The organism is Chryseobacterium sp. 'Rf worker isolate 10' (assembly GCF_050753305.1).
Lineage (GTDB): Bacteria > Bacteroidota > Bacteroidia > Flavobacteriales > Weeksellaceae > Chryseobacterium.
The window spans coordinates 1,161,321-1,276,663 of record NZ_JBOZOF010000001.1 but is presented as its reverse complement, the minus strand read 5'-3'; the positions used below and the strand labels follow the sequence as shown (position 1 = coordinate 1,276,663).

108 protein-coding genes, 1 tRNA gene and 1 pseudogene (2 of these 110 cut by a window edge) are annotated in these 115,343 nt (G+C 35.9%); 44 read left to right on the top strand and 66 right to left on the bottom strand.

All coding sequences use genetic code 11. The features are described from left to right. The 4 genes from LKL37_RS05650 to LKL37_RS05635 form a co-directional block, all read left to right on the top strand. Window positions 1-30 carry the end of a DUF4230 domain-containing protein gene (locus LKL37_RS05650; RefSeq protein ID WP_431609602.1) on the top strand. It extends 576 nt beyond the left edge of the window, so the window shows 30 of its 606 coding nt (coding positions 577-606); the start codon falls outside the window, past its left edge; it ends in the stop codon at window positions 28-30. Window positions 31-41: 11 nt separating this feature from the next. Continuing rightward, window positions 42-188: a hypothetical protein gene (locus tag LKL37_RS05645; RefSeq protein ID WP_431609601.1), complete on the top strand. Its 147-nt coding sequence runs from the start codon at window positions 42-44 to the stop codon at window positions 186-188. Between the two features lie 51 nt (window positions 189-239). After that, window positions 240-371, top strand: coding sequence for a hypothetical protein (locus LKL37_RS05640; protein WP_431609600.1), 132 nt, complete (start codon window positions 240-242; stop codon window positions 369-371). 71 nt (window positions 372-442) lie between these two features. Next, window positions 443-625 carry a hypothetical protein gene (locus LKL37_RS05635; RefSeq protein ID WP_105702024.1) on the top strand — a complete coding sequence of 61 codons (183 nt, stop codon included), beginning with the start codon at window positions 443-445 and terminating at the stop codon, window positions 623-625. A 96-nt stretch (window positions 626-721) separates the two neighbouring features. Here the strand turns inward: LKL37_RS05635 and leuB are convergent, their stop codons facing one another. The 4 genes from leuB to LKL37_RS05615 are packed head-to-tail and all read right to left on the bottom strand — an operon-like array spanning window position 722 to window position 5,033. Further along, window positions 722-1,846, bottom strand: coding sequence for a 3-isopropylmalate dehydrogenase (gene leuB, locus LKL37_RS05630; RefSeq protein ID WP_431609599.1), 1,125 nt, complete (start codon window positions 1,844-1,846; stop codon window positions 722-724). Beyond that, window positions 1,827-2,435 (bottom strand): 3-isopropylmalate dehydratase small subunit, encoded by a 609-nt coding sequence (gene leuD / locus LKL37_RS05625; RefSeq protein ID WP_431609598.1) that lies wholly within the window; start codon window positions 2,433-2,435, stop codon window positions 1,827-1,829. Before leuD ends, leuB begins: the two co-directional genes overlap by 20 nt. A 15-nt stretch (window positions 2,436-2,450) precedes the next feature. Beyond that, window positions 2,451-3,839 (bottom strand): 3-isopropylmalate dehydratase large subunit, encoded by a 1,389-nt coding sequence (gene leuC, locus LKL37_RS05620; protein ID WP_431609597.1) that lies wholly within the window; start codon window positions 3,837-3,839, stop codon window positions 2,451-2,453. Between the two features lie 30 nt (window positions 3,840-3,869). Further along, window positions 3,870-5,033, bottom strand: a complete 1,164-nt coding sequence (locus LKL37_RS05615; RefSeq protein ID WP_431609596.1) for a 2-isopropylmalate synthase — start codon at window positions 5,031-5,033, stop codon at window positions 3,870-3,872. 148 nt (window positions 5,034-5,181) lie between these two features. Between LKL37_RS05615 and LKL37_RS05610 the strand changes: the two genes are divergently transcribed. Beyond that, window positions 5,182-6,726 (top strand): hypothetical protein, encoded by a 1,545-nt coding sequence (locus LKL37_RS05610; protein ID WP_431609595.1) that lies wholly within the window; start codon window positions 5,182-5,184, stop codon window positions 6,724-6,726. 191 nt (window positions 6,727-6,917) lie between these two features. Here the strand turns inward: LKL37_RS05610 and LKL37_RS05605 are convergent, their stop codons facing one another. After that, on the bottom strand, window positions 6,918-7,892 hold the full coding sequence (locus tag LKL37_RS05605; RefSeq protein ID WP_431609594.1) for a dipeptidase: 975 nt from the start codon (window positions 7,890-7,892) through the stop codon (window positions 6,918-6,920). A gap of 22 nt (window positions 7,893-7,914) precedes the next feature. Next, on the bottom strand, window positions 7,915-9,102 hold the full coding sequence (locus LKL37_RS05600) for a DUF4932 domain-containing protein (protein WP_431609593.1): 1,188 nt from the start codon (window positions 9,100-9,102) through the stop codon (window positions 7,915-7,917). Between the two features lie 91 nt (window positions 9,103-9,193). On the opposite strand from LKL37_RS05600, the gene thrS reads away from it, so the two are divergent. Together thrS and infC are read left to right on the top strand one after the other, a co-directional pair. Then, entirely contained in the window at window positions 9,194-11,113 is a 1,920-nt protein-coding gene (gene thrS, locus LKL37_RS05595; protein WP_431609592.1) for a threonine--tRNA ligase, read from the top strand. A gap of 172 nt (window positions 11,114-11,285) precedes the next feature. Then, on the top strand, window positions 11,286-11,786 hold the full coding sequence (gene infC, locus LKL37_RS05590; protein ID WP_185097810.1) for a translation initiation factor IF-3: 501 nt from the start codon (window positions 11,286-11,288) through the stop codon (window positions 11,784-11,786). A 145-nt stretch (window positions 11,787-11,931) separates the two neighbouring features. Here infC and LKL37_RS05585 read toward each other — a convergent pair whose 3' ends face one another. Next, entirely contained in the window at window positions 11,932-12,585 is a 654-nt protein-coding gene (locus LKL37_RS05585) for a hypothetical protein (RefSeq protein WP_431609591.1), read from the bottom strand. A gap of 71 nt (window positions 12,586-12,656) precedes the next feature. Here LKL37_RS05585 and LKL37_RS05580 point away from each other — a divergent pair, with 71 nt between their 5' ends. Then, a complete protein-coding gene (locus LKL37_RS05580) occupies window positions 12,657-13,730 on the top strand; it encodes a resolvase (protein WP_431609590.1) in 1,074 nt (357 codons plus the stop codon). A 90-nt stretch (window positions 13,731-13,820) separates the two neighbouring features. Further along, window positions 13,821-14,390: a hypothetical protein gene (locus LKL37_RS05575; protein ID WP_431609589.1), complete on the top strand. Its 570-nt coding sequence runs from the start codon at window positions 13,821-13,823 to the stop codon at window positions 14,388-14,390. Window positions 14,391-14,469: 79 nt separating this feature from the next. Here LKL37_RS05575 and LKL37_RS05570 read toward each other — a convergent pair whose 3' ends face one another. The 4 genes from LKL37_RS05570 to LKL37_RS05555 all read right to left on the bottom strand — a co-directional run bounded on the left by LKL37_RS05570 (window position 14,470) and on the right by LKL37_RS05555 (window position 18,527). Beyond that, window positions 14,470-15,099, bottom strand: a complete 630-nt coding sequence (locus LKL37_RS05570; protein ID WP_431609588.1) for a response regulator — start codon at window positions 15,097-15,099, stop codon at window positions 14,470-14,472. A 2-nt stretch (window positions 15,100-15,101) separates the two neighbouring features. After that, the gene (locus LKL37_RS05565; RefSeq protein ID WP_431609587.1) at window positions 15,102-17,309 is read right to left on the bottom strand and encodes a tetratricopeptide repeat-containing sensor histidine kinase; all 2,208 of its coding nucleotides are present in this window, start codon (window positions 17,307-17,309) and stop codon (window positions 15,102-15,104) included. 162 nt (window positions 17,310-17,471) lie between these two features. Further along, a complete protein-coding gene (locus tag LKL37_RS05560; protein ID WP_431609586.1) occupies window positions 17,472-17,924 on the bottom strand; it encodes a hypothetical protein in 453 nt (150 codons plus the stop codon). 360 nt (window positions 17,925-18,284) lie between these two features. Then, window positions 18,285-18,527 carry a hypothetical protein gene (locus LKL37_RS05555; RefSeq protein ID WP_431609585.1) on the bottom strand — a complete coding sequence of 81 codons (243 nt, stop codon included), beginning with the start codon at window positions 18,525-18,527 and terminating at the stop codon, window positions 18,285-18,287. 406 nt (window positions 18,528-18,933) lie between these two features. Here LKL37_RS05555 and LKL37_RS05550 point away from each other — a divergent pair, with 406 nt between their 5' ends. From LKL37_RS05550 to LKL37_RS05520, 7 genes are all read left to right on the top strand, one after another. After that, window positions 18,934-19,755: an alpha/beta fold hydrolase gene (locus LKL37_RS05550; RefSeq protein ID WP_431609584.1), complete on the top strand. Its 822-nt coding sequence runs from the start codon at window positions 18,934-18,936 to the stop codon at window positions 19,753-19,755. A 188-nt stretch (window positions 19,756-19,943) separates the two neighbouring features. Next, the gene (locus LKL37_RS05545; RefSeq protein WP_431609583.1) at window positions 19,944-20,513 is read left to right on the top strand and encodes a hypothetical protein; all 570 of its coding nucleotides are present in this window, start codon (window positions 19,944-19,946) and stop codon (window positions 20,511-20,513) included. 183 nt (window positions 20,514-20,696) lie between these two features. Then, window positions 20,697-20,894, top strand: a complete 198-nt coding sequence (gene rpmI / locus LKL37_RS05540) for a 50S ribosomal protein L35 (protein ID WP_002979658.1) — start codon at window positions 20,697-20,699, stop codon at window positions 20,892-20,894. Window positions 20,895-21,013: 119 nt separating this feature from the next. After that, window positions 21,014-21,358, top strand: a complete 345-nt coding sequence (gene rplT / locus LKL37_RS05535) for a 50S ribosomal protein L20 (protein WP_034694451.1) — start codon at window positions 21,014-21,016, stop codon at window positions 21,356-21,358. A 380-nt stretch (window positions 21,359-21,738) separates the two neighbouring features. Then, on the top strand, window positions 21,739-22,917 hold the full coding sequence (locus LKL37_RS05530) for a M28 family peptidase (RefSeq protein WP_431609582.1): 1,179 nt from the start codon (window positions 21,739-21,741) through the stop codon (window positions 22,915-22,917). Between the two features lie 63 nt (window positions 22,918-22,980). Then, window positions 22,981-24,156: a M28 family peptidase gene (locus LKL37_RS05525; RefSeq protein ID WP_431609581.1), complete on the top strand. Its 1,176-nt coding sequence runs from the start codon at window positions 22,981-22,983 to the stop codon at window positions 24,154-24,156. A gap of 203 nt (window positions 24,157-24,359) precedes the next feature. Next, window positions 24,360-25,529 (top strand): M28 family peptidase, encoded by a 1,170-nt coding sequence (locus LKL37_RS05520; RefSeq protein WP_431609580.1) that lies wholly within the window; start codon window positions 24,360-24,362, stop codon window positions 25,527-25,529. An 81-nt stretch (window positions 25,530-25,610) separates the two neighbouring features. Here the strand turns inward: LKL37_RS05520 and LKL37_RS05515 are convergent, their stop codons facing one another. The 17 genes from LKL37_RS05515 to LKL37_RS05435 all read right to left on the bottom strand — a co-directional run bounded on the left by LKL37_RS05515 (window position 25,611) and on the right by LKL37_RS05435 (window position 42,616). Next, a complete protein-coding gene (locus LKL37_RS05515) occupies window positions 25,611-26,036 on the bottom strand; it encodes a hypothetical protein (protein ID WP_431609579.1) in 426 nt (141 codons plus the stop codon). Window positions 26,037-26,163: 127 nt separating this feature from the next. Continuing rightward, window positions 26,164-28,287: a TonB-dependent receptor gene (locus LKL37_RS05510; RefSeq protein WP_431609578.1), complete on the bottom strand. Its 2,124-nt coding sequence runs from the start codon at window positions 28,285-28,287 to the stop codon at window positions 26,164-26,166. 253 nt (window positions 28,288-28,540) lie between these two features. Then, window positions 28,541-29,128 carry a bifunctional phosphoribosyl-AMP cyclohydrolase/phosphoribosyl-ATP diphosphatase HisIE gene (gene hisIE, locus LKL37_RS05505; RefSeq protein WP_431609577.1) on the bottom strand — a complete coding sequence of 196 codons (588 nt, stop codon included), beginning with the start codon at window positions 29,126-29,128 and terminating at the stop codon, window positions 28,541-28,543. Next, entirely contained in the window at window positions 29,125-29,877 is a 753-nt protein-coding gene (gene hisF / locus LKL37_RS05500) for an imidazole glycerol phosphate synthase subunit HisF (protein WP_431609576.1), read from the bottom strand. The genes hisIE and hisF overlap by 4 nt, the downstream gene beginning before the upstream one ends. Beyond that, window positions 29,870-30,592 carry a 1-(5-phosphoribosyl)-5-[(5-phosphoribosylamino)methylideneamino]imidazole-4-carboxamide isomerase gene (gene hisA, locus LKL37_RS05495; RefSeq protein ID WP_431609575.1) on the bottom strand — a complete coding sequence of 241 codons (723 nt, stop codon included), beginning with the start codon at window positions 30,590-30,592 and terminating at the stop codon, window positions 29,870-29,872. Before hisA ends, hisF begins: the two co-directional genes overlap by 8 nt. A gap of 2 nt (window positions 30,593-30,594) precedes the next feature. Continuing rightward, complete coding sequence (hisH, locus tag LKL37_RS05490; protein ID WP_431609574.1) at window positions 30,595-31,173, bottom strand: imidazole glycerol phosphate synthase subunit HisH; 579 nt, start codon at window positions 31,171-31,173, stop codon at window positions 30,595-30,597. Between the two features lie 2 nt (window positions 31,174-31,175). Next, a complete protein-coding gene (gene hisB, locus LKL37_RS05485; protein WP_431609573.1) occupies window positions 31,176-32,270 on the bottom strand; it encodes a bifunctional histidinol-phosphatase/imidazoleglycerol-phosphate dehydratase HisB in 1,095 nt (364 codons plus the stop codon). 73 nt (window positions 32,271-32,343) lie between these two features. Then, window positions 32,344-33,369 (bottom strand): histidinol-phosphate transaminase, encoded by a 1,026-nt coding sequence (gene hisC / locus LKL37_RS05480; RefSeq protein ID WP_431609572.1) that lies wholly within the window; start codon window positions 33,367-33,369, stop codon window positions 32,344-32,346. Between the two features lie 46 nt (window positions 33,370-33,415). Then, window positions 33,416-34,690, bottom strand: a complete 1,275-nt coding sequence (hisD, locus tag LKL37_RS05475) for a histidinol dehydrogenase (RefSeq protein ID WP_431609571.1) — start codon at window positions 34,688-34,690, stop codon at window positions 33,416-33,418. Window positions 34,691-35,012: 322 nt separating this feature from the next. Beyond that, window positions 35,013-35,870, bottom strand: coding sequence for an ATP phosphoribosyltransferase (hisG, locus tag LKL37_RS05470; RefSeq protein ID WP_431609570.1), 858 nt, complete (start codon window positions 35,868-35,870; stop codon window positions 35,013-35,015). A 248-nt stretch (window positions 35,871-36,118) separates the two neighbouring features. Next, window positions 36,119-37,216 (bottom strand): glycosyltransferase family 4 protein, encoded by a 1,098-nt coding sequence (locus LKL37_RS05465; protein ID WP_431609569.1) that lies wholly within the window; start codon window positions 37,214-37,216, stop codon window positions 36,119-36,121. Continuing rightward, window positions 37,213-37,989, bottom strand: a complete 777-nt coding sequence (locus LKL37_RS05460) for a polysaccharide deacetylase family protein (RefSeq protein ID WP_431609568.1) — start codon at window positions 37,987-37,989, stop codon at window positions 37,213-37,215. Before LKL37_RS05460 ends, LKL37_RS05465 begins: the two co-directional genes overlap by 4 nt. A gap of 1 nt (window position 37,990) precedes the next feature. Then, on the bottom strand, window positions 37,991-38,920 hold the full coding sequence (locus LKL37_RS05455; RefSeq protein ID WP_431609567.1) for a glycosyltransferase family 2 protein: 930 nt from the start codon (window positions 38,918-38,920) through the stop codon (window positions 37,991-37,993). A 5-nt stretch (window positions 38,921-38,925) separates the two neighbouring features. Continuing rightward, on the bottom strand, window positions 38,926-40,095 hold the full coding sequence (locus LKL37_RS05450; RefSeq protein WP_431609566.1) for a glycosyltransferase family 87 protein: 1,170 nt from the start codon (window positions 40,093-40,095) through the stop codon (window positions 38,926-38,928). 29 nt (window positions 40,096-40,124) lie between these two features. Continuing rightward, window positions 40,125-40,937, bottom strand: a complete 813-nt coding sequence (locus tag LKL37_RS05445) for a 2,3,4,5-tetrahydropyridine-2,6-dicarboxylate N-succinyltransferase (RefSeq protein WP_431609565.1) — start codon at window positions 40,935-40,937, stop codon at window positions 40,125-40,127. An 82-nt stretch (window positions 40,938-41,019) separates the two neighbouring features. After that, window positions 41,020-41,631, bottom strand: coding sequence for a methyltransferase family protein (locus LKL37_RS05440; RefSeq protein WP_431609564.1), 612 nt, complete (start codon window positions 41,629-41,631; stop codon window positions 41,020-41,022). A 412-nt stretch (window positions 41,632-42,043) separates the two neighbouring features. Then, on the bottom strand, window positions 42,044-42,616 hold the full coding sequence (locus LKL37_RS05435) for a C40 family peptidase (protein ID WP_185126171.1): 573 nt from the start codon (window positions 42,614-42,616) through the stop codon (window positions 42,044-42,046). A gap of 154 nt (window positions 42,617-42,770) precedes the next feature. Between LKL37_RS05435 and LKL37_RS05430 the strand changes: the two genes are divergently transcribed. After that, window positions 42,771-43,409, top strand: a complete 639-nt coding sequence (locus LKL37_RS05430) for a hypothetical protein (protein ID WP_431609563.1) — start codon at window positions 42,771-42,773, stop codon at window positions 43,407-43,409. Between the two features lie 38 nt (window positions 43,410-43,447). On the opposite strand, the gene LKL37_RS05425 is transcribed toward LKL37_RS05430, so the two are convergent. Then, a complete protein-coding gene (locus tag LKL37_RS05425) occupies window positions 43,448-43,819 on the bottom strand; it encodes a hypothetical protein (RefSeq protein ID WP_431609562.1) in 372 nt (123 codons plus the stop codon). Between the two features lie 383 nt (window positions 43,820-44,202). Here LKL37_RS05425 and LKL37_RS05420 point away from each other — a divergent pair, with 383 nt between their 5' ends. Beyond that, window positions 44,203-44,886 carry a hypothetical protein gene (locus tag LKL37_RS05420; protein WP_431609561.1) on the top strand — a complete coding sequence of 228 codons (684 nt, stop codon included), beginning with the start codon at window positions 44,203-44,205 and terminating at the stop codon, window positions 44,884-44,886. 97 nt (window positions 44,887-44,983) lie between these two features. On the opposite strand, the gene LKL37_RS05415 is transcribed toward LKL37_RS05420, so the two are convergent. After that, the gene (locus LKL37_RS05415; RefSeq protein ID WP_431609560.1) at window positions 44,984-45,109 is read right to left on the bottom strand and encodes a bacteriocin-like protein; all 126 of its coding nucleotides are present in this window, start codon (window positions 45,107-45,109) and stop codon (window positions 44,984-44,986) included. 146 nt (window positions 45,110-45,255) lie between these two features. Here LKL37_RS05415 and LKL37_RS05410 point away from each other — a divergent pair, with 146 nt between their 5' ends. Continuing rightward, window positions 45,256-45,516, top strand: a complete 261-nt coding sequence (locus LKL37_RS05410; RefSeq protein ID WP_431609559.1) for a hypothetical protein — start codon at window positions 45,256-45,258, stop codon at window positions 45,514-45,516. 27 nt (window positions 45,517-45,543) lie between these two features. Here LKL37_RS05410 and LKL37_RS05405 read toward each other — a convergent pair whose 3' ends face one another. Genes LKL37_RS05405 through LKL37_RS05390 form a run of 4 tightly spaced genes read right to left on the bottom strand, consistent with a single transcriptional unit; the run spans window position 45,544 to window position 51,227 of the window. Continuing rightward, complete coding sequence (locus LKL37_RS05405) at window positions 45,544-46,953, bottom strand: MFS transporter (protein WP_431609558.1); 1,410 nt, start codon at window positions 46,951-46,953, stop codon at window positions 45,544-45,546. Then, window positions 46,950-47,594 carry a uridine kinase family protein gene (locus LKL37_RS05400; RefSeq protein ID WP_431609557.1) on the bottom strand — a complete coding sequence of 215 codons (645 nt, stop codon included), beginning with the start codon at window positions 47,592-47,594 and terminating at the stop codon, window positions 46,950-46,952. Before LKL37_RS05400 ends, LKL37_RS05405 begins: the two co-directional genes overlap by 4 nt. Window positions 47,595-47,645: 51 nt before the next feature. Beyond that, window positions 47,646-48,767 carry a glycoside hydrolase 100 family protein gene (locus tag LKL37_RS05395; RefSeq protein WP_431609556.1) on the bottom strand — a complete coding sequence of 374 codons (1,122 nt, stop codon included), beginning with the start codon at window positions 48,765-48,767 and terminating at the stop codon, window positions 47,646-47,648. 42 nt (window positions 48,768-48,809) lie between these two features. Beyond that, window positions 48,810-51,227, bottom strand: a complete 2,418-nt coding sequence (locus tag LKL37_RS05390; protein ID WP_431609555.1) for a TonB-dependent receptor — start codon at window positions 51,225-51,227, stop codon at window positions 48,810-48,812. 244 nt (window positions 51,228-51,471) lie between these two features. On the opposite strand from LKL37_RS05390, the gene LKL37_RS05385 reads away from it, so the two are divergent. Further along, entirely contained in the window at window positions 51,472-52,443 is a 972-nt protein-coding gene (locus LKL37_RS05385; protein WP_431609554.1) for a LacI family DNA-binding transcriptional regulator, read from the top strand. A gap of 230 nt (window positions 52,444-52,673) precedes the next feature. Here the strand turns inward: LKL37_RS05385 and arr are convergent, their stop codons facing one another. Beyond that, window positions 52,674-53,081, bottom strand: coding sequence for an NAD(+)--rifampin ADP-ribosyltransferase (gene arr, locus LKL37_RS05380; protein ID WP_431610439.1), 408 nt, complete (start codon window positions 53,079-53,081; stop codon window positions 52,674-52,676). An 860-nt stretch (window positions 53,082-53,941) separates the two neighbouring features. Here arr and LKL37_RS05375 point away from each other — a divergent pair. After that, the gene (locus LKL37_RS05375) at window positions 53,942-54,133 is read left to right on the top strand and encodes a cold-shock protein (RefSeq protein WP_072410777.1); all 192 of its coding nucleotides are present in this window, start codon (window positions 53,942-53,944) and stop codon (window positions 54,131-54,133) included. Between the two features lie 116 nt (window positions 54,134-54,249). On the opposite strand, the pseudogene LKL37_RS05370 reads toward LKL37_RS05375, so the two are convergent. After that, window positions 54,250-54,903, bottom strand: a pseudogene (locus LKL37_RS05370) (3-oxoacyl-ACP synthase III family protein); the annotation flags it as partial. A 503-nt stretch (window positions 54,904-55,406) separates the two neighbouring features. Beyond that, window positions 55,407-55,480, bottom strand: a tRNA-Ala gene (locus LKL37_RS05365). A gap of 176 nt (window positions 55,481-55,656) precedes the next feature. On the opposite strand from LKL37_RS05365, the gene LKL37_RS05360 reads away from it, so the two are divergent. Next, window positions 55,657-56,193 carry a GNAT family N-acetyltransferase gene (locus tag LKL37_RS05360; RefSeq protein WP_431609553.1) on the top strand — a complete coding sequence of 179 codons (537 nt, stop codon included), beginning with the start codon at window positions 55,657-55,659 and terminating at the stop codon, window positions 56,191-56,193. A 117-nt stretch (window positions 56,194-56,310) separates the two neighbouring features. On the opposite strand, the gene LKL37_RS05355 is transcribed toward LKL37_RS05360, so the two are convergent. From LKL37_RS05355 to LKL37_RS05320, 8 genes are all read right to left on the bottom strand, one after another. Next, entirely contained in the window at window positions 56,311-57,189 is an 879-nt protein-coding gene (locus LKL37_RS05355; protein WP_431609552.1) for a glycerophosphodiester phosphodiesterase family protein, read from the bottom strand. A gap of 16 nt (window positions 57,190-57,205) precedes the next feature. Then, the gene (locus LKL37_RS05350) at window positions 57,206-58,609 is read right to left on the bottom strand and encodes a RagB/SusD family nutrient uptake outer membrane protein (RefSeq protein WP_431609551.1); all 1,404 of its coding nucleotides are present in this window, start codon (window positions 58,607-58,609) and stop codon (window positions 57,206-57,208) included. Between the two features lie 4 nt (window positions 58,610-58,613). Further along, on the bottom strand, window positions 58,614-61,838 hold the full coding sequence (locus LKL37_RS05345; protein ID WP_431609550.1) for a SusC/RagA family TonB-linked outer membrane protein: 3,225 nt from the start codon (window positions 61,836-61,838) through the stop codon (window positions 58,614-58,616). A gap of 71 nt (window positions 61,839-61,909) precedes the next feature. Further along, a complete protein-coding gene (locus LKL37_RS05340; RefSeq protein ID WP_431609549.1) occupies window positions 61,910-62,722 on the bottom strand; it encodes a FecR family protein in 813 nt (270 codons plus the stop codon). A gap of 161 nt (window positions 62,723-62,883) precedes the next feature. After that, window positions 62,884-63,378 (bottom strand): RNA polymerase sigma factor, encoded by a 495-nt coding sequence (locus LKL37_RS05335; RefSeq protein WP_431609548.1) that lies wholly within the window; start codon window positions 63,376-63,378, stop codon window positions 62,884-62,886. A 134-nt stretch (window positions 63,379-63,512) separates the two neighbouring features. After that, window positions 63,513-64,544, bottom strand: coding sequence for a hypothetical protein (locus tag LKL37_RS05330; RefSeq protein WP_431609547.1), 1,032 nt, complete (start codon window positions 64,542-64,544; stop codon window positions 63,513-63,515). Beyond that, entirely contained in the window at window positions 64,531-65,127 is a 597-nt protein-coding gene (gene pnuC, locus LKL37_RS05325) for a nicotinamide riboside transporter PnuC (RefSeq protein WP_431609546.1), read from the bottom strand. Before pnuC ends, LKL37_RS05330 begins: the two co-directional genes overlap by 14 nt. A gap of 221 nt (window positions 65,128-65,348) precedes the next feature. After that, window positions 65,349-65,960, bottom strand: coding sequence for an alpha-ketoglutarate-dependent dioxygenase AlkB family protein (locus tag LKL37_RS05320; RefSeq protein ID WP_431609545.1), 612 nt, complete (start codon window positions 65,958-65,960; stop codon window positions 65,349-65,351). A 376-nt stretch (window positions 65,961-66,336) separates the two neighbouring features. On the opposite strand from LKL37_RS05320, the gene LKL37_RS05315 reads away from it, so the two are divergent. Continuing rightward, a complete protein-coding gene (locus LKL37_RS05315) occupies window positions 66,337-68,946 on the top strand; it encodes a TonB-dependent receptor (RefSeq protein ID WP_431609544.1) in 2,610 nt (869 codons plus the stop codon). Window positions 68,947-69,036: 90 nt separating this feature from the next. On the opposite strand, the gene LKL37_RS05310 is transcribed toward LKL37_RS05315, so the two are convergent. The 10 genes from LKL37_RS05310 to amaB form a co-directional block, all read right to left on the bottom strand. Next, the gene (locus tag LKL37_RS05310) at window positions 69,037-69,516 is read right to left on the bottom strand and encodes a MarR family winged helix-turn-helix transcriptional regulator (protein WP_431609543.1); all 480 of its coding nucleotides are present in this window, start codon (window positions 69,514-69,516) and stop codon (window positions 69,037-69,039) included. A 2-nt stretch (window positions 69,517-69,518) separates the two neighbouring features. Continuing rightward, complete coding sequence (locus tag LKL37_RS05305) at window positions 69,519-70,007, bottom strand: GNAT family N-acetyltransferase (protein WP_431609542.1); 489 nt, start codon at window positions 70,005-70,007, stop codon at window positions 69,519-69,521. Window positions 70,008-70,190: 183 nt separating this feature from the next. Then, window positions 70,191-71,606, bottom strand: a complete 1,416-nt coding sequence (locus tag LKL37_RS05300; protein ID WP_431609541.1) for an efflux transporter outer membrane subunit — start codon at window positions 71,604-71,606, stop codon at window positions 70,191-70,193. Between the two features lie 91 nt (window positions 71,607-71,697). Then, window positions 71,698-74,844 carry an efflux RND transporter permease subunit gene (locus LKL37_RS05295; RefSeq protein WP_431609540.1) on the bottom strand — a complete coding sequence of 1,049 codons (3,147 nt, stop codon included), beginning with the start codon at window positions 74,842-74,844 and terminating at the stop codon, window positions 71,698-71,700. Further along, entirely contained in the window at window positions 74,844-76,031 is a 1,188-nt protein-coding gene (locus LKL37_RS05290) for an efflux RND transporter periplasmic adaptor subunit (RefSeq protein WP_431609539.1), read from the bottom strand. The genes LKL37_RS05295 and LKL37_RS05290 overlap by 1 nt, the downstream gene beginning before the upstream one ends. A gap of 1 nt (window position 76,032) precedes the next feature. Continuing rightward, a complete protein-coding gene (locus tag LKL37_RS05285; RefSeq protein ID WP_431609538.1) occupies window positions 76,033-76,488 on the bottom strand; it encodes a transcriptional regulator in 456 nt (151 codons plus the stop codon). 116 nt (window positions 76,489-76,604) lie between these two features. Next, window positions 76,605-77,117: an N-acetyltransferase family protein gene (locus tag LKL37_RS05280; protein ID WP_431609537.1), complete on the bottom strand. Its 513-nt coding sequence runs from the start codon at window positions 77,115-77,117 to the stop codon at window positions 76,605-76,607. Window positions 77,118-77,272: 155 nt separating this feature from the next. Next, window positions 77,273-77,503, bottom strand: coding sequence for a DUF2007 domain-containing protein (locus LKL37_RS05275; RefSeq protein WP_431609536.1), 231 nt, complete (start codon window positions 77,501-77,503; stop codon window positions 77,273-77,275). Between the two features lie 61 nt (window positions 77,504-77,564). Continuing rightward, window positions 77,565-78,890: an L-lysine 6-transaminase gene (gene lat / locus LKL37_RS05270; RefSeq protein WP_431609535.1), complete on the bottom strand. Its 1,326-nt coding sequence runs from the start codon at window positions 78,888-78,890 to the stop codon at window positions 77,565-77,567. Between the two features lie 113 nt (window positions 78,891-79,003). Beyond that, a complete protein-coding gene (gene amaB, locus LKL37_RS05265) occupies window positions 79,004-80,554 on the bottom strand; it encodes an L-piperidine-6-carboxylate dehydrogenase (RefSeq protein ID WP_105701955.1) in 1,551 nt (516 codons plus the stop codon). A gap of 135 nt (window positions 80,555-80,689) precedes the next feature. Between amaB and LKL37_RS05260 the strand changes: the two genes are divergently transcribed. Beyond that, entirely contained in the window at window positions 80,690-80,839 is a 150-nt protein-coding gene (locus LKL37_RS05260) for a histidine kinase (protein WP_047375093.1), read from the top strand. A 192-nt stretch (window positions 80,840-81,031) separates the two neighbouring features. Here the strand turns inward: LKL37_RS05260 and LKL37_RS05255 are convergent, their stop codons facing one another. From LKL37_RS05255 to LKL37_RS05235, 5 genes are all read right to left on the bottom strand, one after another. Then, window positions 81,032-81,220, bottom strand: coding sequence for an Arc family DNA binding domain-containing protein (locus tag LKL37_RS05255; RefSeq protein ID WP_089691429.1), 189 nt, complete (start codon window positions 81,218-81,220; stop codon window positions 81,032-81,034). Window positions 81,221-81,300: 80 nt separating this feature from the next. Beyond that, window positions 81,301-82,167 (bottom strand): SPFH domain-containing protein, encoded by an 867-nt coding sequence (locus tag LKL37_RS05250; RefSeq protein WP_077417745.1) that lies wholly within the window; start codon window positions 82,165-82,167, stop codon window positions 81,301-81,303. Window positions 82,168-82,521: 354 nt separating this feature from the next. Continuing rightward, window positions 82,522-85,800 (bottom strand): cytochrome c biogenesis protein CcsA, encoded by a 3,279-nt coding sequence (gene ccsA, locus LKL37_RS05245; protein ID WP_431609534.1) that lies wholly within the window; start codon window positions 85,798-85,800, stop codon window positions 82,522-82,524. Between the two features lie 270 nt (window positions 85,801-86,070). Then, window positions 86,071-86,649: a Crp/Fnr family transcriptional regulator gene (locus tag LKL37_RS05240; protein WP_431609533.1), complete on the bottom strand. Its 579-nt coding sequence runs from the start codon at window positions 86,647-86,649 to the stop codon at window positions 86,071-86,073. A gap of 278 nt (window positions 86,650-86,927) precedes the next feature. Further along, complete coding sequence (locus LKL37_RS05235) at window positions 86,928-87,569, bottom strand: cysteine hydrolase family protein (RefSeq protein ID WP_431609532.1); 642 nt, start codon at window positions 87,567-87,569, stop codon at window positions 86,928-86,930. A gap of 373 nt (window positions 87,570-87,942) precedes the next feature. On the opposite strand from LKL37_RS05235, the gene LKL37_RS05230 reads away from it, so the two are divergent. The 4 genes from LKL37_RS05230 (at window position 87,943) to LKL37_RS05215 (ending at window position 93,716) form a co-directional block, all read left to right on the top strand. After that, the gene (locus LKL37_RS05230) at window positions 87,943-90,513 is read left to right on the top strand and encodes a DNA translocase FtsK 4TM domain-containing protein (protein ID WP_431609531.1); all 2,571 of its coding nucleotides are present in this window, start codon (window positions 87,943-87,945) and stop codon (window positions 90,511-90,513) included. Window positions 90,514-90,576: 63 nt separating this feature from the next. Next, window positions 90,577-91,224: a LolA family protein gene (locus tag LKL37_RS05225; RefSeq protein WP_431609530.1), complete on the top strand. Its 648-nt coding sequence runs from the start codon at window positions 90,577-90,579 to the stop codon at window positions 91,222-91,224. Between the two features lie 110 nt (window positions 91,225-91,334). Next, the gene (locus LKL37_RS05220; RefSeq protein WP_431609529.1) at window positions 91,335-92,792 is read left to right on the top strand and encodes an LptF/LptG family permease; all 1,458 of its coding nucleotides are present in this window, start codon (window positions 91,335-91,337) and stop codon (window positions 92,790-92,792) included. Between the two features lie 132 nt (window positions 92,793-92,924). Continuing rightward, a complete protein-coding gene (locus tag LKL37_RS05215; protein WP_431609528.1) occupies window positions 92,925-93,716 on the top strand; it encodes a hypothetical protein in 792 nt (263 codons plus the stop codon). Window positions 93,717-93,799: 83 nt separating this feature from the next. Here LKL37_RS05215 and LKL37_RS05210 read toward each other — a convergent pair whose 3' ends face one another. Further along, window positions 93,800-94,858, bottom strand: coding sequence for a 3-oxoacyl-ACP synthase III family protein (locus LKL37_RS05210; protein ID WP_431609527.1), 1,059 nt, complete (start codon window positions 94,856-94,858; stop codon window positions 93,800-93,802). Between the two features lie 563 nt (window positions 94,859-95,421). After that, the gene (frr, locus tag LKL37_RS05205; RefSeq protein ID WP_431609526.1) at window positions 95,422-95,976 is read right to left on the bottom strand and encodes a ribosome recycling factor; all 555 of its coding nucleotides are present in this window, start codon (window positions 95,974-95,976) and stop codon (window positions 95,422-95,424) included. A 484-nt stretch (window positions 95,977-96,460) separates the two neighbouring features. On the opposite strand from frr, the gene LKL37_RS05200 reads away from it, so the two are divergent. Then, the gene (locus LKL37_RS05200; RefSeq protein WP_431609525.1) at window positions 96,461-97,819 is read left to right on the top strand and encodes a lipase family protein; all 1,359 of its coding nucleotides are present in this window, start codon (window positions 96,461-96,463) and stop codon (window positions 97,817-97,819) included. Between the two features lie 82 nt (window positions 97,820-97,901). On the opposite strand, the gene pyrH is transcribed toward LKL37_RS05200, so the two are convergent. Then, on the bottom strand, window positions 97,902-98,609 hold the full coding sequence (gene pyrH, locus LKL37_RS05195; RefSeq protein WP_114822145.1) for a UMP kinase: 708 nt from the start codon (window positions 98,607-98,609) through the stop codon (window positions 97,902-97,904). Window positions 98,610-98,776: 167 nt separating this feature from the next. On the opposite strand from pyrH, the gene porQ reads away from it, so the two are divergent. The 5 genes from porQ (at window position 98,777) to LKL37_RS05170 (ending at window position 101,865) form a co-directional block, all read left to right on the top strand. After that, window positions 98,777-99,769, top strand: a complete 993-nt coding sequence (gene porQ, locus LKL37_RS05190) for a type IX secretion system protein PorQ (protein WP_431609524.1) — start codon at window positions 98,777-98,779, stop codon at window positions 99,767-99,769. Window positions 99,770-99,852: 83 nt separating this feature from the next. Beyond that, on the top strand, window positions 99,853-100,527 hold the full coding sequence (gene cmk / locus LKL37_RS05185) for a (d)CMP kinase (protein ID WP_431609523.1): 675 nt from the start codon (window positions 99,853-99,855) through the stop codon (window positions 100,525-100,527). Between the two features lie 95 nt (window positions 100,528-100,622). Beyond that, a complete protein-coding gene (locus LKL37_RS05180) occupies window positions 100,623-100,973 on the top strand; it encodes a YtxH domain-containing protein (protein WP_431609522.1) in 351 nt (116 codons plus the stop codon). A 79-nt stretch (window positions 100,974-101,052) separates the two neighbouring features. Beyond that, the gene (locus LKL37_RS05175) at window positions 101,053-101,361 is read left to right on the top strand and encodes a phage holin family protein (protein WP_047496002.1); all 309 of its coding nucleotides are present in this window, start codon (window positions 101,053-101,055) and stop codon (window positions 101,359-101,361) included. A 3-nt stretch (window positions 101,362-101,364) separates the two neighbouring features. Next, on the top strand, window positions 101,365-101,865 hold the full coding sequence (locus tag LKL37_RS05170) for a phosphoribosyl-ATP pyrophosphatase (protein ID WP_431609521.1): 501 nt from the start codon (window positions 101,365-101,367) through the stop codon (window positions 101,863-101,865). A gap of 79 nt (window positions 101,866-101,944) precedes the next feature. On the opposite strand, the gene LKL37_RS05165 is transcribed toward LKL37_RS05170, so the two are convergent. Next, the gene (locus tag LKL37_RS05165; RefSeq protein ID WP_431609520.1) at window positions 101,945-102,670 is read right to left on the bottom strand and encodes a TrmH family RNA methyltransferase; all 726 of its coding nucleotides are present in this window, start codon (window positions 102,668-102,670) and stop codon (window positions 101,945-101,947) included. Here LKL37_RS05165 and LKL37_RS05160 point away from each other — a divergent pair. Beyond that, window positions 102,656-105,265, top strand: coding sequence for a BamA/TamA family outer membrane protein (locus tag LKL37_RS05160; RefSeq protein ID WP_431609519.1), 2,610 nt, complete (start codon window positions 102,656-102,658; stop codon window positions 105,263-105,265). The two genes, LKL37_RS05165 and LKL37_RS05160, sit on opposite strands and share 15 nt — an antisense overlap. Here the strand turns inward: LKL37_RS05160 and LKL37_RS05155 are convergent. Beyond that, the gene (locus tag LKL37_RS05155; protein ID WP_431610438.1) at window positions 105,262-105,819 is read right to left on the bottom strand and encodes a SanA/YdcF family protein; all 558 of its coding nucleotides are present in this window, start codon (window positions 105,817-105,819) and stop codon (window positions 105,262-105,264) included. The genes LKL37_RS05160 and LKL37_RS05155 overlap by 4 nt on opposite strands. Before the next feature lie 56 nt (window positions 105,820-105,875). Beyond that, complete coding sequence (locus LKL37_RS05150) at window positions 105,876-107,000, bottom strand: 2Fe-2S iron-sulfur cluster-binding protein (RefSeq protein WP_431609518.1); 1,125 nt, start codon at window positions 106,998-107,000, stop codon at window positions 105,876-105,878. A 33-nt stretch (window positions 107,001-107,033) separates the two neighbouring features. Between LKL37_RS05150 and LKL37_RS05145 the strand changes: the two genes are divergently transcribed. The 9 genes from LKL37_RS05145 to LKL37_RS05105 form a co-directional block, all read left to right on the top strand. Continuing rightward, window positions 107,034-107,594 carry a TlpA family protein disulfide reductase gene (locus LKL37_RS05145; RefSeq protein ID WP_431609517.1) on the top strand — a complete coding sequence of 187 codons (561 nt, stop codon included), beginning with the start codon at window positions 107,034-107,036 and terminating at the stop codon, window positions 107,592-107,594. A gap of 24 nt (window positions 107,595-107,618) precedes the next feature. Continuing rightward, window positions 107,619-108,590 (top strand): FecCD family ABC transporter permease, encoded by a 972-nt coding sequence (locus LKL37_RS05140; RefSeq protein ID WP_431609516.1) that lies wholly within the window; start codon window positions 107,619-107,621, stop codon window positions 108,588-108,590. Window positions 108,591-108,821: 231 nt separating this feature from the next. Then, window positions 108,822-109,316 (top strand): GxxExxY protein, encoded by a 495-nt coding sequence (locus tag LKL37_RS05135; protein ID WP_431610437.1) that lies wholly within the window; start codon window positions 108,822-108,824, stop codon window positions 109,314-109,316. 20 nt (window positions 109,317-109,336) lie between these two features. After that, window positions 109,337-110,260: an ABC transporter ATP-binding protein gene (locus tag LKL37_RS05130; RefSeq protein ID WP_431609515.1), complete on the top strand. Its 924-nt coding sequence runs from the start codon at window positions 109,337-109,339 to the stop codon at window positions 110,258-110,260. A 165-nt stretch (window positions 110,261-110,425) separates the two neighbouring features. Beyond that, complete coding sequence (locus LKL37_RS05125) at window positions 110,426-110,878, top strand: MarR family winged helix-turn-helix transcriptional regulator (protein WP_105703816.1); 453 nt, start codon at window positions 110,426-110,428, stop codon at window positions 110,876-110,878. A 54-nt stretch (window positions 110,879-110,932) separates the two neighbouring features. Continuing rightward, entirely contained in the window at window positions 110,933-113,326 is a 2,394-nt protein-coding gene (locus LKL37_RS05120; protein WP_431609514.1) for a 3-hydroxyacyl-CoA dehydrogenase/enoyl-CoA hydratase family protein, read from the top strand. Between the two features lie 117 nt (window positions 113,327-113,443). Beyond that, a complete protein-coding gene (locus LKL37_RS05115) occupies window positions 113,444-114,625 on the top strand; it encodes an acetyl-CoA C-acyltransferase (protein WP_431609513.1) in 1,182 nt (393 codons plus the stop codon). Between the two features lie 13 nt (window positions 114,626-114,638). Then, entirely contained in the window at window positions 114,639-115,184 is a 546-nt protein-coding gene (locus LKL37_RS05110; protein WP_431609512.1) for a hypothetical protein, read from the top strand. Window positions 115,185-115,217: 33 nt separating this feature from the next. Next, a protein-coding gene (locus tag LKL37_RS05105; protein WP_431609511.1) for an acyl-CoA dehydrogenase family protein crosses the window boundary here: on the top strand, window positions 115,218-115,343 show its 5' end (the start). The gene runs 1,650 nt beyond the window's last position; the window shows 126 of its 1,776 coding nt (coding positions 1-126); the start codon lies at window positions 115,218-115,220; the stop codon falls past the right edge of the window.

The following is a 115,343-nucleotide window of genomic DNA, read 5'->3' as shown; positions in this document are numbered from 1 at the left end:
ACCGGAAAAATTGGTATCTTAGGTCTCTAAGACTTAATACTATGAATCCAAAAGAAAACATTAAAAACAAATCTGAAGCTGAAGAGATTCGGCAAGAATCAGAAAATCCCCAATCATCCCCTAAAAAAGTTGAAAAAGAGGATATTCGAAAGTCTTCCGCCAGCAAATCGGGGAAAACTGGAGGCTGATTAGGAAACATTGGACAATAAGAACACTATTTTCTTTAAAAATATAAACTAATGAATCCTAAAGAAACCACAGAGACTCCACGGAACCAGATTTCGGAAAATGACTTTCCTCAAAAATCACATCCGGAAAAAGAAAAACTTCCTAAGCCAACAATAGCTAAATCCGGAACACGGGGAGGGTAATTGTTTATTATTTTCATCTTTTTGGCAAAGACTTTGAATGATAACACCATATATTATTAAAATTCAAAGTCATGGATAAAAAAGGAAACACCCACAAGAAAGAATCTGCCAACACCGCAGAAACCCAAAAGCAAAATCAGGATTTCCAGGATATTCCTGCAGCTTCGAAAAAGACCAATCCACCTGATATTGATAAAGAAGATATTCAAAAGTCTTCCAAAAATAAATCAGGAAAAACGGATAATACAAAATAACAAAGAGCTGTAAAGGCTTATTGATATTAAAAAAAACGAAAAGTTCCGTCTCATACGAGGCGGAACTTTTCTTTCTAACTATCTAAATGAACTTTTTTATACGATGGTTGATTTTCCGATCTTGATATTTTCAAAATTGTAATAGGACTTTTCGGAATATCTGATATGGTCAGCAATAAAGCTTCCCACTTCACTTGTTGAGTAATACTGTTTGGTATTAAGATCAATGGTAACATACTTGTTTTCAATAGCATGTTCTACAGATTGTCTCAGTTTGTCTGCTGCTGCCTTTAAATTAAGATGATCCAGCATCATTGCTACACTTAAAATAGAAGCAACAGGATTGGCAATTCCTTTTCCTTTCGCCTGTGGATAAGACCCATGAATAGGCTCAAACAAAGCATTCTTCTCTCCTACCGAAGCAGATGGCAGCAACCCGATAGAACCTCCTATTACACTTGCTTCATCTGAAATAATATCACCAAACATATTTTCTGTTAAAATAACATCAAAATGCTTAGGATTAAGAATCAACTGCATGGCAGCATTGTCTACAAACATATAATCAAGTTGTACATCAGGATATTCCAATGCAATTTCCTGGCAGGTTTTCCTCCATAATCTTGAGGTATCCAGAACATTGGCTTTATCAATAAGGGTCAGCTTTTTATTTCTTTTTTGTGCTTCCTGAAATGCCATATGCGCAATTGGAATAATATCTTCACGGCTGTATTTGCAGACATCATAAGCATAAGCTCCTTCCGGATCTGTAAATTTTTCACCAAAATAAATTCCACTTACCAATTCTCTGAAAATCTGGATATCAGCACCTTCAATAATTTCTCTTTTCAAAGGGCTTTTATCAATCAAAGATGCATACGTTTTCAAAGGACGGATATTGGCAAACAATCCCAACTCTTTGCGAAGTTTCAATAATCCCTGTTCAGGTCTTACTTTTGCTTCCGGATTGTTATCAAAAACCGGATCACCAATGGCTCCGAAAAGCACTGCATCGGATTCTTTACAGATTTTCAAAGTTTCTTCAGGCAAAGGATTTCCTGTTTTAAAAATAGCTTCTGCACCTATTAATCCATAATCAAAATGGAATTTGCATTGAAAAACTTCAGCAATAACATCTAATATCTTAATGCTTTCACTGATGATTTCCGGGCCGATCCCATCTCCGGGAAGAACCGCGATTTTAAAATAATTGTTGCTCATTTGCTTTTTGTGTTTTTAATTCAAATTCTGTGATCGTCTGCTTTCTGCTGATTAAAAAATCAATATCATCATAACCGTTTAGCAGGCATATTTTTTTGTAAGAATCAATTTCAAAGGTTTCAGTGGTGTCTTTGAAGCTGATAGACTGTAATTCCACATCAACAGCAATTTCATTGTCGGGATTTTCATTGATTCCTTCTAAAATTTCTTTTAAAAACTCTTCGGAAACTTTTACAGGTAGAAGTCCGTTATTCAGAGCATTTCCTTTGAAGATATCAGCGAAATAACTGGAAACAATTACTTTAAAACCATAATCCGTTAAAGACCATGCTGCGTGTTCGCGACTGCTTCCACAGCCGAAATTATTGCCTGCTACCAGAATCTCACCATCGAATTTAGGATTGTTTAAAACAAAGTCCGGATTCGGTTCTCCTGTATGCATATTGAATCTCCAGTCTCTGAACAGATTTTCTCCAAAACCTTTTCGGTCTATACTTTTCAGGAATCTTGCCGGAATAATCTGGTCTGTATCTATATTTTCTGCCGGCAATGGAACTGCGCGGGATTTTAAAACAACTAATTTTTGCATGTACTTTTAATCTGTTTAGTTTACACTTTCAAAAGCTGAAATTTTACCTTCTATGGCTGCTTTTGCTGCGGTAAGCGGGCTGGCAAGAATTGTTCTTGAACCTTGCCCTTGTCTGCCTTCAAAGTTTCTGTTGGAAGTGGAAACACAATATTCTCCTTCCGGAATTTTATCATCATTCATTGCCAGACATGCTGAACATCCCGGCTGACGGATCTGAAATCCTGCGTCACTGAATATTTTATCCAACCCTTCCTCATAAATCTGCTTAACAACCTGTTGAGATCCGGGAACAATCAGTGCTTTTACAGCCTCCGATTTGCTTTTCCCTTTAATATACTGAGCTGCAGAACGGAAATCTTCTATTCTTGCATTGGTACAGCTTCCTATGAAAACATAATTAACCTTGATACTGTTAACTGTCTGTCCGGCTTCCAGCCCCATATATTTCAATGCTTTTTCTTCAGATTCATTCTGAGGCACCGGAATAACTTCACGGATTGAAATACCCATTCCGGGGTTGGTACCGTATGTAATCATTGGGTAGATATCTGAAGCATCAAAGCTCAGTTCCTGATCAAAAGCTGCTCCTTCATCTGTTTTCAACGTTTTCCAATAAGCTACTTTTTCATTCCAGTCTTCTCCCTCCGGAGCAAATTTTCTTCCCTGTACGTATTCAAAAGTGGTTTCGTCAGGAGCAATCATTCCACCTCTGGCACCCATTTCAATACTCATATTGCAGACTGTCATTCTTCCTTCCATTGACATTTCTTCAAACACATTTCCTGCATATTCACAGAAATACCCTGTTCCTCCGTCTGTACCTATTTTTGAAATGATATAAAGAATAACATCTTTAGGCTGAACATTTTCATTCAATTTACCACTGACTGTAATTCTCATTGATTTTGGCTTATTCAACAGCAGGCACTGGCTCGCAAATACCTGCGCAACCTGACTGGTTCCGATACCAAAAGCAATAGATCCAAATGCACCATGCGTAGAAGTGTGGCTGTCACCACAAACAATACTCATTCCCGGCTGGGTAATCCCTAATTCAGGAGCGATGATATGAACAATTCCCTGATACTGATGTCCCAGTCCAAAAAGTTCAATATTGTTTTTCTTACAGTTTTCTGTAAGCTGTTCTACCTGATTTCTTGAAAGTTCATCTCTAATCGGCTGTTCCTGATGCAAAGTAGGAACATTGTGATCCGCAGTGGCTACAATCTGTTCCGGTCTGAATATTTCCAGGTTTCTGGATTCAAGTTCTGCAAAAGCCTGAGGGCTGGTTACCTCATGGATAAGATGTTTGTCTATATAAATGATCTGAGGTCCGTCAGGAATGGTTTCTACCACGTGAGCGTCCCAAACTTTATCAAAAAGTGTCTTTTTACTGTTGTTCATTGTTTACTTTATCTTGATTCTACATCAAACCTATCCTATTTTTCTGCTGAAAGAATCCATCATCATGCTTAGATCATCGTTCCCTATTTCTTTTTTAAGGTCAGCAATTTTCAAAAACTCCTGATAGAGAAAATCAAGCTCATTCTTGGTCACCTCATAGCCAATATGCTTAAAACGGTAAGCCAATGCTGATCGTCCGCTTCTGGCAGTAAGAATAATTGAAGATGCATTTACACCTACTTCCGCAGGATCAATGATTTCGTAAGTTTCTCTGTTTTTAATGACACCATCCTGATGAATTCCTGAGCTATGAGCAAAGGCATTAGCCCCTACAATAGCTTTGTTGGGCTGTACAGACATTCCCATCAAATCAGAAACCATTGTACTCATTTCATTCAGCATTCTGGAGTTCACATTGGTATGCAGATTCAGGTCTTTATGCTGTTTTAAAATCATGACAACTTCTTCCAAAGCCGTATTACCAGCTCTTTCTCCCAATCCGTTGATGGTGCATTCAATCTGGCGGGCACCGTTGATGGCTCCGGCAATAGAATTGGCAGTAGCCAGTCCAAGATCATTATGACAATGGCATGACAGCACTGCTTTTTCAATTCCTTTTACATTTTCCCGCAGATATTTTATTTTCTGGCCATACTCTTCCGGCAGGCAATAGCCAGTGGTATCAGGAATATTCAAAACGGTGGCTCCTGCTTTGATAACCGCTTCACATACTCTTGCCAAATATTCATTGTCTGTCCTCCCAGCATCTTCAGCATAAAACTCTACGTCTTCCACATATGCTTTCGCATATCTTACAGCATCAGCAGCTCTTTCAATAATATCTTCTCTTGTAGAGTTGAATTTGTATTTAATATGAGAATCAGAAGTTCCGATTCCTGTATGTATTCTAGGTCTTCTTGCAAACCTCAGTGCTTCTGCGGCAGCATCAATATCTTTTTTGTTCGCTCTTGTCAGTCCGCATACCTTCGCATTTTTCACCAGTTTTGAAATTTCTGAAACCGATTCAAAATCTCCAGGGCTGGAAATTGGAAATCCTGCTTCAATGATATCAATCCCCAGCCCATCAAGTTTTTCTGCAATAATCAGTTTTTGCTCCGTATTCAATTTGCATCCCGGAACTTGCTCCCCATCTCTCAGTGTCGTATCAAAAATTTCAATTTTTTCGGAATTCATAAGTGAAGTTTTTTACTTAATTTTGGCTCAAAACTACAGCTTGCAATATTTTTACATTTTCACTTTTTCTGAAAATTACAATATTCAACAGTTGAAAAAACAATCGTATTCACTTATTAATCAGAATTTTAATTTATAAAAATTTACAATGGCAGAATTGCAGAAAGATTTTTTGTTTGTATTGGTAAAGTCATTGACCACCTCTGAAAAACGACAATTTAAGTTGTATGTAAACCGTCTCGGAATTAATGTAGATGCCAAATTTCTATTGTTATTTTCCGAAATGGACAAGATGAAGGAATATGATGAAAGTATTATCATTGAGAAAAAAATTTCCACAAAACAGCAGCTTTCTAACCTTAAGGCACATCTTTACAAACAGATTCTGGTAAGTTTACGTATGAACCCGAGTCATCAGAACTACAGAATCCAACTTCGGGAACAGTTAGATTTTGCCAATATTCTCTATCAGAAAGGGCTTTATAAGCAGGCATTAAAGATATTAGACAAAACCAAGCAAACTGCATTGGAATTGGATGAAAAAAGTATCGCTTCGGAAATTATAGATCTTGAAAAAGTGATTGAATCACAATTCATTACCCGAAGCATTGAAGGCCGTGCCGAAGAACTCATCAAGCAGTCTCAGGAGATAAGCAAACAGAACCGCTATACTACAAAATTATCTAATCTATCGCTGAAATTATACAGTGAAATGCTTACCCATGGCTATGTGAAAAATGACGCAGACCGACAGGAAGTAATGGATGTTTTCAATGCTCAGATTAAAAATATAAACCCCGAAAAGCTGAATTTCACGGAAAAACTTTGGTATTACAAAGCTCATGTCTGGAAAAACCAACTTTTACAGGACTACAAATACACATTAAAATATGCCTATCAGTGGGTAGATCTTTTTCATAAAAAGCCTGAAATGATCTACAGCCACCCGGTCTGGTATATTAAAGGAAATACTTACCTTCTGAAAATCCTGTTTTTATATGGAAATATTGATATTCTGGAGGAGCATTTTGAGAATTTCAATAAAATGGTACATGCAGAGAATTTTGTTCAGAATGAGAATCTTCAGTCTCTTATTTTCCTCACCCAGTATAATACATTGATGAATATTCACTTTGTAAAAGGAGAATTCTTTACAGGAACCAAGCTCATCCCTGAGGTAGAATTAAAAATGGACAGGCTCCGAGAAAGAATTGACGAACACCATTTTATGATTCTCTACCTTAAAATGGCGGCTATGTTCTTCGGCAGTAAGATGTTTGAAAAGTCTATAGAGTATTCTATGAGGGTAATAGAATCTAAAGGAAATGTACAGGAAGACCTGCTGTTTCATACCAGAATTCTGATCTTAATGGCCAAATATGAGTCAGGAAACGATGAAGATTATGATGAATTTACAGCCTCTACTTTAAAATTTGCCAAGAAAATGAAAAAACCGGAAGAGTTCCATTTTGAGAGTATCCAGTTTTTTAAGAACCTTAATAACCAGGTACTGGATCAGAGGCAGAAAGCATTTGAAAGTTTTGATAAAAAGCTGGAAGAATTTTCTGAAAATGAATATTACAGAAGGTCATTATTTTATATTGATATTCATGGATGGATTAAATCTAAGGTCCAGAATGTAGATGTAATTGAGATCATCAAGCAGAAAGTAAAGTATAAAAGAAAACATTAAATAAAATTATATAAAATTTACTATTACAATAAACTACGATATGTCATTTAATGTAAAATAGAACATTGAAAACAGCTAATTTATTTTAAAAAATAATCTCTCGCTGATTGAGCAATTAAGCAGAACTTTCTATGTATATCTGGTGAAATCAGCTGAATCTGCGAGAGAATAAAATGACCTTAAATTCTGTTTTATTTATACATATCTTCTATAAATTTCAGAGCATTTTTATGGCTGATCTTTTCTACCAGTTCAGCCGAAAAACGTTTTTCAATTTCTTTATTGATCGCATTAAAAGCAGATGCATCATCATATCCTTCAAAGAAAAAAGGATAACGGGATTTATCAGGATGGTTTTTGCAAAAGAAAAAATCAGCACCATAAGCTATGGTATCTTCCGCTCCTAAATCAAGACCGTACTGAATATGTTCATATAACATCTCCGGATTTTTCTCATCAATACAGTTGCGGATAAAATTGAGTCCTATTAGTCCTTTTCTTTTAATAACTTCTTTTGCCAGTTCATCAGGAAGGTTTCTTTTTTTGTCATGTACTTGTCTATAATTAGAATGACTTGCCAAAATAGGAATCTTGTAGTTTCTTTGATCTGTATAATTAAGAATTCCATAAGCAAGCTGATCACTGGTATGAGCCAGATCAATAGCGATATTCTTTTCTGAAATATAATCAAGCAGAACTTTCCCGTCGTCTTTAAGTCCTATATCAGAATAGTTTCCTCCCCCAAAGCGGTTTTCAGTATGATGGGTTATTCCCAGGTAAAGAATTCGCTGTGTTTTTTCGATGATCGCTTCCAGATTTTTAAAACCTGATTCCAGAGTATCATCTTCGCCACAAAAGCCGGATGCATTTTCAATAGAAGCAATAACCCCTACTTTGTCTGTGTTCTCAGGATTCTTATAGTTTTCTCCATCAAATAAGAAAAAACTTTCATTTTGTACGAGATCTGAAAATATTTCGCTCTGTTTTGTTCCATAAACAGTACTATTGGCACCTGTTCCTGAATATATAGCCATAACCTGAAGCTTTACATTTCCTTCTTTTAAATAAGGAAGTGAGCAGCCAAGCTCTTTATCATCAATTAATGAGCCCGGTTCCAGTAAATAGCATAATAAATCGCAATGCAGATCAATATTTATCGTATTCATTGTATTGTAATATTGGAGTTTTTTATTTCTTTATTTTGTTCAGTTCATCATTGATAAATTCCACAGAACTGTTTTCAAAAACTTCAAGCAGTTTCGGTGCGAAAGCTCCGAATGTTTTATATTTTTTTCTGTTAGAATTGTATTCTTTTACTTTTTCTTCTAATAAAGGGATAAAAATGAAATTATTTTTCAGATGATATTCCCGAAGTCTTTTTACCCTTTCCTGATCTTTTTGAATTCTAGCAGTTTCAATTTCGCCTAATCTTACCAAATGTTCAGCAACGCAGGTCTGATAATCTCCATAACCTCCTGTTTTGATCATGGTTTCTTTTAGTTTTGATTTTTCAAATAAGTCTTTAAATTTTGTAAGCTTATCTGTGTTTTGATAGACTTCTTTATTAACAAAGGAATGCCCAAATTCATGAACACTTAAAAATCTGGCCTGAAACTGATTGTCATACCCAAATTCTCCCGGTTTCTGTACCCTCACAAAAGGACTTGCAATCTCATAAATATTCTGTTTTCCAGATGGTAATGTAACATTGGTACCAATTCCTCTTCCTTCATTATCTTCAATAGGCCACATCATCATAGGAGAAATAATGATCGTATATGTATTAAAACTTTCACCATAAAATTGTTCCATGGCTTTTGTAAATCCGTCAGGAATCTGTTTGGTGTATTCTGTTATTCCACCATTATAAAAGGTTTGGTTCTCTTTAAAAAACTGCCCGATATTCTCCTGAATGTAGAATTTTGAAAGTGCTGAAAGATAATTTTTAATTAAATCGGTTGCTTCTTTGTTCTGTTCTTTTGTAAGATTATTGTTTTCAAAGTGATATTCATTAATCCATTTCACATCCGGAAATTCTTTATGATACATCAGAGGTTTCATCATTACATCATTTCCGACACCATATTTTTCCATTAAAATATCATTGAGTTTTGCGGTAGAAACAGTAATGTCTGAGTTTTTCAAATGGCTGTATTTCTGTAAAGCATTTCTAACAATCGGCTGATAAACAGAACATTCTTTTATCTTATAAATTTCAAAATCCTTATTATTCTTTTGGTGCTCTGCAGACAGTATTTCTGCAAGAAAATAAGTCTCAATATTTCTATTGTAAGTAACAGAAAATGTGGATGTACTTTTCTGCGAAAAACAGAATGTGGCACTCAATGAGACAAAAACCACGAATAACTTTTTCATTTTAATATTAATTCTCATTCTAAATATAGGCTAATATAGTATTTTATCTAAAAATTCCGTATTTTTGCATCTTAAAATTTCTTAGTAAACAATGATAAAAATTACACTTCCAGACAATAGTGTCAAAGAATTCGAAGGAGCAGTAACTCCTCTAGATGTGGCAAAATCTATAAGCGAGGGATTGGCTAGAAACACCATTTCCGCAATTGTTAATGATCAACAAGTAGAAACGACCACACCTATAACCACGGATTCAACGGTACAGCTTTTGACCTGGAATGATGATCTTGGAAAGAAAGCTTTCTGGCATTCTTCTGCCCACCTTTTGGCACAGGCAATCCTTGAGTTTTATCCTAATGCTAAGTTGACGATCGGTCCTGCCATTGAAAGCGGTTTCTACTATGATGTAGATTTCGGGGATGAAAGCTTATCTGAAAAAGATTTTGAAAAGATTGAGAAAAAGATCTTAGAAAACGCAAAGAAAGGTTCTACCTTCTCTCTTTATCCGGTTTCTAAAGAAGATGCTTTAAAAACATATGCAGATAACCCTTACAAAGTGGAATTGATCTCTAATCTTAATGACGGAGAAATCACTTTTGTAACGCACGATAACTTCACAGACTTATGTCGTGGTGGTCACATTCCGAATACAGGAATTGTAAAAGCGGTTAAAATTTTAAATGCAGCAGGAGCTTACTGGAGAGGAAATGAAAAAAATCCTCAGTTAACAAGAGTATATGGTATTTCTTTCCCAAAACAGAAAGATCTTACTGAATATCTTGAAAGATTAGAAGAAGCTAAAAGAAGAGACCACAGAAAATTAGGTAAAGAACTTGGAATTTTTGCATTCTCTGAAAAAGTAGGTGCCGGTTTACCACTTTGGCTGCCAAAAGGTACTGCTTTAAGAAGAAAATTGGAGAATTTCCTTTCTGATGCTCAGAAAAAAGGAGGTTATGAATTTGTAATGTCTCCACACATCGGTGCAAAAGAACTTTATGTAACTTCAGGACACTGGGATAAATATGGGGAAGACAGCTTCCAGCCGATTAAAACTCCGAATGAAGGAGAAGAATTCTTGCTGAAGCCAATGAACTGTCCCCACCACTGTGAAATTTATAAAACTTCACAATGGAGCTACAGAGATTTGCCAAAAAGATATGCAGAATTCGGTACTGTGTACAGATATGAGCAAAGTGGAGAACTTCACGGATTAACGAGAGTTCGTGGATTTACTCAGGATGATGCTCACCTTTTCTGTACTCCGGATCAGCTTTCTGAAGAATTTGAAAAAGTAATTGACCTTACGCTTTATGTTTTCAAGTCTTTAGGTTTTGAAGATTTTGTCACTCAGGTATCATTAAGAGATCCTGAAAACAAACAAAAGTATATCGGTTCTGATGAGAATTGGGAGAAAGCAGAAAGCGCGATCATCAATGCAGCTCAGAAGAAAGGTTTAAAAACGGTAGTAGAATACGGAGAAGCAGCATTCTATGGTCCTAAGCTTGACTTCATGGTGAAAGATGCTTTAGGAAGAAAATGGCAGCTTGGAACTATCCAGGTGGATTATAACTTACCGGAAAGATTTGATCTTCATTATATCGGAAACGATAACGAAAAACACAGACCAGTAATGATCCACAGAGCACCATTTGGTTCTATGGAGCGTTTCATCGCTATTTTGCTGGAAAACACAGCTGGTGATTTCCCATTATGGCTGAGCCCGGAGCAGTTTATTATTCTACCGATCAGTGAAAAATACGTAGATTATTCAAAAAAAGTTTCACAATTTTTGGAAAATCACGATATTAGCGGTCAGATTGACGACAGAAACGAGAAGACAGGTAAAAAGATCCGTGATGCTGAATTGAATAAGATTCCTTTCATGCTTGTAGTAGGAGAAAATGAAGAAAAAGAAGGCACGATTTCTGTAAGAAGACGTGGAGAAGGAGATCTTGGAGTGATGAAGATGGAGGATTTCGTTGCTTACTTTAAAAAGGAGGCAGCAATATAAATTTTAAATTAAAAGGTTGAAGGATTCAAAAATTAAAGAATTAATGGAATCTTTCAATTTTAAATATTTAAATCAATTAAATTAAGTAATTAACCAATAAAATTATAATACAATAGCACAAAGATTTAACAACAGGGGCCCACAAAGACGTCCGGTACAAGAGGACTTACACTTGATCAACGATAAAATTCGTGTGAGAGAGCTTCGTTTGGTGGGCGATAACGTAGAGCCAGGAATTTATCCAATTGACAAAGCAAGACAGATTGCTGCAGATCAGGAATTGGATTTAGTAGTAATTTCTGATAAAGCAGAACCTTTTATTGCAAGAATATTAGAATATAAAAAATTCTTATATGAGCAAAAGAAAAAACAAAAGGAACTTAAAGCTAAGCAGGTAAAAGTGGTAGTAAAAGAGATCCGTTTCGGACCTCAGACAGATGATCACGATTACGAATTCAAGAAGAAGCATGCTGAAAAATTCCTTGAAGAAGGTTCTAAATTAAAAACCTACGTATTTTTTAAAGGACGTTCGATTATCTTTAAAGACCAGGGAGAAATTTTGCTTTTAAAACTTGCTCAGGAACTAGAGCATGTAGGTAAAGTAGATCAACTTCCTAAACTTGAAGGAAAGAGGATGATTATGATGATGAGTCCTAAAAAACCAGCAAAATAATTAAGTCATTATTTTACATATAAACCTCAAAGTAATTTGAGGTTTTTTTTATTATAAAATTTTCAATAAAACTGTAAAAATCGTTGATCCGGACTACTCTACTGTCTGAATCAACGATCAATATTCTCATAGCAATTAAGAGAATCTATCCTTCGAAATTACCGCAATCATGCTCTGTAAAAAGTTCCAAAGCTATTGGGGTTGTGAAATAGGTGGATATTCTCTTGCCTTTCATTTCCAGTTTCTGACCTTCTATAACAAGTTCGTAAACGGGAGCTTTATCTATTTGGGTTAAAATATAAGTCCGTTCTGGTGTTTTGAAAATAGTTTTATTTCCTTCTATAGAATATGAAAAATCATGGATTTCAAAGGTATCTTTTTCATCACAGACATTGGCCCATCTTATTTCCTTCTTTGTGATGGACAAACTTGTTAAGTCACAGGAATAACAATTCCCCGAGAATTCTATACCATATTTCTCATACACATTTGTGCTTTTACCATTCAATACATCAATAGGAACTAACAATGTAAAATCAACGGGTATTTCTAATTTTGATATATCCTTTTTTTCCGGATCAGTTTTAGAAACCGAAGCGGGAGCTGTTTTTACATCTGGAGAAGCGTTTTTCTCCACTTTTTTTTCTGTAGCAGGTGAGCAGGAAGTTAACAATACGATCACAATTGAAAGGCTGGTTATTACGTTTTTCATCTTTTTAAAATAATCTATAATACTTGGTTTATCGTTTTGTAAAATTGTCCAAATTCTATCGTTCAATATATCCCTGTTTTCAGCCATTTATTCCCTATATCAGGTAGTTTTGTTGGCTGCAGGCCTGAATACTGATACATTTGCCCAAAATATAGAAAATGAAAATACTCAATCAAATCGTTATATCATCTATGGTTGTTTTTGTGGGATGCAATCAACAGAACAAAACATCAGAAACAAACAAGGCAGAAACTGAAGTTAAGCAAAAATTGATAACACTTGCTGATTTCAAGAAAATAAAAGGAGTAGATAATGTTCAGGAAGTGCCGTTTCAATTATTTACCAAGCTGGATTCTGTTCAGTTTTTTGTTGCTCCGAATAAAGATGCCACTCATCTGAAAGTAGCTTACAATAAGTTCGATAATTATTATGGATTTGAAGAGTTTGAAGACTACTACTCTATTCATTACAGCATTAATAACAATATTTCGAACAGCATTGAAGCTTTTGTTTTGAAGTCAGAATTCACAGCGGCATTTGAACTGACTTTAAAAGGTGTTGATCTTTATGAAATCAGAAGCAGCACATTTAAAAAGTCTGATGATTTTAAGAATAAATCTTTTAAGAAGTTTGGAACTATTACTGAAATTTCAGAACAGGAATTTAAGGCCAACTCAAAAAACCGAATCGGTGAAGCATTGATAAAAAACCCGAATATACAACTGCAGGATGACAATTGGGTATACATAGAAAATGGAAGAAAAGAGGTTATTACACAACATGAAAACATCTCTACAGAGACAGGACCGCTTGCTAATGAATATGTAGGACGGTCACCTTACTTAAATCTGGAGGTTTTCAAAGAAAACTCTGATGAAGTTGCAGGTTCTTTCTATTCTTTTTACAATATAAAAAATGCAGTTATGTTTGAATTGGGTACAGAGGGCTACCCACAAATCCTTCCTACTAAGGGCTGGGTTACCTCTGTCTCTTCCAATAATGATGTGGGGAGTAATTTTGTAATCTCCCAATATTTACCACAAACTAAAAGACAGGAGAACCTTTTATATACAAATTTCACCAACTTCAAAATAGCCGATGAAAAAAAAGCATTCTGGACAGATAATGAAACCTTTTATGCAGAAGTTTATCCACTCAATTCTGCTTCAGCCAATGGTAAAAAGCAGAAAACAGCTTATATAAAGATCCAGTTGAAGGCGGATTTGTTTTAACCTATTAATAAGATAAAAAACCCCTGAAATCAGCCAGTGTGTAAGGGAATAAAGTCTAATATCTTTGCTGCAATTATTTAAAGAAATACAATGAAAAAATTAAGTTTGACGATCCTTTTCTGTTTACTAAGTTTTATAACTTTCGCGCAGTCGTTAAAAGTAGTTATTAAACAGGATGGAAAAGTGATTGAGCCAGTGAATGATGTTTATGAACTGAAAAAATCTACTTTCCTGTTCGAAATTACGTCTGCCAACCTGGAAGGATTTTTAGTGGGAGCCACTACAAATAAAGATATTTATGCAGGAGCTCTGGGGCTATTAAGCACAGAAGAGGTTCCATGGTTTCAGAATACAGGCATGGCGGAGGAATTATACAACAAGGACAAAGAAATGTTTTTAATGGATTCCGCTCCTTCGTATTGGTATTACACGGATGCGAAAGACCACAGGTTCGATAAAAATCCTAAAGGCACCGCAAAGCAATGGACTGCCACACGTACGATTACAAGGTTTTATGATATTATGGTAGACCAGCCTATCAATTTGAAAGATTTTGACGGCAGAGTTTTCATCCTGATGTATCAGCCTGAATATAACGACGAATATGATTTAATAGGAAAGAAAAACCTGTTTCAGGCTGCGTTGAAATTCAAAGATTAAAACACACCAATTATTTGATTATATAAGAAAAAGGTCTGCTTTTACGATGTAAGCAGGCCTTTTTTGTAAATGGATGTTTTTATTCGATAATCAAACCGTATTCTATCGCTAATTTTATGGCTGAGCTAAGATTGGATGTCTGGAATTTTTCAATAAGATTTTTTCTATGGCTTTCCACAGTATGCGGGCTGATAAACAGTTTTTCTGCCATTTGATTGGTTGTAAGTCCTTTCGCTGCTTCCCCCAGAATTTCCTTTTCTCTTCGGGTCAGTTTCGGAACCTGATTTAAACCATCTGCTGATTTCTTCTCCAGAACAGACCTGGTTTGAGAGCATAAAAACCGCTTCCCATTATATACAGCAGTAATCCCTTCAAGAATCTCGGAAACTGAAGAATTTTTCTGAATATACCCTAAAGCACCTTCAGTCAGAGAACTGTTAATCACAGGCAGTTCATTATGAACACTCAGGATAATAATCTGAAGATTTCCGTACTTTTTCTTTAAAGGTTTTATGAGTTCGATACTGTTGATATCTGCCAGATTGATATCCAGCAATAAAATATCAATGGAATGTTTTGCCAGGCCTGCATTCATTTCTGAAACGTTTCTGAAACAATCTACTACATCTATCGTATCACTGTTTCCTAGAATATTCTTCAATCCTTCTAAGAGAAGTGGATGATCATCTGTTATGGCTACTTTTATCATGTTTAATGAATAGGAATTTGAAGTTCTATACTGGTTCCAATATTCAGTTCGGAAGTGATGTTCATTGTTCCTTTTAAAAACTGGACTCTGAGTTCTATATTGTGAAAACCAGCTGTTTTTATCATGTTTAAACTTGCAGGGTCAAAACCTTTACCGTTGTCTTCTACGGTAAGATTTAATACATTTTCTTCCTCACTGATCTGAATAATAATTTCAGAAGTATTAGCGTGCTTTATGGCGTTATTGACTAATTCCTGAATGATTCTGTAAATAATCAACTGCTTTTCCTGCGATATGGAATTGCTGTAATTGATAAATTCTGTGTGAATTTCTAGTGCATTATTAGAAATACGGGAAGCGAACTCCTGAATGGCAACTTCCAGACCGTATTTCATTAATAAGTCCGGCATTAGATTGTGCGCAACACGCCTTAACTCCTCTACAGCACCATCAATCTGATCAATTGATTTTGAAATCCCTTCTTCTATATTTTCAGACTGATGAGGGTTCAAATAAGACAACTGATGTTTAGTTCCTGAAAGCAGACCCCCTAATCCGTCATGAAGATCACGGGCCAGACGGCCACGCTCCTGTTCCTGCCCTTCAAGCAATGCTGTAAGCGTAGATATTTTTGAGTTCTGCTTCTCCTTTTCCATGGCTAAAGTATGCAACTCATCTCTTCTCTTGATGGACTTAGCACGTTGTTTATAGGCATAAAGCAATAAAAGGATCAAAACAATAAAGAATATAATGAAGAAAATATAGTAAGTATTGATCTTCTCTTTGAAAGCCAGCAGCTTTTTGTAGTTATTGATATCGTTGTTCTTCTGTTGAGTTTCTAATTTGGCCAGATGAAGCTGCTGTTCTTTTTTCTCTGATTCAAGTTCTGAGAATTTCAATCTTTCGCGCTGATTTTCTTCTACCAGTTTTAAGTTATTATACACTTGTTCACGCTGCGCCCGAAGGATGTTGATCAACTTAATTTCCTGCGCTTTTTTATCACTTTCAAGCTGCAGTTTTATATATTTCTGCTCCTGACGTTCTTTATCAAACTGAGATTCTAATCTTTTGGTAATATCCAGTTTTTCCTGATCGTAAACACTTTTGTATTTGTCTACATAACTTTTATAATACGTCAGGGCTTCTTTATAATTCCCTTGCTCTTCACTAATTCTGGATAAAGATTCAAGAATGGATAATTCTATATTGTGATCTCTCACCGGGCTTTTTCCAATTTCCATGGAGGCTTTTAGAAAGTAAGACTTAGCCAAGTCGTAATTCTTATCCTGTAGAGCCAATTCTGCCAAAATCCCAAATGAAGAAGCAATATGAATGGGGTCTCCTATTTCCAGACTCACACTGTTGGCTAATTTGGCATATTGCATCGCCTTATCACTATCAAAACCAGTGTATAAATTTGCTAAATTGATGGCAGCATAGGAAAGACTGCTCCTATTGAGCATCGCATCCTTATTTTTATTGAAAGTCGTGATAGCCTGCAGATAATACTGCTCAGCTTTATTTCTTAACTCTGTATTTGATGGATTTTGCGTATATTTCTGTTCGTATACATAGCCCATTCGCATATAGGCATCGAAAATAAGATTAGGGTCATTTTGTTTGGATGCCAACAGCAAAAACTGCTTACTGTATTTCTCTTCCAACTGGTATTCATTGAGGTTGGAATAGATAGTTGATAACTCTTTAGCAACGTTACCAAATCTTCCGTACAGCGTGGAAGTGGTTGGTGAGTTTTCATAATATTCGATAGCTTTCAGGTAAGCAGCAACGGCATCAGTTGTTTTATTATTACGGATCAGAATCCAGCCTTTTGCATAGTGCAGATAACCTTTGGCTTCGTTGCTGGCCGTTTTTAAACTATAGGCTTTTGCCATGTCAAGACTTTTTTGGGATTCTACACCTTTATTATCAAGACGATAATTCATGGCCTGCACAGCATACAAAACAGTGGCATACTTTCCATCGGCCTGTTTTGCAGCGATAGAAATATTCGTTTCTAAAATCTGATAAGATTTGAGTTTAAGGTTGTGAAAAAATAAGGCTGTAACATATTTGGGAGCCAGATTCAGCTGTTCTGCCGTATTGCTTGAAGCATGGCTATATTCCTTTTCTAATTTGCTTAAAACATCTTGTGCCTGAATAAAAAACGGACAAATAAGTAAAGTAAATATAAATAGTAACCTGTGCATCAACCCTTTATCTTTATTAAGTTTTAGTATAGTAAAGAATGTAAATATAAGTAAATACCTGCTAATTGATTTAGGAGTCATTTTCTACTTCAAAAATGATTTCATTTTAACTCATTAATTATTTTAAAAGCATTAAAGTATTGATGAAATCCCGCATCATCTTTATTGTTTTATGAGTTCTAACTGCTTTCCTTTTTTCACAATATCAAAAACCATGTCTTTTGCAGGTTTGAAAATCTGTGTTGGAGCCTGGCAGGTTCCGGATTGACTAATGCTGTCAACCTCTATTTTTATCTGGTTGGCTTCGCTGAAATAATACCTACCATATACTTCTGTAAAACAATCATTTCCACATTCCCAGCTATCATAACTTTGGAATTTTTCTTCATCCACAAAATTTACCGCATGAAAATTAAAAATCACTGCAGAATCTATTCTCTTTGACAGCGAATAGGCTTTCTCACCATCAGGGATGATAATTCCACCACTATTAACAATCCAATGGGTATTTTTCAGGTAATTCGAAAATTGTGTTTTTTTCCTTTCAGGGTTTTTGCAGCTGAAAACACTTATTATCGTAAAACTAAAAAAAACTAAAGCAACAGTCTTATTCATTATTGATATCAATTTGTAAAGCATATTTCAGCAAATATTTTTTTCTTCAAAATCAATGATATGGTTTTATAAAACCGGCTATCTGCTTACTTTTACAGCTTCTTCTTCACTCAATTTTATTTGGCTATTGTTTTTACCCATACTTTTTTATTGTAGTGTTTGTTCGAAATAAGAATTAATCATTGAATTGGGTGTGAAAAAGAAAGCTATAAAAGTTATAAAATTAAGAAGGTCAAAATCATTAGATGTTTCACCATTCTATTTTTAATAAATCCTTGAGCCAAAGATAACAATAGGAGCTATACAAAAACATCCCTGATAACAGGGGGTTTTTAATTCATTGGCATCTCCTCAGAAATTTTAAAATACATAATTTCCAGCCTGTTCGAATAATATCACATAAAAATAAAATGCAGCTAAAGCGACTCCAATAGTTCCCGAAATGAGAAATAAGAACATATAATAACGGCTACTTTCATTTTTCTTTCTTATAGAATTAATCATAAAAACAGTGAAGGTGCATAAAAATCCTGTTCCGAAAAATAAAATCAGAACAGCAAGGAACAATGCTCTTTCAAGATGTAAATCTGCAGATGAAAGCATAACGATTTAAATTTATAGGTTAAAAATGAATCCCGAAGACTTGAGGCTGGAAGAAAAAGTTACAGAAACCATCAAGCATAACTGAATTTTATTTATCGTATTAATCATCAATATTAGAGAGAACCAAAAAATATTACAATCCCGGTTATCAGCTATATTTGATAATACACAGCAATTTTCAGAGACTATTTAACACTAATTCTGAGTTTTTTCATAGTAGATTTTTCATAATATAAAGATTCTCAGCTTTTTTTATTTTTAAATATTATTACCTGTATATTATTATTGTTTAAAAATAATTAATCAATTATTATCTTAGATCAAGATGTAGTGAAGATTTTCTATCTACATTTGTGAATATAAAAAAGTCAAATACACTATTTATTAATCATTAAAAAAAGAAACGATGAGCACACTTACATTAAAAGACGGAACAGAAATTTACTACAAAGACTGGGGAAAAGGCCAAACTGTATTTTTCCACCACGGATGGCCATTATCCAGTGATGACTGGGATGCACAAATGTTCTTCTTTTTGGAGAAAGGCTACAGGGTAATTGCTCATGACAGAAGAGGGCACGGAAGATCTGAGCAGACTCCCTACGGACATGACATGGATACTTATGCTTCTGACGTAGCAGAGATTGTGGAAGCTTTAGATCTAAAAGATGTTATCCATGTAGGACATTCTACAGGAGGTGGTGAAGTGATCCGATATGTTGCAAAACATGGCAACGGAAGAGTTTCAAAAGCAGTTCTGATAAGTGCAGTTACCCCTATTATGGTTCAGAATGAGAACAACCCGAACGGAGTTCCAATTTCTGTTTTTGATGATATCAGAAATAATACGGCTAAGCACAGACAGCAATTCTTCATTGATATCACGTTCCCTTTTTATGGTTACAACAGAGAAGGGGCCAATATTTCTGAAGGAATCCAGAGAAACTGGTGGAGACAGGGAATGAGCGGTTCTATCAAAGCCCATTATGATTGCGTAAAAGCTTTCTCTGAAACAGATTTCACCGAAGATCTTAAAAGTGTAGATGTACCTGTATTGGTGATGCATGGTGAAGATGATCAGATTGTACCTTTTGAAACAACAGGTAAAGTGGCTGCTACCCTGCTTAAAAATGGAAAACTAATCTCCTACCCTGGTTTCCCTCATGGTATGCCTACAACAGAGGCTGAAACCATCAATAAAGATTTATTATCTTTTTTTCAATCATAATTAATTTGCATTAAAATATTCTAAAAGCATCGTTTTTTTTTAACGATGCTTTTTAATTAAAATCACTATTTAGTGTTTTAATTAAAATTAAAAATACCTTTAAATAAAGGATAAATTAATGTTTATTTAGTCTCAAATTTGTGATTTAACGTTGCAATAGTTACATTTGCAACGTTAAATTATAACTTATGAAAACCAAATTACTGACTTTATTAAGTCTTCCAATGCTTTTGGCATCTTGTGCTCAGGATAATGATCTTGACAATGTGAATGCGAATACACAAATCGAGAAAAGTATTACTGCAGATGGAAAGAGCGCATCCCGTCTTATAGACCTTACACGTTACAAACTTTTAAAAGAATCTACCAATCACCCTCAGACATTAAGCGCTGGACAGTCTATCAGCATGGAATACAACGGAAGCACTTACCGATTCATCATGCAAACGGATAACAATCTTGTTCTATACAGAGAAAGACCAGGACTTAATACTGTTTTATGGCATTCCAATACGTACAGAAGTACGGGTACTCCATCACTTATTGTACAAAACGACGGAAATATGGTGATTTATAGAGACGGAAGCCCGCTTTGGAGCTCTAATACTGCTGTTAATTATTATGTAGCAAATCCGCATGTGAAGCTTCAGCTTTACTCAAGAACAGGAGCAGCTATTCCTTCAGGATTCAGAATTAAAGTTATTTTGGGAGGAAATAATGAAGAAAGAAACGACATTATTGTTGAAGACTTCTTATAAAAATAATTTTCAGATGGACAACCGCTTCTCTACAGAGGCGGTTTTTCTATATAAATATGATAAAGCCGAAGATTATGAAAGTTCGAATTGATTTTTTTCGTATCTTTGCACACTATTATTCCTAATGTCCTTAGGGGTAACCAAAACAGATATTGATAACAAAAACAATAAAAAAGCAAAACAATGCCAAAATTAAAAACGAAATCAGGTGCTAAAAAGCGTTTTGCTCTTACTGGTTCTGGTAAGATCAAAAGAAAAAATGCTTACAAAAGCCACATCTTAACTAAGAAAGAAACTAAGCAGAAGAGAAATCTTACTACTACTTCTTACGTAGCTAAAGTGGACGAGAAAAGCGTTCAACGTCAATTAGCAATTAAGTAGTTTTTATAAATCTATATTCGGTTTATAAGAATTCAAAACAAATTCAACAATTTAACCCTGAAACGGTGCAAATAAGAGTAACATCAGTTGCCGCCCTTTTCAAAAAAACAATTTAAATTATGCCAAGATCAGTAAATGCCGTAGCTTCAAGAGCTCGCAGAAAGAAAATTTTTAAGCAAGCTAAAGGTTTCTTCGGAAGAAGAAAGAACGTTTGGACTGTAGCTAAAAACGCGGTAGAAAAAGCAATGCAATATGCTTACCGTGGTAGAAAAGAGAAGAAGAGAAATTTCAGAGCACTTTGGATCACTCGTATCAACGCGGGAACTAGAGAGCACGGAATGTCTTACTCTCAATTTATGGGAGCTCTTAAAAAGAACAACATCGAACTTAACAGAAAAGTTTTAGCAGATTTAGCAATGAATCACCCTGAAGCTTTCAAAGCTGTTGTAGATCAAGTAAAATAATGTAGAATAGATTTTGTTATCAATATAAAGTCCCGGGTTTATCCCGGGATTTTTTTTTGCCCTATATTTCAGTTTCTCTTTTATCCACCAAAATTCAGGTTTAATCTACTACAGCTTTTAATGAAATTTACCATATCAATACCTATGCATCTTAATTTCAGCAACGAAATAATAAAAATCAAACATAAAAAATCAAAAATAAAAGAAAAATATAAACAAATACGATTGATTGAACAAAATACAAACAGTCATAATGATAAATCAAATAAAATAAAACAGAATTACTAAAAACACAAGCAATAAAGCGGATTTAGAGGTGATTATTAACAATAAATAACGATTTATTATTATATTAGCAATCTCTAAAGAAAGTATCAAAAATGAAAAAAGCTGCAGTTTTTTTACTGACGTCTATCGCACTACAAACTATTGGTGCACAAAGTTTTATTCAGGTCTATAAGGATAGAGCGGATATGGTTACCCAAACCAACATCAACACCAATCTTCAGGAATTTGCCGCATTGGGAACTAAAAAAACAGGGACAACAGCAAATAATAATGCTTTTGACTGGCTTAAAAATAAATATCTGTCGTACGGATATACAGCCAGCGACTTTTCTGAAGATGCCTTTACTTATGGAGGTAATACGTCAAAAAATTTAATTATTACCAAAACCGGAACTTTATACCCTAACAAATACGTCATTATCTGTGGGCACTATGATACGATTGTAGGACAAGGAGTAAGCGATAATGGCAGCGGGACTTCCATTATTCTTGAAGCAGCGAGAATTCTGAAAGATATCCCTACAGAATATTCAATCAAGTTTATTCATTTTTCCGGGGAAGAGCAAGGTCTTGTAGGAAGCAACCACTATGTAAATAATGTTGCTTACCAGGGAGGTACTCGTGTTCTGGATATAAAATTGGTTCTCAATATTGATCAGGTAGGAGGTCTTATAGGAAATAACAACAATACAATCAACTGTGAAAGAGATGAAGGCGGAATATCTTCCAACAACGCAATCTCTAATACAATGACTCAGGAACTGATGACCTGCACTACCCTTTACTCTCCTCTTCAGACCAATCTTTCTCATGCTTACAGCTCAGATTATATGCCCTTTGAGGCAAAAGGATACACCATTACCGGATTCTATGAAACCATCCAGAGTAGTAATGAACATACCGTGAATGATACTTATGCCAATCTTGATCCTGTATATATTTTTAACGTAGGAAAAGCAGCTGTGGGAGCATTGCAGCATTTTGCTGCTGCCACTACAAGCAGCAATCTTTTAAATACAAAAGAAACTGTACAGAGCTCAGCTGAAGCAATCAGAGTGTATCCCAATCCCGCAAAGGATCTTATAAAAATAGAATTTCAACAAAAGGTAAAACAATTCAAAGTTGAGATTAATGATATGACAGGAAACACCGTCCTGAATGTTGAAAACGAAGAGAAAATTAATACTTCAGGACTTAAAAACGGAGTTTATATGGTTACCATTAAAACAGATAAAGGAAACACCACCAAAAAAATAATTATTAATAAATAATATCAGCGTGAATACTGATGTGAATCTTAAACTTCATCAGTATTTATGGATCACCATCATATAATGAAGAAAATCTCTACTTTTTTACTGGCAACCATTGCCATGTACAGTGTTGAAGCTCAAAGTTTTATTCAGGCTTATCAGGACAGAGCCAATATGGTCAGTCAAACTAATATTACAACCTCTCTTCAGGACTTTGCTCTTTTAGGAGTAAAAAAAACAGGGACAACAGCAAATAACAATGCTCTGGAATGGCTTAAAACCAAATATCTTTCCTATGGTTATACTGTCAGTCAGATAGCGGAAGATCCGTTTACTTCAGGAAGTTATACCTCTAAAAATCTGATTATTACGAAAACAGGAACCGTATATCCGAATAAATATGTCATCATCTGCGGGCATTTTGATAGTATTACCGGCTTAGGAATCAACGATAATGGAAGCGGAACTTCTATTATCCTTGAAGCAGCAAGGATTCTAAAAGATGTTCCAACGGAATATTCGATAAAATTCATTCATTTTTCCGGTGAAGAGCAAGGACTTTTAGGAAGCACCCATTATGCTAACACAGTTGCCTACCAGGGAAGCAACCGTGTTTTGGATATAAAACTGGTCTTTAATCTGGATCAGGTGGGTGGTGTAATGGGAAATAATAACAATACGGTTTACTGTGATGAAGATCAGGGAGGACTTTCAACAAATAATGCAGCTTCTACTGTTGTAACCCAGGAACTAAGAAACTGTACTGCACTCTACTCTCCTCTTCTTACGGCTGTAGATCCTGCTGAAGACACAGATTACATTCCTTTTGAACAGAAAGGTGAGGTCATTACAGGTTTTTTTGAAAGAATCCGAAGCAGTTATCCACATACAGTGAATGATACTTTTGCCAATACAGATCCTGTTTACATTTACAATATAGGAAAAGCATCAGTGGGAGCATTACAACATTTCGCTGTTGCTACCGGTACACTGGGCACTCATGAAGCTGTTGCAAAAAACACTCTGGAAACAGTAAAAATTTACCCAAATCCGGCAAAAGATGTCATCAATATTGAACTACCGAATTCCGGAATTAAGGATTTTACTTTTGAAATTACCGACTTTCAGGGGCGATCCATTTTCAAGAGATCCAATGAAACAAAAATTAGTGTTTCCGGACTGGAAAATGGTGCTTATCTTGGAGTCTTAAAAGCGGGAGATCAAACTGTTGTAAGAAAAGTGATGATTGAAAGATAATTTGCTATAAAACTTATTAAATAGAAAACCTCTGAATGGCTTCAGAGGTTTTATTTTTTACCAACGCTTACAATTCAATCATTTACAATAAAAATCACAAAATAGATATGATATTCATATTAAATTTCATTTTATTCTGAAATATTAAACACTTTATTGTGATTTATTTACTACATTCGTGTTACCAAAATAATATTATTTATATGAAAAAATTCACAACACTTTTGTGCACTGCATTTGTGATGCAGTACATCGGGGCTCAAAGTTTTATCCAGGCTTATAAAGACAGAGCTGATCTCGTTACCCAGGCTAATATTACCACCAACCTTCAGGAGTTTAGTAATTTAGGCGTAAAAACTACTGGTTCTGTAGCCAATACCAACACTTTGAACTGGATCAAAAACAAGTATACTTCTTATGGCTATACTGCCAGCCAAATCGTAGAAAGCCCTTTTACATTCGGAAGTACGAGCTCTAAAAACTTGATTATTACCAAAACCGGAACGCTTTATCCTAACAAGTATGTTATTATCTGCGGGCATTTTGATACCATTTATGGTCCGGGAGTGAATGATAATGGCAGCGGAACGTCTATTATTCTTGAAGCAGCAAGGATTCTTAGAAATGTTCCGACTGAATACTCTATCAAGTTCATCCATTTTTCCGGTGAAGAACAAGGATTAAAAGGAAGCAGCCATTATGTGAATAATGTAGTGTATCAGGGAGGTGTGCGTAAATTGGATATCAAACTGGTCATTAACCTGGATCAGGTAGGTGGTGTAAAAGGAAATAACAATAATACGGTGTATTGTGATGAAGATCAGGGAGGTGTTTCCAGCAACAATGCAGCTTCCGCAGCGGTGACTCAGCAGCTGAGAAACTGTACGGCACTCTACTCTCCTCTTCAGACGGCTGTAGACCCTGCAGAAGATACAGACTATATTCCTTTTGAACAAAAAGGCGAAGTGATCACCGGTTATTTTGAAAGGATTCGAAGCAGTTACCCGCACTCTTCTAAAGATACTTTTACAAATATGGATCCTGTATATGTATATAATATCGGGAAGGCTACTGTGGGCGCTTTACAGCATTTTGCAACGGCAACTACTACAATGAGCAAAGCTGCTGCTAAAAACTCATTGGAAGCTGTAAAAATCTATCCAAATCCTGCCAATAATGTTATCAATATTGATTTACCGGATTCCAAAGAAACTAACTTCAGTTTTGAAATCAGTAATTCTTTGGGAAGATCTCTTCTGAAAGTAAATAATGAAAGAAAAATTGATGTTTCCAGTTTACAAAACGGAGTGTACATTGGAATTTTGAAAGTGGGTGAAGAAACACTTGTTAAGAATATCATGATTGAAAGATAAAAGATCAATTAGTTTATAATTAAAAAACAGCAGGAATATTCCTGCTGTTTTTATTTACTGAAGAATGTGTTTAAATATTTTTCACTTCAAACAGTTATTTTTTAATGCCAGTTCTTTGATTTTAGAAACAATAGCCTGTTCATTAATAAAGCCATTTTTGATATCTGTTAACAATTCCTCCAGAGTTACTTTATAAACATCCGCTTCATTAAATGAAAGAAAACGTATAATCTCATTTAAAGCATGATCGAAATCTTTAAGCTCACAATAAGATAAATATTTTATCTGAGAAGCCAGCTCATTGTGCTCATCTTTCTGTAATAAATTATCAGAAATATCAATAGCCCATTGGTATTCTCCCAACTTATACCAACAATTTGCCATAAACAATAGTCTATAATTTTCAGCTTTTGGAGACAATCCATTTATATTTTGCAAAATAGTAACAGCAGGCATATATTGCCCATCATTCATTAGATCCTGAGCTTTCTGCAACTCGTTAATCATATGTAAGAGTTTATTTTTAAATCCCTAAAATAAGTATTCTTTCAAGAATATGATGTCTGGAACTTCACGTAAAAAATATAGCCCTTTTCGAAATGGAAAAGGGCTTTTATTATAAAGAAGATTCAGATTAATAATTAAAACTAAGAGAAACCGTATAATATCTTCCGTTTCCGCGTACGTATTCTGCATCACGTGCAGTATACATAGAGGTTGGAGTGAAATAAGAGGTATTGAATACATTCTCTATCCCAAGACCTACGGTCAGGAGTTTATTCAGTTTATAGCTTCCCTGAACATTAAATAGGTTAAAGCTTTTCACAGGACCTTCACCTTCATCATACTTTCCGGAAGCAGCAGGCTCGAACTTATCTCTTTTGAATGAGTACATGTGATAGACACCCAATTGTAATTTCTGAGCTTTATCATTCCATTTAATGAAAGAATTCAACCTTGCTGGCGCAATTCTTAAACCACTTAAATATTTTTCGTAGCTGTTGTCATTTTTCACATCTACTTTTCCTTCCTGATACGTATAATTGGTTCCGATGGTTAATCCCTGTGTCGGATAGATATTTACTGCCAATTCTACCCCATTAATGTACTGAGGTGCACGAAGTGGTGTCCAGAAACCATTCACAGAAACCAGATCTGCTCCCAGTTTGGAATAATTGTAAAAATAGCTGGCTGAAAAATCTACATACTGCCCGATTTTACTGTTGAAACCAATTTCATAATTATCAATCACTACAGGATCGGTATTGATTTCGCTTAAGACATTGCTCTTTGCATCTCTTAGGACACGGCCGAGATCATAGATATTAAATCCTCTGGAATAAGAGGTGAAAGGCTGAAAGAAATCAAATGCTACATAACTCACTCCTACATTATAAGATAGATTTGAATAGTTTAATTTTCCTCCTTCTACATTGAAGGGAACATCTTTGTTGGAAGGCAAAGTAGTATAATCCGGAACTTTTACAGACATTTTATCCCATCGGACTCCTGCCTTTAGCGTCAGATCATCAGTAAGGAATAGTTTTCCCTGTACGAAAGGTGCTGCAGCCAGCATATTCATTTCAGGAACCCACATTCTTCCATCTACCAGGGGCTGACTTGTTTTTTCATTTAAAAGATCCAGACCATATGTCAATGAACCTTTTAATCCCTTATCTTTCCCAAACTCTGTATTGAAGTCTGCTCTGAAACCGTATTTCTTCTCTAAAATGGCCGACTGTCCTCCTGTTTTCCATCTCGGCGCATTTCTGTAGTCATAAATGGTATAAAAATCCTGGAAATATAAGGTTGTATTGAGGGTTGTGTTACGGAAAATATTCTTATTGATATATTTAAGATACCCGTTGTGGTTATATCTTGTCCCTTCTTTCACTCCTTCTCTGTCTCCTAATTTACCGGTAGAAGGCTGTTCGCCGTATTTTCCCTGATCCAGAATATATTTGGAATCCTGCAGACTCGAATAGTAATTATACATTACTTCCAATCTGTTATTCTCATTCAGGTCATATCCTATTTTCGCGAAAATATTATTGACAGCAGTCTCACCCAACCCATATCTTGGATTCTGAACTAAACCATCACCATCTATTTTTACTCCGTTTTGGGTAAGCGTACCATTTACCAGATAATCGAACTTACCTGCTTTTCCAAAGAAGCTTTGTGAAACTCTATATCCTGCACCACCATATGATTTGAACATTTTATTATTAAACAAATCATGGCTGGTAAATCCTAATACAGTTCTACCTGAAAAAGTTTTACCGGAAGTGCTTTTCTGGGTAATATAATTAATGATTCCTCCTTCTGCGCCATTCCCATAAATGGATGTTGCTCCTTTTACCACTTCAATCCGCTCTAAAACGGAAGGATCAATGCTTCTGATTTCTCTGTCATTGTTACGTAAAGGGCTGGATTGCGGAATTCCGTCGATCATGATCAGAACATTTCGTCCTCTTAATGTCTGTCCTCTATTGCTTACCAGGTTATTCCCAAATGCTAATCCGGGTACTTTGTAGGCAAGAATATTACTGAGATCAACAGAGATCAATGATTGTTCTGCAATTTCTTTTTTGTTGATGATATTAACTGTAGAAGCTGTTTTCTTTACAATTTCCGGAGATCTTGATGCGGTAACAATCACTTCATCAAGCCTGTTCTGTTCTAATGAATCTTTTTTCTGGGCAGCCACTTGAGAAAATGCCACAAGGCTTCCGATTAAGAAAATAGATTTATTCATACTTAAGTGTTATTTAGAATAATTAAAAACAAAAGTACGATTTTTGACAGCCTTTGAAATTTGGGTGTTTTAACAACCTTTCGTTTGGTATAGTTTTAAATTAATTCACTAATCACATTTAAATAAAATAATCCATCCATATTACTATTACAGTTTATTTTATAAACACCAGCTGATAATCGTCATGTATAAAAACTGCTTTTATAATTTTTTTCTGTCGTAATGAAAAAACCTTTGAAATAATTCAAAGGTTTTATTTATCTCTGTTTTTAAGAATTTCTTCAATTTCTTCCAGTGAAAATCCTTTGGCTTTCAACAAAATCAGGAAATGGTACAACAGATCTGCGGCTTCATTTTTAAAGAGTTCTTCGTTATTATCTTTTGCCTCAATAACAAGTTCTACAGCTTCTTCTCCTACTTTTTGAGCCATTTTATTAATTCCTCTCAGGTAGAGAGAATAAGTATAGGAACCTTCAGCTTTAGTATCTATTCGTTGTGATATTTTATCTTCCAGTTCATACAGAAATCCTTTGGCATCCTTTTCTCCGAAACAACTGAAACTTCCTGTGTGGCAAACCACATTCTTTGGAACGGCTTTAATTAAAATGGTATCCTGATCACAGTCAATGTCAATACTTTTTACCGTTAAAAAATTACCCGACTCCTCACCTTTTGTCCAGAGCCTGTTTTTGGAACGGCTGAAAAAGGTAACAATTCCTTCTTCTTTTGTTTTTTCAAAAGCTTCTTCATTCATGTAGCCCAGCATCAAAACCTGCAATGTTCTGCTGTCCTGAATGATTACCGGAACAAGCCCATTATCTTTATTAAAATCTATTTTCATCGTACTTCTATTTTTTGAGTTTTTAACTGTTGTTTTAAATCCTGAATACCTATTTCATTAAAATGGAAAATGCTGGCTGCCAACCCTCCTGTAGCTTTGGTTTCATTAAATACTTTAACAAAGTCATCTACCTTACCAGCACCTCCGGAAGCAATCAAGGGAATACTGATATTATCCGAAACAAGCTTCGTAATCCGAAGGTCAAAACCATTTTTTGTGCCATCACCATCCATTGAGGTCAGCAGAATTTCGCCTGCTCCAAGAGATTCAGCTTGTTTTGCCCATTCTACCGTAGAAAGTTCGGTGGCTTCTCTTCCTCCTTTGACGTGAACCAGATCTTTATCACCCACTTGTCTTGTATCAATAGCCACCACAACGCATTGGCTTCCAAATTCTTTGGCTAAATCAGAAATAAGTGCCGGATTTTTTACCGCCGAGGAATTGATACTGATCTTGTCTGCACCTGCTTCCAAAAGCTTTCTAACATCTTCCACAGACGAAATTCCACCTCCCACTGTAAAAGGGATGCTGAGCTCTTTGGCAATCTCTTTTACCAATTCTACAAAGGTTTTTCTGTTTTCAATAGTTGCCGTAATATCAAGAAAAACAAGTTCATCTGCTCCTTCCTGTTCATATTTTTTGGCAAGCTCTACGGGATCTCCTGCATTTTTAAGGTCTTCAAAATTGATTCCTTTCACCGTAGCTCCATCTTTAATATCCAGACATGGAATAATTCTTTTTTTAAGCATTTTCAATAAAATTTTGAAGTTGTTGTAAGCTTATTTTTCCTTCGTAAATTGCTTTTCCGATGATTGTCCCCGCACATCCTATATCTTTCATTTTATACACATCAGCAATCCCGGAAATCCCTCCGCTTGCCACCAGCTGAACGGATGTTTTATATAAGATTTCAATATAAAGCCCTGTTGACGGACCTTCCAGCATTCCGTCTTTTGCAATATCAGTACAAATGGTGTTTTGTATTCCTTTTTCCTGATACTGAAGGATGAAATCAATGATGTCATTGTCACTTTCTTCAAGCCAACCGGAAGTTTTAATCTTTCTGTTGTCACAATCAGCCCCGAGAATAATTTTCTCAGCACCATATTTTTGGATCATTTCGTAGCAAAATTCAGGATTTTGTACTGCAATACTTCCTAAAGTAATCTGTTTTGCACCAGAATTAAAAGCGGTTTCAATATCTTCCTGAGTTTTTAAGCCTCCTCCAAAGTCGATATGCAGCGAAGTAGAATGAGCAATATTTTCCAAAACCTTCTGATTGACAATGTGCTTTGATTTTGCCCCATCAAGATCTACCAGGTGAAGAAACTGAATGCCGAAACTCTCAAATTCTTTTGCCACTTCTACAGGATCTTCATTATATATTTTTTTTGTGCTGTAATCTCCTTTTGACAGACGGACACATTTACCGTCAATAATATCAATAGCCGGAATTATTTTCATCATTATAAATTTATAAAGTTCTTAACGATCTGATTACCTACCATTCCTGATTTTTCAGGGTGAAACTGTACTGCATAAAAATTGTCTTTCTGCAATGAGGCGCTAAACGGCAGGATATAATCACAAACAGAAGTTGTAAAGTCTGAAAGCTCACAATAATAGCTGTGAACGAAATAAACATCACTGCTCTTTTCAATTCCTGAAAACAGTGATGAAGTCTGCCCTGAAAGCGTATTCCATCCCATATGCGGAACAATACCCTTTGCTGGAAATTTTCTGACATTGATATCAAAAATCCCCATTCCTTCAGTATTTCCTTCTTCATTTTCCTTACACATCAGCTGCATACCCAGACATATTCCCAGAACCGGCTGTTTAAGACTTGGAATTAGAAGGTCAAGCTCTCTTTCCTTCAGCAGTTTCATAGTGGATGAAGCTTCTCCCACCCCTGGAAAGATCACTTTGTCAGCTTTTAAGATCTGCCCGGGATCATCGGTGATTATAGAATCTACATTCAGTCTGTTGAGAGCGTTCTGAACAGAGTTTACATTTCCTCCGTTATATTTTATTATGGCAATCATATTTATAAACTTCCTTTTGTAGAAGGTAAACTGTAATTACTATCTGATTGGTTCACTGCCATTTTAACGGCTTTTGCAAAAGCTTTAAAGATGGATTCGATTTTGTGGTGTTCATTATCACCTTCTGCTTTGATATTCAGATTGGATTTTGAGGAATCTGTAAACGATTTAAAGAAGTGAAAAAACATTTCCGTAGGTACATCTCCTATTTTTTCTCTTTTAAACGGAGCATCCCAAACCAGCCAAGGTCTGCCGCCGAAATCAATAGCCACCTGAGAAAGGCAGTCATCCATCGGAAGCAGGAAACCATATCTTTCAATTCCTTTTTTCTTTCCTAAGGCTTGTAAAATAGCTTCCCCCAGTACAATTCCTGTATCTTCAATGGTATGGTGCTCATCTACAGCAAGATCACCTTTTACTTTGATGGTTAAATCCATATTTCCGTGTCTCGCAATCTGATCCAGCATGTGGTCAAAAAAGTGAAGTCCTGTTGAAATATCTGCCTTTCCGTTTCCATCAAGATTGACTTCAATTTCGATATCTGTTTCATTGGTTTTACGGGAGACTTTAGCCTTTCTCATTCCGGATTTTAAGAACTTATAAATATCTGACCATTTTGTTGTAGATAGCTCAGCTTCACTATTTAAGTTTTGATTAAGATAAATTGCTTTAGATTTCAGATTTTTAGCGAGTTGAACATCTGTACTTCGATCACCAATTACATAGGAATTTTCAAGGTCATAATTGCCATAGATATATTTGCCTAACATTCCGATTCCTGGTTTTCTGGTAGGAAGATTTTCGGATTCAAAGCTTTTATCAATTAAAATATCACTAAAAATGATCCCTTCATTTTCAAATGCCTGGAGCATTTTTTCATGAGGTTTTATGAAATCTTCTTCAGGAAAACTATCCGTTCCCAGCCCATCCTGATTAGTTACCATTACCAGTTCGTAATCCAATTCATTGACAATTTTTGCAAGATTTTGAAAAACACCCGGATAAAACTCAAGCTTTTCCAGAGAATCTACCTGAAAATCTGTAGGCGGTTCAATAATCAGGGTTCCATCGCGGTCTATAAAGAGTACTTTTTTCATATGTTTTTATTTTTTTAACCATTAAGATAAAACTTAACTTTTCTTTATCTTCTTTTTTCTTAACGGTTTATATTTATATTCCTTTTAAAAGGTTAATTAGTTTCTCATTTTCTGCACGGTTTCCTACATTAATTCTGATACATCCGGGAATAGCCGGATCTCTTCTGCTGGTTAAAATTTCCTGTTCCAACATTCTTGTATATACTGAATCAATATTTTTCATTCTGATCAAAAAGAAATTGGCATCTGTGGAAAATACTTTTGCAATACATACAATACCTTCAAACTGCTGTTTCAGCCATGTTCTCTCTTCCAGAATACGGTTTACGTTTTCCTGAAGCCTGTTTTCTTCATCTAACGTCTTTAAAATAAGTTCCTGACTCAAAACATTCACATTATATGGTGCTTTTACCGTATTGATCAGGCTGATAATCTCTTCAGACGCATAAGCCATACCTACCCTTGCTCCGGCAATTCCCCATGCTTTAGAAAAAGTTTGCAATACAATCAAATTAGAATATTTTTCCAAAAGCTCCAGACTTGATTTTTTCCCGGAAAATTCAATATAAGCTTCATCTACCACTACAATTCCGTTGAAATTCTGAAGGTAAAATTCAATATCATCCACACTGTTTCCCGTAGGATTATTGGGTGAACATAAAAAGAAAATCTTCAGTGAAGGATCTTCGGCCGTCTTTAAGAAATTATCTTTTACGATTTCAAAGTTTTCATCCAGATTCAGCTTTGAAACTTTATTCTCGTTGATGGCTGCATAGAAACCATACATCGCAAATGATGGATTCATCATCAGAATAGCATCTTTTTTAGGCTCACAGAAAATTTTAATGATAAGGTCTATCAGCTCGTCGCTTCCGTTTCCTATGGCAATCTTTGAGGGTGAAACATTTTTGATCCCCGCAAGCTTGCTTTTAAGCCTTTTCTGGGTAGAATCTGGATAGCGGTTGCATTCCCCGAATGGACTTTCATTGGCATCCAGCATAACGGGAGCATTAAATTCATTGTGATCCCTGAAACTGATGTAGGGCCGTAATTGTAATATATTTTCTCTTACGAGTGTTTTGATACTGTTATTTTTCATTGTATTGATTTTCTTAAATTTTGCGTCTTTGCGTTTTCCAACATTCTTACTTTAGTCTTATCGACACTGCATTTTTGTGAGCAAACAATCCTTCCGCTTCTGCCATGAGTTCTATTGTTTTTCCTAAATTCTGAAGTCCTTCTTTTGAAAGGTGCTGGAATGTTATTTTTTTCACAAAGCTATCTAGTGATACTCCACTGTAATTTTTCGCATAAGCATTCGTAGGAAGTGTGTGATTCGTCCCGCTGGCATAATCTCCTGCACTTTCACAGGAATAGTTTCCAAGGAAAACGGAACCTGCATTCTGAACCTCCGGAATATATTTTTCAAAATCATTAATTGCCAGAATAAGGTGTTCCGGAGCATAAAGATTACTGAATGCAAGGGCTTCTTCCAGAGAATTCACTAAAATAAAAGAGCTGTTTTCCAAAGCCTGCCCAGCAAATTCATTTCTTGGTAAGTATTTGATTTGCTTATCAACAGCCTCTATTGTCTCTTCAAATACTTTAAGGTCTGTCGTAATAAAAACAACCTGACTGTCACTTCCGTGTTCTGCCTGTGAAAGAAGATCTGCAGCACAGAATTCCGGAACGGCTTGTTCATCGGCTATAACAAGCACTTCACTTGGCCCGGCAGGCATGTCAATAGCTACTCCATAACGCTGCGCATATTCTTTTGCTGCTACGACAAACTGGTTTCCAGGACCGAAAATTTTATTAACTGCAGGAATGCTTTCTGTTCCGAAAGTCATAGCAGCAACAGCCTGTGCTCCACCTGTTTTAAAGATTTCCGAAACGCCACAAAGTTTTGCTGCATAAAGAATTGCAGGATTAATATTTCCATTTTTGTCCGGTGGTGTGCAAAGAACTATTTCTTTACATCCGGCCAGATTTGCAGGAACCGCCAGCATCAGCACTGTAGAAAATAAAGGAGCTGTTCCTCCCGGAATATAAATCCCGACTCTTTCTACAGCACGGTTTTCACGCCAGCAAACAACCCCTTTTGTGGTTTCAATCTTCTGAATCTCCGTCTTTTGAGAGGCGTGAAATATTGATATATTTTCTTTTGCCTGTTGAATAGCTTCTTTTAATTCATCGTTGATCTGTTTTTCAGCCTCCTGAATTTCAGTATCAGAAACTTTTATGTTCTCGGTTTCTGCTTTATCAAACTTTTTGTTGAATTCTATTAAAGCTTGATCTCCATTTTTTTCAACTTCAGCAAATATTTCTGTAATCAGACCTGAAATTTCTTTCTGCTCCAAAACCGGGCGTTTAACCAAGTCTTTCCAAGTGTCTTTTGTGGGATATCTGTATATTTTCATTGTACTTTCTTAATTTTTTTGAACCATTAAGATTCTTTTTAAGTTGTTAAGTTTTATTAAGATCATAGCTGAAGCTATTTTATTCAGCTACTTGAGACCTTAATAATTCATTTTTTATAAACGCAAAGGCGCAAGTTTTTTTAATCTTTACTTTTTTAAGGTGCAAGAAAATCCTAAGATTTTCAGCAAGTGCGTTAGTATAGTTTTGTGATTTAAAATGGCATTCAATTTTATCGCAGATAAAATCTTTGCGCCTTAAAGCAGTATCAAATTCATTTTTATTGCGCCTTTGCGTTAACCAACATTCGCTATTATTATTTTTCTAAATAACCATTTTATCAATTGGAATGATTAAAATATCCTGAGCGCCATTTTCTTTGAGTTCGTCAATGACATCCCAGAAACGTTCTTCATCAATAACAGAATGAATACTGCTCCAGCCTTCTTCTGCTAATGGAATAACTGTTGGGCTCTTCAGTACAGGAAGAACCCCGGCTACTTTCTGGATTTTTTCGTTGGGAACATTCATCAGAATGTATTTTGAATTTTTTGCTTTTAAAACAGACTTGATTCTAAATACAAATTTTTCAAGAATGGCTTCTTTTTCAGCCGATAATTGAGGCGTTTGAGCCAAAACAGCTTCCGATTTCAGTAAAGTGACTGTTTCTCTTAATCCATTTTTGAATAAAGTACTTCCAGAACTGACAATATCGCATATTCCATCTGCAAGACCAATATTTGGAGCGATTTCTACAGAACCGGAAATCACGTGAATGTCTGAAAGAATTCCTTCTTTTTCTAAAAATTTTTTAAGGGTATTTGGGTAAGAAGTGGCAATCTTTTTGCCCTGGAAATAAGAAATTTCATCGGTCTCTACTTCTTTGGGAACAGCCAGTGAAACACGGCATTTTGAAAATCCAAGCTTTTGAACAGTCTTAATGTTTTTAGCTTTTTCAATCAGAAGATTTTCGCCAACAATAGCTACATCCACCACTCCGTCTTCCAGGTATTGAGGGATGTCTGAGTTCCGAAGGTACATGATTTCCATCGGAAAGTTATCTACTGAAACTTTGAGTTGGTCTTTACCGTTGTTGACAAAGATTCCGCAGTCTTTGAGAAGCTGAAGGGATTCTTCGTAAAGCCGGCCGCTTTTTTGGATCGCAATTTTTAATTTACTCATTTTGCCTTTTTTTGGGTCCGAGCAAATAAAAACTGATCTATTGAAATTTCTGAGGAGAATTCAGGAAACAAAAAAACCGCCTATTTACTCAGACGGTTTTAATTATTTTTGATTTTAGCACAAACTTATATCAATCAATTCCGCCTAACAGAGATGATGATGATAATGATGTAATGCTAAAAAAATTGGTTTCATTGTATTGAATTATGATGCAAATGTAGGATTTATTTTTAAAATGCAAAGTTTTTTCAAATAATTTTTTGATAGAACTTTATCAATTCCTTTGCAATAGGTTCGTCATTAAACTTCTGAACAAACTCGAAACCCTTTTCCTCACGGCGTTTTCTCTCGGATTCATTTTCCCAGAGAAATTTTAATTTGGACCGGATATCAAGATCATTATCAGGATTTACATATACAGAGTCTTTTCCTCCCGCTTCAGGCAGACAGCTGGTATTGCTGGTAACGACGACAGTTTTGGAGAAAAGAGCCTCAATGACAGGGATTCCAAAGCCTTCAAAGAAGCTCGGATAGACAAAAATATCGGCCAGTTTATAAAGACAAGCCAGCTCATCCATAGAAACACCTTCCAGGAAGAGCACCTGCTTTTCCATTTTGTTTTTTTTCAGGAAACTTTCTATTTTCTGGTAATATTTGGTTTTTCTTCCCACTACAACGAGCGGAATTTCTGTCCCGCTGATTGCCTTTACAACATTCAAAAGATTCTTACGGTCTTCGATGGTACCAACATTCAGTATAAACCTTTCCGGAAGCTTAAATTTCTCTTTTACTGCCTGCATCATTTCCGGAGACTGCTGTTCTTTAAAAGCATGATGACATCCCTGATAAATAACTTCAATTTTATTCTCAGGAACTTTTAAATACTGAATAATATCTCTTTTGGTTTGTTCTGAAATAGCAATAATTTTGTCCGCTGAATCAGCCGCTTTTTTAAATTTCCAGAAATGGATTTTCCTGTCAAAAAAAGAATAATACTGCGGATACCTTACAAAGATCAGATCATGAATGGTAACGACCTTTTTAATAGGTTTTGGATCCCATTTTAAAGGAAGTTCGCCGGATAAGCCATGGAAAATATCGGCTCCTTGTTTTTGAGCATCTTTACCCATTTTCAGCTGACGGGAAAGGCTTCCTTTTGAGGTTTCAATAAAGTGAACATTAGGACGTTCCAGAATATCTTTTCCCCTCTCCGACTTATTTTTGTTGAGTAACAGGTATTCATTGCCCGATTCGTATTCTGAAAGGATTCTTACAAGATCTCTCGAGTAATTTCCCAGACCGGATGTGTTGTGGAAAAACCGTTTTGCATCAAAGGCAATCTTCATCGTTCTATCTGTTTTTGAAATTCCTGGAATGTACCGAATGTATATCCCTTTTCTTTGAGCCAGCCTACAAACGAATCAAATCTTTCCACCATGTCTTTTCCTGAATTTTTTACTGTAAATCCAGGAAGTTTAAAAGCTTCATCTTTGATTTCTGCAAATTCCCACGGATGAAAATAAATGTTCAGATATTTGTCTTTTTTCAAACTGTCCGAAGCCAGCTTTTTATAGAAAAACAAAGGAAAATTGTGAAAGCTTAACCAAAATAAAGGAATTCTGAAATTAGGAGAAACCGAAGCCGGAACCTGAGTTACATTTCCTTCTTTGAAATACGTTCTGGATACTTTTAAATTATTATATCTTCCCGGCAAAAATGTAGGATTGATGGATGAATTGTATGAATATCCTGCTCTTTCCACTTCTTTTTCGTCTACAGGCATCATTCTTGGCATTCTTAATCCGGTAACCTTTGTAGAAAATAATTCTTCCAGTTTTTCTCTTGATTCCTTCAGGTGTTTGTCTTCAAATTCTGAATGAAACCAAGTGTGAGAAGCCAGTTCGTGACCTTCATTTAACAACCTTTCGATAAGATGTCTGCTGTTTTCTGCAAAAACTACTGTGGAAAAAAAAGTAGCTTTAGCATTATGTTTTTTAAGGATATCGAGAATTCTCTCTAATCCTGTCTGTGAAATTGAAATCTGCTTTTCAAAGGGAATTTCACCCTTATATTCTAATGGCATATCAAATTCTTCAATATCAAAACTCAATAAAACCATTCTAAAAATTTTTGTTTTTAATAATATAATTAGGCCTGTCTTTCACCTGTTTGAATATTTTACCTAAATAAATTCCCATGATTCCGAGGATAATCAGCTGAAGCCCGCCAAAGAAAACAATGGTCATAATCAAGGATGCCCAACCTGAAATCTCAGTTTTGGCAATAAATGAATGAATTACATATGTTCCATATCCGATTACGGAAAGTGCTGAGAATAAAAATCCCAGATAAGCTGCCAAATAAAGAGGTTTTACACTGAAAGCAGTGATTCCCGTAAAGGCAAAAGTAAACATCTTTTTAAGGTTATAACTGCTTTCCCCTGAGAGTCTTTCTGCTGCAGTAAAGTCGATTCCTGTTTGTTTGAAACCCATCCAGCTCGTTAATCCTCTGAGAAACAGGTCGTCTTCATTAAAAGTCCTCATGACTTCAACAGCGCTTGCATCCAACAGTCTGAAATCTGAACCGCCACCTTTCGTTAAATTTACATCTGAAAGGCTTGATAAAAGCTTGTAAAATAAGTCTGATGTTTTCCTTTTAAAAAAAGAAATTTCCTTGGGATAGGTTCTATAGGTAAAAACCACGTCATTGCCTTCTTCCCATTTCTGAATCATTTCCGGAATAAGCTCCGGCGGGTGCTGAAGGTCTCCGTCCATAGAAATGACTGCATTTCCATGGGCATTGTCCATTCCTGCTTTTACTGCAGGCTGATGTCCAAAATTGCGGGAAAATTCGATGAATTTCACTTCATCATATTGATTGGAAAGCTGTTCTAATTTTTGTTGCGTATTGTCTCGGCTGCCATCATTCACAAATATGATTTCAAAATCATAATTATTCAGGCCATCAAAAACTTCTTTAATTTTCTGATGGATCATAGCAACGTTTCCTTCTTCGTTATAGGCGGGAATTACAATTGAAATTTTCTTCATATTTATTAATTCAGGCTATAATTTTTCTCAAAATCTTTAGTCAGAAGTTCATAAGTTACTCTCAACCAAATGACAATACAAGGTACTGCTTTTAATGAATATTTAATGATATAATTCTCTTTTACAAATTTCGGGAACAGATCCGAAGTGGAGAAACATGTGAAAATAATGACAAAAACCAGCAATCCTATGATCAATGGTGTTCTTTCTTTCTGAAGGAAAAACCAAATCAACACTCCTACCACCGCAATAATGTATGTTGGAGATTCTGAACTGGAGCTGAACAATACTAAAAACAGCAATGTTGAAGCCAAAATCATCAGTTGAAATGCATAATGTTTATACTGCTTAATTCTGATATAAGGTAAAGCAAAAAGCGGCAATCCACCTGCTAAAAACACAAGGTTAGAAATAGATGCATCTCCTAAAACTCTTCTTACAAAGCCCATCAGCGAGATATCCTGCATATTTCCTAACACCTGGTTTTCATTATTCTTTTCTACAATAGACTGAAACCAATCCGTGTAACACTGAATCACAAACTGCGGACTTGAATATGCCATTGGAAGTACGAAAAATAATACAGCAATGGCAGCTCCTGAAAGAATAAATTTAGTCTTATTTTTAATGAAGAAAAACTGTGTCAATCCTACAATACCGTAGATTTTCACGAATATTCCGATCAAAATAGCTGTTACAGACTTTACTTCTTTTCTTTCGTAAATGTATACTGCTGACAACAGCAAAAGACCTGTCAGCGCTACATTAAACTGCAAACTTAAAGCTGCGGTAATGTATTCCTGAAGACAAAGTAATCCGAAAATCGCTTTTTTGCTGTCTGAAAACGGAAGCTTATAGATTCCGTAGATGAAGATAAAGGTGTTGGCAATATTCCACAGAGAGATTCCCAGCCAATCCGGCATCATAGCGAATGGAGCAATCAACACACTGAAAAATACACCATAATGGTTCAGATCAAAATAAAGATCAGGATAATGGATAAATAAATTTTTCTGATGAATGGTATTAAAGAACACATTTTTAAAAATCAGATAATTATTGATCGCATAATCTCCTCTCAGATATTTGGAAATTGCTGTAACAACTGATATAATAAGATAAACCCCAAATATATATTTAGGGTTTAAAAGTATTTTAAGAAATTTTTCTTTCAAGATCTTAGTATTAGTTTAAAATATTAATCTTAAACAGCTACATTATTGTCTCTCAATGCATCATTCAGAGATGTTTTCTTATCTGTAGATTCCTTTCTCTGACCAATGATCAGTGCACATGGAACCTGGTATTCTCCAGCTGGATACTGTTTTGTATAGCTTCCAGGAATTACTACTGAACGTGCAGGAACTCTTCCTTTGATTTCAATAGGGGTATCTCCGGTAACGTCGATAATTTTTGTAGAAGCTGTTAATACTACGTTGGCACCCAATACTGCTTCTCTTTCTACATGAACTCCTTCTACAACGATACATCTTGAACCAATAAAACAGTCATCTTCAATGATTACCGGAGCAGCCTGTAACGGCTCCAATACTCCACCGATACCTACACCACCACTCAGGTGAACGTTTTTACCGATTTGTGCACAGCTTCCTACTGTTGCCCAAGTATCAACCATTGTTCCAGAGTCTACATAAGCACCAATGTTTACATAAGATGGCATTAAAATAACTCCCGGAGCAATGTAAGCTCCTTCTCTCGCTACTGCATGTGGTACAACTCTCACTCCTTTTTCAGCATAGTTTCTCTTCAAAGGCATTTTATCATGAAATTCAAACGGGCCTACTTCAATAGTTTCCATTTTTTGAATCGGGAAATACATTACTACAGCTTTCTTCACCCATTCATTCACCTGCCATCCGTTTTCTGTAGGTTCCGCAGTACGAAGTTCACCTTTATCCACTAAAGAAATAACTTCTCTGATCGCCTTTTGGCTGTCTTCATTCTGCAATAATTCTCTGTTGTCCCAGATATTTTCAATAGTTTGTTGTAACGACATGTTTCTTATTTAAATTAGTTTGAAAAATTATACTGCCCAAAGATACAAAAAAGTTCAGCAAAACGGTTTTAACATAATGCTTTTAATAAAGTCTCAGCATACGCTTCACCCTCTTTTTGTAGGTCAGATAGATTTGTCCGTGTACTTTTAGGAGAAACTCTTCTTCAAGACGGATCTGAATCTGGATTAAAATAGATCCAATCAGGAGAAAAGAAAAAGCAATTATAGTCGGGAAAACAAGAAAAAATCCGACAAGACTGATGGTCATACCCAAAAATATGGGATTTCTTGAAAGTCTGAATAATCCATGAGTTACCAATTCTGTTTTTGTTTCATTGTCGATCCCGATCCGGCATGAATTTTTCATTTGCAGCTGTGCTATAATTACCCAAATCAAGGCAAAAATCATTAAAGTAATTCCTATGTATTGAAGAAAATTATTTTCCAGAAAATTGATTTTAAAAGCTGTAAAAATATCTTCAGGAAAAAACAGCAAAAGTATTGTATATACAAATAATACCAATAAAACCCATTTAAAATACATTCCCACAAGTGCATATGCTGAACCGTCTTTGGGAAGTACATTAGGATTTTTACCAATTTGTCTGGCAACTTTATAACTAATGCCAATAAAGGAAACGGTAAAGAAAAGTATGAAATATAAAGGGATAAAGAATCTGATGAAATCTGCCATATGATAATAGTTTTGAGCAAATTTGCAGTGTTTCATGATGCAATACTATTGCAATGACTGATTGAAGATAAATTACAATTGGAAATCTGAGAATTCCCCTCCTCCGGAGGGTGGCGAAAATTCAAAGAATTTTTGACGGGGTGGTTTAAGAAGGTTATGATATAAGTTTTGGCTAAAGCCAATTGATTGATTTCCATTTTATTGAACGGGCTAAAGCCCACTCCTATTGAATATCTTATACATTATAATCTCACAGATTTTTAAGTCTCTTTAATCTAAAATGTAAATATATCTCTTGTTATTTATGATATGAACTTCCACATAATTTCCAACCCTTTGATGTGGATTTCATTAGCTTTTTATCTGTTTTAATGAAGGCAAATGTCCTGTTCTCTATCATTTATAAGATATTTTACAGCACTCTTTGAGCATGCAGATAGGCTTTATTCCAGTATTTTTCGTTCAGAGAGGAAATCATCACTCCTTTTGAGGTAGAAGCATGAATGAATTTCACTTCTCCGTCAGGACCAATATCATGAACAATTCCTACGTGAGAGACTCTGCTTCCGCCTGCTGTTGCAAAAAACAACAGATCGCCAGGTTTCACTTCTTTGATATCAATGCTTTTCCCGGCCTCGGCCTGATCAGAAGACCTTCTTGGAAGGTTAAAATCATTTTCTTCGAATACTTTTACCGTAAATCCTGAGCAATCAAATCCTGAAGATGTATTTCCCCCGAATTTATAAGGTGTTCCGATATATTTTTCAGCATCTTTCAGAATATCATTAATAGATCTTGAAACGTTACCGTCAAATTTTGAATCTAATTTTCTTAGATTTTCAGCTTTCGCGACAGTCTTCGTATTTGATTTTTTGTTACGGGATACACTTTTAGAGGATCCGCAGGAAACCACAAAAACAGACGCTGCCAGTACAACAACCATCTGCTTTATTTTTATTTTTTGTTGAAATAATTCCGTTCCCATACTCTTCTGATTTATAATTAATTAACAAAATACATTACAAATATACATTTTATAATTTAATTATAGTATAACTATACTATAACCATATAATAAATATATGTTAAAATTTTGATTTTCATTATTTATTGGTATATTTGAGTTCTATTTTGAAAATATGGCAACCTATGAAAGTGTAATCAAGATCACAGGAGCCGTGGGCGATCTGGTATTTTATAATCTGAACGGAAAAAACGTGGTTCGGAAGAAAAGCGGGTTCAATAAAACGGCTTTTAAAAAGAGTCCTTCCTATGAGAGAGTACGGCATAACAGTTCAGAATTCGGGCACTGCTCAAAGATTGGGAAGGTAATCCGGAAGAGCCTGGATACCTATATCAAACAATCAGGCGATCCCCTCCTCTACCAGAAGTTTGCAAAAGTGATGACAGCCATCAAAGATTTAGATCAGGTTTCCGAAAGAGGAAAACGGACAGTTGAGAATGGTTTAAAGACTGAAGAAGGAAGAAAGCTTCTGAGAGAATTTCAGATGGGTACAATCAATAAGGTTTCGGATTGCATAAGAATTCAGGATCAAGTACTCTGTAAGAATAAAGAGTGTATTTCAGATCAGACAATAATCATTACCATAAAATTAGATTCAGAAAATTACATTACAGAATCTGCAGAAGAAATTGTGGATTGGAACAAGGAACAGAAAAGGTCTTTTAAAAGATATTTTTCCGAAGATGACCTACTGCTCTATTTCGTAGTATTGAAGAATGAGAAGAGTGAAATTACCCTTATGGGATTTGTTTAAATAAAAAAGTCTGCAGTAGATTCTGCAGACTTTCTATTTTATTTCTTTTGTCCTTTCCAGGTTCCTGATTTGGGAGGAGTCGGAAGTGAGTTTGCCCAATTTCCATTTCCATTTTTATCTTTAGGAGATAATGTCCCTTTAAATTCTCCTTTTGAGGGAAGTCCTAACGTTGCTGTAAGGTCTCCTGTTTCACTTAAATTCCCGGAAATATTATAATTTTCATCATTTACATCGGAATGCATTGTTCCTACCACTTTACCACTTTTATCTACCACAAAGTTCCAAACTCCTTTATCATTTCCTTCATAAGAACCAGACCATGTTCCTACATAATCATAAATGGTATCATCATCAGAGCTGCAGCCGATAAATAAAAATGCCGTAAGTAAAAGTAAAAAAAGTTTCTTCATAGTTTCAGTAGTTTTATAACCTAAAATCCTGTTATTCTCTAGAGAGTTCCTCTTAAAAGTTCCGTTACAGAGAATAGTGTTTAATATTTATTATTTTTTTGTTCCGTGCAAATCTACTAATTTTTTCTTCAAATTATCTGAATTTTAATTAGTGCCCAATATGTTTATTAAAAAACAACATATTTTGGCTAAAATACAAATATTTTTCAAACAAATACAAGGTGTTTAAATTTTGAGTTATTTTAAAAATAAACTTAAAAACTGATATTATTATATTCAATATTTGTTTACAATTACTTTATATTAGATTTTAGGCGTTTTTTCTTCCTGTTTTGGAGATATTTCTTACCTTAGTGAAAAATTTAACCTTTTCAAAAAATAACATGAAAACAAAAACATTCTTTTTGGCAGCACTTGCTATTGGTGGAAGTATTACAGCACAGGTTGGGATTAACACGGCTACACCCACTCAAACTTTAGACGTTAATGGGCTGGTAAGAGTAAGAGGACTTTCAAATGCTGAAAAAAAAATTGTTGCAGCTGATGCAGACGGAGTTTTAACCCTGATTTCCCCTGAAGAGATTTTTGCTCCCAAAGCTTTATTAAACACCTCTATGTCTTCTACTGATCAAAGACTAACTATTTATGAAGGAAAATGCTTTCAGCCTATTGATAATGCTTCTTCATGTACCGTTTCTATTAATCACTATACTTCCTGTGCAGGGTTCAGTAACCCAGTAGATACTCAAATTGTAGTAGGACAAGGAATTAATACAGGTAACGGACAGTTTTTAGGAACCTGGACAGCCCGATATATTGATAACAAAGGATTTGCCGGTACAGCTCCTGTTGCCAATCAAACAGCTCCTGATTATCCAAGGATTTCTTATCCAAGCGCCAATACCGTTAACTATTTAGGAAGTGGAAACTTTGCAGGCCAGTGTAATACAGATATTGTAACCACCATTAACCAGACCACCGGAGATATAAAAGTAGAGTCTGTGAAGCGAAGCATGTACGCACACCTTGTGTACCTTATTAATATTGCGCGCTCCAGATCTTTATAATACTCGATATTTGATTTCAAAAAAGACAGCCACAATATAAATTGTGGTTGTTTTTGTTTTTACTCAATAAAATCCTCTTTTTCAAAGATCTTTTCATTTATTTTTTATTAGCAACGCATTCACATGAACATTCATGAAATCCAATTTTACATTGAACAACTGGAGTTGCTCCACCCTTTACTGATTTCAGCTGCTGTCTTGAAATTTTCTTGAAATTTTTCATGGTTTTAAGTAGTTTAATTCGTAGTTAATATAACAATATTCTCCATATAACAGGGTAAAATGATCCTTAGGAAGATTTTACTAAAACATTTTGGAATAGATCCAAAATGTTTTTCTGTTTAGCTATATTTGGTTTAAATATTAAAAATGAAAATAGTTTTTGTGTCAGATGATTTAAAGGAAATCGATATTAGCATTCCAGCAGTTGATTTTGAAACCGTCCCGATTGTTGGTGACTGGGTAAATATAGAATCATATGTAGATGAAACACAATGGCAGGAAATTGAAAAGTATTTGTATTCTATCAATAAACTTGCTTTTGGTTTAATCAATGGCCGAACCTGGACAAGAGAAGGTAATGAAAACATACTTTATGTTCATTTAGTATTCAGTTCTCTTGATGAATAAAGAGTCCGGAAAATCAGTTATTATTTTTTAAAAAGAATGTCTTGCAGATTTCTTTGTTTTCATAATCAATACTGAAAAAGAGGCCAACAAAAATAATACTCCCGCTATCATAATAGCTGCTGAAGGGTTACTGCCTAAAATATATTTGTAAAAAGGTCCAAAAGTTAAGGTCTGTATCAGCATGGGAATCACAATCATCATATTAATCACTCCCATATAAATACCTCTTTTATTGGCAGGAATTGATGGAGATACCATAGAATAAGGAAGTCCCATCATAGCTGCCCATCCAATACCAAAGAGAACCATAGGCAATAATATCAAATATTCATTTGTAATGAATGGCAACACCAGCAATGAAATTCCTGTGCCCACCAGACAGAAAGCATAAACATTTTTAGCAGAATATCTGAGGGCAAACGGTATCAGAAGAAGCGCTGAGATTAATGTAATAAAATTATAAAATCCATTCATGAGACCTGTCTGTCCAACTGCTTTTTCAACCAGATTAAGTACATCTTTTGCCCATAACAGATCATGCTGAGATACAGCAAGTCCATTTTTTGAAAGCTCAACCAGTAAATTTGCATTTTCTTCATCCGTTTCCGAAACATGATAGAGCGTCTGCTTGATCATCGGAGTAACAAATTGCCAGTAACAAAAAAGTGCGTACCATTGAAATAAATAAACCAGTGCCAGCTGCAAAAGTATTTTTGGCATATTAACAATAGCTTTAAAAATATCTATAAATGGTGTAAAAAGTGTATCATTTTCTTTTTCAGCTTTCAGTTGAATAAGTTCTTCGTCTGTAGGAGGAATTTCCGGTGTTTTGTACACAGACCACAAAACAGAGACAATGGAACAGAAAGAACCCAAAAAAAACGAATAATACACCCATGCAGGAATCCCCCCTGTTTCCGTGTTTCCTCCAAAATATTTCTGAAAAATAAAAAGAGAAAGGTTGGCCAGTGTAATTCCGCCCCCTACAAAGAGGCTCTGCATCTGGAAGCCAAAAGTCTGCTGTTCTTCCGGGAGTTTATCCCCGATAAAAGCTCTGTAAGGCTCCATAGCTGTATTATTGGCAGCATCCAAAACCCAAAGAAGTCCAACTGCCATCCAGATTGAAGAGCTGAACGGAAAAATAAATAATGCAAGACTGCACAATACAGCCCCCATCAGAAAAAAAGGTTTCCGGCGTCCCCATTTTATACTCCAGGTTTTATCACTTATTGCTCCTATCAGCGGCTGGATAAGCAATCCCGTAACAGGACCTGCCAGATTAAGAATAGGAAGCTGATCTGCATGCGCTCCTAAAAAAGAATATAACGGATTCACAGCAGTCTGCTGCAGCCCAAAGCTATACTGAATGCCGAAAAACCCCACATTCATATTCCATATCTGCCAGAAACTCAGTCTTGGTATTATTTTCTTATTCATAGCTTAGACTCTATAATATGATATTCTTTATCCAGTAACAGATCTGCTTTTTCTTTGAACTGACGAATAATTTTATGTTCAATCTCTAATACTTTTTCGACAAAATCACTTTGTTCATCACGGTTTCTTTTCATTCGATTTTCATAAGTATCTTTATAAGTGCGGTCAATAAAAATACTTACATCAAAATCATCAATATCCAACACGTAAGTTCCTTCAATAATAAGAACCTGAATATCTTCTATATTAAGAATTTCCTCTGAAACAGAATTTTCAGCATAATGAATCAGAGGTTTTGTAATGAAAGATTCATTTTCTTTAAAATTCTTTATTGTTTCCTGAATTTTATCCAGATATACTTCATGCAACCCGACATTATTCAGGCTTTTTTGTCTGTTCTCATGATTACTTTTGGGAGGAAGCTTAAAATAATCATCCATTTGTATCACCAGACCTGTTATCCCTTTTTCCTCTAAAATTTTTCTTAAAGCAAAGGCTGTGACTGATTTTCCACTGCCACTTTCCCCACCAATTCCAACAATCCATTTTTGAGACACCTGAAAGGTTTTCTTTATTTTTTCATAAATATTTTCAGCCGTATCCAAATGCTTTTGCTCCAAATTTATGACATCTCCAATCATCTTATAATCCGTTTTTTAAATATATAAATTGTATTGATATTGATCTTTACACTAGATCTTCATTAGAAGATAACCGCAGGCTGAAAAGCAAAGAAATTCAGTTCCTGCAGGTAGTAGCTGGTCTGTAGAATAGTATTCTCTGAAATCTGCCCCTTTCTCTTTGAGGAGTTTTTCGTATTGGTTTAGAATTTCTAAGGGTATTTTATCATATCCTCTTTTTTTCAGTCCCAGACAAAGCCAGCCAAGGTATATGGGCCATGATCCGCCGTTATGAAAATGATAAGGCTGATTTTTAAATTGATAGCTGTAATTGTTTTCCAATAAATTCCAGTCGGTATCTTCAGGGAAAATAATAGGATAAAATACGGGCAGCATCCAATGCCCAAACTCAAGTTTTAATTTTTCCAAAAAAAGAGTGAAGGCATCTAAATTTAGGTTCAACCCTAAAAAAACAGCCAAAGCGTTTCCTGCCAGATCGAATCTTTCATCATATCCATTTGCATTCAGGGACGCCCATAAATAAGGTGTTTTATTGGCTTTCTGATAAGCCGTCTCATGATATCGTTCTGCATGAATACCGTTCTTTCTGAAATTGTTTTCTATCAGCTCTTTTGTTGTTTCAGCGAGAGATTGCAGGTGTGCATCTTCATATACTTTTGCTGCACTTTTGAATGCCCAGTAGCGGATTACATTATCATATAAAACATAACCTGATGTGACATATTCATCTGCCCAGTTTCCTCCCAGCGGGCTGTAGAGTAAACCTCTTTGGTTGAATTCCCAGGTCTTCAAACAAGAAAATGCTTTATTTATTTTTTCTTTTAAAGCTTTTTTTAAATCTTCATCTTCGGTATACAAGATATATTCACAGGCTCCGATAATCCACCAAACCGTCGCATCTGTTCGCCCTACAAGTGTTCCGTAACTGGCTTTTTCACCATCAACATTCGAAGGAATCTGTCCATTTTCAGCCTGATGCTTTACAAGTGTTTTTATTGATTTCTCCAAACCATCTATAATTGACTGGTTTTTAATTAAAATCCCGGTAATTCCTGTCATCATAGAATCTCTGGACCATACTCTGGCGTAATTATCCTTTCTTTTACAAGAGGCAAGAATCCCCTCCTCTGAAATGGACTGTTCTATAGCTTGTAAAGCTTTTTGTGTAAACATATTATGAATAAGTTGTTTTTAATTAGCGTAATGATTATCAAATTAGAAATCAAATTTCACACTTGCCCCTATTGTTCTTCCCGGCAGTGTTCTCGCTCTGACAATTCCGTTGGTTCCCTGTAATGATCCTTCTTCAGCTTCGGTAATAGCAAGCGCGTTAAACACATTATTAGCATTCAGATTCAGTGTCAGATTATGTAACAATCTGTATGAAATGTATGGATTTATGATGATATAACCCGGCATAATCAATTTATTGCTATCCTGAGTAAATGCTTTTGTAGATCCTACAGCAAAGAAACCAAAGCTCAGTTTTTCTATATTGACATTAGGATTAAATGAATACATCAGCTTGGGTGTTCTTCTCGGCATATTACCGATTATTGCCGGATCGATTGCATTTTTAATTTCGGCATGAGTATAAGTAAGACCTGCTTTGATATCGAAATATTTATTGATCTTATAAAATCCATCAAACTCAATTCCCCAGGACTGGTATTTGTTTTCTGTTCTCAGCTGTGTGGTTGCTTCATAATTAGCCTCAATCGTTTTTGCATAAAAGAAAGTAGTATTCAGAAAATAATTAGCTCCTCTTAATTTATAACCGGCTTCAATCTGATTGAGTTTATTCACTTTTACAGCATCTAAAGCAGGATCATCATTATTAGTATAATTGTATCCTGCAAAAAGAATTCTGTCGGCAGAAGCACTTCCTCCCTGACTTACTCTGGCAAAAACTGCATGATGAGAATTTAGGGCATAATTGGCTCCAAATGAATATCCGAAAATAGTATATTTATAATCAACAGGAACCGTTCCGTCTACCACAGCCACTGAAAGTTCAGGAGTTTCAATAATTCCGTTTTGATTCACATCAATGATACGTGTTGTATTTTTTGTTCCGGAAAAACTTCCTGATACATTTCCAAAATCGTATCGTACTCCAAGATCAAAGGTCAAGTTCGCGATGGGATTAATTTCCACTTGAGCATGAGGGGCAATCACAGAATACTTTGTGTCGTAATTTCTATTCACTCCTCCCCAATCCGGAACTCCATAGTGAAGCAGGCCGTTATCTGTAATTTTCGTTCCTGTATTGCTGATAATATCTACTAATCTTGCATTATTATCGGAAACTTCCATCAGATAGGTATTCCAGTTCCAGGACAGATTGATGTTTTGTCTGCTGTTATACACTCCGGCATTGAGTTTTACCTTATTCCATTTCTTACTGATGTTCAAATCGCTGAAAAAGTTATTCAGATTATTCAGTTTGGTATTGAATAAAACTGTTTTCATATATTTTCTATCGTTATCTACGGCGGTGCTGGTTCCTGCATAGACTGCACTTCCATATCCGGCAACAGATTCCAGAATTTCGGATTTGCTTCCAACTGCAGCCGGGAAAGGTGCTAAAAACTGTCCGTCATTTGCTGCATATCTTGCCTTAGCATCTAATTTCCATCCGGCACCCAGATCATAATTAAATTCCAAACCTACTGTCTTGGATACGGAGTGCATTCCATCACGGATATCACTTTTAAGAATCTGCCCATTCCCTCCAAAAGTAAGATCATTTTTAAAATGAGAAGACTGAAGAGCCCCTGTTAATATATTATAATTGCTCAGAGAGCTGTAATCAGGATTAGAATCTGAACCTGAAACCACAATCGGCATTGGCATATAGGCTGCAGTTCTGTCATCAAGATATTTACCATAAACTCGGATACTCCCTTTTTCAAATTTCTTTAGTAAAGACAAACGAAACTGTCCTCCGTTATTAGAAGTATATCCTGTTTTTCTGGGACCGTCTCCACCTCTGTAAAATCCGCCTACTCCGATATAAAAGTCTTTTCCCAGAGGAGTCCCGTAGTCTATATCTGTTCTGAAGTTGTTATAATTCAAACCTACCTGCTGGGTGATGCTTCCTCCCTTCTTTTCTCCCGTTTTGGTAATAAAATTGATAATCCCTGCCGGTGAATTTGATGCAAAAACTGATGCAGAACCTCCTCTCAATGCTTCAACCCTGGATACAAAAGAATCAAATCTTGTAAACTGGTCCTGCGTTCCAAAAGCAATATCTCCAAACTGCATTACCGGAAGACCATCCTCCTGAATCAGAAGATATCTTGATCCTCCTGCAGATACAGGAACTCCTCTTACCGTAATATTCGAGTTTCCTTCACCTCCTGAAGATTCACTGCGGATTCCCGGGATCGTTCTAAAAATTTCAGCTGTAGTTCTTGGTGCTGAATTGATAATATCAGCTTGTTTTAACGTTGAAATTGAAGTACTTGTCTTAATGGAAGATTTAGGATTGGAATTACCTGTAATAACAACTTCATCTATGATCTTATTTCTGGCTGATATCGTATCATGAACGGTATCCTGAGAGAACATAAAAGCAGCTGTATTAATGGTTCCTAAGATCAGTAATTTCTTTATCACTTGTGCTTCCATAGTATTTTCTAATTTTTTTGTTATGTCTCAAAAGTATTTTTTTTAGTGTTTCGAAAAGGGATTTTGAACAGGGTATGAACGCAGTGTTAATTTCAAACGGTTGCGCAAACGGTTGCGGTTGATAAGTTTTTTATGAATTAACTTTTAATTAACAAATAATCGTTATTTATTTAACAAATATTAACAAAATGTTTTAGTACAATTATTCTTAATTTCTCCCAATAATTGACACGAACTTCTTAAAATGAAAAGAACTACCATAAAAGATCTTGCGAAGATGCTCAACATTAGTACTTCCACAGTTTCCAGAGCATTAAAGGATCATCCTGATATAAGCAGTTCTGTTAAGCTCAAAGTGAAGGAAGCTGCCGAAGCGTTTAATTACGTTCCGAATGATTTTGCCATCAGTTTCAGAAAAAATTCTTCTAAGGTGATTGGTCTTATTGTTCCCGAAATTTCCATATTCTTTTTACCATCGATCATTAATGGTATTTCATCAGTTCTTAATAAAGAAGGATATCGCTTTTTCATATTATCATCCGATGATTCTTATGAGACAGAAAAAGAACATATAGAAACCTGCATCAATTCCAGGGTGGATGGCATTCTGATTTCATTAACAAAGGAGACAAAAGATGGTGAGCATTTGAAAAAATTGAAGGAAATGGAAATTCCGGTTATTATTTTTGACAAAACTGTTCCTCAGCAGAGTTTCGAATCTGTAATTTTTGATAATATAAAAACAGCCGAACTGTGTGCCGAAAAGTTAATTAATCAGGGATGCAAAAATATACTGGCTATTTTTGGTGATGAAAATCTTGAAATTACTCAAAGCAGGCTCAGATCCTTTGAAAACAAAATCAGCCAATCTTCTGACATCCGATTGGAAATCATATTCTGTAAATCTGCTGATATTGTAAAACAGAAACTGGATATTTTGTTGGATGATCCTTCATTTGATGGTTTTTTTGCAATGAGCGACGAAACATTAATGGGTCTTCACAGCTCACTGATCAAAAGGAACCTTAATAATACGAATAAAAAGGTGGTTGCTATAAGTGAGGGAACTCTTCCGAAATATCTGGATGAAACGTATGAATATCAAATCAATGATGGATACGAAATGGGAACATTTGCTGCAAAAAAGTTGATGGAAACCATCAAAAAAGCAACTCCCGATCGCTCAGCAAAATCTGATAATTGTTATTATTTATAAATTTCAGGCTTAATAATGGCTCTGCCTGCATTTTATCTGGAATCAAATCAGGCTTTTCAAATTCAGAAAAGGGAAAATTACTTTATAAAAAAATTATCCAATAGAAAAATCTCTGACCGAGAGACCCCAACTATTGGATAAATGAAAAACTTGTTTCAAATCTATGAAAAGATTTATCCGGTACTTTATGAGTATAATCATAATCAGATATTTTCATTGTCATGTAAATACTAATTAATGATTTCTCCTTTGCTATTATCTAATTTTTTACGAAATTTCTGAAGATCTTCAGAAACTGGCTTAGTCCATTCTGTAATCTCTCCAATAATTTTAAGAGGCATTTCGGAACGGTAAGAACGGGTGGGATTTCCGGGAAACTTCTTATCTGTGACATTGGGATCATTTTCAAAATTCCCTGTTGGTTCCACAATATATACACGCTCTGCTCCATCACCTTTTGCCAATGCTGCAGCCAGCCCGGCTCCATGAGTTAAAGCAGTGAAGTAAATGTGATTCATTTTTAATTCCGATTTATAATTAGAATTTCCGCCTGCTGTCAACAGGTCTCCAATCTGTAAATCAGCTTTTGTACCGTGGTAAAAGGGTCCTTTATCAGACGGATGATTTTTAAGTAACAATGATAACTCAGCATTCTTTTTTGATTTTTCCCTATCTCTTAAATCCTCATAGCATTTGGAAATATTCAGATAAAGAGAAGGCAAAGCACTTTTAACGGTGTCATCATTGATTTTCAGGGCAAATTCTAAAGAAGTTTCAAGCCATTTTAACTGATCAGCAGTGGTTTTCTGATGACGTGATACATAATGAGCCGCCAGAAACTTTTCATGATTATCCGAAGCTTCTTCCCAGGCTTGTAAAAACAGTTGAGCCGCTTCTTCAGGCATTCCTTTCTCTTCAAAACTCATCCCTTGCAGGCAAAATTTGATCACAGGATTAAAAGGAGAAAATTCCATGTTTTATTTTTTTTCAAATCTACAAATCCAGACTGTAAAAAATTACAATTAATTTTGGGACATTCATATAATTTTCTTTCAGGAAAAAATGAAAAGATCCGAAATTTTGAATATGAAAAAAGCCCTTATGAAAAAGGGCTTTGTCGTTGTGGAGAATACTTGGGTTACTATTTACACCAATTAAAATCATTAAACTATATGTTAATTTCTGTTAATTGTATGGGGGATAAATAAAAAAAAACAAAAAGTACTTGTTTTCAATAAATTATGTGTACATTTGTAGAATAATCAGGCAACTGCCGATGCTTCTTCTGAAACTTTGAGTTTACTCTTCTATCAGTCTTCGCTTTTTCAGCCGCTAATTTTTGTCCTCAATAAGGTACAGTATTTTTCCAACTTGAATATTTCAAGATTCTAAAAAGACCCATCATTTTTGTTAGCAAATCGATTTATTACTGTTTTGAAGTCATTACAGTAATGGTGAGAGCCAAATTTTAATACAATAATTTTTTTAATACATTACAATGCAACAAGGAACAGTAAAATTCTTTAACGATGCCAAAGGATTTGGTTTTATTACACCATCAACAGGTGGACAAGATGTTTTCGTACATACTTCAGGTTTAGTAGACAATATTCGTGAAAATGATGTCGTAACATTCGATTTACAAAACGGAGCAAAAGGCGTTAACGCGGTTAACGTAAAGATTGCTTAGTTTTTAAAGATTAAAAATCTTCAAACAAAGATATTAGCAGATAATTTAGTTTATCTGCTTTTTTTTGAATAATTACCTTTCTCACTGTAATTGTGTGTTCTCATTATTGACATCTGCTAAAATTTATATACTAAAGCATTAATATTAATACCTGCCCCAACTGATGCAAATAAAACTATATCATTTTCTTTGATATTGTGTTGTGGAAGTTCATTATTTAATATCATAGTGAGTAAAGTAGGTATGGTTGTTACACTACTGTTTCCTAGTTTGCTAATTATCATTGGCATAATATCTTTAGGCACTGGATATCGTCTTAATGAATTTTGTATCTGAGAAATCCTCGGTATTATATGACTTTCCAAAATAAAGATAGTTTTTTTCGTTCAGGGTATGAGAAGCTGAAAGATGTGATTTTATTCCACTATCATCATGAGTTGCTTGGATGACCACTGCTCCTGCACCGTCTGCATAAATCATGCTATCTCTGTCATGAATGTCAACTACCCGTGATAATGTTTCCGCTCCAATTATTAGGCAGGTTTTTGCAATACCACCTTTGATAAATGCATTACCTTGTATTACTCCCTCAATCCATCCTGGACAACCAAACAATACATCGTAAGCTACACAGTGATTTTAAGTTGATGTTTAACTCTTGAAGCCAAACTGGGAACGGCATCAGATTGATTTTTCCCATAAGGGACATCACCAAAATTGTGGGCAAATATTATGTAGTCAAGTGTTTCTGGATTAATTTTAGAGTTTTTTTTCCAACCCGCCCCTTTCAAAGTTTCTTTTTTTGGCAACTGTTTTTGTTCCTCCTGCGCTCCGAGTGGTTAAAAAGTTTTTAACAACCGTTGATACTTTGGTTAAAAACAGCCGGAAAAACTTGTATTTATGGGCTTTTTGTTGTATATTTATACATCTTTACTACATCGAATACGACACCGATGAAGATTTTGTGCAATGGCTGTATGAAGATGATACTTTTAATATTCCTCATTGGGTTGTAATTGATTGGGAAGCTATGGCAAGGAGTATAATGCTTGACTATTTTGAGAGTAGCGGACATTATTTTAAATCGTAGTATATTTGTTTTAAAATAATCTCGGTTGTAACTCTTAAAGTTCAAATAGGTTTAATTAGATTCAAACAGATTCAAAAAAGCATTTTTCAAAAGTTTGGGTACGATTTTGGGTATAAAAACAAAAAAGAGAAAATGTAATTATTTATTTTTCAATAATTTACAAATTCCCTTTAGTTTGAAAAGTGGAGAATACGGGATTCGAACCCGTGACCTTTTGACTGCCAGTCAAACGCGCTAGCCAACTGCGCCAATCCCCCGTACTTTGTTTTTTAAAGCGGTACAAAAGTAAGTATTTAATTGATATTTGCAACTATTTTATAAATTTTATTAAATTAAAATTAAGGAAAACAGGCTCTGCGAACATAAAATCCATAATTCTCCATTGAATAACTTCCCAATTAATCCTATTTTTGCCTGAAATAATAACACAATCATGCAACTCTATACAGAAAGACTACTTCTACGCGATATTACAATGGATGACAAGCAAGATATTTTCAATTACCGTTCAGATGCGGAAGCCAATAAATTTCAAGGCTGGATTCCTGAGACGCTGGAAGATGTGGAACATTTTATTCAAAGAAACACTACAGAATTTAATCAACCTGAAAGCTGGTACCAGCTATTGATTACCGATAAAGAAACAAAAGCAGTCATTGGAGATATCGGAGTTCATTTTTTAGGTGACGAAAATGTACAGGCAGAGTTAGGGATTACATTGAATACCTCTTTTCAGGGTAAAGGCTATGCTTCTGAAGCTTTAAAAGGTGTTATTGATTACCTTTTTAATGATTTACATAAACATAGAATTACAGCTTCCGTAGATCCCGATAACACAGCTTCTATTCAACTGATGGAAAGAATCGGTTTAAGAAAAGAAGGACACTTTGTAAAAAGTCTGTTCTGGAAAAACAAATGGGTTGATGATGTTATTTTTGCTGTTCTCAGAGAAGAGTGGCAAAAAAAATAGATATTCTCAACAAAATAAAAAACAAAAGACAAAACCGCCAAAATTTTGGCGGTTTTTATTGTTCAAAGAATGAATTATTTCATCATTTTTCCTTTTTATGGGCAATAATGGTTTTGCTTAATAATAAAGCTTTTTATCCTTCAAATAATGGATCAGCTCTTTCGGGCGGTCAGTCTGAATAATATTGACTCCTTTATCAATATACCAATCGTATAGATTAGGATGATCCAGAATCAGATCGTCATTATTTCCGGCATTATGATGCGGCCATAATGAGTTTACCCAGATTTTAACCTTGTTTTCTTTAAGCTTTTTAAAATCAATCAGATTTTTTTCTGTTATTCCTACCGTAAATTCAAAGCCGTAGATTTTATAGTTTTTAATATATTCTGAGATCTTTTTCAAGTCTTCCTCTTTACCCAGCTGGATAATCGGCATATAGTGAATCTCATTTTTTATATCACCATATTTTTGGTTGAACTCCGTATAAGATTCATGACCTTTAAACAAAATCTGATCCAACATATTTCGCTTTTTCACCAAAGGATAGACCTGCTTTATATAATCAAAACCTTTATCGAGATTCAGAAGAATTTTTCCATCAGAAATCTCTAAAATTTCCTGTAAAGTAGGCACACTCATTTGGGTTTCCACTCCCAGTCCGTCTCTCAGATGAAGTTTCTTGATTTCAGCTAATGTAAAATCAGAGGGTTTCCCCTTCCCTGTTGTCGTTCTGTCGATGGTATTGTCATGCATAAGAATCAAAACACTGTCTTTGGTCATGGCAAGATCTATTTCAGCCATATCGACTCCTTTTTCAATGGCCTTTTTTACGGCCCACACCGAGTTTTCCGGAGCTTCCCTCCAATCGCCGCGGTGAGCAACCACCATTACTTTGTTATCAGGAAAAGCAGAAAGTGAAATTTTCTTCTGCTGAGCAGTGAACAGAGAAGAAAAAATAAGAAGAAAAAGTGGTAGTAATTTATTGTTGAGCATAATTTTAAATTTTAAGTTAATATCCTGGATTTTGTTTGATAGCCGGGTCTGTATTGATCTGACCTTGCGGAACCGGCATCAGAAGATGATAGGGTTTGATCTGAGCGGTACTGTATCCCGGATTGTTATTAAAGTGAGCAGTCATCACCGAAATAGCCTTTCCGGTTCTCAGAAGGTCAAACCAGCGATGCCCCTCTCCTACGAATTCAAGTCTTCTCTCGCGGTCAATTTCATTAAGCAAAGCATCTTTGGTTGATACATTCACAGGAGCAATTCCGGCTCTGGTTTTAATTTTATTCAGATATAAATTGGCATTAGTAAAGTCATTCTGTTGAGTAAAACATTCCGCCATCATTAGGAAAACATCTGCTAATCTCAGCACCACAAAATTGCTTCCTCCATCGGCAATGGTATTGGATGTTTTTACCAGTTTTTTACTGAAAGGAATTCCGTTGGAAGTAAGTCCTATATAAGCAGAACGCCTTGTATCCCCAGCTGAATAAGAATTGTAAACTTCTTTGGTTGGCAGGTTATGGCCTTTCGCTCCTGAAACCGATCCGGAAGGACTGAACATCTGAAAGGCTGAACTTCCTTCCGAATTTCCGTTCAAGCCTGAGGTAAACTGTACATCAAAGATGATTTCAGCATTATTTTTATTAGTGACATCAAAAATTTTATTGACATCCGTTAAAAGCTGGTAGCCTAAAGATTCAACCTGATTTAAATACGTCAGCGATTCTGCAAATTTGTTCTGTGTCAAAAGGACCTTACCTAAGATTCCCAAAGCTGCTCCTTTGGTTACTCTACCCTTTTGCGTTGCTGTTGTGGGTAAAAGATCAATGGCTTCTTTCAGATCCTTTTCTATCGCTGTATACACTTCAGCAACAGGAGTTCTTGGCTGGCCGAAATAATCATTGACATTCGTTGTTTCTTTTAAAACCAAAGGAACATCTCCAAAAATTCTCACCAGGTTAAAATACATTAAGGCTCTCAGAAACTTCATTTCCCCAGTCCTTGTATTTTTCAGTGCATCCGTCATATCAGGAATTTTCCCAATCCTTGTCAGAATAATATTGGCCTGCTGAATTCCTACATAGTTATCTTTCCAGGCACTTGCAATAAGGCTGTTATTGGGCTGAATAGTGAAAAAATCCAGCTCACCATAGGTAAATGCATCATTGGCAGGAACCTCATCATAGGTATTATCTGAAGGAAGCTCTCCCAAAGCAGGCATAGCCAGCTGATATTGCCCTGTGTACTGAAGTGCTCCGTAGACTGAAATGATTCCCTGCTCTATTTCAGAGGAATTGGTATAGAATTGTGAGGAAACTTTCTGTGCTTCAGGATTTACATTCAAAAGATCCGACGAACAGGAATACAGCACCGAAAGACTGAATATTGTAAGTATTATTTTTTTCATGATTTTAAAATTTAAGGTTAAAGCCTACAGAATAAATTTTAGCGACCGGATAATATGCCTGATCAAAGCCCTGCGTAAGAACATTGTCTGAAGTGGCATCGATATTCATTCCTTTATATTTTGAAAGGGTAAAAAGATTGTTTCCAACCAGGTAGATCTGTGCGTTTTCCAAACCGATATTTCCAAGCATTGATTTTGGGAAATTGAAGGCAAGACGAAGAGACCTCAGTCTTACATAATCTGCATTTTTAAAGTATAGATTTGAAGTTCTGGCCTCTTTTCTGTTGTTGGAGAAGTTCATATTCGGCATTCCGAAAAATCCGTTGGGATTGGTTACTGCATTGTAACGGTTGTCAAAATAATACTGTGAAGCCATTCCAAAACCTTCCCCCGATTCTAAAGTAGTGACAGCATCCGCATTATAAATTCTTTTTCCGATTTCGCTGTATAATGAGAAACTTAATTCAAAAAGTCCGTATCTGAAATTATTATTAAATCCAAGAATATATTTTGGAACTCCGCTTCCGAAACTTCTTTTATCATTGACATCAATTTTTCCATCACCATTAAGATCTTCCATAATATAGTCTCCTACCATCGTTCCGGTAATGTGTGGTGAGTTGTTGATCTCTTCCTGGGTTTTGTAAATCCCAACAATATTATACCCATACATTTCACCGATAGAACCTCCCACTTTTGTGACAGAGAAATTATTTTCTCCCGTGATAATCTGATTTTGCCCGTTTGCTAAAGCTAAAACTTCATTTTTGTTGGTTGAAAAATTAAAGCTTCCTGAGTAGGTAAAATCATTTGCAATGTTGAACGTTTTCGAAGCAATCTGTAATTCAAAACCAGAATTTTTGATTTTCCCGATATTCTGAAGAGATGTACTGAAACCGGACTGTTGTGGAACAGGAACATCTAACAGCAAACCATCTCTGTTGAGAATATAATAATCTGCGGAAATATTCAGGATATTTTTAAACAGTGAAAAATCAATTCCGAAGTTGTTTGATCTCGATTTTTCCCAGGAAATATTAGGGTTGGGAGCGGTAGCCGTCGTGTATCCCGGAACTAAAACTCCTCCGAAATTATAATTATCAGGATTCATCAGCGAAAGTGCCCCAAAATTTGGAATCTGGTTATTTCCGTTGCTTCCCAGACTGTATCTGAGTTTCAAATCCGTTATGATAGTATTTTCAGGAAAGAAATTTTCATTACTGATGGTCCAGCCTGCAGAAAAAGCATAGAAATCGCCCCATTTCGAATTCTTTCCGAAACGTGAAGAACCGTCTCTACGATAAGAAGCCATCAAATTATACTTATTATCAAAGGTGTAATTAACCCTTGTAAAATAAGACATCAACCTCCATTTGTACTGTGTCAGTGTATTTTTAAATGAAGTTCCGCCTGCAATATTCCGGATGCTGTTATCAGGAAAGGCAGTGGCTTCAGTTAAAAGCTGTGTATTATCTTCCTGCTGAAAAGACTGCCCCGCAATAGCATCTACTCTATGCTCGCCCCATTTTTGATCAAATGAAAGCAGGTTTTCAATCAGATAATTTTTTCGGATATATTCTGTTCTGTTGGCAAAAGTCACATCCGGGGCTGCTGCTCTGTACGCTCCCACCGTGGAAGGATCAAAGAAATTATATTCGTAATTGGTGTAATCTCCGCCTACTGACAGTCTGTATTTCAACCCTTTCAGCAACTCAAGCTCTGTAAAAATATTTCCGAATGTTTTAAATAAAGTATACTTCCTGTTGGTCATTTCCTGAACGGCAACCGGGTTTTCTACCAAAGCTCCATCTGTTGCTGTATTTCCCAATATTTGCTGGGAAATGGCAAGACTTCCATCATTATTATAAGGCTTAAAAAAAGGATACATTGCGGTAGCCATCTGCAGAGGATTGTAGCTTCTCGAATTTTCTGCAGCATTGATGGTCCCAGTGGCATAAGAAGGAGTCATCGTCACTCCTACTTTCCATTTATCAGTAAGTTCTGTGGAAAGGTTTACGCTGGTGGAAAATTTTTCATAGTCTGTACCGATTACCAATCCTTTCTGGTTAAAATAGCTCATGGTAAAAGCATATTTACTTTTATCACTTCCTCCGGTAATATTCAGGGAAGTCTGACTGATGGGTGCAGGTTTCATTACGGTATTCAACCAGTCGGTATCGGTTAATCCAGGCTGCTTGGCCAGATATGGAGCTAAATAATCTGGAATTAATTCTCTCAAAGAAGCACCTTTGCTTATTCTTGTTGCATTGTCATCGGAAACACTTCTGTTACTGCCTTTAGAAAGATAATTGTTGTCTCTGGCTTCTTTCAGAAAAGTGGCCATATCATAAGCATTCACTAGCTTCACATTGTCACTTCTCATCTGCATTCCGTAATAGGAATCGAAAGAAACGGCCATTCTCCCCTTTTTCCCTTGTTTTGTTTCAATAATAATGACACCATTCGCTCCTCTGGAACCATAAATAGCTGCAGAAGCGGCATCTTTCAGAATATCAATTTTGGCAATGGAATTTGGGTCAATAGCATTCAGATTGGAACCTTCGGTTAAAGGAAGTCCGTCTACAACGATCAAAGGATTGGATCCTGCCGTTAACGTACCGATTCCTCTTACTCTGATAGATGGTGAACCTCCCGGCGTTGCATTGGCTTGAGTAATTTGGACTCCCGTTGCTTTTCCTGCAATAATATCTCCGAAGTTGCTGGATGCAACTCCTTTCATCTGCTTCTCGTCAATAGAAGAAATAGAACCTGAATTGTTTTTCTTACTTTGTTTCCCATAGCCGACTAAAACAACCTCATCAATATTTTTTTCTCTGGATTTTGCCGTATCTTTTACTGAGTTGGCATAATCTCCAGTCTGAAGGGCATTCGCTCTCTGAATTTTTGCAATCGCTCTTGCATTGAGACGAACGGTGACTGTTTTTTGATCTACATTAAAATCCAGACCAATACTTTTCTTCAGATAATCTAAAGACGAAGACAATGACTGATAGTTAACCTGAGACTCGTCTACCTGAATATCCTTCAGGTCTGACACCGAATAAAAGAATTTTACACCATGCTCTTTGGACAGTTTTTCAAAAATTTTAATTAATGGTTTTTTCCGCTGAATGACGGACTGTTGAAAACATTTGTTAGCCTCTGCGTAGGTAAACTGTGGCGCACACAAAAGACCCAACAACATCATGCTAATTGTTGTTTTTTTCATAGCTTTGCTGAAATTAGTTGTTATTTGACTGATTTATATTCAATGCATCGGTAACCCCAATTACTGGTGCATTATTTTTCTAAAACGATATGATGATTTGATTTTTTTCTTGTATTGAGATTAAATGGAAACTCTATAGTTTTAATCACTTTATCCAGATCTCCAGTAATATTCCCGTTTATAATATTCTCTTTATAATCCTGAGGATAAGTGATCGAAATATTGTACGTTTTCTCCAATTGAGAAATCGCCTGCCCGAATTTCATCTCATTAAAATCAAATGTTCTTACAACATCCTGATCGTAGAAATGCTTTTCAGTGCCGTCCTTTTCTGCAAGCCACGTTTCTTTAGGCAAAAGATAGGTTGTATTTCCCTTATAATCAATTTTCACTTTTCCTTCTTTCAGATAGACTTTTTTATCTTCGGATCTCTGGTCCAAAAGAAATTTTGTGCCCAATACTTTTACTTTAAATCCATTCGCATCGATAATAAAGGGCAATGCTTTATTTTTAGCAACACTGAAGAATGCTTTTCCCTTGAAAGAAACATTTCTGGTTTTTTTTCCGAAATTATCGGTCAGTGTCAATTCACTTTCTGGTTCCAGGGTAATAATACTTCCATCCGGTAAAGTAAATTCCTTTTGAATCGTTTCTGTTCTGAAAACCATTTGCTGATGATTTGAAGATTTCAGATCATTTTCAGTAAAAAACAAAGTCATTACTGTAAACAAGGGTAAAAGAACAGCGGCAGCCCACAGAAAACGTTTTGTTTTGTTTCTGGATCTGATTTTATTTTCAAGTCCGTTCCAAATTCGCTGATCTGCCGAATCTTTCATTTTCCGGTTTTCTTCTTTGACTGATTTCCATTGATTTTCGAAATCCATACTCTCTTGTTTGATCTTTATTAGAGAATACGCAGGAAGTGTACAATCGTCAACCTCTATTTTTTTGATTTAACGATTTGTTCATATTGGAGGACACTAGGTTAAAATTAAATTAAACCTAATTGATTGAAATAAATTAGATGAGAATAAAAGTCTATAAGCTAAAAGAAAAAACTCAAATTCGCTCTCAGAAACTTCAACACCTTATTAACATGTTTTTCAACGGCTGTTTTCGAAATATCATTTTCCTGAGCAATCGTAAAAAGACTGAGATTCTGGATCTTATTTTTGATGAAAAACTCGCGGCTTCTTTCGGGAACCTGTTCCAAAAGACTTTCTATCTTTTTGAGCTGATCTTCCTGCTGTACCTGTTTTTCTATGTCGGAGATTTGTTCGCCCTGATTATCCTGAGAATTTTCAAGAGGAACAAAGATCATTTTTCTTTTGCGGTAGAAATTGGAAATTTCCTGTTTGGCAGATTTAAAGATAAGTGCTTCGATTTCTGACGGAGAATGGGCTTTGGATAGATATTTCCAGACATGCATAAAAATGTCCTGAACAATTTCTTCTATATCCTCTTGCTCTGAAAGGTATTTTGCCACAAAGAAATACACCCTATGCTTGTAACCGGAATATATTTCTTTAAAATGATCCATTCTTTAATACGTCTTTGAACTCAAAACTGGTGGTACAAAAGTATCCAAAACCTATGGCAATCATATTAAATTTATATTAAGTTTAAATCCTTAGCAATAATTGATCCCGAGATTTTTACTGAAATATTCCTTGTTTAAAAAGAAAAGTTTAGATCTTCAGCGGAAGGTCTGAAATTGGAATGCATAGCCGCTGTAAAATAGTCACAGAACACCTGATACACTACAGAATTGGTATCCGTTGCCCGGATTCCTAATTGTGTATAAACCGTAAGGATTTGATGAGATAATTTTTGCACCAGCTCTACTCCATATTGGTGGATCTCGTATTGTTGATCGTCCGAAATCACTTTATGATCACCCAGTATATTTTCTACTTCTCTGGAAATATTTAGTACTTTTTCCAAATGTTTTTCAACAGACTCAGCGAAACTTTTGAAATGGATCTCAGGACGAATATATTCTGCCTCTTCAATAAAATGAGATGCTATTCCCAGGTAATTGACCAACAGCGTTAAATCTGCAAAAACCCGAAACGGAATACTGTCCAAAATATCATTGGTGAAAAAGGTATCATAAACAAAACTGTAATCTTCACTAATGAGAACATTTTCAATGGTGAATGAATAGGTTCCGCTGGCTTTCATTCCCATCGATTTCCAATTGGGAATAATTTTAGCATGTTCTTTCTTAATAATGAATGAACGAATGACCTCATTACCATCTTCATCTATTATAGATTTCCCGTTGTCTGTAATTTTAGCATTTAAAGTAAAATGCGTCAGATGGGGTGCTCCGGTTGCAAAATTCCACGAACCATTAATCACGTAGGTATTATCATTTTGTTTTTCCGCAGTGCCACCAATCATACCGCTTCCGCCAAAGCATGTTTCAGAATGAGTGAACAGCAATTGAGCCACCTCGGGTTTGATGTTTCTGGAAAAATAATTGGCTCCGGCACAAAGTGTCAGCATCCAGCCAAAGCTTCCATCAGTTTCTGCCCAGCCGAACAATGCTTTAAGTCCTTCCTCAAAACGATAGCCCAGTCCTCCATACTTTTGAGGAACCCAGATCTTAAGTAATCCTTCTTCGTGAATATGCTCTATTACTTTATCCGAAATTACAGAAGCTCCTTGAAGTTCTTGTCTGATAGCTTTAGTACTGAGCATGAGCTTTGGATTTAATGATTTTCTGCCATTCAATATATCCGGAAATAGCTACTAAAAATAAAAATGACGTCAAGACAGCATAGAGATACAATTCCTTATGAATCATTAAAGGAATAGAAATAATATTACTTACGTTCAATATCACCCAGTTTTCAATTTTCCGTCTTGCCATCAGCCACATTCCTGCCCAGGCAAAAGCACTTACCAGAGAATCCCAGACCGGAACATCAGAATCGGTAAAATGGGTAAGAAAAGACCAGAATAAAATAAAAGTACCCAGAACAATACCTCCGGTAATCCATTTTTCTGTGGTGGTGGTAACGGAGATTTCCATTTCGGATTTCTGTTTCCCAAATTTCCAATACAGCCATCCGTAGATGCTCATGATCAGGTAATAAAGATTTAAAGTAAATTCAGCATAAAGCTTGGAGGTAAGCATTACATACAACGTTAGCAGAATCCCTGCAATTCCGAAAAGATAGTTGTTGACATTGTTTTTACGAGCCAGTAAAACCTGAATAACTGAAAATAAGACTCCGAACCATTCCGGTAAGGTAATTTGTTTTAAAATGTCCTGCATCATATTAATTATTAGAAATCAAATGATGAGATGATTGGTAAGCAATCCCTACGCCGGCATTATCCGGATCAGGTGTGGAAGTACATTCCTGGGTATCATCTCAGCCACTGTTCTGTAGCACCCCATTGTGGAGGCAAAGGTGCAGCTTTTTTGTGGAAAAAGAAAGGACTTCAGGTTTTTATTTTGAAACGAAATACCTCAACTTATCCATTGCAATAAATATTCTATTCTTCACGAACCAGCCGGAATGTAAGATTAATACGCTCTTTCATAGAGGTTACAGATTTAGCAATCCGATGTTCCCAATTTTCCTGAAGATCTCCTTTCATAATCAATAATGAACCATGAGGAAGTGGCAGGCTGTATTTGCTCTGGTGATGATCCTTTTTCCGGAAATCAAAATTTCTGGTCTGTCCTAAACTTAAAGACGCAATCACAGGACGTTTTCCATATCTGCTCTCTTTATCTCGGTGCCATGCAACCGAATCATTATGATCTCTGTAAAGATTAAGCAATACAGAATTGAACTGATAACCGAATGTTTCTTCTATTCTTTGTTTTAAAGAAAATAATTCGCAAGTCCAGAGGTTATTATCCACTTCACCATTACCCAATGGATAATCCGTTTTCGGGTCACCATACCAAGCCGTTAAACGGGGTGTCAAAACCATTTTATCATACATTTTCTGGGTTCTTTGTTTCCAGGGAGCAGTTTCAAGCAAATGGTTTTTAAGTTGGTCCGCTTCTTCCTGACTCAGGAAATGTTCTCTGTACTCCAAAAGGTCTTTTGGAAATTCATACAAATCTTCTGAATCGAACAGGCTGAGCTGGGTCATATTTTAGTTTTTAAAATAATAGAAAACCTTATGTTATCTAATAAAATGAATTTGATACAAATAATATCTGCAAATATATTAATAATGATACAAAATTAATCAAACCACAAAGGTCATTAAAAAAAATACACAATGATAGATTTTTAGAGAAGCTGCATCATTATTTTTATTCGTTAAAAACAACCCTGTTTTTTATATAATTCACTTTTATAACAAATTGTAAATTAAATATCTGAAATAATTAATACATTCAAAAAAACGAGTAATAATGCGTTATATGCACACAATAGGATGTCACTTCAGGAAGATTTAATACTTAATTCAAAAATAATTATCCATCTTTGCAGCCTTAAAATCAAACACGCTAGTTTATTTCATGAACATTACTTTTAAAAAGCGACTTATTATAGCGCTTGTATTACCTACGGCCGCCATATATTATGGTCAGAGTACGAAGGATTCATTAGACAAATCAAAATCTATTGATGAGGTTATTTTGGTAGGTAGAAACCTTTCCCAAACAGCCAAAGAGAGAAAAACACCTGTTGCAGTTTCCAACATTAAAGCAGCAGAAATTCAGGAGAAACTTGGAAACAGAGAATTCCCTGAAATTATGAAGTCTACTCCATCCGTTTATGTGACCAAAGTAGGTGGAGGATTCGGAGACAGCAGAATCAACATGAGAGGTTTTGACGGGGCTAACATTGCAGTTATTATCAACGGACAGCCGGTGAATGACATGCAGGGAGGTACTGTTTATTGGTCCAACTGGACTGGATTAGCTGATATTGCCAGCAATATCCAAATTCAGAGAGGATTGGGAGCTTCTAAATTTGTGGTTCCATCTGTAGGAGGAACCATTAATATTGTAACCAAAGCTACCGATTCTGAGCAGAAAGCAATGGTGAAAGGAGAAGTTGGTAACGACAACTACTCCAGAATATCTGCAATGTACTCTTCTGGGTTAAAAAACAAATGGGGAACAACCGTATTGCTTTCCCGTTGGCAAGGTGACGGATACATCAACGGAACACAGGGAGAAGGTTATTCCTGGTTTTTCTCTACAGGATTTAAGCCTAATGAAAAACATGCATTTAACTTTATCGCAACCGGAGCGCCACAGGTACACGACACAAGAAGATCTTCTGCAACCGGAGCGAATGTAGCTACTTTGCAGCAACTTGATACGTATGGAAGAAGATACAACCCACAAACAGGAATGCTGAACGGTTCTCAATTCAATTTAGCACCTAACTTCTACCACAAGCCTATCGCTTCATTAAACTGGGACTGGAATATCAATGATAATCTGAAACTATCCACAGTTCTTTATGGTTCATGGGGACGTGGCGGTGGAGGTACCGGACTTAACGGTTCTATCAAAAATGCGGCAGGACAAACTATGAATTTCATGAATTCTGGTGCAGGCGGAGACGGTACGATCAACTGGGATATGATTTATCGTTATAACAGAGGCGGTATGGTAACAGATTATAATGGAAATACTTTCCAAAAATCAACATTCACTGCACCTGCAGGTTCTCCTACCGATTATAACGGAAAATATGTAGCTACACTGAACGGAACCAATGGGATCGTTAGAAAACAAAGCATCAATGCTCATGACTGGTATGGGGTAATCGCCGACCTTAATTACAAAAAGAATAACTGGACCTTTAACGGAGGTATTGATCTTAAAACATACAAAGGAGCACTGTACGACATCGTAACGGATATGTTAGGATCAGATGCATTATATGTTCCTAATACAGCCAATGTACCAAAGGGATATTTTATCAATCAAACGGTAAAACCTGAACCCCTTACAAAACTTAAAGATGCTCAGAAAGTATCTATCCATAACGAAGGTTTGGTAAAATGGGCTGGTATCTATGGAATGGTTGAATACAGCTCTGAAAAACTAAGTGCATCCGTTCAGGGATCCGTTTCCGAGCAATACTACAAGAGAGTAGATTATATGCTGTATACACCAGGAAATCAGGAGACAAAATGGTATCACAAAACGGGTTATATCGTAAAAGGTGGTGCCAACTATAATATAGATGACCACCATAATGTATTTTTCAATACAGGGGTTATCTCAAGACAGCCTTTATTCAACGCTTTGTTCCCTTCAAACCAGAATATCTACAACGATGCAAAGAATGAAAGAATCTTTTCTGTAGAGTTAGGATATGGTTTCAAATCGCGTTATATAGATGTAAACATCAATGCTTACAGAACGCAGTGGGATGACAGATTTATTTCAAGAACATTCAATGCTACAGCAGCAGATGTTGCAAAATTCTCCCAGTTAAGCCTTGGAAATGCTTATTTCTATAATGCATTGAACGTAGGTCAGTTACACCAGGGACTTGAATTGGAAGCAAAGGCAAGACCTTTTGCTAACCTTAAGCTTAGAGGTATGGTTTCTTTCGGTAACTGGAAGTACAAAGGAAACGCTAACTTCAACATCCTTGATGTACAAACCAATCAGGAAATATCCGGAGCTACAGGAGTGATCAACATCAAAGACCTGAAGGTAGGAGATGCTGCACAAACTACTGCAAGTATCGGGGCTGATTATAATATTACCAAAGCATTCAGTATTGATGCTAACTGGGAATACTATGACAAGCTTTATGCACAATTCAACCCGATCAACTTCCTTACTGAAGCAGCAAGAGAAAAAGGAATTGTAAAATTGCCAAGCTACCATTTATTTGATGTAGGGGCTTCTTACAAATTCACATTGGATGCAAAAAAATCTTTAACATTGAGAGCGAACGTATACAACTTATTCAACAAATATTATATTTCTGAATTAAGCTCCAATATCTTCGCTGGTGATAAAATCGCTAACGGTCCGGATGCCGGAAAAACCTATCAGGACGCTGGCAGAGTGTATCAGGGTGTTGCAGATAGCAATACAGGATTCCTTGGTTTTGGAAGAACCTGGTCTGTTGCAGCTACTTTAAGATTCTAAGATCATATTATTTTAATAATGAACTCAATAAACCCGCCAGAATTGGCGGGTTTATTATTTTTATACTGATTAAGTTTTCCAATCATTATTTTATTTCGAATTCTTCACCTGCAGCGCCCTCTGATAAAAAGACTGGCTGGCAATTTTCTCTTCCGCTTCATCAATAGCAGTCAGCAGATTATTTTTATTGTCTGAAATGTCCCCTAAAATTTGTGACATCAGTTCCCAGACTGGTTTCATTTTCTCAATGAGTTCTTTTCCTTTGGATGTCAGTATAAACATCCTTTTTCGTTCATCCTGTTTATCTTTTTCCCATTGGATCAATTCCTGTTTTTCGAGTTCTTTGAGCAGCGTTATCGTTGATGGATGGGTATACCCTATTTCATTGGCAATCTCTACCACACTAGCTATTTCTTTTTTATAAATGGTAAAAATAACCGGAAACCATTTCAGCTCGAAATCAATTCCGAATGCTTTATAGATAAGAGCTCCATCTTTCCTCAGTTGTTCACTAAGGCGGTGCAGTCGGGTGGATATCGCAAGAATTCCTGCTTCGTTGATTACATTCATATTCAGTCCATATTTAAATGATAAAAAACATCGTCGGCACTCATTAAAGGAAATTTCACCGGAAGATTTCCTTTTTTAATCTTTACAAAATGATTCCGTTCGTAAAACCGTTGAGCAGCTTTCAATACTGTGATGGTTCCCAAATATAAATCATCAATTCCGTTTTCCCGACAGAAAGAAATTAAAACTTCCAATAATTCCTGGGCAATATTCAAGTCTTTTCCTCTGAATTCTTTTTTGACAAACATTTTTCTGATCGCTCCTGCCCTTTCATCAAATTTAACCAAAGCAATAGAGCCTACCAGTTCTCCATCCACAAAAGCACCCCAAAAGTTACCTCCAGCTTCTGTATAAAAACTCTCGATCTGCAAAAGATCAGGCTGATCCTGTATGGTAATTGGAATATTAAACTCTTTCTGCTGAATCGTTAAAATCAAATCAATAGCTTGCTCTGAATAAGAATTTCCTATGGGTTGTATCTGTAATTTCATAGTGTTTTCAATTTTAAAGTACAAAACTACGTAGTTAAATACATAAATACAAATTGATTTTACCTATTAAAGAATTTTAACATGATCAATAATTAAAACCGAAATTTCTCGAGTTTAAAATATTTCCATAAAAAAACGTATGCCAATACTGACATACGTTTTTCATTATCTAACAAAATAGTATTATTTCCAGCCTCCGCCTAAAGCCTGATAAAGCTCTACAGCTGCTTTCATTTTACTGTATCTTGCATTAGAAATATTAAGTTCTGCATTCAATGAATTTACACTTGCATTCAAAACTTCAAGATAGTTGGCCATACCATAGTTTACCAATTCCTGAGAATAGTCAACCGATTTTTTATAGGCATTCAGCTCTTTTTGTTTTAATTCAATGAATGAATCCTGAACAGAGAAAACCCTGATGGCATCAGAAACTTCTTTCCCGGCAGTAAGAACTGTCTTTCTGAAGTTTAAATAAGCCGTTTCCTGATTTGCAAGGCTCACATCATAGTTGGTCTTAATCTGTCTTTTGTTCAAAATTGGCTGAGCCAATCCTGCCACTACATTCGCAAACAATGAATTTACGCTGAACAAATGGTCAATATCCACAGACTGAAGCCCTCCGCTCCCTGTCAGTTTTAAAGTTGGATAAAACTGTGCTTTGGCAGAATTTGTCAATTCGAAAGCATTCATCAGATTATATTCCGCTCTCATTACATCCGGACGGTTAGCCAGAAGCTGAGAAGGATACCCTAATTTCAAATCAATCGGAATGTTCTGCCCTTCCAATGTAGATCTTTCAATAGAATGAGAAGGCTCACCCATTAGAAGACTCATGGTATTTTCCAGCAGCTGAATCTGTGTATCAATATCAATCAGTAATGATTTAGCATTGAAAACAAGCGCTTCGCTCTGCTGCACTGCAACTTCAGTAACTGTTCCGGAAATTTTTAAAGCTTTTGTCGCTTCCAGGTTTTTCTCTCTTACCGCAATGGTTTCCGTAATAATTCTCTTCTGCGCATCAAAAGTCAATAATTGATAATACGCAGAAGCGATGGAAGACACAAGGCTGCTTTTTACCGCTTTATGAGCAGCAACAGTTCCTAAATAAGTAGCTAACTGTGCTTTCTCCTGCGCTCTTAATTTCCCCCAGATATCTGCTTCCCATCCGATACTCGCCGTAATGTCAAACTGGTTTACATAACGTCTTTCTCCAATAATCTGTCCAAACTGAGTGTTGATAGACTGTGTCTGGAACGTATAGTTGGGCCCGATAGAAAGTGTCGGCTGATATGCTGCTTTACTTTGTTTCAGATAGGCTTCCGCAGAATTGATACTTTCTAAAGCAATTCGGATATCAAGATTATTCTCTAATGCTTTAGAAATATGCCCTTGCAGTATCGGATCGGTAAATATTTCTTTCCATGAAATATTGGCGATGCTGGCACTGTCTGAAGGAAGCATATCTGTACGGAACAGCTTTTCGTCTACAACGTTCTTCGGTCTTTCATACTCTTTTCTTGCCATACAAGATGAGATGGCTCCGAGTATGAAAACTGAAAAAGTGATTCCTTTTATAATGTTTAATAAACTCTTCATTATTTTTAATTAGAAGTTAGAGTTTAGAAGTTAGAAGTTAGTTTTTAGACTCATCTCTAATTTCTAACTTCTAATTTCTTAAATCTTAATTTTATTCTGCTAAATTGATTTCTTCTTTTTTGATAGGCTTAATTTTTTCCTGCAGTGTTTCGAAAATCACATACAGTACAGGAATTACAAATAATCCTAAAATAGTTCCTATCAATAGTCCAATAGCCGCACCTGTAGCAATAGATCTGTTACCCACTGCACCAATTCCACTTGCCAGGACTAAAGGTAATAAACCGAAGATAAAGGCGAACGATGTCATTAGGATAGGTCTTACCCTCGCTTTAGCTGCATTGATGGCTGACATGACAATGGTTTCACCGTGATGCCTTCTCTGAACAGCAAATTCAACGATAAGGATCGCATTTTTCGCCAGTAATCCCACAAGCATGATCAGGGCAATCTGGAAATAAATATTATTCTCCAAACCCATAATCTTCTGTCCGAAGTAAGCTCCCATTACCCCTAAAGGAAGAGAAATTACAACAACCAGCGGAAGGATATAACTTTCATACTGTGCAGAAAGAATAAAGTAAACAAAAATTAAACTCAATGCAAAGATCAGAAGCGTCTGAGATCCTGAATTTAATTCTTCTCTTGTTAACCCTGTAAATTCTACTGCATAGTTTTGATTCAGGGTTTCATTGGCCACCTGCTGTACAGCAGTAATGGCATCCCCGGAACTGTATCCTTCAGAGTTTGCTCCCGTCACTTTCACGGAGGTAAACAAGTTATAACGGCTTACAGATTGTGGTCCATATGCTTTTTTCAGTGTTACAAACTGTGAAATCGGGGACATGATACCTGATCCTGTTCTGACATAGAGCTGGTTCAGATTTTCAATATTCTGTCTGTTTTCAGGAAGTGCCTGAACCATAACTCTGAACTGCTTTCCATACTTAGTAAAATCGGCTGTATAAATACCACCAATATACCCCTGCATGGTAGCCAGGATATCATTTACAGAAACCCCAAGCTGTTTGCTCAGAGGAACGTTAATTTCCATCTGATACTGAGGATATTTGGTATTGAATGAAGTTTGTGCAAATTGAATTTCCGGTCTTTCCATCAGCTTACCGATGAATTCATTCGTTTTAGCATCTAAATCAGCATATTCACCTCCAGATTTGTCCAGTAATACCATTTCAAAACCTGCACTGTTACCAAATCCTGGTACACTTGGCGGTTGGAAGAATACCACTTTGGCATCCGGTACGGCTCCTACAATTCCAAATAATTTTTTCGTGATATCTTCAGAAGTCTGTCCGTCTTTTTTTCTTTCGTCAAAAGGTTTTAGTTTCACAAAGGCAAGACCGTTATTACTTCCGTTTCCGGATAAGAATCCTCTACCTGTGGAAATCGTTACGTTCTGTACTCCCGGAACTTTCAATGCTTTAGCCTGAAGCGTTTTTAAAGCGTTATAAGTTCTTTCCATAGAAGCTCCCGGAGGAAGCTGAACATCCGTAAAGATAATCCCTCTGTCTTCTGTAGGTACAAAACCTTTCTTCATACTGGTGCTTGCCCAGAATAAGATCCCTCCGGTAACTGCGAAAATAATAAGGGTAACCCATTTATGTCTTAATAAGAATACAAATCCTCTTCCGTAACGTTCAGTAGTTGTTTTAAAAGCAATATTAAACTTATAGAAAAATTTCTGTAGAATATTTAAGTTCTTGTACTCTGCATGATGCTCTGCGTGAGGTTTTAAGAATAATGAACATAAAACCGGGCTTAACGTTAATGCATTAATAGCAGAAATGATGATCGCAATAATCAGTGTAATACCAAACTGCTGATAAAATACCCCTGTAGGTCCTGTAATGAACGTCACAGGAATAAATACAGCTGCCATTACCAAAGTAATAGAAATAATAGCTCCTGTAATCTCATCCATTGCTTCTACCGTAGCTTTTTTCGCATCAGAAATACCGTGTTCCATCTTCGCATGGACGGCCTCGACGACCACAATGGCGTCATCCACCACAATACCGATCGCCAGTACCAATGCAAATAATGTTAAGAGGTTCAATGAATACCCGAAAAGATTCAGGAAGAAAAACGCTCCTACAATAGATACCGGAACTGCAATGGCAGGAATCAGCGTAGACCTGAAATCCTGAAGGAAAATATATACTACAATAAATACCAGAATAAAGGCTTCGATCAGGGTATGAACTACCTTTTCAATAGAAGCTTCCAGGAATTCGTTGGTATCAAAGTTAAAAGTATATTTGATTCCTTTAGGGAAAGTTCCCTCCGCTGATTTCAGATACGTTTTAATATTTTTAATGATCTCCTGAGCGTTGGATCCCGGCGTCTGGAAGATCCCCATACTGATGGAAGGACTGTTTCCGTTTTCCCCGATTCCTGTGTAAGACTGGCCTGCCAGTTCTACTTTGGCAACATCTTTCAACATCAGGTTTTGTCCGTTTGCAAGAGATTTGATGATGATATTATCGTACTGTTCTTTATCGTTGAATTTACCTACATATTTGATGATATATTCAAAAGAACTCCCGCTGTTTTGTCCGATAGAACCTGCAGCAGCTTCCCTACTTTGCTCATTAATCGCATTGGTAACATCCGTAGGAGTCACACTGTAGGCAGCCATTTTCGCTGGATCCAGCCAAATTCTCATCGAGTAGTTTTTACCCCCAAAAACATTGGCATCCCCTACACCATTTACCCTTTTAAGGTTTGGAATAATGTTGATGTTCAAAAAGTTCTGAAGGTATACATCATCAAGGTCTTTATTTTCAGAATAGAAAGACATATACATCAGGGCACTTGTCTGCTGTTTCTGGGTTACAACCCCTGAACGTGTTACTTCGGATGGCAGAAGAGGTGTTGCTCTGGCCACACGGTTCTGTACGTTTACCGCAGCAATATCCGGGTCAATTCCTTGTTTGAAGAAAACCTGGATTTGGGCAGAACCGTCGTTCCCCGCACTGGAAGTGATATAATCCATACCTTCCACCCCGTTGATCTGTTCTTCCAAAGGTACTACAACACTCTTCATTACCGTCTCAGCATTGGCTCCCGTATAGTTTGCGGAAACACTCACCGTAGGCGGTGCAATATCCGGGTACTGCGTAACCGGTAACGAGATCAGCCCTAGCACACCGAGAATCACAATCAAGATTGAGATTACGGTAGATAAAACCGGTCTGTTAATAAAGTTCTTTATCATTAGAATTTCGGTTTTATTGATTGAACAAGACTATCCATTTTGATTGGTTTCGGCTTCACTGCTGTTCCCGGTTTCAAACCTCCGATACCAGCTGCAATAACTTTTTCCCCTTTATTAACTCCTGATTTTATAAGAGCCAAATTGTCGATTCTGTCAATAACATTTACCACAACGTTTCTCGCAGTATCTCCTTTTTCTACTTTGTATACATAAACAATACCCTGCTGTTCGTAAGTAGCACTTTCAGGAACTACCAATACATTGTCATAATGCTGAGGGAATCTGATGGTTCCGCTGTTACCGTTGCTTAATAGTTTTTGAGCATTAGTGAAGGCAACTCTGAACTGAATGGTTCCTGTTGTCGGATCAATCTGACCAGTAATGGCTTCAATTCTTCCTTTTTCAGGATAAAGGCTTCCGTTTGCCAACTGAAGCTCTACCATGGGTAAGTTTTTGATTTTCTCAGGCATAGAAGCACCTGGAGATTTTTCAAGGAAATCAAAATACTCTTTTTCATTCATGGCAAAGTAAGCAAAGATCTCAGACGTATCAGAAATCGTTGTAAGAGGCGTCTGATCAGACGGACCTACCAAACTTCCGACTTTTAACGGAAGTCTTCCGATAACCCCTGAAATAGGCGCACGAATGATAGAATATTCGATATTGGCTTCCACTCCTTTATAATTGGCTTCAGCCTGTCTTTTAGCAGCATTGGCCTGCTGTAGCTGTGCCTGAGCCTGAGCCAGCTGAGCCTGAGCGGTCTGCAGCTGTACGTTGCTGATGATGTTTTTCTGAACCAGAGGTTTTAGTTTGTTCACTTCAACCTGAGCAGCATTTACAGAAGCCTGAGCGGCTGCAATACTGGATTCGGCAGCACCGATTCCTGCTTTGGAAGCGGCAGCATTTTCGTTCAGAATATTGGTTTCAAGACGGAACAATGGCTGTCCCTTTGTAACATATTGCCCTTCATCTACCAGTACCTGGGTAATATACCCTTGTATTTTTGCACGTACATCATTGTTTACCCTACCCTGAATGGTAGCCGGAAACGTCTGATAACCCACTATATTTTTTGACTCCACAGAAACAACAGGGTATGGCTTGGCACCATCCTGCTTCGGAGCTTCTTTTTTGCAGGCCGTCAGTGAAAACGCTGCAATGGAAAGTATAACTAGCTTATTATTCATTTTATAGTTTATTAAGAGATTCCTGAATATTTTCTATATTTTTATTTAAGAGTGCTTTGTAAACTTCTATTCTTTCATTGTATCCATCGTCTTTACTTTTTTTAAAATTGTTTAAATCATCTAATAGTTTTAATTCGTCCTGCATTTTTTGGACAATTTTTTCGAATCGTATTTTCTTGTACTCGTCATTGATGAAAAAATATCGTTTCCGCTCATCCATTTTATTGTGATCTACAATAAGCTCGGCGTTTAACAGTAAAGAAATACTGGTAGAAACAGAACTCTTGCTTGCAGAAAGCACTTCCACAAACTCATCAAAAGTAATTCCTACTTTCTCATAATCGAAAAGAAGGTAGGAATAAATTTTAGATGCTAAGGGGGGTAAGCTGAACACGACACCGTAGAACTTTACGGCATCCTGAAAAATTTTTTCATCAATTTCTATACTTTTATGCATAATATAAAAATTTGAACAAATGTAAAAATTAGTTCAGAACCAAACGAACAAACCTGATAGAGTTTATAAATAAAGGGCGGTTTAAAAATTCAATGAAAGAGGATTTAACTTTTTGCTTAAATTATAATCTTCTCAAAAGCTTTTCTCATTCCGTCTTTCAAAAGAACTTCTCCACAATAGGAATATCCTCTGCCTTCAAGGATTTTCAACATGGCAATATTATCATGGTTGGTATCTACTTTAATACTCTGAATACCATGGGATTTGGTAAATTCTTCGATCTGATCAAAAAGTTTTTTCACCATACCCTGTCCTGCAAATTTTTCATCCACAGCCACTCTGTGAACCACAACAAATTCACCGTTACTAAGCCATGCTCCTTCAATGGTACTGTAAGCGGGTTCGTCATTCAGAATAAGAGCTGCATATACTGCAATCTCGCCGTCTACTGTCATAACGTGACCAAATCCTTTTGCAATATCACTTTCTACTGTTCCAAGATTAGGATATCCGTTCTGCCACTGGGTACTTCCATCCTGTTTTCTTCTTTCAATGGATTGCTGAATAATTTCCCAAATAATGTTTCTGTCTTCAATTTCTGCCTGTCTTAGTTTGATCTCTGGATTCATGTTGTAAAATTTGATTAAAAGATGAATGATCAAATGGCCCATTCTGATTCTTTAATCATTCGTCTTTTAATAGTTTGAAATTAATTAAAAAACCGAAAATTAATTTAGATTAATTTTCGGTTTGAAGTAGTAAAATTTAAAATTATGAAATTGTTTTATTGATTTTCACTTTGTTGAAGGTAAGCATCAATAACATCAAATGCTTTTGTTTCATCTTCCAGATCTACCATTACCTTAAGCGAAGTTGCTGTTGGTGTTGTGGTAAACGTAAGATAGTTATTTTCAACGGTATTTGTAATTTGCGCGTCATCCAATTTAGACTTAACCAACTGAATTTCAGAAGGATTATCACTTACATAAACTGATACTCTCGTACTTCTTTCCATATTCTAATCGTTTGAGTATCTAAATGTACGATGTTTTTTTTAAAATTACAAATCCGGAGTTTTAAATTTTATTAATATTATTTTCAATTTTATCTAAAGCAAGCTGGATTTCTTCCTTCGTAACATTCAAATGTGGTCTGAAACGAAGAGACTGATCTCCACAAGGAAGAATGATTAATCCGTCTTTGAAAAGCTCGTTCATCAGGTGGTTTCTCTGTTCTGCGGATGGCAGATCAACAGCACACATCAAACCTCTTCCTCTTGCATTTGAAATTTTCTCAGGATATTTTTCTGCAAGGGTTTTCAAACTTTCCAGTAAAAAATCTCCTACTACTCTTGCATTCTCAATAAGGTTTTCTTTTTCTATCACTTCCATTACCAATTGGAAACGAAGCATGTCTATAAAGTTTCCTCCGAAGGTAGAATTGATTCTTGAGCTTTCTCTGAAAACGTTATTCGGAACCTGGTCAAACTTTTCTTTATTGGCTAAAACACCACAAACCTGAGCTTTTTTCCCGAAAGAAATGATATCCGGTTTTGCTGTAAAATGCTGGAATGCCCACATTTTTCCTGTAATTGCAATACCTGTCTGAACTTCATCAAAAATAAGTAAGATTTCGTTGTCATCACAGATTCTTCTTAATCCTAAAAGGAATTCGTCTCTGAAGTGATTGTCACCTCCTTCTGCCTGAATAGGTTCTATGATGATGCAAGCCACTTTATCAGGGTGCATCAGAATAGCCTCTTCAATCTGAAGCAAAGCAAGGTTTTCATTTTTAATGGTTTCTTCCAGGTTTTCTTCAGTGATCGGGAACTTTAATTTTGGATTTAAAATTCTCGGCCAGTTGAACATTGGGAAATATTGGTATTTTCTTGGATCAGAAGTATTGGTTAAACTCAAAGTATAACCGCTTCTTCCATGAAAAGCCTGTTTGAAGTGGATGCAGATTCCTGCTTCTGTGTCCAGTCCTTTTGCAAAGTTTTTACGGGTTTTCCAGTCGAAGCATGCCTTCATTGCATTTTCAACCCCCAGAGATCCGCCTTCGATAAAGAAAGCATACTGTAATTCTTCAGGAATAACTACTCTTTCGAATACCTCAAGGAAATGAGCATATTCTTCTGAGTAAACGTCAGCCAAAGTAGGTTTATTCACAGCCATTCTTCCCAGCCATTCTGATCTTTCTACAAGATAAGGGTGGTTGTATCCAACGGATGCTGATGCGAACATAGAGAACATATCCAGATATTCTCTGTCTGTAAGTTTATCATAAAGCCATGATCCGTGTGATTTTTCAATATCCATCACAAAATCGAAACCGTCTGCAAGAACATGTCTTCCTACAGTTTCTTTTACTTTATTTGCTTTTATATCTAATGTTTGTTCCATAATAAATTTGTAGTGTGATTTAATAAGTGAGCGGTTAAATGCTCCCTATGATGAAGCATTTAACCATTCAGGTTATTAAGTTTTATGTTTTTTGAGTGCTTTAAGTAAAGCTTTTATAAATCAAATTTAATTCCTTGTGCTAAAGGAAGTTGTGCGGTGTAATTGATAGTATTGGTTTGTCTTCTCATATAGTACTTCCAGGCATCAGATCCTGATTCTCTTCCTCCTCCGGTTTCTTTTTCACCACCGAAAGCACCACCAATTTCTGCTCCTGAAGTTCCGATATTTACGTTGGCTATACCACAGTCTGAACCAGCATGAGAAAGGAATAATTCTGCTTCTCTTAAGTTCTGGGTCATGATCGCCGAAGATAATCCTTGCGGAACATCATTCTGAATAGCAATAGCATCTTCTAATGTTTTGTATTTGATCAGATAAAGGATCGGTGCAAATGTTTCATGCTGAACAATCTCATAAGAGTTTTTCACTTCAGCTACACAAGGTTTAACATAGCATCCGGACTCGTAATCTTTTCCGGTTAAAACTCCGCCTTCAACAGCGAATTTCCCACCTTCTTTTTTACATTTCTTGATCGCTTCTTCGTATTGATTTACAGCATCCGTATCAATAAGCGGCCCCACATGGTTTTTCTCATCCAATGGATTTCCAATTTTCAACTGACCGTAAGCTTTTACCAATCTGTTTTTCACTTCGTCATATACACTTTCGTGGATGATCAGTCTTCTTGTAGAAGTACATCTCTGACCTGCCGTTCCTACAGCTCCGAAAACAGCTCCAATGATCGACATATCGATATCAGCTTCTTTGGTAATAATGATAGCATTGTTTCCACCTAATTCAAGGATCGATTTCCCAAATCTTTCTGCTACTTTAGAAGAAACCATTCTTCCTACTCTTGTAGATCCTGTGAAAGATACAAGGGCTACTCTTTTATCATCTACCAGTTTCTGTCCGATTTCGTGGTCTGATACCAATACACTTGAAACTCCTTCAGGAAGATTATTTTCCTTTATAACCTCCATCATGATATTCTGGCATGCAATGGCACAAAGCGGTGTTTTTTCAGATGGTTTCCAAATCGTAACGTTACCACAGATCCATGCTAATGCTGTATTCCAAGACCAAACGGCTACCGGGAAGTTGAATGCCGTAATCACCCCTACTACTCCCAGCGGATGGTATTGCTCATACATTCTGTGTCCTGGTCTCTCCGAGTGCATCGTGTACCCCTGAAGTTGTCTTGAAAGTCCTACAGCAAAGTCACAGATGTCTATCATCTCCTGAACTTCACCAAGTCCTTCCTGTAATGATTTACCCATTTCATAAGAAACAAGTTTACCAAGATCGTCTTTATATTCTCTTAATTTTAAGCCCAGCTGTCTTACGATCTCTCCTCTTTTGGGAGCCGGAATCAGCCTGAATTCCTGAAATGCTTTTTGAGCAGTTTCAATTACTTTGTCATAATCACTTTCTCCGGAAGTTTTTACTTTAGCGATCAATTTTCCGTCTACAGGAGAAATGCTTTCTATCACCTTTCCTGAAGCGAAATATTTTCCGCCCACTGAAGTCCCTTTGTTCTCTTCTTTGATACCAAGATTTCTAAGTGTTTTTTCAATTCCGAAATCCTTTACTTTTTTTGACATAAAATCTTACTTTTCGTTCTCTCTAAAGATAAAAATATTATGTGAACCTCAAAACTTTAATTTTTAATACGCTTTTTATTTGGACTAATTATAAACATGCTTATCTTTGCAGGGTAATCATTTTGATAATCGCCAATGGAAAATTCACAAGAAAATAACTCAAAGCTTAAAAAGTGGTTCAAGCGTGTGGGATGGGCAGGATTAGCTTTCTTTACCATTAAAGGCTTGATTTGGCTCGTCATATTCTACGTTGGAGCAGATAGTCTTCAGAGTTGTATAAAATAAAAAAGCAGAGAAAATTTCTCTGCTTTCTTTTTTGGTATAAGGTTAACCAAATTGTTATTTATTTATTGAAGTGTTCAAAAAAGTGGTCTTTTTTACATTTTCTCTAATGTAAAATCCTAAATAAACAGAGGCTTCTTATGAATAAATTCCCTCAAAAGCACCATTATTCCTTAAAAATTGATTTCTTCAAAATCACTCTTTCTTTTTTCTTCCCGACTCTACCAGGCTCTGATGCAGCAGGTATTCGATCTGGCCATTCACACTTCTGAATTCATCATTGGCCCACTTTTCAAGGAGTTTATAAGTAGACTCATCTATTCTTATCACAAAAGATTTTTTACCTTTGCTTTCCGAAGAGTTTTGAGCTTTTTCTGATTTCATTTTCTAATATTCTCTTACATTATTTCTAACTATTTTAGTGTGAAAATCTACACTAAAATTTAACTGTTAATTTTCACTTCTTAATTGTAAAGTGTTCCTGCATTTAAGATAGGGGTCGCCGCTTTTTCACCGCAAAGAACTACCATTAAATTGCTTACCATTGCTGCTTTTCTTTCATCATCAAGCTCAACGATATTGTCTTCTGAAAGCTTTTTCAACGCCAGGTCTACCATTCCTACAGCTCCTTCTACAATCTTGGTTCTTGCTGCAACAATAGCCGTAGCCTGCTGTCTCTGAAGCATTGCTCCTGCAATTTCTGAAGCATATGCAAGGTGCGAAATTCTAGCTTCCTGAATCACAATTCCCGCTTTTGAAAGACGGTCTGTAAGTTCCTGCTCCAAAATAGAATTGATCTTATCACCTCCTTCTCTCAATGTAATCGGGGCATGATCATCTTCCAAATTATCATAAGGAAAGCTCATCGCCAAATGTCTTACAGCTGCTTCACTCTGCATTTTCACAAAGTCAGAATAACGCTCTACATCAAAAGCGGCCTTATAAGTATCTCCTACTTTCCATACGATTACCACTGCGATTTCAATGGGGTTACCCATTTTATCATTCACTTTCAAAGTCTGGCCCTGTAAGTTTTCGGAACGTAAAGAAATTTTCTGTGATGAGTACAAAGGATTGATAAAGAACAGTCCGTTCTCTTTTACACTTCCCACATATTTTCCAAAGAAATTTAATACTCTGGAATGGTTAGGTTGAATAATCATTAAGCCTTTTAAGAAAAAGCACGAAAGAAGAAAGCAAAGCATAGCGATAACCACATAGGCTATACTTTGATCTACTCCACTCACAAAGAAGTAAACTGCTGCCACAAACAAGGCAAGACAGATGACCAGTGTAATATAACCCGACATAGGTTTTAATGTTTTTTCCATAATTGAATTTTAATTTGATATTATTTTGATATCATAAAGATAGTAATGAATTTTGAATTATGAATGATTAATTTTGTTTTTTTTGAGGTGTGAGGTTTGGGTTCCGAGATTCGAGTATCTTGTTTAAACGCAAGGTTCACAAGATCTGCTTTATTTTTGCTCGCAAAGCCACTTCGTTTAGCTAAGACCACTAGTTTCTGTACTGAGTGAAATGCCTTTACGAACAATATTTATCACAATATATACCATTGCGAACTTAGCGTTAATAAGATATTCACTTTAAAGCTAGAAATAATATGAATAAAAAAATCCCGGAAAGTGAATTCCAGGATTTTAATTTATATGTACAAAAGTCTATTTCTTTGTTAGAGTTTTAAACTTCCAATAAGAAACAGCTGATAAAATAATCATTGTTGAGATTCCAATGTATACCCAAGCTGGTACAGGTACCGGATCTCCCGCTGCATATGAGTGAAGTCCGCTTAGATAGTAGTTTACCCCAAAATACGTCATTACCATTGAACAGAAAGCAAACATTGTTGCTACGTGGAATGCCCATCTGCTTCTCAATCCTGGTACTAATCTCATGTGTAGAACAAATGCATATACCATGATGGAAATGAAAGCCCATGTCTCTTTCGGGTCCCAGCTCCAGTATCTTCCCCATGATTCGTTTGCCCAGATTCCTCCTAAGAAGTTTCCTACTGTTAATGCAAATAATCCGATTGTTAATGACATTTCAGAAACGATTACCAATTCCTTTAATGTAGTATCGTGGTGAATTTTATAGGTTTCTTTATTGGAGATAATATAGAATACCAATGAGATTACAGCAATAATCATCGACAGTGCGAAGAATCCATAACTGGAGGTAATAATTGCTACGTGAACAATTAACCAATAAGATTTCAACACAGGAACCAATGGTGTGATTTGTGGATCAAGCGCTGAACCTCCGTGTGCGAATCCCATCATAATAACTGCTACCATAAATCCGGCTGCAGGAATTAATGCATTTGAATTTCTATATAATAATAAACCTGCTGTAATACCTACCCAAGAGATAAAGATAATGGCTTCATAACCATTACTCCAAGGTGCATGTCCTGAAATATACCATCTTGCAACAAGTCCAAGGAAATGTAATAGATATCCAACTAAACCAAGCGCAATGATTACTTTAATTACTTTGTTTAATAATTTATTTGATTTGAATAATTCAACAAAACCTAGGATCAAAAGAAGACCGCCAACAAGCGTATAGAAGATCAACAATTTGAAGTTGATATCTGCTTTGTTCATAAATACTTCAAGATCTACTTTAGATTTAGCAGGAACTACTGCTTTACCCCATTTCTGCTGGTATTCTGAAAGCTTCGCCAATTCTGTATCTGCTTTGCTCCAGTTTCCGGTTTTCTGCGCTGTAAGAGCTTCTGCAAAGTAAGGTCCCATTACCTGCTGAGATTCCATATCAGGTTCGAATTTCTGATCTAACCATGAGTGCCATGTATGATTGGCGTCATTCTTCACAGGAACAATTCTCATAAACTGACCACTGAAGAATTCATTAAAGATCTGTACTCTTTCGTTTACAGCAATTACTTCTTTATCATAATTCGTCTGTTCAGCTGGTTTTTTACGGAATGCAGTGTTGTAATCATGCTCCAGAATATATGTTAAATTTCCGTTAGCATCTGCAGGGAAAAGGTTCATCAGTGAAGTATAACCATCTTCATCTGCCTTTGTTTTATTTTTCAGTTCATCACCACCTTTAGGTCCTACTTTGATCATAGGGACCATTGTCCAGCTTGGTGTGTCTGTATTGATTGAAAGGAACCATTGGTTAGCAGTAAGAGACTTTCCGTCTGTTCCTTTGAATTCGTCTTTTTTATATAATTTTCTTAAAACATCTAAAGCTTCTGTATTGATAGGAACAATTCTTCCTTCAAAACTTTGTACCAAAAGATATCCGAATTTATCCGCATGCTCTTTGCTGATTTTGTTTCTCGCAATGATTTCATCAGGAGAGATTGATCTCATTTTACCCATTGGCGTTGCCAGAGAGTTCTGCTTTGGAGCAGCACCATCAAGCGGCTGGGCAGATGGAGCCGGAGCATGAGAATGATTATCTCCTTCCACATGAATATGTTCTCTGCTTCCATCAGTTGTTCCGTGAGTTTCAATTTTCTGAGCATTTAAACCTAAGCTTAAGAACATCAGCAATACTACAGCAGTTCCTTTCGCCTTCTTTTTGTTGACATCAGTCAGCATTTTATTCAGTTTCCAGAAGTGAGTTCCTTTCCAGAAGAAGATCACAAACATTCCTAAGAATAAAAGGGTATATCCGATATAAGAAATCAAAGTTCCCCAGTAATCGTGGTTTACAGAAAGAACAGTTCCCATTCTGTCCGGATCAAAACTTGACTGGAAGAAACGGTATCCTTTATGATTAAGAACGTGGTTCATATAGATTTTATAAGGAGTTTCTTTACCTTCGTCAATGATTTTTACATGACTTTCGTAAGCACTTGGAGATGAACTCCCCGGATACGTTTCCATCACGAAGTCATCCAGTTTCAATGCGAAAGGAGTATTGTATACTTTAGGTCCGAATCCTACCATGATGTTTAAACCATCCATCGTAATCTGTTTGTAAGCATTCGGATTTCCTTTTTCAACAGAAAGATCTACAATCTGTTTTGTTTTTGGCCCCTGAAGCTCAATCTGAAGCATATCAGGAACATTGGCATCTTTCTTTCTGTCGCCTTCAATTGCCATCAGTCTTCCTTTTTTAAGACCTTCAGGAACTACAAGCTTCAATTCGTTGATTGTATATAGACTTCTTAATGCCAAAGGCTGGAACTCATCTTTCACGGTAGTTCCTGTTGCCTGAGTTGCCATCGTCATATAGTTGGCATCTACAGGAGTTTTGATGAATAATTTTCCACCTTCATTTTTGAATTCAACAGCTCCTTCAATCGCTCTGTTGAATGTCACCAAAGTTCCGTTGATCGATTTTGTCTCTCCCGGTTTGATGTAAATATTTTGTCTTCCAGTATTTCCGGTAGAAACCAAATGAAGGTACTCTGCACCGTTTGGCTCAGCTACAAGACTGTCTTTTTTTCTTTGAATGTATTCCTTAGCAAACACTTTCACTTCTTTTCCGTGGAAGTCATAAGTGGCGCTGAAATCTTTGTGCAATGGAGACATCAGATAAGGAACATCCTGATAATTAAGAACATCTCCTTTTTCTTCAACCTGAATTTTAAAGAAATTTTTATCGGTTACGATTTCATTTGAAGTTTCACCTTCTCTGATGTGCATTGTTCCCTCGAAACTGATGTATCTTGTGATGGCACCACCGAAAAAAATAAAAATAAAGGCAAGGTGGAAAACAAGAACCGGCCATTTCTCCTTTTTCCACAGTCTGTATCTTCCGATATTCCCTATGAAATTAAGAATGAGCAGGACCATGATCAGTTCGAACCACTTGGCCTCATAAATTAACGCTTTTGCTGTAGGAGTTCCGTAGTCGTTTTCTAAGAACGTTGCATAAGCCATCGCGAATGCATAAACCAGCAGCAATACAGCCATTGTCCTGGTTGAGATAAGAATATCTTGGAGCTTCTTCATGATTTATTGTACTTGACATGCAAAAATAAGCATGATAAACCACAAAGAGCTTAAAAAAAGCTGTTTTTTGTCACTTTGGCCTCGGTTTTGCTTATTTTGAAACATTCTTAATAAGCCCAGAAACATTAGGAAAAATTCAATTTCTAATTCTGAAAAAATATAGATTTATAAAAACTATTCCAGCGATTGAACTCTTCTATTTACAAACCAAATAAAATCCTATAAAATCCTGATTTATAAGTATAAATAGAAATTCAAAAATCAATTCATTTACCCCATTAAAAGTTTTTTTCTGATTTTACTTAAAAATTCATGGGTAATTCCCAGATAGGACGCTACCTGTTGTTGGGTAATTCTCTGTTCCAATCCAGGATACTTTTCCAGAAATTCAAGATATCGTTTATCTGCCGTTTTGCCTGTTAAGGAAAGAATTCTTCTTTGCAATGCTACAGAAGACTTTTGATTCATTATTCTAAAAAGTTTTTCTATCTGCGGCATTGTTTCGTAAAGATGCTCTTTATCTTTTTTATGAATCATCAATACTTCACTGTCTTCAAGGGCTTCAATATTCAGAATGCTCGGAACATTATTGATAAGACTGTCTATATCCGTAATCCACCAGCCTTCAACTGCAAAATATAAAGTCTGTTCAAATCCGCTTTCGTTAAGATAATAAATTTTGAAACAGCCACTCAGAACAAACCCTTCAAAAAGACAATGATCTCCTTCTTTGAGAACCACCTCTTTCTTTTTAAATACTTTGAGTTCAAAAGGCTTTACAAACTGTTTAAAATCCTCCTCTGAAAGATTGATGTATTGGCTGATATTTCTAAAAAGTAAATCGGACATGGGTTTGTTTAAGCAAAATAAAGGTATCAAAATTATTGACACCTTTGCAGAATTAAGTTATGTTAAGTTATTTCTGTATTTAAGCAATAGACCTCTGGTTTTATGTTGGGTAAACGCAAAGACGCAAAAATTTATCATACATTTTATTTATTTCAAGACACAAGAACATTTCGACTTCGCTCAATGTGAGATTTTCAGCAAGATGAACTGTTTTAAATTTTATCGGAGATAAAATCTTTGCGCCTTTGCTCATCCAAAAAAAAACTCGCTTTTTAAATCTATTTACTTAAAAACTCATTTGTATTTATTATACCAGCATAAAGATTTCCAAGAGCAGATATTCCTGCCAAAAAGGACTTTTGTACATCTGCTGCTTTTATGACTTCCCCATTCAATTCACGGTTTCGGGTTGCGGTAGCATCTCCGATAATGGTATTATGAAAACCGAAATCGAAAGCCGCTCTGGTAGTTGCTTCTACACAAACATCAGTCATCATTCCTGTAATTACAAGGTTTTTGATTTTCTTTGATTCCAGATAGCTCAAAAGACCAGTTTCTCTAAAGCTGTTGGGAAAATGTTTTGTAATTATTTTCTCACCTTCTCTCGGTGAAACTAAACGGCTAATTTTAGCTCCATCTGTATCCGGAAGGAAAAAAGTGGCACCTTCGTTCGTAGAAATATGCTGGATATGAATGACAGGAAGATTATTTTTCCTGAAATATTCTAAGACTTTTCTTGTATTTTCTCCAGCTTGTTCAGCTTTTTCCAGTGTCATTTTCCCTCCCGGAAAATAATCATTCTGTACATCGATAATTAATAATGCTGTGTTTTCCATTTTTTGTTTTTGTTGTGCGTTCATTCTAATCAGTGAAATAAATACCAGACCTAAGGTCAGAATTGTTTTAAAAATATTTTCCATATGTAAAGTTTTACAGGACAAAATTAGAAAGACTTCAAATCCTGACCTTTGAACTAGTTCAAAAAACGCGGCTGACATATTATAACATCAACTAAATTTTAAATATTATTATTTTTTTTCATTTATATGGATTTAAATAAGAAATTTTATTATCTTTTTTTGAGAATTATAAATAATAATTGGTTAACTATAATGTAACGGTATCAGATTTGGATAACCAAAATGAACGCATTATTTTATTTCATAATTGCTAAAAATATTTTTTAATCAAATTTTAAATAATCGTTGTAAAAAGCGGGATTTCCAAAAAGTTTTTTGGAGAAAAAAGATTCTTTTAGTGTTGAAAAAACATTAAATTTGTGACATTGATATTATGGACAAAAAGACACAAAAAAAACAGACTGAAATGCCTGAAAAAGGCAGAATTTTATCTAAGCCACGTATTTTTTCCGGGCTTACTCTTATCCTTTTCTCGGCTGTTCTTGCACTCTCATTCATTTCTTATTTAATGAACTGGAAAGCAGACCAAAGCCAGGCAGGAACCATGCTGGACAAGACTATAAAATCTTCAAATATCTTTGGTAAGGTAGGTGATTGGCTGGGAAATATTTTCATTTTCGAAAGTATTGGCATTGCCTCATTTATTATTGCATTTTTATTTCTGGTAGTCGGTACGCTGATTCTTAAGAAAAAAATCTTCAAACCTTGGAAAACTATCGGACACTCTTTGTTTTTTATCTGCTGGCTCCCTATTTTTATGGGAGCACTTACTAAAGGACAAGGTGTTTTAGGAGGAGTTTACGGATATCAGATTATGGATTACCTTAACTCTATTATTGGAGCAGTAGGTTTATGGACCGTTTTAGCGGCAAGTATACTTTTATATTTTATTCTTGAATTTAATCTTCGTCCAAGTTCCATCAAATCAAAACTAGACAAGATCAATGAAAATACAATTGGTAAAGTAAAATCCATGATGCCTGATTCTAATGATGATTTCGAGGCAGATGAAGAATTGAAAGAAGAAGCAGAGGAAGAAACGGAATCCCGAGTTACCGTAAGTGAAGTTTCCAACACGACTTCTAATAATCCTATCAACACAATAAAAGAACCAGAACCTGTAAGTGTTCCGAAAGGATTTCCTGAAGTTCCGGTTTCTACCGATATTGAAACGATTACCACTCCTAATCACACTTCTTTTGAAATAGAACCGAGAGAGGTATCTCAACCAGTAAGTTTAAACCTTTCTTCAAAACCAACTGTTCCGGTTTCAAGTCCTGAAGAAGCATTTGACATCAGACCATCCGTGCCGTCTCCGGCTGTAACAACTGCTCCGGCACAGGAAAACATTAAATTTAATGTAGAGGTAGCTCCGGTAATTGATGTTTTGGATGATTCTGATAAAAAATCTCAGGAATTGGTAGAAAAGCACGGTCTGTATGATCACAAGCTTGATCTGGCTAACTTCCAGATGCCGCCTGTAGAATTGTTGAAAGATTATGGAAGTGAAGAAATATCTATCAACAAGGAAGAATTAGAAGAAAATAAAAATAAGATTGTCGGACTTCTGAAGAATTTCAATGTAGGAATTGCAGAGATCAAAGCAACCATTGGTCCAACAGTAACATTATATGAAATTGTTCCGGAAGCGGGAATTCGAGTAGCTGCCATTAAAAAACTACAGGATGATATTGCATTGAACCTTTCTGCTTTAGGAATCAGGATCATTGCTCCGATGCCAGGAAAAGGAACAATCGGTATTGAAGTACCAAGAAAAAATCCTACCATGGTTTCTATGCGTTCTGTAATTGCTTCTCAGAAATTCCAGAATACAGATATGGATCTTCCGGTAGTTTTCGGAAAGACCATTTCCAATGAAATATTTATGGCTGACCTTTCAAAAATGCCTCACTTGCTGATGGCAGGGGCCACTGGTCAGGGTAAATCTGTAGGGATCAATGCTATCCTTACTTCCCTACTCTACAAGAAGCATCCAAGCGAACTGAAATTTGTAATGGTTGACCCTAAAAAAGTGGAACTTTCATTATATTCAAAAATCGAAAGACATTATTTAGCAAAACTGCCGGATGCAGAAGAAGCGATCATTACAGATACCAATAAAGTAATCAATACGCTGAACTCTCTTTGTATTGAAATGGATACCCGATATGATCTTCTTAAAAATGCATTCTGTAAAAACTTAAAAGAATACAATAAGAAATTTGCTGAAAGAAAATTAAATCCTGAAAACGGACACCGTTTCTTACCTTATATCGTATTGGTAGTAGACGAGTTTGCAGATTTGATCATGACCGCCGGAAAAGAAGTTGAATTACCTATCGCCAGACTTGCCCAGCTTGCCAGAGCCGTAGGTATTCACCTAATCGTAGCAACACAGAGACCATCTGTAAACGTAATTACAGGGATGATTAAAGCCAACTTCCCTGCAAGAGCAGCCTTCAGAGTAATCTCAAGTGTAGACTCCAGAACCATCCTTGACTCTCCGGGAGCTGATCAGCTGATTGGTAAAGGAGATATGCTTTATTTCAACGGAAATGAAATCTTAAGACTTCAGTGTGCTTTCGTAGATACTCCGGAAGTGGAAAGATTGGCAGAGTTTATCGGAGAACAGAAAGGATATGCTTCCGCATTCTTACTTCCTGAATTTGTTTCTGAAGATTCTACAAGTACTGTAGGTGCTTTTGATCCGAATGAGAAAGACGCTTTATTTGAAGAAGCTGCAAGAATCATTGTTTCAACACAACAGGGTTCTACATCCATGCTTCAGCGACAGTTGAAACTGGGGTACAACAGAGCTGGAAGAATTATGGACCAGCTGGAAGCAAGTGGCATTGTAGGAGGTTTCAACGGAGCTAAAGCAAGAGAAGTCATCATCAGTGACCTTCATTCTTTGGAACAGTTTTTGGAAGATCTGCGTAGTTAAAGGGAAATTCGAATGATTGAACCTTTCAAAATTGAAAATGTCTAAAGATTATTAAATAAAAAAATGAAAAATATTATTTCAAAAGTTATATTAGGAAGTTTTGTTGTAAGTGCAGTAGGTATGGCAAATGCTCAGAAGATTGATGCTAAAGCTAAAAAGATATTGGATGATATTACAGCCAACTACAATTCTAAAAAGAATTCTTACTTCAAATTTTCTTTTGGAAGCGGCCTGAACGGACAGGTTACGAAAACAGAACCAGGGATTTATTATGTTGCCGGAGAGAAATACAAACTAAAGATCATGGATACAGAACAGATCTTCGACGGAAACAAAATTTACAATATCAACGCTGATGATATGGAAGTAACGATTGCTAAACCCAATGGAAGCAGCACCATGTTCTCCCCTATCAACTATCTTACGACTTATAGAAACGATTACAACGTAACGTATAACGGTAAGAAAATGGTAAACGGCGTGAATGCTGATTTTATTAAGCTTACTCCCGTAAAGGCAAACGGAATACAGTTTGTGTACATTTTTGTAGATTCTGCGAAAAAGCAGATGGTGAAACTGGAACAGCACGGAAACAACAAAGATGTTGCTGTAATTGCCATTAAAGAATACAAAGAAAACCAGGAACTGGATCCAAATATGTTTGTTTTTGACAAGAATAAGTTTAAAAACTACGTAATTACAGAACTTTAAAAAGCTGAAAGTGAATTCGCAACTCAACAAATTCACCTTTTAAGTTAAAAAAATAACAAAATATAAAAAGCCACAAGTAAACTTTGTGGCTTTTTGATTAATTTTGGCGCATGTTAAAAATACTAGACCGATATATCATAAAAACCTTCTTTGGACCGTTTTTCTTTATATTCAGCGTATTGTTTTTCATTTTTATTGTAAACATTATCTGGGTTCAGTTAGGACAGTTTATGGGAAAAGGATTAAGCTACTGGCAGATCCTCAAACTTCTTTTTTACCTTGGGGTAAATGTTATCAGTATGGTTCTCCCGCTTACGATTCTCCTTGCGAGCATCATGTCATTCGGGGAATTTGGAGAACGTTACGAGCTTGCAGCAATGAAGGCGGCAGGGATTCCTTTGACCAGAGTCATGACTCCTCTCTTGGGAATTTCAACGGCACTTGCCATCATGTTGTTTTTCTTTTCCAATAATATTATTCCGGATTTTCAGAAGAAAGCCAAAAATATGCTTTTCAATATTGCCCAGACAAAGCCGGCTATCAACTTTACTCCGGGTCAGTTTATCGACCAGATTCCGGGTTATATGGTGAAGTTTGACAAGATATATGGTGAAAACGGAGAAAATATTGAAGGCGTTTTTGTACATAAAAAAGCCAATGCTTACGAAAATCAGCAATCTGTAGTAGCAGAAAAAGGAAAATTTGTTCCGGCAGTGAATAAGAATTTCCTGAAACTCGTACTGTATAACGGATACGTATTTGAAGATGCTTTTGCAGGGAAAGGTGATAATGTAAGACAAAAACAACCTGACCAGGCCATTAAATTTGACACATTGGTTTCCCATTTCGATATCAGTGAAATCATTAACAAAGCTATCGAAAAAGAACAGATCACGGATGACTACCGTTTCCAGACGTATAACCAGCTTAACGAAACGGTCAGCAAAAGTAAAAAAGATAATAAACAGTTCTTTGATAATATAGGATCGGAAGTTCTTAATCAGACCAATTCCGTTGTTAGTTATATGGACAAGGGTAACAAGCATAAAGTAGCTGCTAAAACCCAGATAAAACTGGATACGGTAAAAGGCGACAAAAAACTGGAAATTATTTACAATTCCTACAACAGGCTAGACAACCTGAAATCTACTTTAGATTCTAAAAAGAATGAATACAGCTCCAATGTAAAATATTTCAGCAAAGTAGTGATCTACCAGCAGAGAATCATAGCTTATTCGGTGACATGTATTATCTTCTTCCTGATTGGAGCAAGCTTAGGTTCTATCATCAGAAAAGGAGGAATGGGATTGCCTGTAATCATTGCCATTGTTATCTTCATTGTCTTTTATGTAATGAATGTAGGGGTAGAAAACCTTTCATGGAGCGGGAAAATGAACCCATATCTTGCAGCATGGCTTCCTAACCTTATCCTACTTCCGTTTGGAGTCTGGATGACCTATAAAGCCCTTACGGATTCACAATTATTTGATGCTGAAAAATACAAAGCATTATTCAAACCGATTACCAAAAGATTTTCAAAAAGTAAAGAACATCAGAGATATCAATAATTCTGATTTTAAAATAAAAAACAAAAAGCTCCGGAGAAATTCGGAGCTTTTTTGTAGATTAAAGTAAAATATTTTGTTTTATACTATTTTGGATTTAAAAAAATTATATTTGCTGAAATTTAAAACAAAACCATGAAGAAATTACTACTTATTAGCCTGTTTGGTCTTCTTTCTCTGAATATCTACGCTCAGGATCAGGATGACAACGGAACTTACAATGGCGAAAAATACGGCTATATTATTGAAAAATCCGGAAAGAAAATTGAAGGTGTCGTACAATTGCACGGAGGATATTCCAGTCCATGGCAAAATCAGTTAAAGGTAAAATTTGCAGCCATTGCAGATATTGACAAAGTAAAGAACAGGATTAAATTCAAAACCTACGACACAGATGACATTAAAGAATATATGCTGTATCAGGGTGATACTCCAAGAATCTTTAAATCTGTAAAATATTCGAACATGAGAGAAGCTTTAAACAGTTCTGAAAGCTCCACAGGACTAGCGGCAGGCTTTAAGGCAATCAATAATCTTTCAAGAACAGATCAGTTCGCAGAGGTAGTGGTAGAGGGTAAAGTAACCGTTTATAAACTGTATGGTTATCCTACAGCGCTTTCAGCCAACAGCACACAGGCTATTTCTCAGGCGGAAACAGACCGATTGAGAGAAAACCCGAATTATATTTTTTCTAAAAAAGGTGGAAAGGTAGAAGAACTAACTCCTGCCAAAGCGAAAATTATCCTTGCAGACTGTCCTTATGTAAAAGGAAAAATTGCAAAAGGAGAATACGGATCACTAAAAAATGAAGAAAAGAAAAGATCCGGTTTTGGGAAATTTATCCGCGATGAAATAAGCAATGCCACAGTAGATAAGCTTTCAATCATCAATGAAGTGATCTATGATTACAATGAGAACTGTAAATAAAAAACACAAAAGAGGCTTCCAACGGAAACCTCTTTTGTGTTTTTAGTATTGAAAATTTCAATTTTTTATTTATTATTATAAGCTTAAAACTTATACACAAAAGCATTAATATTCATGCCTGCACCTACTGAAGCAAATAAAACCACATCATTTTTCTCAATCTTATGATGTTCCAGTTCATCCTTTAAAATCATCGTAAGCAAAGACGGAATAGTTGCCACACTACTGTTCCCCAGTTTATGAATAACCATAGGCATTATATTTTCAGGAACCGGCATATCATACAGCTGATAAAACCTGCTGACAATGGCTTCATCCATTTTTTCATTAGCCTGATGAATGATAATTTTATTCAATTGACTAATGGAATATCCGCTGTTATCCAGACATCTCTTCATGGCATCAGGAACATTTACCAGAGCAAATTCGTATATTTTTCTGCCATCCATTTTGATATATCTTGTATCCTGACACCCTTCATTGTTATAGGACTTTCCAAAATACAGATAATCTTTTTCCTCAAATGTATAAGAAGCTGATAAATGAGACTTAATTCCGGAATCATCCTCATTATTCACCTCCAAAACCGCTGCTCCTGCTCCATCGGCATAGATCATACTGTCCCTGTCATGAATATCCACTACACGGGAAAGCGTTTCTCCACCAATCACCAAACATCGCTTTGCAATACCTGATTTAATAAATGCATTAGCCTGTATCACTCCTTCAATCCATCCGGGACATCCGAAAAGAACATCATAGGCAACACAGAAATTATTTTTGATCCCTAATAAATGTTTTACTCTGGCAGCAAGACTGGGTACCGCATCAGACTGAACTGTCCCAAACCGGACATCCCCGAAATTATGCGCAAATATAATATAGTCTAATGTTTCCGGATCTATTCCCGCATCTTCAATGGCTGCACGGGCTGCAATAAGCCCAAGATCTGAAGTAACCTCTGTACTGTGAGCATATCTCCTCTCTTCAATCCCTGTAATTTTTTTTAACTTATCTGTAATGGAAGCATTATCGTCCTTCAATAATACACCTTGTTCATTAAGAAAAATATGTTTATCAAAAAATAGATTGGTTATTGTTTCCGACGGGATGTAGTTACCTACACCAATAATTTTAGTCATCGCTTTAGCATTTTGATTTCCAGATCATTATATAATAAATCGGAATAATTTTGTAAATATAACGATTAAAAGCTAATAATCAGTATTTCTTTTTATGCAAAGAATACAGATCATCACTGATAAAAATGCAACAATCTATCATTCAATAACTTTAATTTTCAATAAAAAAACAAAAAATATACTGCAAAAAAAATATCCACACTGTTCCCTCAGTTTTTGTGGGAATATTTTACCATATAAAGTTGAATTAAATAAAACCTCCTGCGGCTAACAAGAGGTCCAATGAAGACAACAGAATCTGTAAAGCTTCCGGCTTCATTGTTCTAAAAATTAAAAAAAATAATTTAATATATTGAAAATGTGCTCCTTGCTCATTTCGTTTAAAGGTACACTATTAAAAATGGATAATACTATAAAGGTTATATTTGTTTGAAAAACACAATCTTCCGTAGAAAGCATTCTCTTTTATGCTCTCTGCAAGACAATCTTCACAACTTATCTTAAGCCACAAAAAAAAAGAGGCTTCCATCGGAAACCTCTTTTCTATTTTTAAAAACTGAAAATTACACTTTCATAATTTCAGCCTCTTTTGTCTTAAGGTGCTCATCACAAAGCTTCACATATTTATCTGTATAAGTCTGGATTTCTTCTTCCACTCCTTTTACAACATCTTCAGAAACTCCGTCTAGCTTTTTAAGTTCTTTCAAACCGTCCTGTCTTGCGTTTCTTACCGTTACTTTAGTGCTCTCTGCTTCTACTTTAGCCTGCTTTGCAAGCTCTCTTCTTCTTTCCTCTGTCAAAGGCGGAACATTAAGGATGATGTTTTCCCCATTGTTAGAAGGTGCAAAACCTAAGTTTGAGTTGATGATTGCTTTTTCAATTGCATTGATAGCAGTTCTGTCCCAAGGTTGAATAGAGATGGTCATTGCATCCGGAACAGAAACATTCGCAACCTGATTGATAGGAGTTGGAGCTCCATAGTATTCAACCATTACATCCTGAACCATTGCCGTAGAAGCACGTCCTGCTCTAATTCTTTGAAATGCATGATCCAAATGCTTTACAGCGGCATCCATGTCTTGTTTTACAGATTCTAATATAAGATCTAATTCTTCCATTATTATATTAAAGTTTGATAAATTACACATCTATTAATCACTTTGAATATCAATTAGTTAAAATCCAACAAACACTGTAAATATCAGCGTTTTTTTGCTGTTTTAAACTATTTTCTACTATTCAGTGGTGCAAAAATAATGATTGTTTTCGAATAATAGGTATTTCCACAGATGGATTTTGTGTACTTGGCTTGCTTTGAGGAAAAGATGATTGTTTTAATGTATTCATTTATCCTGAAATGAAAAGCTTCAGGTATAAATACCTATCCTCTATTTTGGTCATTTCTACTTACGAACATCTCATTTTTAATACCTTATTTTACCTTATTCTATTGAACCCAACTATTTATCTGCCACATGACATCTTTTTTAATTTGATTATAAAATAAAATGATAATGTTAAAAGCAGAAGGTCTTGCAAAAGACAATTTCATGAAAACATAACTAGTACTCATTTTTAAACTAATTTTAAACCAATCACATTATGACAAATCCATCTTTAGACGCCTATCAACAAGTTTTTGGTATGGCAGGTCTTGCAAACCGCGCCGGAGGCTACAACGGTTTTGGTATCCAACTACAGCAGCAGCTTCAGTATGATTTATCTTTTTATTTTAACAATGTTCCTCCCGTTAAGATAATGGATCAGAAGACACCTTCAACAGCCGATCCTTCAGTTCTGCCGATATTAGGAAGCTGGGATCTTGTCTGGGGTCCTGCCCTGATTGAAGAAAAAAATGAAAAAGGAGTTCCTACCGATGTTGCAGATAATGCTTTATATGTCGTGAAGTCCAATGCTGTCGCATTTCCGGGAGGTCCTACATTACCTACTTATGTCGTGGCTATTGCAGCAACTAATCCTTCTTCACTTTACGATTGGGAAACTGAAGATTTCTCAGTTTCAGAAGTCGTAAACTGGACAACTTATAACCCTTCCAATTTTGCTCCATCAGCTTATAATGGAACTGACCCCTATATTTCAAAAGGGACTGCCACCGGTATAAGTATCCTTCTAGGACTTACCAGCCCCGATAATGCAGCTTCTCCCAATACGACTCTACAGCAGTTTCTTGCAAGCTTAAATCCGGAACCGGGTACAGCCATTGTATTTTGCGGACACAGTCTTGCTGGGGCATTATCTCCTACTCTAGCTCTTTATCTTAAAGAAAATAAGGATCTAAATGCTTTTGGGGTAACGCTTGTATATCCTACCGCCGGACCAACACCTGGTGAGGCAGCATTTGCCAATCTTTTCAACAGTAAATTTCCACCGTTGCCTCCAGGATGGCAGCAGCAAACAGGTACTTACCAAAGCTGGAATACGATGCACTGGAATGATCTGGATGTTGTGCCTCATGCATGGCCGGTATCAGAACTGGGGAAAATAGCAACCATATATGGCCAGGCTCCTACAAATATGACAGCTTCCATATTGAAAGCTTTACAAACGATGGCGATCACTGATTCTTCAAATTCAGGAGCCAGTTATACAAGAATACAGAACCAATCACTTCCGGGCCAGCTCCAACACTCAAGTGGCTCATCGATCAGTATCAAAACACCTCCTGACACTTTGCAAGATTATATGCTTCAGTTATCAGTACAACATGTGGGGATGTATAATGGTATTCCTGCGGCAGGACCTAATCCACAAGTAACTGGTCTTATTTTACCACAGCCATTACCCAAACCAGACGTCATAAAGTTGGTACCAGGAGTAACTGCTGTCACCGAATTTGAGATGATTATGAAAATAATAAGTCAGATCATTGGGTGGATTTCTTCCAATTATATTTTGGTTGAAAAGGAAAACATCACACAAAATGCTAGTGCGGATAAATAATTACGATTAATGTTAAAACAAAAACACCTGTAACAGCAAATACTGTAACAGGTGTTTTGTATATTTTTTAGTTGTAAAATGATTATAAATTAACCAATGTACCTACATTTTCTCCGTCTACAATTTTTTCCAAATTCCCATCTTTATTCATATCGAATACAATGATTGGCAATTTGTTTTCGTGGCTTAAAGTAAATGCTGTCATATCCATTACTTTAAGGTTTTTCTCAAATACTTCATCGAAAGATAATGAGTTGTATTTCACAGCATCAGCGTTCTTTTCAGGATCACTGTCGTAGATTCCGTCTACTCTTGTTCCTTTTAGGATCACATCAGCTCCGATTTCGATTGCTCTTAATGTAGCTGCTGTATCTGTAGTAAAATAAGGGTTTCCTGTACCAGCTCCGAAGATTACGACTCTCCCTTTTTCAAGGTGTCTTACCGCTCTTCTTTTGATGAAAGGTTCAGCCACTTTATCCATTTCGATAGCAGACTGAAGTCTTGTTTTGATTCCTGCATCTTCCAATGCTCCCTGTAAAGCCATACCATTGATGACAGTGGCAAGCATTCCCATATAATCACCCTGCACTCTGTCCATACCTTTTGCAGCTCCTGCTACACCACGGAAGATATTTCCTCCTCCAATCACGATCGCTACTTCACAGCCTTTTTCAACTACTTTTTTGATCTCAGATGCATATTCCTGCAGTCTTTCAGTATCAATACCGTATTGTCTGTTTCCCATTAAGGCCTCACCGCTTAGTTTCAGAAGGATTCTTTTATATTTCATCTTTTATTTTTAGTAACTTTTTATTAGTAAGGGTTTCCCCAGAATTTGATTTTGCAAATATAATCATTAATGATATTGATAAAAGAAAAATATTTAAATAGAAATAATGTAAGAAATATTTTGAAAAGTACGAAAAAGGATTATTTTTGCATTAATTATAAATTGAGTTGAAGAAAATTATCATTTTTTCATTATTTCTATCAGGAATTGTTTCTTATGCGCAAACAGGAACAAATGTTTATCCGTTCTTAAATGTACCTGTATCTGCAAGACAGGCTGCTTTGGGTGGAGATGCAATTTCGGTAAGAGATTATGATGTTTCCTTTGCTATTGCAAACCCTGCCCTTTTAAATAGAGATTCTGACAAACAGCTTTCCGTAAACGCGACAGCTTATCTTGCTGACTCGAAATACGGAACTATTGCTTATGCCAAAGACTTTGAGAATGGCCATATGGCTACCATCAATGCAAGGTATATGAGCTATGGGAGTATTCCGAGAACGGATGAAAGCGGTTTTGAAAACGGAGAATTCAAAGCTTCGGATGTGGCCATTGGCGCAGGCTATGCCTACCAGTTTGAAGAAGACTGGACGATTGGTGGAGGACTTAATTTCATTACCTCAAAAATTGATAACTATACCTCTTCCGCTATCTCAGGAACGGCGGGGGTTACCTATCATAATAAAAAAAATAAAGAAGTAGTTTCTCTTGTGATGAGGAACTTTGGATTCCAGTTGAAATCTTTCAATGGAACAAGAGAAAATCTTCCTTTCAGAATAGATTTGGGATATACCAAAATAATTAAGAACTTCCCTCTTGCTATTACTATTACAGCACACGACCTTCAGAAGTTTGATATCTCTTCAGAAGAGAATCTGGACGGGCAAAAAGTAGGTGCCGGCAGGAAAATTGCAGACCACTTTTCTTTGGGAGCAGAATTGTTTCCGGAAAAGAATTTCAATATCAGACTGGGATATAATGTGAAAAGAGGAAATGAACTGGCTGTTGCAGATCAGAGAAACTTCTCAGGACTTTCTGCAGGATTTGGAGTTAAAGTTTCCAGATTCCGTATTGATTATGCTCATGTAAGATATCACAACTCTTCGAATGTCAATCAGATAGGAATTTCTATGGATCTTTCCAGCCACCGAGGAGAATAATATTTCCGGCTGAAATTTCTTAATTATTCCGAAAATTTCATACTTCCTCTTGATTTTTAAGAAAAAATCTTGAAATTTGCAGTATGAAAAAACCTGTAATTGCTATTGATGGGTACTCGTCTACCGGAAAAAGTTCTATCTCTAAAATCATTGCTGATCAACTGGGACTTATTCATATGGATACAGGAGCTCTTTACAGAGGAGTTACCTGGTATGCGTTGCAGCATTGCCTGAACACAAATGGCGAGATTGATCTGAATACTTTATTCTCCTCTTTAGACCAGATCAAACTTGAATTTAAAAACAACGAAGGAACACTTATTCTATTCCTTAATGACATCGATATCTCTAAAGAAATCCGTACCAATATAGTATCTGACAACGTAAGCCTTGTTGCCAAACAGAAAGAAGTAAGAGACTTCTTACTGCAGTCACAGCGCACTTTGGCAGAAAAAGGAGGCGTAATTATGGACGGACGTGACATTGGGACAGTAGTTCTGCCAAATGCGGACTATAAATTCTTTCTTACTGCCAGCATAGACGAAAGAACCAACAGAAGATTTCTGGAACTGAAAGGCCTGGGAATAGAAGCCGATAAAGAGCAGGTAAAGCAAAACCTTATAGAGCGTGACAAGATCGACAGCGAACGTGAAATAGCCCCATTGAAGCAGGCTGAGGACGCTATCGTTATTGATAATTCTGAATTAACCAAAGAAGAAACCATAGAACTTATTTTATCTCACATCGAAAAGATTTAACAATTTTTAATAGGCTTTAGGCCTCCTTTGGTATACAAATTGTAAGTTTTATTACTGTAAAAACTAATCTATTATTAATTATTAAAAAACTTAAAATGTCTAGAAAAGGAAATAATACAGCAGGTATATTGGCAGGACTTCTTGCAGGTGCTGCGGCAGGTGTAATCTTAGGAATGTTATACGCACCGGAAGAAGGTAAAGAAACCAGAAAAAAAATTAAAACTAAAGCAAATGATCTTAAAGATCGGGCTAAAAATAAATACGGAGAGGTTTCTGAAAAAGTAAAAGACCAGTATGGCAATATTTCTTCTACTTTCAAAGAAACTGCAAACAGCGTAGCCCATACTGTGAAAGACGGATATGATAAATACAAGGATCAGATTGTTTCTAAAACTGCAGATTTGGCAAAAGATGTAGAAGCGGAACTAAATGATCTTAAAAAATAAGTAATTTATCTTTTTTAAGTAAATTACAGAAAGGAACTTTTGTGCGAAAGTTCCTTTTTTGTAACTTTAAAAAAAAACAATGATAGAAACTATTAAAGAATACGCCTCCAAGAGAATAGATCTTCTGAAAATTGAAGCGACAGAAAAGTCGTCTCTCTCTGCCGGGCTCATTACTTACTTTGTAGTACTGCTTGTTGCTTTTGCTTTTTTTATTATCCTTTTCAATTTTGGAATCGCTTTTCTTATTGGAAAAGCACTGGATAATTATTCTTACGGATTCTTAATTGTTGCTGCATTTTATGCGCTGGTAATGGCGTTTGTAATTGCCTTCAAAAATAAGATTGTAAATACTGTTGCAGATCAGGTAATTAAATTTTTAAATCATTAAACTATGGGCAGAAAATACGAGAGCATAGAAGAATTAAGAAGAAAGAAAAAACTGCTTCAAGGTGAGATAAGTGATTTGGAGAACCTTCTTACCTTCAAAAACACGAAAGAAAGCCTAAGTGCTTTTACCAATGGCTTAAGTGACCAATACCTTCAGGAAAAGATAGATGAAGACGGTGATGAAAAAGTAGTGCTGAGAAAGGATGTCATTGCCAAACAGCTTACTTCTGAAGTAAAGGATTTACTGATCAGTAAAAATACAGCCGTAGGAATTGCAAGCTCTGCTTTTAAAGGCGGAAATATTACAGACAGTCTTGTAAAGCTAGGCGTTACTGCTATCGTAGGAAACTACGCCAAAAAGAATATGAAAAGCTCCAACTGGAAGAAAAAACTGATTGGTGCCGCATTGATCTATCTTGCTCCGATTGCATTGAAATATGTAAGAAAAAAGATGGAAGTATATCAGAAAAACAAAAGTGTTTCAAGTTTGGAACAATTGATATAGAAATAAGATATTAGAAACTAGGTGCTAGATACTATTCAGTAATATTTTACAATAATTCTAACCTCTAGTTTCTAATTTTCTATTTTGAAAATAGCTGTCCTAAAATAATCCCTGCAGCCATTGATACATTCAGGCTTTCTGTAGACTGGGATTTTCCAAACCTCGGAATGCTGATACTTTTTTGTAGAAGCTTTTCAGTTTCAGGTCTCATTCCGTTTCCTTCGTTTCCTAAAATAAGATTGATTTTTTTTGGTTTCTCAAAGGTATAGATGTTCTCCCCTTCCATATCCGTTCCTATGTTTACATTTTCTGTTCCAGAAAGATATTCCACAAGATCAGTATAAACAAGATTCACTCTGGTAAAAGAACCCATTGTTGCCTGAATCACTTTCGGATTGTAAACATCTACAGTATCTTCGCTGCAAATAATCTGTTCTATCCCGAACCAGTCTGCCAGTCGAATAATCGTTCCTAAATTCCCTGGATCCTGTATTCCATCCAAAACCAGCTGTATATTCTTATCTTCCCATTTTTCTTCCTCAGCAAGATAACATACCGCTATGGAATCTTTTGGAGTTTTAAGAAAACTAATTTTTTTTAATTCATTTTCAGAGATATGGGTAACAGGAATATCAGTACGGTCCAATTTTTGTGGATCGGTTGAGAATATTTCTTTAACTTTAATGTTAGAATTAGAAAGTTCACAAATGATTTTATTACCTTCAACCAAAAACAAATTGTATTTTTGTCTGAACTTCTTTTTATCTAAAGATTGTAAAACTTTTATTGTATGAGCTGTAAGCATTATAAGAATTCTCCTCAAAAATATTATAAAATTATCTCATTTGCAACATTTGTTGGTCTCCTTTATGCTTGTAGTACGACAAAAAAAGTTCCTGAAGGCGAATATCTCCTTACCAAGAACAGTTTAGGCTTCGAGGATAAGAGAGAATTTTTCGATGAAGAACTGAAAGATTACATTCAGCAAAAGCCCAATAAAAAGCAATTTCTTTTCATGCCATTAAGTTTACTTTTGTACAACATGGCTGATACGAAATACGATACGATACTTAATGAATATATGACTTATCCCGGTGAGATGAGAAATCAGAAACTGAGAGACTCTTTATTTCTTAAGTATAATATGAAAAGCAGTGTGGGAAAAAGCCTGCTCTTCGATCGTTTATTGCACAATTGGGGAACAGCTCCGGTAATTCTTGATCAGACAAGAAGTGAAAAAAGTGCTGAATCTATCAAGAAAAGGCTTACCTATAGAGGATACTGGGATGCAGATGTAACCTTCAAGCATAGTTTGGATTCAGCTTCAAAAAAAGCTTCTGTAAGTTATTCTATTAAGCATAACGAACCCACCCGCATCAAGGGGTATTTTTACAATATTCCGGATCAGGGGATCAAAGGATACTACAGCTCTTTTCTGAATAAAAGTCTGGTGAGATCTGGTCAGATTCTTGATCAAACTGTACTTGAAAGAGAGGTGACAAGAATTACGGAACAGATGAGAGAGTTTGGATTTTATAGATTCAATTCTTTAAATGATGAAGTGTATTTTGTTGCAGATTCTCTTAAAAGCAGAAAGCAGGTTCCTTTAACTCTTGAAATTCATAAAGATTCTTTGGATACACCCTATAAAATTGCCACTTTTGGAAATATTGACGTTGCCATTGTGGATGAACCTGGTGATTATCCTAAAAACACAAAGAAAGACAGCTTAAGGAGAATAAGATTCCATACGGTGAATGACAAGTATAAAATTTCATCCATATGGAGAGCGATTATTCCAGACAGCAAAAAAGTTTTTGACCAAACAAAACTAGACGTTACCAAGAGAAATCTCTTGGCAATGAACAACTTTAGTATTGTTAAGGCAAGAGATTCACTTAGACAAGGAGGAATGACTTCTCCTAATGACAGTATTGTGGATGTTTTATATGTATTAAAACCACTTCCGAAGTATGAGTTTAAACTGGGAACAGATATTAATTATTCTCAGGTTCTGAATCTCGGGATCTCTCCTTCCGTTGACCTTACTACCCGAAATGTTTTCAGAGGGGCAGAAAACCTTTCTACCAGCCTTTCAGGAACGTTTGGATCAATCAGAAGTACAAAAGATATTGATAAAAGAGTGGCCGCCTATGAAATATCAGCTCAGGCATCTTTGAATTTCCCAAGACTGCTGCTTCCTATTAATTATTATAAACTGATTCCTAAACGATATACTCCTACTTCATCTATCTTGCTGGGAGCATCGATACAGAACAATATTGGTTTGGGAAGAATTATTTTCAATACCGGATTAAACTATCAGGCCAGTGTAAATGACCAGGTATATCATAAGCTTACTTTATTTAATACTCAGGTCAGTCTTACTAAAAATAAAGATGCCTACTATGATTATTTTGTGAATGACGGAAGAGTAAAAGATGAGGTTTTCGGGAATTATTTTATGTTTAACCCGGAAACTCAACAAACCGGAAAAGATTATAGAGATGGAAAACTTACCGTAGATGAAGTTTCCAAAAAGATTATAGAGAACGACGCTTACCGTGGAAGTCTTAATCAACAGGGAACTGATCTTTTAACAGCATTCAGAGGAACTTTGGTTAATAAAGACAGACAGACACAGGATGTTCTTATTTCTTCCATGATTTACAACTTTGTTTACAGCGAGATTGGAAAAAAAGAATATCCAAATGCTTTTTACTTTAACGGAAAAGTTGAGCTTGCTGGTAATATTTTAAGCTTATTCAACAAAAAAGATAATGACGGAGGGGTTGTTACCAGTCCTCAAAAAACTATTTTTGGCCTACCTTATGCACAGTTTGTTAAGTTTGATATTGACGCCAGAAAATATTTCAGATTTAACGGAAACCAGACATTGGTGCTTCGTCAGTTTATCGGGGTTGGAATACCGTATGGAAATTCTCAAGATATGCCAATCATCAAGTCGTATTTCAATGGAGGTTCCAATGATATCAGAGCCTGGGTGGCATTTGGTGGGTTAGGTCCTGCAGATTCTCAGGTAGATGAAAGAGTACGTACTTATATGACAGACAATGTAAAGCTGACAACCAATATTGAATATAGAATTCCGTTCAACAAAACTTATGAAGGAGCCTTATTTACCGATATTGGAAATACATGGAGTCTTCGTAATTATAATGACGGGTATGGAGATGAGTTTAAATTCAATAAATTCCTGAAACAGGTGGGTATCGGAAGTGGATTCGGGTTAAGATTAAATATTGCCTATGTAACGGCCAGAATAGACCTTGCTTATAAGATTTACGACCCAAATAAACCTGAAGGTGACCGATGGAGAGTAAAATATATCCAACCTTTTAAACCTACAGTGAATATTGCGTTCGGATATCCTTTCTAATCCGGAGAAACGCCCAGAATAAAATATACTACAGCAATCACACGGGCGAGGATTTCCCTCGTCTGGTTTCTGTAGAAACTTTCAGGCTTTGTGACATCTTGCGCATCAAATCCTAAAGCATTCATATCATTATTTCTTGCAAAAAAAAGAGCCCTCAGGTTGTGAAACCCTTGAGATACGATAATCACATTGTTCTTTTTATAAACATCTTTGCAGCGAAGAATACTTTTATAGGTATTGAATCCCTTCGGATCTTCCACAATAATATCTTCCGGAACTCCTTCCTGATTGATCAGATAGTTTTTCATGGCACCCGGTTCATTGTAACCTTTACTCTTCTCACCGCTTACTATAATTTTCTTGATCTTTCCATGATGGTAAAGAAGAGCCGCTGCATCCATTCTTTTGGTGAAATAAGGGTTAGATTTTCCGGATCTCATTTTTGGAGATGTTCCAAGAACTAATGCAATTTCCCTTGGTGGTATTTTTGAGATTTTGGTATAGGTTCTCCCGTTGGTAAGCCCGAAAACCCACACATTACAGAAGCATATCATCAGAATTCCCAATTCCAATGATATAAAACCCAGGTTAAATATGTTCCTAATGACTCTCAACTAAGATCAAAGTTAAGCTTTATTTTTTTACTTTTCACAATAGACATGCAAGCCAATATATGCCCCTGTTCTTCTTCTTTTTCGGTAAGATACTCATTCTCCAGCAATTCCACTTCACCTTCTTCTAAAGAACATTCACAGCTGCCACAGATCCCTGACTTACATGAATAAGGAACCGGAAATTTCTGAATAAGAAGCTGTTGAAGGATTTTATCCTTGTTATCAGCAAGATGAGTAGTATATTTTTTTCCAAGCATGGTAAACTCAACTTCAATATTTTCAATCAGAGGAAATTCTTTTTCTACAGGATAAATATCATCATTAAATTCTTCAAAAAGTTCAAAATGGATATTTTTTTTCGGAATTCCGTGGTGATAGCAGGCATTAGCCAATGTCTTGATCATTTCTCCTTTTCCACAGATTAATACTTCATCTACAGCATCCCAGATGGTAGACTCCTCATCCGTATCGTCCAAATGAAGGATCTGATTGATAATGAGAGCCAATTTCTTTTCATCCAGCCTGCCATAAAAAAACTGGTCTGCTGTTTTTTCCCTTGAAAAAAAATAAAATATCTGAAGTCTGTCACCACAGGTTCTGGCAAGATTATCCAGCTGATCACGATAAACAAGATCTTCTGAACTTTTATTTCCAAAAAATAAAAACAAACGGGTTCTGGGTTCGTTGTGAAGAATATTTTTAAAATGGCTCAAAATAGGTGTAATCCCTATACCAGCAGCAAAAGCAACAATAGTCCTGAATTCGCTGGGTTTAGATACAATCGTAAATCTCCCTGCAGGTTCACTTACCCACAGCTCATCCCCTGCGTTATAATTCTGAAATAACTGCGAAGTCGCTCCATCAGGAGAATTAACCTTTATCCCCAAACATATTTTACCTTCATAGGGAGCAGATGTCATTGAATAATCATTAATAACCTCTTTCCCATGGGATTGAAATCGTATACTGACGAACTGCCCTGCTTCGAATCTGAAATTTTCCTTTAAATTCTCAGGAATATCAAACTCCAGAGAAAAAGTATTTTTGGTCAGCTCTTCCTTTTTCGCTATTTTTAACGGATGAAACTGTATCAGTTTCCCTTTATAGATTTGTTGTTCCATAACTTCAATTCAAAAATAGATAAAAAATAATTTATGAAGAAGATAATTTTATCCACGTTACTTCTTACTGCACTGTACAGCTGTAAAAAAGAAGGTCAGAAAACTGAAAACACAGCAGTTGCAGACTCTGTTTCCGTATCTCAAACTACAGAACCTGAAGGAAGTACAGTTCTTCCTAAAGAACTTTCTCCGGAAAATGTAAGCCAGCATCTAGCTAAAAATAATGATACTTTATATGTAACCAATTTTTTTGCAACCTGGTGTGGTCCTTGCATGAGAGAGATTCCGAGTTTTAAAAGTAAAATGGAGGAATTGAAGGGAAAACCTGTAAAATTCACTTTCATAAACCTTGATGACAAGGCTGAATGGGCTGGTGCTGTGAAAAATTTTGCTACAGAAAATAAACTGGGAGGAAGCATTATTTTACTGGACGGACAAAAATTAGATCAAAACTTCTTTCATAACAACTTCAAACAATGGGATGGAGGTTCTATACCTTTTACTTTCATGAGAAAAGGAGATAAAACCGATGAATATCTGGGAATGATGACGGAAGATGTTTTGAACTCAAAAATCGATTCTTTCTTAAAATAAAATAGACTGAACTCTTTCTGAATCATGTCAAAAAGATTTAAAATCCTGTGTTTATTATTCGTGATTGCAATTATTGTAAGCGCTTTCATTAATCTGAATACAGGATTTTTAAGTTTAAACTTCCAGGATTTCTTTCAAGATTCTGCTCATAGCCAAATTGCCGAGATCCGTATCAACCGTGTTTTGGTAATGATGCTGGCCGGAATTTCAATTCCTACTTCAGGCTTTCTGATGCAGGAATATTTTCAAAATCCGCTGGCTGGCCCCGATATACTGGGAATCACTTCGGTCGCCAGTCTATCAGTTGCCTTTTATATTTTCTTTTCTCACAATATTTTACTGCCTGAATTTTTGCAAAACAGTTTCCTTAGCTTATCAGCTATTGGTGGAAGTTTGCTGCTAATGTTGATTCTTTTGTCAATGTCAAACAGATTTCAGGACAAATCCTATCTTATTATTTTTGGATTTCTGGTATCTGCTTTTGCCGGAGCAATTGTATCTCTGCTGCAGTTTTATGCAGAAAATCAAAGTTTGAAAAACTATATTTTATGGTCTTTCGGAGCCAATAATATGGTAACAAGGAATCAGATTTATGTACTGTTCATCATAGTTTTAATAGGTATGTTTATTTGTTTCAGAGTGATAAAGCCACTTATTGGAAACTCACTGGGCAATTCCTATGCACAAAGTTTAGGAGTAAACCTGAAACAGCTGAAGCTTTTAATAATCGTAGCATCCTCTCTCCTATCAGCTTCTGTTACTGCATTTCTGGGACCTATTCTCTTTATAGGAATCATTGTCCCTCACTTTTGCAGATTGGTCTATAATCCTTCAAAATTATGGCAGCAGTGGATTCTTAATATGTTTCTGGGAATGCTGATCATGTTATTTTTCTCGGTGATTGCAGAAAAAACACAGATTCCATTGAATGTGATAAGCTCTGTATTTGGTATCCCTGTCATTCTGATGATGCTTTTGAAGCAGAATAAGGTGTGATTTTTTTGTTGGATAAATGCAAATGCGCAATAAAAATGAATTTGACATTGTTTTAAGAAGCAAAGATTTTATCTCCGATAAAATTGAACACAGCATATTCTAAACAAAAAATATCCCCAACCCCTTGCTGAAAATCTCACATTGAGCGAAGTCGAAATGTTCTTGCGCCTTCGCGTTTACCCAACATTTCGTATCAACAAACATACAAACAATACCTTCTAAGAGTAATTAATAAAAGTCATTGTAATTATTAAGCAACTATTCATATATTTAAACTTAACACAAACACCACAAATAACAGAAAATGAATTATCAAAAATAGTTTTTGAAACAGGTTTAAAGATTCATAAAAAGCTTGGAGCAGGACTATTTGAACATGTATATGAAGAATATATGTTCTATGAACTAACAAAATCGAATATTCATGTAGAAAAGCAAAAATTACTTCCGATCATTTATGAAGATTTGAGAATAGAGAATGCTTTCAGACTTGATATGATGATTGAGAACAAAGTAATTCTGGAAATAAAAGCGGTTGATTACATCAACCCAACTCATAAAGCACAACTCCTTACCTATTTAAAAATGTCAAACTGTAAATTAGGCATGCTGCTCAACTTTCAATCTGATGTTTTCAAAAATGGAGTAACAAGAATTGTAAATAATTTATATAATAAAAATGAAGCAAAGTCAAATCCCTTGCGCTTTAAAACATTATTTTTGTAAAAGATTTTAATCTTTTGCAAATGCACCTACAGATCAAACAATCAGATATCGGTTACAATACAACACTAATCTCCAATGCCAATGCAGATTTGAAGCTTGGTGATGTATGCCTGCTGATTGGTAATAACGGTGTAGGAAAAACAACATTGATTAAATCTATCCTGCATCAGATTCCTTTACTGAATGGAGAAATTGCGATCAATGGGAAAAATGTAAAAAACCTTTCAGTAAAAGAAATTGCGGAGAATATTGCAATTGTCTTTTCAAAATCGGTTATACCGCAGCATTATACGGTTGAAGATCTTATTTCTTTGGGAAAATACATCTACTACCCTTTTTATTTTGAGTTAAAAAAAGAAGACCGTGAAGAAATTGTTCATATTATTGAAGAACTGGATCTGACCCAATACAGATATACTCTTTTGAAAAACCTGTCGGACGGGAACCTTCAAAAAGCATTTATCGGGCGCGCTATTACGCAAAATTCGCCTATCATCATTCTGGATGAGCCTACTACCCATCTTGATGAAAAAAACAAGATCATTATTCTAAAAACCTTGAGAAGACTGGCTAAAGAACAGAACAAACTTATTCTGTTTTCTTCCCATGACTGGCGGTTGGCTAAAGAGTTTGCAGACAAAATTTGGTATGTAAAGGAAAAGCATCTGTATTCGGGGATTGTTGAGGACATTTTGATCCAGCATGAAGAACTTACCAATGCTTCATTATTTCAAATCAATGAGACTTTTATTCCCCCTTTTATCTCGGCACCGCAGTTTCACAAGGAAATGTTGTATTCTCTGCTTCAAAAAAACTTCCAAAAAGATCTGTCTGACCTTAATTTCAAGTTTCAGAACGATTTTTGGGTAATTACTAAAGATTCGAACACTTATCAATGTGAATCTTTTGAAAAAATCATCAATTTAGTTTCAAACATTCATTAATACTACATTTTATTTGATTAATTCACATACTATGCATGCATAGTATTATGCTAGTCATATAATTTAATCTGTTTATTTCCAGACCATTAACAAAATTTAACGTTAGTAAATACTATGCATGCATAATATTTACTAAATTTGGGTAAAACCATTGGCGCAAAAATGATGGATAATAATAAGGAAAAAATAGAAAACGTAGATTTAATTTTAAAGCAGACCTGGCTGGCTGTCTCTAAAATGTACACAGAATTAGCCCAGGAACATGATTCCACAGCGGTACAGGCACTCACTCTTCTTAAAATTGATCCCAAAGAAGGAACCCGGAGTACCAATCTTGGTCCAAAGATGGCTATTGAACCCACTTCACTAACGAGAATCATCAAGCTTCTGGAAGATAACGGATATATCTATAAAGAAAAGACAACCACTGATAAAAGAGAGGTTATCATTAAGCTTACAGATAAAGGATTGAACTCCAGAAACATGTCGAAGGAAGTCGTTGTGAACTTCAACAAGAAGGTAATGGAGAAAATAGCTCCGGAAAAGCTTGAGGCCTTCAAAGACGTGATGACCGAAATCATGAAAATAGCAAACGAATTATTAAACAACAGAAAATAAATTATGATGAGACCCTTGGGCTTTGTCTAATCTTATAAAAATAAAAATTTACATATGAAAAGAAGAATCAAACATGTAACGGTTCTTGGTTCAGGAATTATGGGAAGCGGTATCGCGGCTCACTTCGCCAACATCGGCGTTGAAGTATCACTCTTGGATATTGTTCCTTTTGAACTTACAGAAGCTGAACAGAAAAAAGGTTTGACCAAAGATGATAAGGTAGTAAGAAACAGAATTGCTTCCGAAAACTTTGAAAAACTTAAAAAAGCAAGTCCTGCACTTCTTTATTCACCAAAGTTTGCAGACAGAATTAAAATCGGAAACTTCGATGATGATTTGCCGAAAATAAAAAATACAGACTGGATCATTGAAGTAGTAGTAGAAAGACTTGACATCAAGAAGTCTGTGTACGAAAAGATTGAACAGTTCAGAAAACCGGGAACATTGATTTCTTCTAACACGTCCGGTATTCCTATCCACTTCCTTACAGAAGGAAGAAGCGAGGATTTCAAAAAATACTTCGCAGGAACACACTTCTTCAACCCGGTAAGATACCTTCCTCTTTTAGAGATTATCCCTACTAACGATACAGCTCCTGAGATCATCGATTTCTATATGAATTATGGAGCGAAATTCTTAGGTAAAACAACCGTTTTAGCCAAAGATACTCCAGCATTCATCGCCAACAGAATTGGGGTTTTCTCTATGATGGATCTTCTTCACAATGTACAGAAATTAGGACTTACCGTTTCTGATGTTGATAAATTAACAGGTCCCGTAATAGGGCGCCCAAAATCTGCGACTTTCAGAACAGCTGATGTTGTAGGTCTTGATACTTTGGTAATGGTAGCCAACGGGGTTCGCCAAAGCGGTGCTGAAGCGAATGACTTCAATGATGTATTTGCCCTTCCGGCTTATATCCAGAAAATGATGGATAATAAATGGTTAGGTTCAAAAACAGAACAAGGTTTCTACAAAAAAGTGAAAAACGCAGAAGGAAAATCTGAAATTCACGGATTAAACCTTGATACTTTAGAGTATGAACTGCAAGGAAAATCATCATTCCCAACTTTAGAATTAACAAAAGCTATAGACAAACCAATTGACAGATTCAAAGTTTTAATTGGTGGTAAAGATAAAGCGGGTGAATTATACAGAAAGTCTTTAGGAGCATTATTTGCTTACGTTTCGCACAAAGTACCTGAAATTTCTGATGAAGTTTATAAAATAGACGATGCCATGAGAGCCGGTTTTGGATGGGAAAATGGTCCATTTGAAATCTGGGATGCTGTAGGTGTTCAGAAAGGTATTGAACTGGCAAAAGATGCAGGATATGAAGTTTCGGACTGGGTAAAAAATGTAGAGACTTTCTATAAAGTTAATGACGAAGGACAAAGCATTTATGTTGACAAGAATTCAGGAGAATACAACAAAATTCCTGGTCAGGATGCATTCATCATCTTAGATAATATCAGAAAAAATAAAACGCTTTGGAGCAATTCCGGTGCTGCTATTGAAGATTTAGGAGATGGTATCATCAATTTCGAAATCCGTTCAAAAATGAACTCTCTTGGAGGCGAAGTCCTTGATGGATTAAACAGAGCGATTGATTTAGCTGAAAAAGACTACGACGGATTAGTAGTTGGAAACCAAGGGGCTAACTTCTCTGTAGGAGCTAACCTTGCTATGATCCTTATGATGGCTATTGAGCAGGATTGGGATGACTTGAATATGGCAATCGCTTATTTCCAAAAATCAATGATGAGAGTACGTTACTCTTCAATTCCTGTAGTTGTAGCTCCTCACGGTATGACTTTAGGTGGAGGATGCGAAATGACCATGCATGCAGACCGAGTGGTGGCAGCCGCAGAAACATATATCGGACTTGTAGAAACCGGAGTGGGTGTAATCCCTGGTGGTGGTGGTACTAAAGAATTGACTTTAAGAACTTCCAGAGAATTCCACAGCGATGATGTTAAAAATAACAGACTTCGTGATGCTTTCATGAACATCGCAATGGGTAAAGTAGCTACTTCCGCTTATGAAGCTTATGACATGGGAATCCTTGAAAAAGGGAAAGACATTGTTTCTGTAAGCAAAAACAGACAGATTGCTGAAGCTAAAAAAGTAGCAAAACTACTAGCAGAACAAGGATATACTCAGCCAATCGAGCAAAAAGTAACAGTTCTTGGTAAAGATGCATTAGGAATGTTCTACGTAGGAACGGACCAGATGCTAACCGGAAACTTCATTTCTGCACACGATAAGAAAATTGCTGATAAGCTGGCCAACGTAATGGTAGGTGGAAATCTATCTGAACCAACGGTTGTAACTGAACAATATCTATTGAATCTTGAAAGAGAAACCTTCCTTCAGCTTTGTGGAGAAAGAAAAACTCTGGAGAGAATTCAGTACATGTTGCAAAATGGGAAACCTTTGAGAAACTAATAATTTCAAAAATAATTAACGAACACTTTGTCATTCCGAAGGAATCCAAACATTGGATAGATGCTTCCAGCATGACAAACCGTATGGTTAATTTTTATAACAAATAACAATAAAACAATGTCAAAGACAGCATACATAGTAAAAGGTTTCAGAACTGCCGTTGGAAAAGCTCCAAAAGGAAGTTTAAGATTTACAAGACCTGATGTAATGGCGGCTACCGTTATTGAAAAATTAATGGCAGAGCTACCACAATTAGATAAAAACAGAATTGATGACCTTATCGTAGGAAATGCAATGCCGGAAGCTGAACAGGGGCTGAACGTTGCACGTCTGATCTCTTTGATGGGGTTAAATACCGATAAAGTTCCGGGAGTAACTGTAAACAGATACTGTGCTTCAGGAAGTGAAGCGATTGCTATTGCTTCTGCAAAAATCCAGGCTGGTATGGCAGACTGCATCATTGCAGGTGGTACGGAATCTATGTCATACATCCCTATGGGAGGTTACAAGCCGGTTCCTGAAACGGATATCGCAAAAACAAACCCTGATTATTATTGGGGAATGGGATATACTGCGGAAGAAGTTGCAAAACAATATAATATTACCAGAGAAGAACAGGATCAGTTTGCTTTTGAATCTCATATGAAGGCTTTAAAAGCTAATCAGGAAGGAAAATTTGCCAACCAGATTGTTTCGATTCCTGTAGAATATAATTTCCTGGATGAAAATCAAAAAATGCAGACTAAAAAGTTTGATTTTTCAGTAGACGAAGGGCCTAGAGCAGATACTTCTTTAGCTGGTTTAGCAAAATTAAGACCTGTATTTGCCAACGGAGGAAGCGTAACGGCCGGAAACTCTTCTCAAATGAGTGATGGAGCAGCTTTCGTAATGGTAATGAGTGAGGAAATGGTAAAAGAATTAGGACTGGAGCCTGAAGCAAGATTAGTAGCTTATGCAGCTGCCGGATTAGAGCCAAGAATCATGGGAATGGGTCCCATCTATGCTATTCCAAAAGCTTTGAAACAAGCAGGTCTTGAATTAAAAGACATCGACTTGATCGAGCTTAACGAAGCTTTTGCATCTCAATCAGTTGCTATTAAAAAAGAATTAGGTTTAAATCCTGACATCTTAAACGTAAACGGAGGGGCTATCGCTCTTGGACACCCGCTTGGATGTACGGGAACAAAACTTACCGTTCAACTTCTTGACGAAATGAGAAGACGTGGCAACAAGTACGGAATGGTTTCTATGTGCGTAGGAACCGGACAGGGAGCGGCTTCTATTTTTGAACTGCTTTAATTTTTTAAAATGAATGTTAACGGGTAAAAGAATTTCAATACTTGTTATTTTATTAGTCATAATAGTAATTTATTTCTTTGGATATAATGTAGAGTATGGAAGTAGTATAATACTATATCTTGCCTTACTTCTTTTATTAATGTTTAGCTACATTGTATTAACAATGTCTACGTTTGAAAAGATTATTGGTGAAAATCCTGAAAGTTTCATTTTATATCCCATGAAAAAGATTAAATATATTGTTCTAACTACAATATATGTTCTTATACTGATTTTTTTAGTTTTTAGCACATTTCTCATATCACTGGGGCTTTCTGAAAATAGAAAAAATAATATTTTAAATTCTTCTGAAACAATAAATATTGATGGATTAATAATTAAGACGGATAGTATTTCACTAAAAAATGGTAAAAAACCTGTTGCATACTTAAATTATAAAGTCGATAAGAAAAATTATCAATTTGAATTAAGCAATCAAAATAAAAAATACAAGTTAAATCAAAAAATTAAGCTTAAATATTCTTTAAAACATCACGATATGTTTAGAATTATTGAATAGTCTTAAGAAAAAATTTAAATAACAAAATAACATATGGCTACATTAAAAGGCGGGGAATTCCTAATCAAACAAATTCCTGCAAACGAAATTTTCAGTCTTGAAGAACTGAGTGAAGAACAAAAAATGCTTCGTGATTCTGCGAAAGAATTTATAGATAGA

What these genes read in the sequence shown, in the direction of transcription:
- LKL37_RS05335 (WP_431609548.1), bottom strand. Translation starts at nt 63,378, where the DNA reads ATGGATCATTTTAAAGAAATATATTCCGGTTACAAGCATAGGGTGTAT.
- LKL37_RS05415 (WP_431609560.1), bottom strand. Translation starts at nt 45,109, where the DNA reads ATGAAAAATTTCAAGAAAATTTCAAGACAGCAGCTGAAATCAGTAAAG.
- LKL37_RS05165 (WP_431609520.1), bottom strand. Translation starts at nt 102,670, where the DNA reads ATGCTTACAGCTCATACAATAAAAGTTTTACAATCTTTAGATAAAAAG.
- LKL37_RS05600 (WP_431609593.1), bottom strand. Translation starts at nt 9,102, where the DNA reads ATGAAAAAGTTATTCGTGGTTTTTGTCTCATTGAGTGCCACATTCTGT.
- LKL37_RS05275 (WP_431609536.1), bottom strand. Translation starts at nt 77,503, where the DNA reads ATGGAAAGAAGTACGAGAGTATCAGTTTATGTAAGTGATAATCCTTCT.
- LKL37_RS05340 (WP_431609549.1), bottom strand. Translation starts at nt 62,722, where the DNA reads ATGGATTTCGAAAATCAATGGAAATCAGTCAAAGAAGAAAACCGGAAA.
- frr (WP_431609526.1), bottom strand. Translation starts at nt 95,976, where the DNA reads ATGGAAGAATTAGATCTTATATTAGAATCTGTAAAACAAGACATGGAT.
- LKL37_RS05430 (WP_431609563.1), top strand. Translation starts at nt 42,771, where the DNA reads ATGGCAACCTATGAAAGTGTAATCAAGATCACAGGAGCCGTGGGCGAT.
- LKL37_RS05230 (WP_431609531.1), top strand. Translation starts at nt 87,943, where the DNA reads ATGGACAAAAAGACACAAAAAAAACAGACTGAAATGCCTGAAAAAGGC.
- LKL37_RS05285 (WP_431609538.1), bottom strand. Translation starts at nt 76,488, where the DNA reads ATGCATAAAAGTATAGAAATTGATGAAAAAATTTTTCAGGATGCCGTA.
- LKL37_RS05530 (WP_431609582.1), top strand. Translation starts at nt 21,739, where the DNA reads ATGAAAAAAGCTGCAGTTTTTTTACTGACGTCTATCGCACTACAAACT.
- LKL37_RS05410 (WP_431609559.1), top strand. Translation starts at nt 45,256, where the DNA reads ATGAAAATAGTTTTTGTGTCAGATGATTTAAAGGAAATCGATATTAGC.
- LKL37_RS05210 (WP_431609527.1), bottom strand. Translation starts at nt 94,858, where the DNA reads ATGACTAAAATTATTGGTGTAGGTAACTACATCCCGTCGGAAACAATA.
- pnuC (WP_431609546.1), bottom strand. Translation starts at nt 65,127, where the DNA reads ATGATGCAGGACATTTTAAAACAAATTACCTTACCGGAATGGTTCGGA.
- LKL37_RS05525 (WP_431609581.1), top strand. Translation starts at nt 22,981, where the DNA reads ATGAAGAAAATCTCTACTTTTTTACTGGCAACCATTGCCATGTACAGT.
- LKL37_RS05435 (WP_185126171.1), bottom strand. Translation starts at nt 42,616, where the DNA reads ATGGGAACGGAATTATTTCAACAAAAAATAAAAATAAAGCAGATGGTT.
- LKL37_RS05635 (WP_105702024.1), top strand. Translation starts at nt 443, where the DNA reads ATGGATAAAAAAGGAAACACCCACAAGAAAGAATCTGCCAACACCGCA.
- LKL37_RS05260 (WP_047375093.1), top strand. Translation starts at nt 80,690, where the DNA reads ATGGAAAATTCACAAGAAAATAACTCAAAGCTTAAAAAGTGGTTCAAG.
- LKL37_RS05400 (WP_431609557.1), bottom strand. Translation starts at nt 47,594, where the DNA reads ATGATTGGAGATGTCATAAATTTGGAGCAAAAGCATTTGGATACGGCT.
- hisD (WP_431609571.1), bottom strand. Translation starts at nt 34,690, where the DNA reads ATGAAAATATACAGATATCCCACAAAAGACACTTGGAAAGACTTGGTT.
- hisH (WP_431609574.1), bottom strand. Translation starts at nt 31,173, where the DNA reads ATGATTGCCATAATAAAATATAACGGAGGAAATGTAAACTCTGTTCAG.
- LKL37_RS05405 (WP_431609558.1), bottom strand. Translation starts at nt 46,953, where the DNA reads ATGAATAAGAAAATAATACCAAGACTGAGTTTCTGGCAGATATGGAAT.
- LKL37_RS05455 (WP_431609567.1), bottom strand. Translation starts at nt 38,920, where the DNA reads ATGAAGAAAATTTCAATTGTAATTCCCGCCTATAACGAAGAAGGAAAC.
- LKL37_RS05510 (WP_431609578.1), bottom strand. Translation starts at nt 28,287, where the DNA reads ATGAATAAATCTATTTTCTTAATCGGAAGCCTTGTGGCATTTTCTCAA.
- rplT (WP_034694451.1), top strand. Translation starts at nt 21,014, where the DNA reads ATGCCAAGATCAGTAAATGCCGTAGCTTCAAGAGCTCGCAGAAAGAAA.
- LKL37_RS05235 (WP_431609532.1), bottom strand. Translation starts at nt 87,569, where the DNA reads ATGGAAAATATTTTTAAAACAATTCTGACCTTAGGTCTGGTATTTATT.
- LKL37_RS05120 (WP_431609514.1), top strand. Translation starts at nt 110,933, where the DNA reads ATGAAAAGAAGAATCAAACATGTAACGGTTCTTGGTTCAGGAATTATG.
- LKL37_RS05355 (WP_431609552.1), bottom strand. Translation starts at nt 57,189, where the DNA reads ATGCTCAACAATAAATTACTACCACTTTTTCTTCTTATTTTTTCTTCT.
- LKL37_RS05175 (WP_047496002.1), top strand. Translation starts at nt 101,053, where the DNA reads ATGATAGAAACTATTAAAGAATACGCCTCCAAGAGAATAGATCTTCTG.
- LKL37_RS05575 (WP_431609589.1), top strand. Translation starts at nt 13,821, where the DNA reads ATGAAAAAATTAAGTTTGACGATCCTTTTCTGTTTACTAAGTTTTATA.
- LKL37_RS05130 (WP_431609515.1), top strand. Translation starts at nt 109,337, where the DNA reads ATGCACCTACAGATCAAACAATCAGATATCGGTTACAATACAACACTA.
- hisC (WP_431609572.1), bottom strand. Translation starts at nt 33,369, where the DNA reads ATGAAAAATAACAGTATCAAAACACTCGTAAGAGAAAATATATTACAA.
- LKL37_RS05145 (WP_431609517.1), top strand. Translation starts at nt 107,034, where the DNA reads ATGAAGAAGATAATTTTATCCACGTTACTTCTTACTGCACTGTACAGC.
- LKL37_RS05395 (WP_431609556.1), bottom strand. Translation starts at nt 48,767, where the DNA reads ATGTTTACACAAAAAGCTTTACAAGCTATAGAACAGTCCATTTCAGAG.
- LKL37_RS05555 (WP_431609585.1), bottom strand. Translation starts at nt 18,527, where the DNA reads ATGCTTTCATCTGCAGATTTACATCTTGAAAGAGCATTGTTCCTTGCT.
- ccsA (WP_431609534.1), bottom strand. Translation starts at nt 85,800, where the DNA reads ATGAAGAAGCTCCAAGATATTCTTATCTCAACCAGGACAATGGCTGTA.
- amaB (WP_105701955.1), bottom strand. Translation starts at nt 80,554, where the DNA reads ATGTCAAAAAAAGTAAAGGATTTCGGAATTGAAAAAACACTTAGAAAT.
- LKL37_RS05200 (WP_431609525.1), top strand. Translation starts at nt 96,461, where the DNA reads ATGACAAATCCATCTTTAGACGCCTATCAACAAGTTTTTGGTATGGCA.
- LKL37_RS05290 (WP_431609539.1), bottom strand. Translation starts at nt 76,031, where the DNA reads ATGAATAATAAGCTAGTTATACTTTCCATTGCAGCGTTTTCACTGACG.
- LKL37_RS05460 (WP_431609568.1), bottom strand. Translation starts at nt 37,989, where the DNA reads ATGGTTTTATTGAGTTTTGATATTGAAGAATTTGATATGCCATTAGAA.
- LKL37_RS05350 (WP_431609551.1), bottom strand. Translation starts at nt 58,609, where the DNA reads ATGAAAAAAATAATACTTACAATATTCAGTCTTTCGGTGCTGTATTCC.
- LKL37_RS05155 (WP_431610438.1), bottom strand. Translation starts at nt 105,819, where the DNA reads ATGATATGCTTCTGTAATGTGTGGGTTTTCGGGCTTACCAACGGGAGA.
- LKL37_RS05305 (WP_431609542.1), bottom strand. Translation starts at nt 70,007, where the DNA reads ATGAAATTACAGATACAACCCATAGGAAATTCTTATTCAGAGCAAGCT.
- hisF (WP_431609576.1), bottom strand. Translation starts at nt 29,877, where the DNA reads ATGCTTAAAAAAAGAATTATTCCATGTCTGGATATTAAAGATGGAGCT.
- pyrH (WP_114822145.1), bottom strand. Translation starts at nt 98,609, where the DNA reads ATGAAATATAAAAGAATCCTTCTGAAACTAAGCGGTGAGGCCTTAATG.
- LKL37_RS05345 (WP_431609550.1), bottom strand. Translation starts at nt 61,838, where the DNA reads ATGAAAAAAACAACAATTAGCATGATGTTGTTGGGTCTTTTGTGTGCG.
- LKL37_RS05615 (WP_431609596.1), bottom strand. Translation starts at nt 5,033, where the DNA reads ATGAATTCCGAAAAAATTGAAATTTTTGATACGACACTGAGAGATGGG.
- LKL37_RS05150 (WP_431609518.1), bottom strand. Translation starts at nt 107,000, where the DNA reads ATGGAACAACAAATCTATAAAGGGAAACTGATACAGTTTCATCCGTTA.
- hisIE (WP_431609577.1), bottom strand. Translation starts at nt 29,128, where the DNA reads ATGAAAATAGATTTTAATAAAGATAATGGGCTTGTTCCGGTAATCATT.
- LKL37_RS05330 (WP_431609547.1), bottom strand. Translation starts at nt 64,544, where the DNA reads ATGCTCAGTACTAAAGCTATCAGACAAGAACTTCAAGGAGCTTCTGTA.
- LKL37_RS05225 (WP_431609530.1), top strand. Translation starts at nt 90,577, where the DNA reads ATGAAAAATATTATTTCAAAAGTTATATTAGGAAGTTTTGTTGTAAGT.
- hisG (WP_431609570.1), bottom strand. Translation starts at nt 35,870, where the DNA reads ATGAGTAAATTAAAAATTGCGATCCAAAAAAGCGGCCGGCTTTACGAA.
- LKL37_RS05610 (WP_431609595.1), top strand. Translation starts at nt 5,182, where the DNA reads ATGGCAGAATTGCAGAAAGATTTTTTGTTTGTATTGGTAAAGTCATTG.
- LKL37_RS05425 (WP_431609562.1), bottom strand. Translation starts at nt 43,819, where the DNA reads ATGAAGAAACTTTTTTTACTTTTACTTACGGCATTTTTATTTATCGGC.
- LKL37_RS05110 (WP_431609512.1), top strand. Translation starts at nt 114,639, where the DNA reads ATGTTAACGGGTAAAAGAATTTCAATACTTGTTATTTTATTAGTCATA.
- LKL37_RS05440 (WP_431609564.1), bottom strand. Translation starts at nt 41,631, where the DNA reads ATGGCAGATTTCATCAGATTCTTTATCCCTTTATATTTCATACTTTTC.
- LKL37_RS05390 (WP_431609555.1), bottom strand. Translation starts at nt 51,227, where the DNA reads ATGGAAGCACAAGTGATAAAGAAATTACTGATCTTAGGAACCATTAAT.
- LKL37_RS05310 (WP_431609543.1), bottom strand. Translation starts at nt 69,516, where the DNA reads ATGAATGTAATCAACGAAGCAGGAATTCTTGCGATATCCACCCGACTG.
- leuB (WP_431609599.1), bottom strand. Translation starts at nt 1,846, where the DNA reads ATGAGCAACAATTATTTTAAAATCGCGGTTCTTCCCGGAGATGGGATC.
- LKL37_RS05545 (WP_431609583.1), top strand. Translation starts at nt 19,944, where the DNA reads ATGAAAACCAAATTACTGACTTTATTAAGTCTTCCAATGCTTTTGGCA.
- LKL37_RS05375 (WP_072410777.1), top strand. Translation starts at nt 53,942, where the DNA reads ATGCAACAAGGAACAGTAAAATTCTTTAACGATGCCAAAGGATTTGGT.
- LKL37_RS05125 (WP_105703816.1), top strand. Translation starts at nt 110,426, where the DNA reads ATGGATAATAATAAGGAAAAAATAGAAAACGTAGATTTAATTTTAAAG.
- LKL37_RS05315 (WP_431609544.1), top strand. Translation starts at nt 66,337, where the DNA reads ATGAACATTACTTTTAAAAAGCGACTTATTATAGCGCTTGTATTACCT.
- LKL37_RS05240 (WP_431609533.1), bottom strand. Translation starts at nt 86,649, where the DNA reads ATGTCCGATTTACTTTTTAGAAATATCAGCCAATACATCAATCTTTCA.
- LKL37_RS05465 (WP_431609569.1), bottom strand. Translation starts at nt 37,216, where the DNA reads ATGAAGATTGCCTTTGATGCAAAACGGTTTTTCCACAACACATCCGGT.
- hisA (WP_431609575.1), bottom strand. Translation starts at nt 30,592, where the DNA reads ATGAAAATAATTCCGGCTATTGATATTATTGACGGTAAATGTGTCCGT.
- leuC (WP_431609597.1), bottom strand. Translation starts at nt 3,839, where the DNA reads ATGAACAACAGTAAAAAGACACTTTTTGATAAAGTTTGGGACGCTCAC.
- LKL37_RS05565 (WP_431609587.1), bottom strand. Translation starts at nt 17,309, where the DNA reads ATGCACAGGTTACTATTTATATTTACTTTACTTATTTGTCCGTTTTTT.
- LKL37_RS05645 (WP_431609601.1), top strand. Translation starts at nt 42, where the DNA reads ATGAATCCAAAAGAAAACATTAAAAACAAATCTGAAGCTGAAGAGATT.
- LKL37_RS05605 (WP_431609594.1), bottom strand. Translation starts at nt 7,892, where the DNA reads ATGAATACGATAAATATTGATCTGCATTGCGATTTATTATGCTATTTA.
- LKL37_RS05220 (WP_431609529.1), top strand. Translation starts at nt 91,335, where the DNA reads ATGTTAAAAATACTAGACCGATATATCATAAAAACCTTCTTTGGACCG.
- cmk (WP_431609523.1), top strand. Translation starts at nt 99,853, where the DNA reads ATGAAAAAACCTGTAATTGCTATTGATGGGTACTCGTCTACCGGAAAA.
- LKL37_RS05585 (WP_431609591.1), bottom strand. Translation starts at nt 12,585, where the DNA reads ATGGCTGAAAACAGGGATATATTGAACGATAGAATTTGGACAATTTTA.
- LKL37_RS05320 (WP_431609545.1), bottom strand. Translation starts at nt 65,960, where the DNA reads ATGACCCAGCTCAGCCTGTTCGATTCAGAAGATTTGTATGAATTTCCA.
- LKL37_RS05445 (WP_431609565.1), bottom strand. Translation starts at nt 40,937, where the DNA reads ATGTCGTTACAACAAACTATTGAAAATATCTGGGACAACAGAGAATTA.
- LKL37_RS05215 (WP_431609528.1), top strand. Translation starts at nt 92,925, where the DNA reads ATGAAGAAATTACTACTTATTAGCCTGTTTGGTCTTCTTTCTCTGAAT.
- LKL37_RS05580 (WP_431609590.1), top strand. Translation starts at nt 12,657, where the DNA reads ATGAAAATACTCAATCAAATCGTTATATCATCTATGGTTGTTTTTGTG.
- LKL37_RS05160 (WP_431609519.1), top strand. Translation starts at nt 102,656, where the DNA reads ATGAGCTGTAAGCATTATAAGAATTCTCCTCAAAAATATTATAAAATT.
- lat (WP_431609535.1), bottom strand. Translation starts at nt 78,890, where the DNA reads ATGGAACAAACATTAGATATAAAAGCAAATAAAGTAAAAGAAACTGTA.
- LKL37_RS05550 (WP_431609584.1), top strand. Translation starts at nt 18,934, where the DNA reads ATGAGCACACTTACATTAAAAGACGGAACAGAAATTTACTACAAAGAC.
- LKL37_RS05420 (WP_431609561.1), top strand. Translation starts at nt 44,203, where the DNA reads ATGAAAACAAAAACATTCTTTTTGGCAGCACTTGCTATTGGTGGAAGT.
- thrS (WP_431609592.1), top strand. Translation starts at nt 9,194, where the DNA reads ATGATAAAAATTACACTTCCAGACAATAGTGTCAAAGAATTCGAAGGA.
- LKL37_RS05115 (WP_431609513.1), top strand. Translation starts at nt 113,444, where the DNA reads ATGTCAAAGACAGCATACATAGTAAAAGGTTTCAGAACTGCCGTTGGA.
- hisB (WP_431609573.1), bottom strand. Translation starts at nt 32,270, where the DNA reads ATGAAAAAAGTACTCTTTATAGACCGCGATGGAACCCTGATTATTGAA.
- LKL37_RS05570 (WP_431609588.1), bottom strand. Translation starts at nt 15,099, where the DNA reads ATGATAAAAGTAGCCATAACAGATGATCATCCACTTCTCTTAGAAGGA.
- rpmI (WP_002979658.1), top strand. Translation starts at nt 20,697, where the DNA reads ATGCCAAAATTAAAAACGAAATCAGGTGCTAAAAAGCGTTTTGCTCTT.
- LKL37_RS05140 (WP_431609516.1), top strand. Translation starts at nt 107,619, where the DNA reads ATGTCAAAAAGATTTAAAATCCTGTGTTTATTATTCGTGATTGCAATT.
- LKL37_RS05170 (WP_431609521.1), top strand. Translation starts at nt 101,365, where the DNA reads ATGGGCAGAAAATACGAGAGCATAGAAGAATTAAGAAGAAAGAAAAAA.
- LKL37_RS05360 (WP_431609553.1), top strand. Translation starts at nt 55,657, where the DNA reads ATGCAACTCTATACAGAAAGACTACTTCTACGCGATATTACAATGGAT.
- LKL37_RS05180 (WP_431609522.1), top strand. Translation starts at nt 100,623, where the DNA reads ATGTCTAGAAAAGGAAATAATACAGCAGGTATATTGGCAGGACTTCTT.
- LKL37_RS05300 (WP_431609541.1), bottom strand. Translation starts at nt 71,606, where the DNA reads ATGAAGAGTTTATTAAACATTATAAAAGGAATCACTTTTTCAGTTTTC.
- LKL37_RS05560 (WP_431609586.1), bottom strand. Translation starts at nt 17,924, where the DNA reads ATGAATAAGACTGTTGCTTTAGTTTTTTTTAGTTTTACGATAATAAGT.
- LKL37_RS05640 (WP_431609600.1), top strand. Translation starts at nt 240, where the DNA reads ATGAATCCTAAAGAAACCACAGAGACTCCACGGAACCAGATTTCGGAA.
- LKL37_RS05385 (WP_431609554.1), top strand. Translation starts at nt 51,472, where the DNA reads ATGAAAAGAACTACCATAAAAGATCTTGCGAAGATGCTCAACATTAGT.
- LKL37_RS05255 (WP_089691429.1), bottom strand. Translation starts at nt 81,220, where the DNA reads ATGAAATCAGAAAAAGCTCAAAACTCTTCGGAAAGCAAAGGTAAAAAA.
- LKL37_RS05295 (WP_431609540.1), bottom strand. Translation starts at nt 74,844, where the DNA reads ATGATAAAGAACTTTATTAACAGACCGGTTTTATCTACCGTAATCTCA.
- LKL37_RS05515 (WP_431609579.1), bottom strand. Translation starts at nt 26,036, where the DNA reads ATGATTAACGAGTTGCAGAAAGCTCAGGATCTAATGAATGATGGGCAA.
- leuD (WP_431609598.1), bottom strand. Translation starts at nt 2,435, where the DNA reads ATGCAAAAATTAGTTGTTTTAAAATCCCGCGCAGTTCCATTGCCGGCA.
- LKL37_RS05520 (WP_431609580.1), top strand. Translation starts at nt 24,360, where the DNA reads ATGAAAAAATTCACAACACTTTTGTGCACTGCATTTGTGATGCAGTAC.
- LKL37_RS05250 (WP_077417745.1), bottom strand. Translation starts at nt 82,167, where the DNA reads ATGGAAAAAACATTAAAACCTATGTCGGGTTATATTACACTGGTCATC.
- LKL37_RS05280 (WP_431609537.1), bottom strand. Translation starts at nt 77,117, where the DNA reads ATGAATCCAGAGATCAAACTAAGACAGGCAGAAATTGAAGACAGAAAC.